At 71.1% G+C, this 88,630-nt stretch carries 71 protein-coding genes, 2 tRNA genes and 7 pseudogenes; 39 read left to right on the top strand and 41 right to left on the bottom strand.

Annotation, left to right across the window (positions count from 1 at the left end; translation table 11 throughout):
- Positions 1 to 167: 167 nt before the first annotated feature.
- Complete coding sequence (locus tag ABZ939_RS10175) at positions 168 to 1,715, bottom strand: transporter (RefSeq protein WP_361851289.1); 1,548 nt, start codon at positions 1,713 to 1,715, stop codon at positions 168 to 170.
- 70 nt (positions 1,716 to 1,785) lie between these two features.
- The gene (locus ABZ939_RS10170) at positions 1,786 to 2,121 is read right to left on the bottom strand and encodes a hypothetical protein (protein WP_361851287.1); all 336 of its coding nucleotides are present in this window, start codon (positions 2,119 to 2,121) and stop codon (positions 1,786 to 1,788) included.
- 340 nt (positions 2,122 to 2,461) lie between these two features.
- Between ABZ939_RS10170 and ABZ939_RS10165 the strand changes: the two genes are divergently transcribed.
- Positions 2,462 to 4,600, top strand: a complete 2,139-nt coding sequence (locus tag ABZ939_RS10165; protein ID WP_361851285.1) for a SpoIIE family protein phosphatase — start codon at positions 2,462 to 2,464, stop codon at positions 4,598 to 4,600.
- A gap of 295 nt (positions 4,601 to 4,895) precedes the next feature.
- Here ABZ939_RS10165 and ABZ939_RS10160 read toward each other — a convergent pair whose 3' ends face one another.
- On the bottom strand, positions 4,896 to 5,540 hold the full coding sequence (locus ABZ939_RS10160; protein ID WP_361851283.1) for a TetR/AcrR family transcriptional regulator: 645 nt from the start codon (positions 5,538 to 5,540) through the stop codon (positions 4,896 to 4,898).
- 256 nt (positions 5,541 to 5,796) lie between these two features.
- Here ABZ939_RS10160 and ABZ939_RS10155 point away from each other — a divergent pair.
- Positions 5,797 to 7,002: pseudogene (locus ABZ939_RS10155) on the top strand (acyl-CoA dehydrogenase family protein); the annotation flags it as partial.
- Positions 7,003 to 7,098: 96 nt separating this feature from the next.
- On the opposite strand, the gene ABZ939_RS10150 reads toward ABZ939_RS10155, so the two are convergent.
- Genes ABZ939_RS10150 through ABZ939_RS10140 form a run of 3 tightly spaced genes read right to left on the bottom strand, consistent with a single transcriptional unit; the run spans position 7,099 to position 9,578 of the window.
- On the bottom strand, positions 7,099 to 7,845 hold the full coding sequence (locus ABZ939_RS10150; protein WP_361851281.1) for a WbqC family protein: 747 nt from the start codon (positions 7,843 to 7,845) through the stop codon (positions 7,099 to 7,101).
- On the bottom strand, positions 7,781 to 8,449 hold the full coding sequence (locus ABZ939_RS10145) for a YdcF family protein (RefSeq protein ID WP_361851279.1): 669 nt from the start codon (positions 8,447 to 8,449) through the stop codon (positions 7,781 to 7,783). The genes ABZ939_RS10150 and ABZ939_RS10145 overlap by 65 nt, the downstream gene beginning before the upstream one ends.
- Before the next feature lie 16 nt (positions 8,450 to 8,465).
- Complete coding sequence (locus ABZ939_RS10140) at positions 8,466 to 9,578, bottom strand: hypothetical protein (RefSeq protein WP_361851277.1); 1,113 nt, start codon at positions 9,576 to 9,578, stop codon at positions 8,466 to 8,468.
- A 155-nt stretch (positions 9,579 to 9,733) separates the two neighbouring features.
- Here ABZ939_RS10140 and ABZ939_RS10135 point away from each other — a divergent pair, with 155 nt between their 5' ends.
- The 3 genes from ABZ939_RS10135 to ABZ939_RS10125 are packed head-to-tail and all read left to right on the top strand — an operon-like array spanning position 9,734 to position 11,334.
- Positions 9,734 to 10,126 carry a hypothetical protein gene (locus ABZ939_RS10135; RefSeq protein WP_361851275.1) on the top strand — a complete coding sequence of 131 codons (393 nt, stop codon included), beginning with the start codon at positions 9,734 to 9,736 and terminating at the stop codon, positions 10,124 to 10,126.
- Positions 10,123 to 10,644, top strand: coding sequence for an ATP-binding protein (locus ABZ939_RS10130; RefSeq protein WP_361851273.1), 522 nt, complete (start codon positions 10,123 to 10,125; stop codon positions 10,642 to 10,644). Before ABZ939_RS10135 ends, ABZ939_RS10130 begins: the two co-directional genes overlap by 4 nt.
- A gap of 21 nt (positions 10,645 to 10,665) precedes the next feature.
- A complete protein-coding gene (locus ABZ939_RS10125; RefSeq protein ID WP_361851271.1) occupies positions 10,666 to 11,334 on the top strand; it encodes an HAD family hydrolase in 669 nt (222 codons plus the stop codon).
- 869 nt (positions 11,335 to 12,203) lie between these two features.
- Here the strand turns inward: ABZ939_RS10125 and ABZ939_RS10120 are convergent.
- Positions 12,204 to 12,755 (bottom strand): annotated as a pseudogene (locus ABZ939_RS10120) (enolase C-terminal domain-like protein); the annotation flags it as partial.
- Between the two features lie 101 nt (positions 12,756 to 12,856).
- Between ABZ939_RS10120 and ABZ939_RS10115 the strand changes: the two are divergent.
- From ABZ939_RS10115 to ABZ939_RS10105, 3 genes and pseudogenes are all read left to right on the top strand, one after another.
- Entirely contained in the window at positions 12,857 to 13,096 is a 240-nt protein-coding gene (locus ABZ939_RS10115; RefSeq protein WP_361851269.1) for a hypothetical protein, read from the top strand.
- Positions 13,093 to 13,821 (top strand): hypothetical protein, encoded by a 729-nt coding sequence (locus tag ABZ939_RS10110; protein ID WP_361851267.1) that lies wholly within the window; start codon positions 13,093 to 13,095, stop codon positions 13,819 to 13,821. Before ABZ939_RS10115 ends, ABZ939_RS10110 begins: the two co-directional genes overlap by 4 nt.
- Positions 13,822 to 13,917: 96 nt before the next feature.
- Positions 13,918 to 14,460: pseudogene (locus tag ABZ939_RS10105) on the top strand (ATP-binding protein); the annotation flags it as partial.
- 310 nt (positions 14,461 to 14,770) lie between these two features.
- Here ABZ939_RS10105 and ABZ939_RS10100 read toward each other — a convergent pair.
- Genes ABZ939_RS10100 through ABZ939_RS10080 form a run of 5 tightly spaced genes read right to left on the bottom strand, consistent with a single transcriptional unit; the run spans position 14,771 to position 18,733 of the window.
- Entirely contained in the window at positions 14,771 to 15,481 is a 711-nt protein-coding gene (locus ABZ939_RS10100) for a hypothetical protein (protein WP_361851265.1), read from the bottom strand.
- Positions 15,478 to 16,356 carry a hypothetical protein gene (locus tag ABZ939_RS10095; RefSeq protein ID WP_361851263.1) on the bottom strand — a complete coding sequence of 293 codons (879 nt, stop codon included), beginning with the start codon at positions 16,354 to 16,356 and terminating at the stop codon, positions 15,478 to 15,480. Before ABZ939_RS10095 ends, ABZ939_RS10100 begins: the two co-directional genes overlap by 4 nt.
- Positions 16,353 to 17,204: a hypothetical protein gene (locus tag ABZ939_RS10090; protein WP_361851261.1), complete on the bottom strand. Its 852-nt coding sequence runs from the start codon at positions 17,202 to 17,204 to the stop codon at positions 16,353 to 16,355. The genes ABZ939_RS10095 and ABZ939_RS10090 overlap by 4 nt, the downstream gene beginning before the upstream one ends.
- Complete coding sequence (locus ABZ939_RS10085; protein WP_361851259.1) at positions 17,191 to 17,808, bottom strand: hypothetical protein; 618 nt, start codon at positions 17,806 to 17,808, stop codon at positions 17,191 to 17,193. The genes ABZ939_RS10090 and ABZ939_RS10085 overlap by 14 nt, the downstream gene beginning before the upstream one ends.
- Before the next feature lie 4 nt (positions 17,809 to 17,812).
- Positions 17,813 to 18,733: an LLM class flavin-dependent oxidoreductase gene (locus tag ABZ939_RS10080; RefSeq protein WP_361851257.1), complete on the bottom strand. Its 921-nt coding sequence runs from the start codon at positions 18,731 to 18,733 to the stop codon at positions 17,813 to 17,815.
- Between the two features lie 199 nt (positions 18,734 to 18,932).
- On the opposite strand from ABZ939_RS10080, the gene ABZ939_RS10075 reads away from it, so the two are divergent.
- Positions 18,933 to 19,361, top strand: coding sequence for a hypothetical protein (locus ABZ939_RS10075; RefSeq protein WP_361851256.1), 429 nt, complete (start codon positions 18,933 to 18,935; stop codon positions 19,359 to 19,361).
- Entirely contained in the window at positions 19,358 to 22,846 is a 3,489-nt protein-coding gene (locus ABZ939_RS10070) for a HEAT repeat domain-containing protein (RefSeq protein WP_361851254.1), read from the top strand. Before ABZ939_RS10075 ends, ABZ939_RS10070 begins: the two co-directional genes overlap by 4 nt.
- Before the next feature lie 197 nt (positions 22,847 to 23,043).
- Here ABZ939_RS10070 and ABZ939_RS10065 read toward each other — a convergent pair.
- Both ABZ939_RS10065 and ABZ939_RS10060 read right to left on the bottom strand, forming a co-directional pair.
- Positions 23,044 to 23,776, bottom strand: a pseudogene (locus ABZ939_RS10065) (class I SAM-dependent methyltransferase).
- Between the two features lie 730 nt (positions 23,777 to 24,506).
- Positions 24,507 to 25,097 (bottom strand): annotated as a pseudogene (locus ABZ939_RS10060) (DUF5655 domain-containing protein); the annotation flags it as partial.
- A 130-nt stretch (positions 25,098 to 25,227) separates the two neighbouring features.
- Here ABZ939_RS10060 and ABZ939_RS10055 point away from each other — a divergent pair.
- Entirely contained in the window at positions 25,228 to 25,599 is a 372-nt protein-coding gene (locus ABZ939_RS10055; protein WP_361851252.1) for a tyrosine-type recombinase/integrase, read from the top strand.
- A gap of 99 nt (positions 25,600 to 25,698) precedes the next feature.
- Here the strand turns inward: ABZ939_RS10055 and ABZ939_RS10050 are convergent.
- Positions 25,699 to 25,772, bottom strand: a tRNA-Pro gene (locus ABZ939_RS10050).
- Positions 25,773 to 25,919: 147 nt separating this feature from the next.
- On the opposite strand from ABZ939_RS10050, the gene ABZ939_RS10045 reads away from it, so the two are divergent.
- Positions 25,920 to 26,384 carry a DUF309 domain-containing protein gene (locus tag ABZ939_RS10045; RefSeq protein ID WP_361851323.1) on the top strand — a complete coding sequence of 155 codons (465 nt, stop codon included), beginning with the start codon at positions 25,920 to 25,922 and terminating at the stop codon, positions 26,382 to 26,384.
- A 16-nt stretch (positions 26,385 to 26,400) separates the two neighbouring features.
- Here the strand turns inward: ABZ939_RS10045 and ABZ939_RS10040 are convergent, their stop codons facing one another.
- The 3 genes from ABZ939_RS10040 to ABZ939_RS10030 form a co-directional block, all read right to left on the bottom strand.
- Positions 26,401 to 27,651 (bottom strand): cytochrome P450, encoded by a 1,251-nt coding sequence (locus tag ABZ939_RS10040; RefSeq protein WP_361851250.1) that lies wholly within the window; start codon positions 27,649 to 27,651, stop codon positions 26,401 to 26,403.
- Between the two features lie 74 nt (positions 27,652 to 27,725).
- Positions 27,726 to 28,100 (bottom strand): DUF488 family protein, encoded by a 375-nt coding sequence (locus ABZ939_RS10035; protein ID WP_361851248.1) that lies wholly within the window; start codon positions 28,098 to 28,100, stop codon positions 27,726 to 27,728.
- A gap of 29 nt (positions 28,101 to 28,129) precedes the next feature.
- Complete coding sequence (locus ABZ939_RS10030; protein WP_361851246.1) at positions 28,130 to 28,744, bottom strand: TetR/AcrR family transcriptional regulator; 615 nt, start codon at positions 28,742 to 28,744, stop codon at positions 28,130 to 28,132.
- A gap of 272 nt (positions 28,745 to 29,016) precedes the next feature.
- On the opposite strand from ABZ939_RS10030, the gene ABZ939_RS10025 reads away from it, so the two are divergent.
- The 8 genes from ABZ939_RS10025 (at position 29,017) to ABZ939_RS09990 (ending at position 40,096) form a co-directional block, all read left to right on the top strand.
- Positions 29,017 to 29,757, top strand: coding sequence for a phosphatase PAP2 family protein (locus ABZ939_RS10025; protein WP_361851244.1), 741 nt, complete (start codon positions 29,017 to 29,019; stop codon positions 29,755 to 29,757).
- Positions 29,754 to 30,848, top strand: a complete 1,095-nt coding sequence (locus ABZ939_RS10020; protein WP_361851242.1) for a DMT family transporter — start codon at positions 29,754 to 29,756, stop codon at positions 30,846 to 30,848. The genes ABZ939_RS10025 and ABZ939_RS10020 overlap by 4 nt, the downstream gene beginning before the upstream one ends.
- A gap of 122 nt (positions 30,849 to 30,970) precedes the next feature.
- Positions 30,971 to 31,645, top strand: a complete 675-nt coding sequence (locus tag ABZ939_RS10015) for a MerR family transcriptional regulator (RefSeq protein ID WP_361851241.1) — start codon at positions 30,971 to 30,973, stop codon at positions 31,643 to 31,645.
- A gap of 52 nt (positions 31,646 to 31,697) precedes the next feature.
- Entirely contained in the window at positions 31,698 to 32,702 is a 1,005-nt protein-coding gene (locus ABZ939_RS10010; RefSeq protein ID WP_361851239.1) for an SPFH domain-containing protein, read from the top strand.
- The gene (locus tag ABZ939_RS10005; RefSeq protein WP_361851237.1) at positions 32,699 to 33,592 is read left to right on the top strand and encodes a hypothetical protein; all 894 of its coding nucleotides are present in this window, start codon (positions 32,699 to 32,701) and stop codon (positions 33,590 to 33,592) included. The genes ABZ939_RS10010 and ABZ939_RS10005 overlap by 4 nt, the downstream gene beginning before the upstream one ends.
- Before the next feature lie 291 nt (positions 33,593 to 33,883).
- Positions 33,884 to 34,765 (top strand): GNAT family N-acetyltransferase, encoded by an 882-nt coding sequence (locus ABZ939_RS10000; RefSeq protein ID WP_361851235.1) that lies wholly within the window; start codon positions 33,884 to 33,886, stop codon positions 34,763 to 34,765.
- 480 nt (positions 34,766 to 35,245) lie between these two features.
- A complete protein-coding gene (locus tag ABZ939_RS09995; RefSeq protein WP_361851321.1) occupies positions 35,246 to 36,943 on the top strand; it encodes a S8 family serine peptidase in 1,698 nt (565 codons plus the stop codon).
- Between the two features lie 204 nt (positions 36,944 to 37,147).
- Complete coding sequence (locus ABZ939_RS09990) at positions 37,148 to 40,096, top strand: LuxR C-terminal-related transcriptional regulator (protein ID WP_361851233.1); 2,949 nt, start codon at positions 37,148 to 37,150, stop codon at positions 40,094 to 40,096.
- Between the two features lie 66 nt (positions 40,097 to 40,162).
- On the opposite strand, the gene ABZ939_RS09985 is transcribed toward ABZ939_RS09990, so the two are convergent.
- Entirely contained in the window at positions 40,163 to 40,975 is an 813-nt protein-coding gene (locus ABZ939_RS09985) for a caspase family protein (protein ID WP_361851231.1), read from the bottom strand.
- A 105-nt stretch (positions 40,976 to 41,080) separates the two neighbouring features.
- On the opposite strand from ABZ939_RS09985, the gene ABZ939_RS09980 reads away from it, so the two are divergent.
- From ABZ939_RS09980 to ABZ939_RS09955, 6 genes are all read left to right on the top strand, one after another.
- On the top strand, positions 41,081 to 41,977 hold the full coding sequence (locus ABZ939_RS09980; protein ID WP_361851229.1) for a DNA/RNA non-specific endonuclease: 897 nt from the start codon (positions 41,081 to 41,083) through the stop codon (positions 41,975 to 41,977).
- A gap of 136 nt (positions 41,978 to 42,113) precedes the next feature.
- Positions 42,114 to 47,348 (top strand): trypsin-like peptidase domain-containing protein, encoded by a 5,235-nt coding sequence (locus ABZ939_RS09975; RefSeq protein ID WP_361851227.1) that lies wholly within the window; start codon positions 42,114 to 42,116, stop codon positions 47,346 to 47,348.
- A gap of 25 nt (positions 47,349 to 47,373) precedes the next feature.
- On the top strand, positions 47,374 to 48,435 hold the full coding sequence (locus ABZ939_RS09970) for a serine protease (protein WP_361851225.1): 1,062 nt from the start codon (positions 47,374 to 47,376) through the stop codon (positions 48,433 to 48,435).
- 230 nt (positions 48,436 to 48,665) lie between these two features.
- Positions 48,666 to 49,388: a DUF2470 domain-containing protein gene (locus tag ABZ939_RS09965; protein WP_361851223.1), complete on the top strand. Its 723-nt coding sequence runs from the start codon at positions 48,666 to 48,668 to the stop codon at positions 49,386 to 49,388.
- 244 nt (positions 49,389 to 49,632) lie between these two features.
- On the top strand, positions 49,633 to 51,744 hold the full coding sequence (locus tag ABZ939_RS09960) for a SpoIIE family protein phosphatase (RefSeq protein WP_361851221.1): 2,112 nt from the start codon (positions 49,633 to 49,635) through the stop codon (positions 51,742 to 51,744).
- Positions 51,741 to 54,149 (top strand): SpoIIE family protein phosphatase, encoded by a 2,409-nt coding sequence (locus tag ABZ939_RS09955; protein WP_361851219.1) that lies wholly within the window; start codon positions 51,741 to 51,743, stop codon positions 54,147 to 54,149. The genes ABZ939_RS09960 and ABZ939_RS09955 overlap by 4 nt, the downstream gene beginning before the upstream one ends.
- A gap of 67 nt (positions 54,150 to 54,216) precedes the next feature.
- On the opposite strand, the gene ABZ939_RS09950 is transcribed toward ABZ939_RS09955, so the two are convergent.
- The 3 genes from ABZ939_RS09950 to ABZ939_RS09940 all read right to left on the bottom strand — a co-directional run bounded on the left by ABZ939_RS09950 (position 54,217) and on the right by ABZ939_RS09940 (position 57,853).
- Positions 54,217 to 55,113: a geranyl diphosphate 2-C-methyltransferase gene (locus ABZ939_RS09950; RefSeq protein ID WP_361851217.1), complete on the bottom strand. Its 897-nt coding sequence runs from the start codon at positions 55,111 to 55,113 to the stop codon at positions 54,217 to 54,219.
- A 3-nt stretch (positions 55,114 to 55,116) separates the two neighbouring features.
- Complete coding sequence (locus ABZ939_RS09945) at positions 55,117 to 56,340, bottom strand: family 2 encapsulin nanocompartment cargo protein terpene cyclase (protein WP_361851215.1); 1,224 nt, start codon at positions 56,338 to 56,340, stop codon at positions 55,117 to 55,119.
- A 100-nt stretch (positions 56,341 to 56,440) separates the two neighbouring features.
- Positions 56,441 to 57,853 (bottom strand): family 2B encapsulin nanocompartment shell protein, encoded by a 1,413-nt coding sequence (locus tag ABZ939_RS09940; protein ID WP_361851213.1) that lies wholly within the window; start codon positions 57,851 to 57,853, stop codon positions 56,441 to 56,443.
- Positions 57,854 to 58,168: 315 nt separating this feature from the next.
- On the opposite strand from ABZ939_RS09940, the gene ABZ939_RS09935 reads away from it, so the two are divergent.
- The 6 genes from ABZ939_RS09935 (at position 58,169) to ABZ939_RS09910 (ending at position 63,168) form a co-directional block, all read left to right on the top strand.
- Positions 58,169 to 58,420 (top strand): EF-hand domain-containing protein, encoded by a 252-nt coding sequence (locus ABZ939_RS09935; RefSeq protein WP_361851211.1) that lies wholly within the window; start codon positions 58,169 to 58,171, stop codon positions 58,418 to 58,420.
- 730 nt (positions 58,421 to 59,150) lie between these two features.
- Positions 59,151 to 60,359: an ATP-binding protein gene (locus tag ABZ939_RS09930; protein WP_361851209.1), complete on the top strand. Its 1,209-nt coding sequence runs from the start codon at positions 59,151 to 59,153 to the stop codon at positions 60,357 to 60,359.
- Between the two features lie 20 nt (positions 60,360 to 60,379).
- Positions 60,380 to 60,769 (top strand): roadblock/LC7 domain-containing protein, encoded by a 390-nt coding sequence (locus ABZ939_RS09925; protein ID WP_064067810.1) that lies wholly within the window; start codon positions 60,380 to 60,382, stop codon positions 60,767 to 60,769.
- Between the two features lie 38 nt (positions 60,770 to 60,807).
- Positions 60,808 to 61,122 (top strand): DUF742 domain-containing protein, encoded by a 315-nt coding sequence (locus ABZ939_RS09920; RefSeq protein WP_361851207.1) that lies wholly within the window; start codon positions 60,808 to 60,810, stop codon positions 61,120 to 61,122.
- Positions 61,103 to 61,726, top strand: coding sequence for an ATP/GTP-binding protein (locus tag ABZ939_RS09915; RefSeq protein WP_361851205.1), 624 nt, complete (start codon positions 61,103 to 61,105; stop codon positions 61,724 to 61,726). The genes ABZ939_RS09920 and ABZ939_RS09915 overlap by 20 nt, the downstream gene beginning before the upstream one ends.
- The gene (locus tag ABZ939_RS09910) at positions 61,723 to 63,168 is read left to right on the top strand and encodes a cytochrome P450 (protein WP_361851203.1); all 1,446 of its coding nucleotides are present in this window, start codon (positions 61,723 to 61,725) and stop codon (positions 63,166 to 63,168) included. The genes ABZ939_RS09915 and ABZ939_RS09910 overlap by 4 nt, the downstream gene beginning before the upstream one ends.
- Positions 63,169 to 63,240: 72 nt before the next feature.
- On the opposite strand, the gene ABZ939_RS09905 is transcribed toward ABZ939_RS09910, so the two are convergent.
- The 3 genes from ABZ939_RS09905 to ABZ939_RS09895 form a co-directional block, all read right to left on the bottom strand.
- On the bottom strand, positions 63,241 to 64,314 hold the full coding sequence (locus ABZ939_RS09905) for a hypothetical protein (protein ID WP_361851201.1): 1,074 nt from the start codon (positions 64,312 to 64,314) through the stop codon (positions 63,241 to 63,243).
- A 569-nt stretch (positions 64,315 to 64,883) separates the two neighbouring features.
- The gene (locus ABZ939_RS09900) at positions 64,884 to 65,288 is read right to left on the bottom strand and encodes a hypothetical protein (RefSeq protein ID WP_361851199.1); all 405 of its coding nucleotides are present in this window, start codon (positions 65,286 to 65,288) and stop codon (positions 64,884 to 64,886) included.
- A 163-nt stretch (positions 65,289 to 65,451) separates the two neighbouring features.
- Complete coding sequence (locus ABZ939_RS09895) at positions 65,452 to 66,648, bottom strand: FAD-dependent oxidoreductase (RefSeq protein ID WP_361851197.1); 1,197 nt, start codon at positions 66,646 to 66,648, stop codon at positions 65,452 to 65,454.
- 251 nt (positions 66,649 to 66,899) lie between these two features.
- On the opposite strand from ABZ939_RS09895, the gene ABZ939_RS09890 reads away from it, so the two are divergent.
- Positions 66,900 to 68,141, top strand: coding sequence for an NAD(P)/FAD-dependent oxidoreductase (locus ABZ939_RS09890; RefSeq protein ID WP_361851195.1), 1,242 nt, complete (start codon positions 66,900 to 66,902; stop codon positions 68,139 to 68,141).
- 99 nt (positions 68,142 to 68,240) lie between these two features.
- On the opposite strand, the gene ABZ939_RS09885 is transcribed toward ABZ939_RS09890, so the two are convergent.
- Positions 68,241 to 68,972, bottom strand: coding sequence for an SDR family NAD(P)-dependent oxidoreductase (locus ABZ939_RS09885; protein WP_361851193.1), 732 nt, complete (start codon positions 68,970 to 68,972; stop codon positions 68,241 to 68,243).
- 103 nt (positions 68,973 to 69,075) lie between these two features.
- Positions 69,076 to 69,945, bottom strand: a pseudogene (locus ABZ939_RS09880) (helix-turn-helix transcriptional regulator); the annotation flags it as partial.
- A gap of 171 nt (positions 69,946 to 70,116) precedes the next feature.
- Between ABZ939_RS09880 and ABZ939_RS09875 the strand changes: the two are divergent.
- A pseudogene (locus tag ABZ939_RS09875) lies at positions 70,117 to 70,994 on the top strand (zinc-binding dehydrogenase).
- 316 nt (positions 70,995 to 71,310) lie between these two features.
- Positions 71,311 to 71,658, top strand: a complete 348-nt coding sequence (locus ABZ939_RS09870; protein ID WP_361851191.1) for a cyclophilin-like fold protein — start codon at positions 71,311 to 71,313, stop codon at positions 71,656 to 71,658.
- Here the strand turns inward: ABZ939_RS09870 and ABZ939_RS09865 are convergent.
- A tRNA-Pro gene (locus ABZ939_RS09865) sits at positions 71,624 to 71,697 on the bottom strand. The genes ABZ939_RS09870 and ABZ939_RS09865 overlap by 35 nt on opposite strands.
- Positions 71,698 to 71,823: 126 nt before the next feature.
- Between ABZ939_RS09865 and ABZ939_RS09860 the strand changes: the two genes are divergently transcribed.
- On the top strand, positions 71,824 to 72,510 hold the full coding sequence (locus ABZ939_RS09860) for a transketolase (protein WP_361851190.1): 687 nt from the start codon (positions 71,824 to 71,826) through the stop codon (positions 72,508 to 72,510).
- 31 nt (positions 72,511 to 72,541) lie between these two features.
- Complete coding sequence (locus ABZ939_RS09855; protein ID WP_361851188.1) at positions 72,542 to 73,435, top strand: transketolase; 894 nt, start codon at positions 72,542 to 72,544, stop codon at positions 73,433 to 73,435.
- Positions 73,436 to 73,439: 4 nt separating this feature from the next.
- Here ABZ939_RS09855 and ABZ939_RS09850 read toward each other — a convergent pair whose 3' ends face one another.
- The gene (locus ABZ939_RS09850) at positions 73,440 to 73,811 is read right to left on the bottom strand and encodes an MmcQ/YjbR family DNA-binding protein (RefSeq protein ID WP_361851186.1); all 372 of its coding nucleotides are present in this window, start codon (positions 73,809 to 73,811) and stop codon (positions 73,440 to 73,442) included.
- Positions 73,812 to 74,342: 531 nt separating this feature from the next.
- On the opposite strand from ABZ939_RS09850, the gene ABZ939_RS09845 reads away from it, so the two are divergent.
- Entirely contained in the window at positions 74,343 to 75,542 is a 1,200-nt protein-coding gene (locus ABZ939_RS09845) for an acyl-CoA dehydrogenase family protein (protein ID WP_361851184.1), read from the top strand.
- Positions 75,543 to 75,621: 79 nt separating this feature from the next.
- Here ABZ939_RS09845 and ABZ939_RS09840 read toward each other — a convergent pair whose 3' ends face one another.
- From ABZ939_RS09840 to ABZ939_RS09820, 5 genes are read right to left on the bottom strand one after another with little or no spacing between them, the layout of a single operon-like run.
- Positions 75,622 to 76,191, bottom strand: a complete 570-nt coding sequence (locus ABZ939_RS09840; protein ID WP_361851182.1) for a GAF domain-containing protein — start codon at positions 76,189 to 76,191, stop codon at positions 75,622 to 75,624.
- Entirely contained in the window at positions 76,188 to 76,811 is a 624-nt protein-coding gene (locus tag ABZ939_RS09835; protein ID WP_361851180.1) for an ATP/GTP-binding protein, read from the bottom strand. The genes ABZ939_RS09840 and ABZ939_RS09835 overlap by 4 nt, the downstream gene beginning before the upstream one ends.
- Positions 76,789 to 77,160 (bottom strand): DUF742 domain-containing protein, encoded by a 372-nt coding sequence (locus ABZ939_RS09830; protein WP_361851178.1) that lies wholly within the window; start codon positions 77,158 to 77,160, stop codon positions 76,789 to 76,791. The genes ABZ939_RS09835 and ABZ939_RS09830 overlap by 23 nt, the downstream gene beginning before the upstream one ends.
- A gap of 2 nt (positions 77,161 to 77,162) precedes the next feature.
- Positions 77,163 to 77,597: a roadblock/LC7 domain-containing protein gene (locus tag ABZ939_RS09825; protein WP_361851176.1), complete on the bottom strand. Its 435-nt coding sequence runs from the start codon at positions 77,595 to 77,597 to the stop codon at positions 77,163 to 77,165.
- Positions 77,598 to 77,604: 7 nt separating this feature from the next.
- Positions 77,605 to 79,473, bottom strand: a complete 1,869-nt coding sequence (locus ABZ939_RS09820; RefSeq protein ID WP_361851174.1) for an ATP-binding protein — start codon at positions 79,471 to 79,473, stop codon at positions 77,605 to 77,607.
- A 585-nt stretch (positions 79,474 to 80,058) separates the two neighbouring features.
- On the opposite strand from ABZ939_RS09820, the gene ABZ939_RS09815 reads away from it, so the two are divergent.
- Positions 80,059 to 81,390 carry an NAD(P)-binding domain-containing protein gene (locus tag ABZ939_RS09815; RefSeq protein WP_361851172.1) on the top strand — a complete coding sequence of 444 codons (1,332 nt, stop codon included), beginning with the start codon at positions 80,059 to 80,061 and terminating at the stop codon, positions 81,388 to 81,390.
- Between the two features lie 19 nt (positions 81,391 to 81,409).
- Here the strand turns inward: ABZ939_RS09815 and ABZ939_RS09810 are convergent, their stop codons facing one another.
- The 7 genes from ABZ939_RS09810 to ABZ939_RS09780 all read right to left on the bottom strand — a co-directional run bounded on the left by ABZ939_RS09810 (position 81,410) and on the right by ABZ939_RS09780 (position 88,579).
- Positions 81,410 to 82,474 carry a tryptophan dimethylallyltransferase family protein gene (locus ABZ939_RS09810; RefSeq protein WP_361851319.1) on the bottom strand — a complete coding sequence of 355 codons (1,065 nt, stop codon included), beginning with the start codon at positions 82,472 to 82,474 and terminating at the stop codon, positions 81,410 to 81,412.
- Between the two features lie 266 nt (positions 82,475 to 82,740).
- Entirely contained in the window at positions 82,741 to 84,090 is a 1,350-nt protein-coding gene (locus ABZ939_RS09805) for a cytochrome P450 (protein WP_361851170.1), read from the bottom strand.
- An 8-nt stretch (positions 84,091 to 84,098) separates the two neighbouring features.
- Positions 84,099 to 84,692 (bottom strand): ATP/GTP-binding protein, encoded by a 594-nt coding sequence (locus ABZ939_RS09800; RefSeq protein WP_361851168.1) that lies wholly within the window; start codon positions 84,690 to 84,692, stop codon positions 84,099 to 84,101.
- On the bottom strand, positions 84,667 to 85,044 hold the full coding sequence (locus ABZ939_RS09795) for a DUF742 domain-containing protein (RefSeq protein WP_361851166.1): 378 nt from the start codon (positions 85,042 to 85,044) through the stop codon (positions 84,667 to 84,669). The genes ABZ939_RS09800 and ABZ939_RS09795 overlap by 26 nt, the downstream gene beginning before the upstream one ends.
- On the bottom strand, positions 85,041 to 85,442 hold the full coding sequence (locus ABZ939_RS09790; protein ID WP_355115089.1) for a roadblock/LC7 domain-containing protein: 402 nt from the start codon (positions 85,440 to 85,442) through the stop codon (positions 85,041 to 85,043). The genes ABZ939_RS09795 and ABZ939_RS09790 overlap by 4 nt, the downstream gene beginning before the upstream one ends.
- Positions 85,439 to 86,611 carry an ATP-binding protein gene (locus ABZ939_RS09785; RefSeq protein WP_361851164.1) on the bottom strand — a complete coding sequence of 391 codons (1,173 nt, stop codon included), beginning with the start codon at positions 86,609 to 86,611 and terminating at the stop codon, positions 85,439 to 85,441. The genes ABZ939_RS09790 and ABZ939_RS09785 overlap by 4 nt, the downstream gene beginning before the upstream one ends.
- A 741-nt stretch (positions 86,612 to 87,352) precedes the next feature.
- Positions 87,353 to 88,579: an MBL fold metallo-hydrolase gene (locus tag ABZ939_RS09780; protein WP_361851162.1), complete on the bottom strand. Its 1,227-nt coding sequence runs from the start codon at positions 88,577 to 88,579 to the stop codon at positions 87,353 to 87,355.
- Between the last annotated feature and the right edge of the window lie 51 nt (positions 88,580 to 88,630).

Here is an 88,630-nt window from a genome sequence, read left to right as displayed (position 1 = left end):
TCGGCGACTTCGCCGGCTTCCTCGCCGCCTGGTCGTACTGGATCACGGCCTGGGTCTCCAACGCCGCCCTCGCCGTGGCCGCCGTCGGCCTACGGCGTCCTTGGCGCCACACGCAGCCGGATCGTGGCCGGGGCAGGCACGTCCGTGCCCGCCCCGGCCACCGCGCACTACGACGCCGTGCCCCTCCCCCCGACGTCCATGGCCTGTCGAGCAGGGCGCGGCGCTTCCGCGGGCCTCCTGCTGCCGAGCCACCCGAGCAGGAAGGCGGCCGGGACGGAGATCAGGCCCGGGGTGTGGAACGGGTACCAGTCGAAGGCCATGTCCGGCCAGAGCGCGTACTCGGTCCCGGAGACGGTCGGGGAGAAGAAGGTGAGGACGGTGCAGAGCGCCAGTCCCCCGTACACGGACCACACCAGTCCTCGGCGGTTGAACCCCGGCCAGAAGAAGGAGTAGATCAGCGCGGGGAAGACGCACGTCGCCGCGACGCCCAGCGAGAACGTGACCAGGAACTCGACGGGATAGCGGTGGACGGAGGCGGACAGCGACACCCCTCCGACACACAGGACGACGGCGCCGACGCGAACGGCCCACACCTCGCCCGTGGCGGTGAGGGGGCGCTTCGTCCGGCTGAGGACGTCGTGCGTGAGTGAGACCGCGGCGGCGAAGCTCACGCTCGTCACAGCCGTCAGCACGGCGAGGAACGCCACGCACGCCACGACGGTGATGAGGACCACGCGTGCCGTCGATCCGTGGTCGAGAACACCAGAGGCAAGGAGGATCGGGGCCGCCTGACCGTTCGCGTCGACCGTACCGATCCTCTCGCCGCCGACGACGGCCGCCGCCGCGAATCCGGTCGTGATCAGAAGGAGGTAGAGGGCGCCCGTCAGCCCCACGGCGATGCTCGTGGCCCGTCGGGCCGCCCGCCCGCTCCGTGACGCGGCGACACGGAGGATCAGGTGCGGCATCATCGCCATGCCCAGGACCACGATGATGTGGTCGCTGATCGTGTTCAGCGGACCGAGGCCCACCGTGTGTGCCCACAGCCCCCGGCTCAGGTATCCGTCCGGAGCCGCGCTCTGCTCCACCGCGGCCGTGAGCAGGCCGGCGGGGCTCCAGGAGAACTCGTGCATGGCGAGCAGAGTGACCACCGCGAGCGTCACGAGCGTGAAGGGCACCTTGACGACCTGGACGAAGCCGGTGCCCCTCAGGTCGGCCACCGCGGCGAAACAGGCCACGAGGCCCCCCATCAGGACCGTGCAGGCCACCTGGGCCGTGTCGCTCGACATGCCGATCAGGAGCGCCGCGCTGATGCCGGCCGCCCGCAGCTGGACCATGAGCAGCGGGATCGTGATGACGAGCGTCACCACAGCCGCCGCCGTGCGCGGCCCCTGGCCTGACGCCCGCAGGGAGAAGAGGCCGCCGAGCGTGTAGTGACCGCTGTCGCGGATCTTCCGGGCGAGCAGCAGCAGGACGCCGAGTGCGATGACACTGTCGACGGCGGAGGCGAGCCCGTCGTAGCCGAAGAGGGCGATGGCCCCCGTCGCCGCGAAGAGGGTGATGACGGTGATGTACTCGCCCGCCAGGGCGAAGCCGTTGAAGGCCGGCGAGAGGGAACGGTCGGCGGTGTAGAGCGTTTCCGGACGTTCGTCCTGGCTCGCGAGGGTGAAGACCCACAGCAGGCACAGACCGATGAAGATCAGAAAGGCACTTATCACGGGAGCTCGGGCGGCTGAGCCGACCGGATCGAGTACGCCCGAGCTCAGGAGGAGCGGAGTCGTCACCGGCTCACCATCCCGACTCTCGTACGGCGGAGGGCGGTTGGGAAGCCGGTGACCGCTCACCGGGATCGCACGGACGCGTGGACCGGTTCTCGTACCACCACGCACTGCCGAGGAAGACGCCGAGTTGCAGGAGGCACCATACGACGCCGAGCGTGAGGCGTCCGTACACGTGGAGTCCGGTGAGCGCGGTGGAGCAGGACAACGCGACGCCGATGCCGAGGGGCACCGCGTTGACGCCCAGGAACGTTCGCCCGACGTGCCGGTAGGCGCCGTCCGGGCCGTCACCGCGTCGGGGCTCGGGCGGTCGGGCGGCAGGAGTCGGGACGGGAGGGAAGCGCACGGAGCCTCCGGGTAGTTGGGGTGATGGGTGAGGTGACGGCGACCGGTTCGGGACGCGGGGCTCCGGCGGACGTCGGCGTATCGCCCTGCGCCGGGCCATCCACCGGTGGGGGCGGCGACCTTGGTGTCGCCGTCGGCGTGGCGTACCGAGAGCGAGATTCGATCTCGAATCGGATTTGAGTTTAGGGCTGCCCGGTGAGGAACTGTCAAGGCCCATCGAGGGGCGCGAGCGCCCCAGTTGTCCGCTGAAGCCGCGGCCGGCGGAGGGGTCGGCCTCGCCACCCGCTCTGCCACCGCCTTCAGGACAGGCGGGCGACCGGGCCCTTGGATACGTTGCACTCATGGAGAAGGACGTCTCCGCGTTTCTCGGCCGCCTGGCGCGTGAAGTGAGGCCGCGCTCGAATCAGTGGGCCGGCATCCTCATGCAGCGCATGCGCGGCGAGCTTCCGGAACTGTGGGAGCACGAGGACCTCGCCCGGGCCGCGCTGAGCGAGACGGCCGACCACGTCACGGCCTTCGTGGACGCCCTGGAGCACAACCGCGATATGACGCAGGCCGAGATACCACCTGCCGCCCTGGAACTCGCTCGCCGATTCGCCGAGGGCGGCGTACCGATCAGCAAGCTGCTCCGCGCCTACCGCCTCGGGCACGTCGCCCTGCTCGAGCTGTTGCAGGAGGAAGCCAGCCGGCTCACCGACGACCAGCAGCTGACCAAGGCCGCGATCCTCCGGCTGGTCGCGACGGCATTCGAGTACGTCGACCACAGTTCGGAGCAGGTGGTCACCGCCTACCAGGAGGTACGCGGACGGCGGATGCAGCGCAGGCTCTTCCTGACCAACGAGGCGAGCAGGCGGATCGGGACCACGCTCGACACCGCCCGTACCGCCCGGGAGCTGGCGGAGGTAGGCGTGGACCACTTCGCCGACCTCGTCACCGTCGACCTCCTCGAGTCCCTCCTCCACGACGGGGAGCCACAGCCGCCGACGGACGCACCGCTGCTGCGACGCATCGCCCAGCGTTCCGCCCTGGACGACTCTCCGGACTCCCCGGTCGGCACGGGCCGATCGCACATCTACCCGGCGGAGTCGGCGTCGGCGGAGGCGCTGGCCACGGGGCGGCCCATGCTGCTCCGGATCACGGCACCGGACGCCCCCGCTCCGTCGGCGCTGCCCGGCCCGCCCGACTTCGGCATCCACTCGGTCCTGCTACTGCCCCTGCACGCGCGAGGTGCCACCCTGGGCCTGGCCCAGTTCGCCCGCGATCGCACCGCCGCGCCGTTCGACGACGACGATCTTCTACTGGCACAGGAGATCGCGGCCCGGGCGGCGATGTACATCGACAACGCCCGCCGGTACACCCATGAACACACCACCGCACTCACCCTCCAGCGCAGCCTGCTACCGCAGGGGCCGGTGGAACAGTCCGCGGTCGAGACGGCCTCCCGCTACCTGCCCAGCGGGTCCCGGGCAGGCGTGGGCGGTGACTGGTACGACGTGATCCCGCTGTCCGGCGCCCGGGTCGCCCTCGTCGTGGGCGATGTCGTCGGCCGCGGCCTGCACGCCGCCGCCACCATGGGCCGCCTGCGGACCGCCGTGCGCGCCTTCGCCGACATCGACCTGATGCCCGACGAACTGCTCACCCATCTCGACGACGTGGTCATCCGACTCCAGAAGGAGGAGGCCCGCGAGGACGCCGAGATCAGCGCCACCTGCCTGTACGCGATCTACGACCCCGCCACCCGCCTGTGCTCCCTCGCCAGCGCCGGGCACGTACCACCGACCGTGGCGACTCCCTCGGCCGGTTCCAGGACGGTCGACTTCCCGGACCTGCCGATCGGTCCGCCGCTGGGGCTGGGCGGACTTCCGTTCGAGACGGCCCAGTGGGAACTGCCGGAGGGCAGTCTGCTCGCCCTCCACACCGACGGCCTCATCCAGGGCCGTGCGCGTGATGTGGGCGCCTCGCTGACGCTGCTGAGCGACACCCTCACACAGGCGTCACGGTCCGCGATGTCACCGGACGAGGTCTGCGACCGGCTGCTGACCACTTTGCTCCCGGGGCGCCGCGCCGACGACGTGGCGCTCCTGGTCGCGCGCACCCGGGCACTCGACCCCAGCCACGTCGCCACGCTGCACCTCCCCTCCGACCCTGCGGCCGTCTCCGGCGCCCGCCGCTTCACGACCGAGACACTGACCGCCTGGGGACTGGACGAGCTCTCCTTCGCCACGGAGCTAATGGTCAGCGAACTCGTGACGAACGCGATCCGCTACGGCAAGCCCCCCGTCCACCTGCGTCTCATCTTCGAATCCACCTTGACCTGCGAAGTCTTCGACACCAACAGCACTGCCCCTCACCTGCGCCGCGCCCGGACCTTCGACGAGGGCGGACGCGGCCTCCTGCTGGTCGCCCAGCTCGCCGAGCGCTGGGGCACGCGACACAGCCGCGAGGGCAAGGTCATCTGGGCGGAGCAGGCCCTCGGGTAGCGGCGCCTGCCGTCAGCGGGGCGCCCAAGAGCTTGACGGCACTTCTCTACGAGTTAAACTCGAACTCGATTCGAGGTCGCCTCTTACTCCTTGGCCTGCGCCGAGCCGGAGGCCCTCCACACCGCCCTGGAGCGCGTGGGCACACCGCGCTACAAGATCGTCGAGTCGGTGCATCAGGGACGTTCCCGACTCGGCCCTGACCGGGGCATCGCCGCGACCGCGTACTCGGGAGGTCCGGGAGCGGCGATGCCCTGGTCCTCTCCGACGGGGCGCCACGGCGGGCACACCGTAGGCGTCAGCCGCGCCGCCCCGGCTCTTCGGAGGCGTACGTCGCGAGGTAGGCGGTGACGAGGCGGCGAGCTTCGGCGATCGTGGCGTCGTCACCCGCGGGAGAGCGCCGGAACGCGACGTCGAAGAGCCGACTGCCCACCTCGAAGGCGAGCAGCAGAGGCAGCACGGGCGTGTCGGCGGGGACGAAGCCCCGCTCGACAAGGTGGCGCCAGAGCCGCTCCGCCTGCGCCTCGTCGAAGGCCCGCACCAGTTCGTCGAGCGTCTCATGGCGTCCCGCGAACCACAGTTCCGTGCAGCTCGGGTGCCGACGGAAGTAGTCGAGGTGGAGGTCGATCATGACGTCGACGGCCTCGGGCAGCGTCTGCGCCCTCGGGTTGTCCAGGGCGGCGCCGATCAGCGTGTCGAGCTCGCTCATGTGCTGCTTCAGGAGTTCGGCGTCGACCTGATGCCGGTCGGGGAAGTAGTGGTACATGGAGGCGGTCGGGATGCCCGCACGTTCACCGACGGCCTTGAGCGTGGCGGCCTCGTAGCCCTGCTCGCCGAGCAGCGCCGCGGCGGCGTCGAGGATGGCGCGCCTGCGCTCCTTCCCGCGGCGCTGTACCACGGTCGGGCGAGTCGGTGGCGGGGTCGTCGGTTTCTTCTCGAACACGATTCGAGATCGTATCAGTGACGCTCCCGATTTTCACGCGAACCACGGTTGACAGGTCCTGCACGACCCTTAGAGTCGAATTCGAATCGGGATCGATTATGCTTGCCGCGTGACGATCGGCGCCGCGCCGTCATCGCCGGGGAGATGGCCACGGTGGGCGACCCGATCACCGACCGGGCACCGATGTCGCTCCATGGCCGGCAGGCCCCGAGGTCGCGCTCGACGCCGGACTCGTCCCACTCAAGGAACGCTGATCATGCACTTCGCCTTCGACCCGCGCACCGAACTGCTCCGCGACAATCTGCTCGACCTGATGTGGAGTCACGTCCACGCGGCGGAGCCGGTGTTCCAGCAGCAGCTCGGGGCTCTCGACGACCGCTGGGCCTGGGACTCGGTCCCGGTCCTCGGCGACCTCCGAGCCGAGGCCCGCCGCCGTGGCCTCTGGAATCTCTTCCTCCCCGGTGACGAAGGGGGCGGCCTGACCCACCTGCAATACGCACCTCTCGCCGAGATCACCGGCCGCTCGCCGGAACTGGCGCCCGCCGTCCTCAACTGCGCGGCTCCGGACACCGGCAACATGGAAGTGCTCTCGATGTTCGGCACCGAGGCACAGCGCAAGGAGTGGCTGGAGCCGCTCCTCGCCGGCGAGATCCGTTCCGCGTTCGCCATGACGGAACCCGACGTCGCCTCCTCCGACGCCACGAACATCGCCACGTCGATCGTGCGTGACGGCGAGGACTACGTGATCAACGGCCGCAAGTGGTGGATCACCGGAGCGATGAACCCCAACGCCCGGGTGTTCATCGTGATGGGCAGGACCGACCCCGAGGCCGACGGGCACCGACGGCAGTCGATGGTCCTCGTACCCCGGGACACGCCCGGCCTTGAGATCAGGCGCGCCATGGAAGTCTTCGGCTACGACGGCCACGACCACGGCGGCCATGCGGAGATTGTGTTCCACGACGTACGCGTGCCGACCGCGAACCTCATCGGGCAGGAAGGCGACGGATTCGCGATCGCCCAGGCCCGACTGACCCCGGGACGGATCCATCACTGCATGCGCTTCATCGGCGTCGCCGAGCGGGCCATCGAGCTGATGTGCGCCCGCGCCGAGGAACGCGTGGCCTTCGGCAAGCCGCTCGCCCGCCAGGGCGTGATCCGCGACTGGATCGCGGAGTCCCGGGTGCGGATCGAGCAACTGCGCCTCCTGGTGCTCAAGACCGCCTGGCTGCTGGACACCGTCGGCAACAGGGGCGCCCACACCGAGATCCAGGCCATCAAGATCGCTACCCCCCGGACCGTCCAGTGGATCCTCGACAAGGCGATCCAGACCCACGGCGCGGCCGGCCTCTCCCCCGACTTCCCGCTCGCCCGCGCCTACGCCGGCATCCGCTCCCTGCGCTTCGCGGACGGTCCCGACGAGGTGCACAAGAACGCCCTCGCCCGCGCCGAACTCAGCCGAAGGGCCGCCGCGGGCGACGGTCGAGCGGCGGGAATCGACACATCGCAGCACCTCAGCACCGCGGCCAGGAAACACCCGTGACGAACGCGGGCCACGTCACCCTGGCGCAGCGCTCGCCGAACCAGGTGTCGGGGACCAGGTCGCCTTGACCGCGACCGGTCCCCAAAAACGATCAAGGGGCCGTTTCAGATTCCTCTGAAACGGCCCCTTGAACTGCGACTTCGAAAAGTCGGGACGACAGGATTTGAACCTGCGACCCCTTGACCCCCAGATGTGCGGGTCGGGGGTATTTTCCGGATATAGCAGACTTAATACGGGCGCAGAGCGTGCATCCACGCCTGCGCCGTTCAAGGTCGCGGACACTGTGTGGTCCCCAACTGGTCCCCAAGACGCACGCGCCTTCAGCGAGGCGCTCCCAACCCTCTTCCGCCAGAGAGCCCTCGCAGCGCCACCACCGACGTTGCCGCCGATCGACTCGCCGGTGTGAATGGCGGACTCACGGAAGTGCGTGCAGCCTGCACTGGTCCCCAGTTCTGGTCCCCATTCAGTGCCCGTAGAGCGCGGCTCGAACTGACCCCGAGTTCGACGCATTGAGAGCCACTGATGCCGGGCCGGGTTGGACATGCTGCCGAGCCGGGCGCGGTGCTGGAAGTCGCGGCGGGCGAACTGGACGTCGTCGAGGACGATCCAGCAGTCCGCCGCGAAGATCTTCGCGAGGGTGCTCAGCCGGGGGAAGAGGTTGGGCTGGTGGATCGCCACCAATCCCCCCGAGGCGGCTTCACCTGCCGATGAGCCTGCTGGTGAAGCCGGCGCGGATGAGCTCTTCGTACGCGGCACGCACATTCTCCGGGACGTCCTGCTCGATCGCGAAGCCCTGCTTCGGATACTCGATGATGCGCTGGAGGTCACCGACGAGCATGTCGATGACGAGCTTCTCGTCGCCGATGCTCTTCAGGTAGTCGTCGAACTCCATCGGTTCGGAGGCGCACAGCACTTCGACCTCGGGCCACAGCTTGCGGGCAGTGGCGAAGGAGCGGCGCTCCATGTAGGGCTTGGAGACGAGGAGCACCGACTTCGGGGTGATGCCGGCGGAGGCGAGAAGCTCTCGGGACAATTCCACGTTCTGACCCGTGTTGCCGGCGTTCGGCTCGACCAGGATCGCGCTGTCCGGCACGCCGAGCGTCAGGGCGTACTCGCGGAAATGGACCGCCTCGCCACGGGGAAAGACCTTCGCCGTGGTGGGGCTGTTGCCGCCGGTGAACACCAGGGTGGGGAACAGCCCGGTCCGGTACAGCTCGGCGGAGAAGGCCGCGACGCCGAGGTCGTGGCTTCCGAGACCGATCGCAACGTCGACGGGACGCAGCTCGTGACCCATTTGGTGGTGGTCCCAGACCAGCTTGGCGTTGCGGATCTGCTCGTCGTTGATGGCCGGCTGGTTGTCGGTCACTCGCTCGTCTCCCTGGTCAACGTGGTGAAGGGCTGGCTGGCCCATCGGCCGTCCTCCGGATGTCCGTGATGCTGCGGAGTTGGTGGGTCAGGCCGTACTGAGCCGCCCGCTTGGCAGCGTCATCGAGGACGCGTAACCCATCATCCAGGGTCGCGCGGTCGGACAGGAGGATGTGCCCGTACGCGGTGTCCAGTCGTACCCGCTGCATCGGCGCATCGGTGATGCCTGTGCTGCGGGCCACGTCGATGAGGCGAAGGGCCGCGTCGAGGTTGCCGGACCCACGGTGGGCGAGGGCGAGCTTCTGCTGTGCGACGGACCAGTCGTCCTGCTCGGCCAGGCCCTCGAACTCGCGGATGGCTCCCTCCATCACCCGGACCGCGTAGTCGTTGTTGCCGTCCTTGCTGAGGGCGGTGCCGACCCACAGGCGCGCACGGGCGCGGTCTCGTGGGGATAACCGCTCGTCGATCGCGAGGTCCTCGTACTGTCGAGCCGCAGTCTCCAGGGCACCGGACATCTCGGTGACGACCGCCAGGGAGAGGTCGAGCTGCGCCACGCGACGCGGGATGGCCAACTCGGTGTAGAGCGAGCGGGCCTGGGTGTAGCTCCGCTGGGCGGAGAGTGGGCCGACGACCGCCCCCTGGTCGCGCTTGAGATCACCCTGCAGGGCGATGGAGCGGGCGAGGAGGTACGTGCCGCGTTCGTCCAAGTCCGAGGGCCGGTAGGTGGACGACCACCGCCGAAGCAGGTCGTCCGCGAAGGCGAAATTCTGATGGGACAGTGCGACGACCGCGCGTTCGAGGTCGTCCGTCCAGGACTCGTACTCCCAGGCCCGGGGCCGGGGGATGGTGACGCGCGACGTACCGCCGGCCGGTCCCGTCCCCTCTCCTGCGGTGAGCTTGGCGAGCTCCGTCTCGAAACGCACGTGGGTCGCGGCATCGGCCCGGGCCAGCGCGGTGTCGAGGATGGCCTGGCTCTCGGTGTTGGGCCGCCGCTTGTCCCGGTACTTCTCCCAGTTGCTGATGGTGTTGACCGCGATGCCGAGGTGCTCGGAGTAGCGGCGCACGCTCAGCCGGAGTGCCTTGCGCAGGGCAAGCGCCTCCAGGCCGGTCCATTCGTGAACGGTCGCCACGTGCCACTCCCTTCCGATGCCCATCGAAGCATGCAGGCTCCGCGCCGGGGAGCGGTTGTGGGACAGAAGTGGGACAGACGTGGATTCCCGGATCGCGGGGCGGCGACCAGGCTCGGAGTGTCCCCCTTCCCCCGATCCGATGGGTGGTCACGACCATGGAGCCCCTTACGGAACAGCGGAACGTCGTGGGCCCGCTCGTGTTCGGATTCCTGCGGCTCGTCGGGGTGTCCGAGAGCCGGCAGCAGGCTCTCGCCGAGGCCGTCACCGACTACTGCCGCCGCCACGAACTGACCTTGGGCGGCATGTACATGGAGCGGCGCACGGCGACATCCTGCGCGTTCGTCGGCATGCTCGACGCCGTCCAGGCCACTCGCCCGTACGGCGTCGTCTTCCCCACCTGGTCCCACTTGGGCCCCAAGGCCATAGCGGCTGAACGCCGACAGCGGCTCAACGCGGCCGGCGCGGAGATTCTGCTCGTACGAGGGGTCCGGCCGGCCCGGACCCGCGATTCCGCCTCGACGCCGGCCACGGGGAGCACCACCTCATGAGCCTCAACCGGGAACTGCTCCTGCTGGACAGCCGCCGCATCGACGGTCTGGCCAGCGTCCTCGACGCCCCGCAGCACCAGAAGAGCCTGACGCTCACCGCCGACGACAAGGCTCCACGCACGGCACGCTCGTTCACCCGCGAAGCCCTGACCGCGTGGGGCGTGGAAGACCTCCTGGACCACGTCGTGCTCATCGTCAGCGAACTCGCGACGAACGCCGAGCGCCACGGTCAACCTGCGGTGCGGCTCAACGGCGTGGGACAGACCGAGCACGACCAGCACCGGGACGAGATCACGCTGACCCTCGCCCTCCAGGCCGGCGTCGTGGGGATCGAAGTGGAGGACAACTCCCCGGAGCCCCCTGTCCCGCGGATCCCCTCCCCCTACTCGACCGGCGGACGTGGCCTGCTCCTCGTATCCGCCCTGGCTGACGCCTGGACCGCCTGCCCCAAGCAGAACAGCAGCGGCAAGCGGGTGGTCGCCTTCGTGAGGCGTCCCGAGAGCTCCGACGCCCCCTGATCCACTCCACTGGAGAAGCCCATGCCCACTCTGCCCAGACTCTCGCTCTCGCCCCTGAAGGTGCTGCTCCTCGACCTGGACGGCGTACTCCTCGACACCCGCCCGGTCATGGAGCGCGCATGGCAGCAGGTCCTGCAAGAGCACGGTCTCGACGTGCCGTTCGAGGAGTACGAGCGCCACCTCGGCCGACCGTTCGCCGACATCATGGAGCGCCTCGGATTCAGCGAGCCCGAGCCGCTCCGCCGTACGTACGACGATGCATCGATCACCGCGTCCCACCTCGCTCGCGAGTTCGACGGAATCACGGAAGTCCTCCACGGCTTCGCCGCCGCCGGCTGGCGCCTCGGCATCGTCACGTCCAAGCCCCTCGACCGGGCGGCCCCCCTCTTGACCGGCCTCGGATGCCCGTTCTCCACGGTGCGCACGCCGAACGGTGGTGGTCGCGGCAAGCCCGCGCCGGACCCGGTGCTCCTCGCGTTGATCGACTTGGGCGTCGACCCCGCCGAGGCCGTATACGTGGGTGACATGCCGGTCGACGAGGAGGCGGCCGGCCGTGCCGGAGTCCCCTACATCCACGCGGGGTGGGGATACGGCCGCCCGACCGTCCCCTCCGCTGTGGTCGCCGACTCTCCGAAGGACCTGCTGCGGCTCCTCGCACCGGGCCCCTTCATCGAAGGGAGCCTCCTGTGACCTCCCACCGCAGCCCCCTCGGCCTGGCCCGAACCGACCTGGCCGGGCCGCCCCATTGGGCGCTGGTCGGCGAAAGCACGCTGGCGACCCTGACGTCCGACTGCATCGCCACAAGAGAGCTGGAGGCCCTCCCGCTGGACCCTCAGGAGCTTGGAGTGCTCGTCGAACACGTCATGAACGCTCTCCAGGTGTACGGCGGCACGCTCGCGACGACGCCTTCCAGGGCCGACTGGCTGTACGTCCAGCACGTGCCGGTCCGCCGCCTGTTGGCTCACGTCGTACGCAAGCTGATGGCGCTCAGTTCCTGGGAACCGTTCACGAAGGCGCCCGGCCCGCTGCAGCTCGCTCCGCACGAGGGGCTCGTCGGGCTGCGGAACAGCAGCTCCCGGGAGTACCGCACCTACACCGTCACGTGGTCCGGCATCGCGTATCTCCTCGGGGCAGCCGCCTTGTACAACCCGTTCCGTACGGCGCAGCTGCGGAACCTGGAGTCGGTGCGCGTCGACAGCACGGTGCCGAGCCCTCCGCCGTCGGGGCTTCCGTGCACCGACGTCGTCGCGCTCTCGTGGTCGTCCCGCCATGCCGCCACTCTGCTTCCGGTGCTCGAAGACCTGGCACGTGGTGGACGGTCGAGTCTCCTCATCGATCTCGCCACGGATCCGGCAGAGCGCTGCGACACCCCAGCCGACGAGGGCATCAGGCTGGTTACGCCTCCCCCTGGCCTCTTCGGCCTGTCGGGAGCCGTGGAGCGCCTGCAGGTGCGGGACGACGAGCACGTCGTCCAGGTGGGGAAGCACATCGTCCGGCTCGCGCGTCTGGTCCGGCTCCTGGCCGTCCTGCTGGAGACGAGCGGGGGATGTACCCAGCCGTCATGGCGTTCCGTGATCCGTCTGGAGACCTGGCTGAACGGTGTGCTGGCGGCGTCTCGTCCGCACACGCTGCTCGTCAGCAACGACACCAGCCCCATTGGCGCGCTCGCCGTTCACCTGGCCGACCGCCGTGGCGTGAACACGGTCCATATGCAGCACGGTGCCTGGACCGCGGAGTCGGTGGCATGGCCGGCGCTGCACAGCCGGGACATCGTCGTCATGGGTAAGCGTGACGCCGCTCTCGCCGAGGCGTGGGTACGACACCCGGACGCCGAGGTCCACGTGCTGGGCCAGCCCCGCTTCGACACGCTCGTCGGTCTCGACCGCGAGGCCCAACGGCGCTACCTGGGCGCGGGCGAGGTCGTGGATGCGGCGGGCTTCGAGGTAGCCGCCGACGCGGGCCGGCTTGATGTTGATGATCGAGCAGGCGCCGAGGGAGATGGCAGCAGCGGCGTCGGCGGCGGACTCGATGGACTCGTCCAGGCAGATCGGGGTGCGCAACAGCCTCGCGAGCTGGGCGTGCTGGACCATGTCGTCGTTGGCGAGGGGCTGCGGAACTCGACAGCCTCGCCCTGTCCGCGTACCTCTCCCTCGGCGACTTCGCCCGCGCCGAGTTCTACGGCCACCGCTGCCTCGCCGGTCTGCGCCCCCACATGCACCGCTCCAAGGCCATCGCCACCGCCCGCGTCGCACGGGCCCAGCTCGAACAGGGCGACGTCGAACCGGCCGTGGCCACCGCCATGTCGGTCCCCGCCGACCAAGCCGCACTGCATCCCCGCGTCGTCGGGATGCTGCGCACCTTCGGTACCCGCCTGGACGCCATCGCACCGAACACCGCACCCGCACCCACTTGGACCCAGTACGTCCGCGACACCCGGAGGACACCCGCATGACGATCCGACTACGCCGGTACAACGACCTGGAGCAGGCCGCCACGCCGCTGATCGCGGCGTACGAGAAGGTCCGCGAACCGCTGCTGCACCTGCCGAACTACGCGGTGCCCACCTTCGCCGACCGCTTGGAGCGGCACGGACGGGAGCCGGGGTTCGTGGTAATAATCGCCTTCGACAACGAGGGGAATCCGGTCGGGTACGCGTACGGCAACACCGTCGAGGCCGGCGACCGGTGGTGGACCCGGGCAGAAGGCGTCGACCCGAAGCACACCACCGAGCCCTGCCGGGCCCTCAAGGAGATCGGCGTGACCGTGCCCCACCGAGGGACCGGCCTGGCACGACGCATCCACGACAGACTGCTCGCCAGGCGGACGGAGCCGGTCGTAGCGCTCATGGTGAACCCGACCGCCGGGGACGGGAAGGTGCAGGGGGGTATACGAGGGTTGGGGCTACAAGACGATCGGCAGCGCCCAGCCCTCGCCGAACTCCCCGCCGCTGGTGATGATGCTCCGCTCGACCCGCTGACGCCACCCGATCCACACGAGATCACCGCCGTGACCCTCGTACCCGAAGCAGGAGGCCGGCTCACCATCGGAGCCGGGCGGGCGGGTGACGGCGCAGTTCGGCAGGAGGCGAACGCAGTAGGGCTTCCCCGTCTCCCACAGCGCCCGGTGACTGTCCGCGGGTTGATCCCGACGATCCGGCTGGCCTCTCGGCTGCTGTAGCCCTGCTGCATGAGCTTGAGATATACCTCGCGCATGGCCCGCAAGGGCAGCGGCGGCCGGAGCCTCTACAACAAGCTGCTGGAAGCCGTCAAAGACTTCGGCGACTGGCACGAGAACAAGTCCTCCGTACCCAGGCCCACCCAGGACGCGCTCAAGAGCCTCGAGTGGATCGGACGCCGCGAGAACTTCTGCATCTGCGGACCCTCGGGCACAGGAAAATCGCACTTCACCGAGGCCCTCGGACAGACCGCGGTCGAGGCCGGCCTGGCCGTCGCCTGGTTCACCATCGAAGACCTCGGAGCCCTGGTCCGCCGCCACCGCGCGGACGACTCCATCGCCCGGGCCCTCGCGAAGATCGTCCGATCCGACCTGATCATCGTCGACGACATCGGCCTGCTACCCGTCTCCGAGGACGCCGCCGAAGGCTTCTACCGCCTGGTCGACGCCGCCTACGAACGACGTTCCATCGCGGTCTCCAGCAACCTCCACCCATCCGGATTCGACGAGATCATGCCCAAGACCCTGGCCACCGCGACCGTCGACCGGCTCCTCCACCATGCCCACGTCACCGTCACTCAGGGTGACTCATTCAGGTTCACCGAGGCCACCACCGGCAAGGGAGTCAAGCCCTTCAGCTAACCCACACCACACCAGGGCGGGGAGACATCTGGCCGCCACCGGGGAACTTCCACTGGCCGTCAGTGGGGAGAACTACATGGCCGTTGACACAGGAGGACCTCGGCATCGATGGCGGGCCTGACGGGAGGCGGCGCGGCCGTTCTTCTCGGCGACGAGCCGGGACTCCTGCGCCGGGGCCCCGTCGCCGGTCATGGGCGCGAACTCGCGGCGGGAGGCGCGGCGCCGTTCGCGGCCGAGGCCCTCGGTGGCCCGGCGTCCTGGGCGCGCCGGGCCGCCGGGCCGCCGGGCCGCCGGGCCGCCGGGCCGCCGGTCACCAGTACAGGAGCCAGCGTCCGGCGCACCAGACTCCGTGGCCCTGGAGGGTGAGCCGTTCGTCGTCGGGTTCCACGCGGCTGCTGGGGGCGACCTGGTGGAGGGTGTGGCCGGAGTGGATCACCATCTGGCCGGGGGTGTAGGGGACGTACTGCTTGGTGTGGAAGCGCTTGAGGTCGGCGGCGCTATCGATCCAGCCCTTCGCCGCGGCCTGACGGAAGTCCTCGTAGTCCGCGTCCCAGATGTTCAGGCCTCCGCCGGCCGCGGGCAGCCGGATGGGCAGGGTGAAGGACAGCAGCCGGGTGAGGTCCGTCCCGGGGGGCCAGCTGAAGGCCCGGTACTGCATGTCGAAGTGGACGGGTGCCTTGGGCCTGGTGAACACGGCGGCGGACAGCCACACGTGGAATCCAGGCATGGCGAGGTGTTGGGGATAGTGGACGGGGGCGCCGAGATGTCCTCCGAGGAGGTCCGCGAGCCGCTCGTACAGCTCGCCGAAGGACTCCCACAGGAGCGGCCTGGAGATGTCCGCCCGCTTCTGGTACTCGCCGGTCTCCGGGTCCTCGGCGAGGTCGAGGTAGCTGGGCGTGCCCAGGGTGAAGAAGGAGGCGGGTTTGGGGCCGCGCGGGATCCAGTGCTCGCGCAGGCCGTGCACGGTCTCGCGGAGCGCGTCGCTGTCGGCTTCGGTGAGTACGGTCAGCCTGTCGATCACGGGTGCCTCCCCTGGAGCAGTGCGAGGAGCGATGCGGTGATGTCACCGCCCAGCCGCCGGTCGTACCAGTCGTACGCCGGCATCGGGTTGACCTCCAGGCACCAGTGGGTGCCGTCCTCGGCGACCTTGAAGTCCCAGCCCGCGAGGGTCATGCCCAGGTCCGCGGTATGGCGGACGACCTGCTCGGCGAGCGGTCCGGGCAGTTCGTACGGCGTGAACACCGCGTCAGGGTCGGTCCGGTAGTCCACCGCGCCGGAGGCGATCTCCTCGGCGTGCACGCGGTCGCCGACGACATGGGCGCGCACGTCCCGGCCCGGTACGTAGCGCTGGAGGTGGATCGGCCCCTGCCAGGGGTCGAAGCCGGCCAGCTCGCCGGGCCGCAGGAGCCGGCTGTCGGCCCGTACGCCGGACACCGCCTTGACGATGGTCGGCCCGGCCTCGGCGAAGGCCCGAAGCCGATCCGGCGAGGAGCCGGTGATGCCGGGCGGAACCCTGAACCCGGCCTTGGCCAGGGATCGTTCGTGCAGCGGCTTGGAGCCGTTGTCGGAGCGGATGGAGGGGCGGTTGACGACTAGGCCGGGGATCTGGTCCAGCCAGGCCGTGAGGGCGGTGGTGAGCCAGCGCCAGCGCAGCGCCTGCTCCCGGTCCTCCGCGAGGGACGACAGGTCGTTGATCCGGCAGTAGTACGAGCCCTCGGGGTCGAGGGTGTGCTTGCCGAGCCGCGCCGGACGGGCGACGCCGATGGCGAGGTGCCAGTCGTCCTGTCGTACGACTTCGCTCAGGTCGACGGTCTCGACGTGGACTCCGCGTGCCTCGGCGGCGTCGGTGAAGTGCGCGATGGTGCTCTCGGAGGCGAGTCCGACGGTGTAGATCATGGGAAGAGCACCTTTAGGAGTCGGGGGCCGAGACCTAGCCAGACCATGCGCAGCTGCTCCACGTCGGGGAACGGCTCGACCAGGACCGGCTTCGCGCGGGCAAGGTCCGGGGATATTCGCCAGACCACGGAGGCGAGTTCGAGTCCGAGTCGGGCGACGATCTCGGTGCTGCGTTCCTCCAGGCGCAACCCGTCGAGTTCGACGGCGCTGCACGGCCAGGCGTGGTCCCCGAGGACCACCACGTTCTCGAACAGGGGGTCAGGGTCCGACCACCGCGCACGGTAGGGGCCGGAGGCCGCCGACTGCTCGGGCCAGGGCCGTGTCGTCCACGAGCCCAGGTCCTGCACCCACCACTGGGTGCCCTCGCCGTAGCCCCCGTGCTCCCCGTCCGCTGCCGTCGGCCCGTCGGGCTCCGGCGGTCGGGAGGAGAACACCTCCACCGAGCCGACGGGCAGTCCGGCCCGCAGTTCGGTGAGAGCCGCGGAGGCGGAGACGCTGCTGCCCAGGGCCCCCGGCACGGGACGGTTGATCACGGGCGCCGGGGTGAGGGCGGCGACGGCCCACAGGTGCGCCAGACACTCGTTGAGCTGGAACTCGGCGTCGAAGCTGGTCCTGAGCAGGGGCGGGGCGGGCAGTCGGAGGATCATCGGCAGGGCCGGCTCGACGACGGCTGTGTCGTCGTCGACGGTGACGGTGAACATCTGCGCGGCGTCGAACACGTCGAGGACGGCGGCCTCGTGCCCGCTCTCCAGTACGAAGTCCCGCACCTCGACCGCCACCAGGTCCTCGGGGTCGGCGACGATGACCAGCCCGGAGAAGCCGGTGTGGGGAACCTCAGATGACGACACCGCGCCTCCTCAGCAGTCGGTTGATCCGGGAGTCCCGCAGCTCCGCCGCGATCTCCTGCTCCTCCGTGAGCCGTCCCGCCAGGGCCGGAGCCGCCTGCCCCATGCCGGCGTCCGCGGGGCCGGAGCCGGCCCCGGCGGCGGACTCGGCTGCCGGGTTCACGAAGGCGCCGGGGCCGGGCAGGGTCATGGCCCCGTCGAAGCCGTCCTTGAAGTCCTTGCCGTCCTTCCCGTCCTTGCCGTCTTTGGTGTCCTTGCTGTCCTTCGAATCCTTGTAGTCCTTGGTGTCCTTCGAATCCTTGCCGTCCTTGTTGTCTTTGTAGTCTTTGACGTCCTTGGATTCCTTGGTCTCCTTGCCGTCCTTGACGTCCTTGGACTCCTTGCCGTCCTTGCCGTCCTTCCCGTCCTTGATGTCCTTGAAGTCCTTGCTGTCCTTCCACCTCTTGCGCGCCTCTGGCACTGCGGGAACGGGACCCGCGTCCACCTCCTCCGTCTCGGAGAAGGTGCGGCCCCGCTGCGGTGCTCCTCTCAACATCCCCGTGACATCGCGCCGTTCGGCAGCCGACAGGAAGGGCCGCACCCGTGATTCGTCGACGGTCCACGTCATTGGTTCACCTTTTCCGTGCTCGGCCAGGCTCGGCTCGGTACAGCCGCAGGGCTGCTCCGAGGCGGGCCTGGGCTTCCCTGTGATGCGGATTGAGGTTGAGGACGAGGTGGGAGACACCGAGCGCCTCGTACCGGCGCAACCCCCGGGCCACCACTCCCGGCGATCCGGTCAGGACGTCGACGCCCGAAGGCGCTTCCCCGCCACGACCGTCCTCCCCCTCGACGCTGACGTTGACGCCGAGCGTGATGCCCAGCGTCGCGGGATGGCGCCCTTCGCTCAGGCAGCTCTCCCGCACCCTGGCGAGGACCTCCACGGCGCCGGAGGGAGAGCCGAACCAGCAGGAGTTCCACAGGTCCGCGTACCGCGCCGCCAGCCCCATCGTCCGCGGCCGGTTCGCGCCGACCAGGACGGGTGGGCCGCCGGGCCGGGGCCCGCGGGGACGGAGCTCGCCGGCGCGTGACCAGTGGTGGCGGCCGGTGAAGTCGACACGACCGGTCCGCAGCAGCCCGACGATGATCTGCAGCGCCTCCTCGAACCGGTCCACGCGGTTCTCGAAGGGGACGCCGAAGGCCTCGAACTCGGGCTGGTGCCAGCCGGTGCCCAGGCCGAGGATGAGCCGGCCCCGGCTGACCTCGTCGAGGGTCACGGCCATCTTGGCGAGTACGGCGGGGTTGCGGAACGCCGTGCACATCACGAACGAGCCGAGCTCGACCCGCTCGGTGGCCTCGGCCAGGGCCGCCAGGACGGTCCAGGACTCCCAGATGCCCTCGCTCGTCCCGTCCGGCCCCCGGAACAGCAGGTGGTCGAAGACCCACACCGAGTCGAAGCCCGCGTCCTCCGCCTGAACGGCGAGCGATCTGATCTCCGCGTACGAAGGCTGCCCCGTCGGGTATTCGGCGAGAGGCAGAACAAGGCCGATCTTCATCGCTCCCCCGGACGGCTCGTGTCCTCCGCAGCTGCACCGAAAGTACACCGGGTGAGGGACCGTCACAATGCGTCGACGGTACGCCCATTGAACGGAATCGCGCTGCCCGCCGACCGTAGTTCCGCCGGTCCCCTCGACAATCCGCGCGGGCCACGGGGATGCTTTCCGGTACGGGCAGGAGGCGGCGAGGGGGCCGAACATGGTGGAGTCGTCGGGTGCGTCCCGGGTCCTGGTGCGGATGGCGGCACTGCTCTGCGCCGCGTGCGCGGTGGCGCTGGTGCTGGTGGCGGTGCTGGTCGACCTCGACACCGGGGATCGGGTGGCGAGCGTGGCCGGGGCGGTGGCCGGGCTCGTGGGTCTGGCGTGGTCGGTCGTGGCGCTGCGGCCCTCGGGCGACGCGGCGGGCGTACGGTCCCGCGGCCGGGGCGCGGTGGCCGTCGGCGGCGACGTCACCGGCAGCGCCCCGGGCAGAAACAGCAAGGTCTACGGAAGGTCCACCCCTCCGGCGCGGGACGGCGGTACCGCCGCGGCCGGCCCGGTGTCGGCCGAGGGCGACGGGGCGTTCGCGGCAGGCGGCGATGTCACCGGCAGCGCCCTGGGCGAGGGCAGCGAGGTCAACGGCCGGTGATCCCCTCGCGGTGGCGACTGTGGCGACGCGCCCGCGCCGACCGGCAGCCTTCCGGCCCCCACGGGACAGCCCTGCACGTGCTGGCCGACGGCCCGAACGCGATCGGCGTCGGCGGGAACGCCATGGGCAACGCGATGGCCGCGGGCGCCATCGTCAACAACATCCACGTGGGCCCCGCGCCCGACCCGCCTCCCGACGAAGAGCGGATCGCCCGGGAGCTGGAGCGGTACGCGGCCCGCGTCCGGTCGGCGTACGGAAGGCTGGACCTGGAGGTGCTGATCCCCCGGCAGGAGTGGGAGCACCCGGCCGTGGAGCTCCGCGAGGTGTTCGTGCCGCCCCAGCTCCGCGCGGACCCGCCCCCCGTGGAGCTGCCCCGGGAGCTGCGCGAGCGGCTCGCGGACGACGGCGGGGCGTTGCGCCGGGAGGAGCTGCCTCCAGGGCTCGACCAGGAGTGGCTGGAACAGGTGCGCCGGGCCTACCGGGGCCGGCCGCCGGTGGAGGCCCTGGAGGTACTGGCCGACCCCCAGCAGGGGCGCGTGGTGCTGCTGGGCGATCCCGGAGCGGGCAAGTCGACCCTCGCCCACTACCTGGCGCTGGCCCTCACCTCCGGTTCCCCGCCCCCGCCGCTGGCCGGCCTCGCCGACCGGGTGCCGGTCGTGCTGGAACTGCGCAAGTACGCGGACGCGCGGTGGCGCGACCGGTCCTTCACGGACTATCTGGACCACGTGGGCACCATGGAAGGGCTGTCGGTACCGCGCGAGGTCCTGACGGTACTGCTCGACGCGGGCCGGGCACTCGTCGTCTTCGACGGCCTGGACGAGCTGTTCGACCCCGAGGTGCGGGATGAGACGGGACGGCGTATCGCCGCCTTCGCCGAGCAGTATCCGCGGACCCGCGTGGTGGTGACCTCCCGGGTGATCGGCTACCACCACGGGGTGCTGCGCAAGGCCGGTTTCGGTCACTGGATGATCCAGGACCTCGCCCGGCACCAGATCGACGAGTTCGTGCAGCGCTGGTACGCCGTGGTCTGCCCGGACGACCCCGACTCGGCCGCACGGCTGCGCCGTCGCCTCACCGACACCGTCGCGTCCTCGCGGCCCGTACGGGAGCTCGCCGGCAACCCGCTCCTGCTCACCATCCTGTCGATCATCGGACGGCGGCAGGAACTGCCCCGTGACCGGCAGGGCGTCTACCGGCACGCGGTGGACATCCTGGTGGCCCACTGGGACCAGGACGCCAAGTACCTGACGGCCCCGGCACAGGCAGGCGCCCTGCGCTACCTGGACGACGAGGACCGACGCGAACTCCTGCGCTTGCTGGCCCGGCGCATGCAGGAGGGGGCGTACGGGATCGCCGGGAACCACATCCACGGCCAGGAGGTGGAGTCGGTGTTCGCCGCCTACCTGTCCGAGCGGTACGACCTGTCCCGGCAGGAAGCCGCCACCGCCGGGCGGGAGATGATCCGCCAGTTCCGGGAGCGCAACTTCATCCTCAGCCGCTTCGGCGACGAGGTGTACGGCTTCGTGCACCGCGCCTTCCTGGAGTACCTGGCGGCGGACGACATCGCCCGCCGCTACCAGCGCGACCGCGCGTGGGACGAGGAGGAACTGGTCCGGGAGGTCTTCGTACGCCGCGCCGAGGACCCGGCCTGGCACGAGGTCCTGCTCTTGCTGATCGGGCAGCTGGGCGAACGCGACGCCGCCCACGCGATCGACGCCTTCCTGGAGCTGTACGCCCGGCACGTGCGGACGAACCGGCACGACATGCTGGCCCTGGCCGTACGGGCGCTGGCGGAGGTCCGCAAGGTCGGCGCGCTCGCCGCGCAGAGCCGGGCGGTCACCGACGCCCTGATCGACGCGCTGGAACGCAACCCTGGGCGGACGGCCCAGCGCACCCTGGAGGGCGTACTGCCCGCTCTGGCGGTGCTCGGCCCCCGCTGGAGCGGACGCCGCCGGCTGCTGCGCTGGTACCTGCTGCGCGGCCAGTTCCGGACCGCGTTCCCCCTGCCGCCGAGGATCGCCTGCGCGCTGCACACCGAACCCGGGATGCTCCTGCTGCTCGCGGAGCACTCCCCGGCTGCCGCCCGCCGGGAGGTGCTGCGCACGGTGATCAACCGGTGGCCGGACCTCTCCGAGGCGTGGCGGTTGGTGCTGGCCGGTGTGGACGCCGCGGACGGGGCGTCCCGTCAGGCGGCTCTGGAGAACCTCGCGCGCTGGTGGAGCGAGGATGAGAGCATCCGGGGCCTGCTCTTCGATCGGGCGGTGACCGACCGGGAACCGGGCCCTCGCCGAACCGCCCTGGAGGCCGTGGCGGGGCGGTGGCGGCACGCCGAGGACGCCCGCGAGCTGGTTCTCCGTCAGGCCGTCACGGACGAGGACCCGGTGTGCCGGCGGGAGGCGCTCGGGCTGCTCCGGCAATACTGGCCCGAGCACGCGGACACCTGGCGGATGATCAGCGCCCGGGCCGTCGCGGACCCGGACCCCGGGCCCCGTCAGGGCGCGCTGCGACTCCTGGGAATGGCGCGGCGGGAGGAGGAGGGTGTCCGGGAGCTGCTCCTCGACCGGGTCGACGCCGACCCGGACCCGGGGCCCCGGCGGGAGGCACTGGAGGCCATGGCCCTCATCTGGGGTACCGACCTGGAGGTCCGGGACCTGGCCCTTCGACAGGCGCTGGCCGACCCGGATCCCGAACCCCGACGCGGGGCGCTGGAGATCCTGGCCTGGAGGTGGAAGGACCACGAGTGCGTGGAGGAACTGCTGTTCCGGCGGGTCGTCGACGACCCCGATCCGACGCCGCGCATCGAGGCTCTGGAGGCCCTGGCCTGGCGCTGGCGTGACCGGGAGGACGCCCGGGAGCTGGTCCTGCGCAGAGCGTCGGCCGATCCGCACCCCGACGTCCGGCGGCTGGCCTTGCCGTTACTAGTGCGCCGCTGGGGCGAGCACGCGGAAGTGCGGGAGCTGCTGCTGCGACGGGCCGGCGCCGACTCTCACCCGGGGCCCCGCCAGGAGGCGATGTGGCTGCTGGCGGAGGCGTGGGCGGAGGGAGAGGACGTCCGGGAGCTGCTGCTGCGACGGGCCGGCACCGACCCGGCCCGCGGTCCTCGTGGGCTGGCCCTCCAACTCCTGGCCCGCCGCTGGCCCGACCGTCCGGAGGTGCGGAGTCTGGTGCTCGACCGGATGACCGCTGACCCCGAACCCGACCTGCGGGGCAACGCCATGCACTGGGCGGCCTGGCTGATGGAGGCGGAACCGGCCGCCTGCGAGGCGGTGCGCACGGTGGCGCTGACCGACCCGAGCCGCAAGGTCCGTACCGCCGCGCTGCACGTGTCCGCCTTCGGATGGCCGAGGCTGCCCGCCACCCTCGGTCTCTTGCGCGACCGGGCCACCGAGGACGAGGACGAGTCGGTCCGCAGGACGGCCCGATGGGCTCTCGCGACCGCCGAGGCCCTCGCCGCACTCCCGGAGGACGGCACCCCAGCGCTGTGAGGAACCCCGCTCACGGCTCCAAGTCAGCGCGGACCAGCAGGAATGCGGCCACCGGCTTCGCGGCACGGGTGACCGTCCGGCGACGGCGGCAGCCATGATGCCGGTGCCGCCCATGCTGTGGACGGTCACCATGGAGACGCCCAGGGAACCGGCGGCGCGGACGGCTCCGGCCACGGAGTTGGGGATCTCGAAGAGATTCAGAGCACGGCGAGGCTCAGGTCGACCACGTAGTGCTCGTCCACCCATCCGTCCGGGAACCGCCGCATGAGGAGGGCTCGTTCGCCGACGAGGAAGGCGTCCGTGCCGGGCTTGCCGATGAGGAAGAGGGAGTGCGTGGACAGCTTGGCCAGTTGTGTGTCGACGGGGACCCGGCGCGACCACGGCAGGCGGCGGCGGATGAACCGCACTCCCTCCCGCGAGCGCGTGCGCTCGTTGATGTACCAGCCCGGGCCGAACCGCTCCTCGATGCGGGTCTGCTGATCCGCTATCCAGCCGACGGTGGCCTCCGGGTCGTTCGACCAGACCGCCAGCGCCCCACCGGGGCGCAGTACGCGCAGCGCTTCGGGAACGGCGCGGGCCGGGTCGGTCCAGTGCCAGGACTGCGCGTAGGTCAGCAGGTCCAGGCAACCGGACTCGAACGGCAGCCGGTTGCCGTCCGCGCGCACCAGCGGCGTCCGCGGGTTGCGGCGCCGGAACTCCGCAGCCATGCCCTCGCCGGGCTCCACGCCGATGACGCGGGCCCCGCGCGCCTCCAGGAGGGCGGTGGCGATGCCCGTACCGGCCCCCACGTCAGCGGCTCGGGCACCGGCCAGGGGAAACCCGGCGAGTTCGGCCAGGGTGTCGAAGAGCGCGGGCGGATAGGAAGGGCCGATGGGCGGCGTAGCGCGCGGCCGCCGCGCTGAAGGAACGAGCACGGGATTCGGCCGTCATGCCGTCCATGATGGGCTCCGCGTGCCTCCGTCGGGGTGGGACAGCTGGTCGCTGAGGGACCGCTGTAGCGATGCGGGCGGCTCCGGGGCTTCGGTTCCCGCTATCTCCCGGGCCCGGCGGGCCCGGGACGGCGGCGCGGCGGCGAGGTCGCCCGTGCCCGCCCTTCGCGCACCGTCATGCCGATGGAGGCGTTTACGGGCTCTGGCGTTCCCCACGCGCACAGCGTGCGGCGGTCGAAGGGCCCGACGGCTCCCTTACACCGACCTGCCCACGAATAGCGTCCTGCCGGTTCTGCCAGTACACGCGCGCCGCAATGCTGAACGTTGCAGTCGACCCAAGCGCGGAGAACCATGTAGGGGCGCTCCCCAGTCAATTGGCATGCTCTAGCAGTACCCGTAGGGGAGGTTGTAGCAGAGCAGGTTGAGGAACTTCTGAGCCTCGAACCCACTGACGCTCTGATGTCGTCCGACACCCGTCCCCTCGAACTTCTGTACACAAGATACGAACGCGCCCGATCGGGGGCTCGCCGAGCAGGTGTCCCAAGGATGCTGGGCGATACATCGCGGAGGATCCCCGGTTTCCGAAGCCGGGGATCCTGCCGAAGATGGACTACACCACCGCCACGTCCTACCCGCCTACCGAAAGGGGCCCGCCGGCACCCCGCATCGCGTCCCGACGCCACCAGCCCTAACTCCCGCCCTGGGGGCGGCACCATCCCGAATGCAACGGCCTACGCTGCGGCGTAGGACAGCCGGAACAGCTCCACCGCCCGCTCCACGTCCCTCTCCGAGCGCAGCTGGACCTTCAGGTCGCCGGTCCCGTGATGCCCCAGTCCCCTTACGTCCCTGGTGAAGCCAGGTACGAGGTCGACGGCCTCCGGGGCCGCCTTGAGGTAGATGAGCAGCTTGTCCTGCCGCGACGTCACACAGGCGAAGTTCCGCAGGCTCTGGTACGCGTCGTACTGCTTGCGCTCGACCTTCGTCACGTCGGCACCCAGGGCCAGCAGCGCTTCGTCAACCGCTGCGGCCAGCCCCACCACCGCCCCCGCCGGATTCGGCCGCGATGCCGCACCGCCGGCATTCCCGCGGCGCATGCGCAGGGCAGCTTTGGGCTGCGCCGCGACGGAAGCGACCGTCTCCAGCGCGATGAGGCCCTTCCCGTAGAGGCGGTAACGCACGAGGTCGATCGACCGGCGATGCTCCCGAACGACGTGAAGGTCGTACCGGGTGTAGTCCCCCGCGACACAGATCAGCCTGGGCGCCTTCCACATCACCTGGGCCGCAGCCGCAGAGCCCAGGTGCTCGCGCACCAGGGCATGGAACTCCTGCCGACACCGACAACTGGATCTGGACCGTACTACGGCAGACCCCCCCGCCCAAGGCGGGCTCGTCGACAAGGCCACCAAGGGAAAGCGCGCCCGCAAGGTACCCCTCATCGAGGAAGTACGGCCGATGGTTGCCCAGCGGCTGCTGGCCGTCGGCAATGACCCCGATGCCCGGATCTTCTTCGGACCGCGTGGCGGTCGCATCTCCACTGCGGTCCTGCGCGACGCCACTCATTGGGACGACGTCGTCACGGAACCCGGCTTCGAGCACCTCCGACGGCACGACCTGCGCCACACCGGACTGACCTGGTTCGCCGACGCCGGCGTGCCGCTCCACGTCCTGCGCAAGATCGCCGGGCACGGCTCGCTGACCACCACTCAGCGCTACCTGCACCCCGACGCCGGCCAGGTCACCGCAGCTGGTGCCGCGCTGTCTGCGCACCTCATGGTGCTCCGTGCACCCCGTTCGCTGCCAGTCACGGCAATGGCCGTCATTTGACCACTCGGACCGACCTGGTCCCCAAGTGGTCCCCAAAAACGATCAAGGGGCCGTTTCAGATTCCTCTGAAACGGCCCCTTGAACTGCGACTTCGAAAAGTCGGGACGACAGGATTTGAACCTGCGACCCCTTGACCCCCAGTCAAGTGCGCTACCAAGCTGCGCCACGTCCCGATGCCCGTTCCCCCGGGGGTCGTCCCCGGCGGCTGCGTGCAGGAGAACATTACCTCACTTCGCGGGGCGGATGGACGCAGCCCCGGCCGGGCGGTGCGTGGCATATCCGCAGGCCGGGCCGCCGGCGGGGAGAATGGGGGTGTGGACATGACGCCGAGGGACCGGGACGAGGAGGGGCGGGCGCGCAGTGCGCGGCCGCGGGACGGGCTCGGGCGGCCGTTGCCGTACGGGGTCGAGGGGGTGCCGCGGCAGCCCGAAGGGGTGGTGCGGACGCCCTCGCAGACGCTCCGTGAGGCGCAGCGGCTGCTCGACGAGGGGATGCCGTTCCACGCCCACGAGGTCTTCGAGGACGCGTGGAAGAGCGGTCCCGCCGAGGAGCGGGACCTGTGGCAGGGACTCGCCCAGCTGGCGGTGGGGCTGACCCATGCCGCGCGGGGGAACGCGGAGGGCGGGGCACGGCTGTTGCTGCGCGGCGCCGAGCGGATCTCCGGGCAGCCCGATCCGTACGGCATCGACGTCCACGGACTCGTGCGGTGGGCCCGGGAGTTGGCGGCGCGTGCGGACGCCGTGACGGACGCGTCCGAGGAGGCGCCGCGCCTCCTTCCGGAGTAGCGCGGCGCCCGGCCGATCACCAGGTGAGGTGGAGTTCCAGGGGCGAGCGGTGGATCAGCGTCGGTCGCATCACCACCTCCCGATCCTTCGCCAGCCGCAGTCCGGGGAAGCGGCGGAGGAACAGCTCCAGGGTGAGGCGGAGTTGGGTGCGGGCGAGCTGGGAGCCCGGGCAGCCGTGGGCGCCGTGGCCGAAGCTGACGTGGCGGGTGGGGCTCGGGGGCCGGGTGATGTCGAAGACGTCGGCGTCCTCGTGGCGGGCCTCGTCGCGGTTGGCGGAGCCGTACGCCACGAAGACGGTTGCTCCGGCGGGTAGTTCGGTGCCGGCCAGGATGACGGGCCGGGTCGTCGTGCGGCGGAATCCCTGGACGGCGGTGTCGAAGCGGGCGGCCTCCTCCACCGCCCCGGGTATGAGTTCGGGCCGGGCGCGGAGCAGCTCCCACTGGTCGCGGCGGCGCAGCAGGTGGAACAGCGCGGTGCCGATCAGCGCCGTGGTGGTGAGGTGTCCGGCGATGAGGAAGTTCTGCAGGTTGGAGACGAGTTCGCCGCGCTGGTCGGGGCTGAGCTCGCGGGTGCCGGGTCCGAGTCCGGTGTCCGGGGCGAGGGCGGCGACCATAGCCGAGCAGAGGTCGTCGCGGGGGTCGGCGCGCCGCGCGCGGGCGTAGCGGTCGAGGAGGCGCTGGAGGGCGACCACGTCCTCGGCGGCGGCGATCTGTTCGTACTCGGCCATCGGCCGGAAGAGGAGCTGCTCGGCGCGGTGTCCTCCGTGCACCGCGGCGGGCACGTCCGCCGGATCGAGGCCGATGAGCCGGCCGATGACGGCGCCGGGCAGTTTGCGGGCGTAGGCGGACATCAGCTCCGTGTGGCCGTCGTCGGCGAAGCCGTCGACGAGGGCGGTGGCGACCTCTTCGGCGTACGGGGTGAGGGCCGCGACGCGCCCGGCGGAGAGACCGCGGTTGATCGGGGCGCGGTGGCGGCGGTGGGCGGCGCCGTCGGTGGAGACGACGGTGGGCTGTTTGCCGAAGCCACGGGCGAGGACGCCGAAGACGGCGGCCGGGGGGATCACATCGGGCCTCAGGGCCTGCGCGGAGGAGAAGTCCTCGGGCCGCAGCAGTACTTCACGGACGTCGGCGTCCCGGGCGACCAGCCAGGCGTCGAGTTCGGGGACGAAGGTCAGACCTGCGGTCTGTCGCGCATGTGCGTAGAGGGGGTACGGGTCGCGCTGCAACGCGTCGAGCAGCTCGTGACGTGCGTACGTTGTCGGGTCCACGCGGCGCCTCCGGAACGGGAAGGTGCGGAACTCGGTGCGGTCCGGCCATGGTGACCGGCGCCGCGGGCTCCTGGCTATGCCCCGGAGGCGTTCAGCGCGCGCTCGAGTACGGAGGTGTGGCTGACGGACGGGTCCTTCGCGGCGGTGAGGAGGGTGACGGTGCCCTCGGCGGCGAGGGCCCGCAGCCGGTCGAGGGCCTCGGCGGCGGCGGGTTCGGCGAGCTCGTCCTCGTACCGTCGGCAGAACTCCTCGTACGCGCCCTCCTGACCGTGGTACCAGCGGCGCAGTTCGGTGGAGGGGGTGAGCGCCTTGGGCCACTCGTCGACGCGGGCGTCGGTCTTGGCGAGGCCGCGCGGCCAGAGGCGGTCGACGAGGACCCGTACACCGTCGTCGGGTGACGGGGGCTCGTAGATCCGGCGGACGCGTACGTCGGGAGCAGCGGCTGGCATGGGTCAAGAGTGCCGGAGGTGCCGGGCGGTCACATCTCGACGCGCCCCGGCGGCAGCAGCGCCGGCAGCAGGACGGAGTCGACGAAGACCCGCATCGTCGCCGGGTCGGCGAAGCGCTCCTCGAAGAGGCGCTCGATGCGGAGCATGCCGAGGAAGCAGGGGGCGACGAAGCCGATCGCCGGGTTGTCCGGGTCGATCTCGCCGCGTTCGGCGGCCCGTCGCAGGATCGTGTCGAGGGCCGCGACCTCCGGGCTGATGACGGTCTCGCGGAGCGCCTCGCGCAGATCGGGGTACTGGATGTAGGCCTGGCTGACGGCCTCCATCAGCTCGGCGTCATGGTCGCGGCGGGTGGCGGCCAGATGGGCGGCCTCGCGCAGGTCCCCGGCGAGCGAACCGGTGTCGATGCCGGCGAAGAACGTGCAGCGCTGTTTGGCGAGGGCCGCCGTGACGAGCTGCGGCTTGCTCCCCCACTGACGGTAGAGGGTCGCCTTGCCGCACTTGGTGCGGGCCGCGACGCCCTCCATGGTCACCGCGTCGTAGCCGCCCTCCCGGAGCAGGCGGAGAACGGCCTCGTAGAGCTCGCTCTCCCGCTCCGGCGTGATCTTGCTGCGGCGGGCGGCGGCGGTCGCGGCCTGTGTGGACATCCCATTCCTCCCGGACAGCTCTCTGCACATACGAGAGTAGGGGGTGCACAATCGAGACGCAAACGTATCGAGACGCTTGCGTCTCGATGAATTCGGATCTAGGCTTCCCCCGTTTGCTGCCGGTTTGACGGAAAAAAGGGGGCCGCGCCATGGCTGCCGGGATACGCGGGATACCAGGGACACGTCCCGCAGGACCGGAGCCCACCGCTACCCCGGAACCGTCTGCACCGAGACGCCCCACGTCGGGACCGCCGACAACGAGACCGCCGCTCGTGCGCGAGCTGCTTCTCGTCACGGCGCTGTTCCTCGTCTACAAGTTCGGCCGGCTGTTCGCGAACGGCCACGAGCTGCGGGCCTTTCACAACGCCGACCGGGTGTGGAACGCGGAGCGGGCCGTCCATCTGCCCGGCGAGGGTTCCGTGCAGGCCCTGCTGATGCACGGCGAGCCGCTCGTCCGGGCCGCGAACACCTATTACGCGGCCGTGCACTTCCCGGCCACGATCGCCTTCCTCGCCTGGCTCTACTGGCGCCGCCCGGAGCACTACCTCTGGTCCCGCCGCGTCCTGGCGCTGCTGACCGCCGCCGCGCTCGCCCTGCACCTGCTGATGCCGCTGGCGCCGCCGCGGATGCTCGCCGCGACCGGACTCGTCGACACCGCCCGGGTCTACGGCCCGTCGGTGTACGGCGCGAGCCCGGAGACGGACTCGATGGCCAACCAGTTCGCGGCGATGCCGTCGCTGCACTTCGGCTGGGCGGTGATGGTCGCGATCGGTCTGATCGTCGCCACCCGCGGCCGATGGCGGTGGCTGTGGCTGCTCCACCCCCTGCTGACACTCCTGGTGATCGTCGGCACGGCCAACCACTACTGGTTCGACGCCCTGGCCGCGGCCGCGCTGCTCGCCCTCGCACTCGCGGCGGTACGAGCGCCGGACACGGGAACGGGCACCGGACCGGCGGGCCCCGAACCGCTGCTGCCCGCCACCGCTCCCCGCCCCGCGGGAGTGCTGCGATGACCACCCCCGACGGCCTCTTCCTCGCCGTCCTCCTGTCCCTGGTCTCCGCCGCCGGGTACGCCCTCGCCGCCGTCGCCCAGTCCCGGCTCGCCTCGGCCTCCGACGGGGGACGCGGCGCGCTCCGCGCCCTGCTCGCCCGCGGCCAGTGGTGGTGGGCGGTCGGCCTGAACGCGGCCGGCGCGCTCGCCCATGTGGCCGCGCTGCACTACGGCCCGCTGACGCTCGTTCAGCCGCTGGGCGCCCTCACCCTGGTGGCGGCGCTGCCGCTCGGGGCGTACTGCGCCCGACGGCGGGTGACCCGGGCGGAGTGGCGCGGGGCGCTCTGGACACTGGCGGGCCTCGTCGGCCTGATCTCGGTGACCGGCCCGGCGACGCCGGGCGACGCGCTGAGTCTGCGCGAGTCCCTGATCGTCGCGGCGGCGACGGCGCTGCTGATCGCACTGCTCGCCTCGGGTGGGCGGTACGGAGGGCTCCACGGAAGGCGGCGCGGAAGCGGAGGCTCGCGGGCGCGGACGCACGTAGGCGCGGGCGCGCGAGGCGGCGTCGGCGCGGGCACGGCCTCGCGGGCCGGTGCGGTGCGTGGGCGGGGGCTCGGGCATGCGACAGCTTCCGGGATCGCCTCCGGGGTCGGCTCAGCACTGACACAGACGCTCACCGCCGCGCTCACGCGCCAGCTGCCGGGTGGGGCGACGGCCTGGTGGCAGACGGCCCTGATCGCGGTGCTGATCTCCGCCTTCGCCATCGGCGGCCTGCTGCTCTCGCAGACCGCCTATCGCGGCGGACTCGCCGCGCCGCTGGCCGTCGTGAACCTCTCCAACCCGGCCGCAGCCGCCGTCATCGGCGTGGCGCTGCTCGGCGAGACGTTCCGCGCGGGCATGTGGGGGTGGCTGATCGCGGCCGCCGCTTCGGTGGTGGCAGCACGCGGTGTGGTGCTCCTGACGACCGGAGCGGGAACGCCCGCCGTGACACCGCCCTCGCCCTCACCGCCGTCTCCCTCCCAGGTCGTGGCCTCCGGGCAGCCGCAGCCGCAGCCGCTCCCCCTACCCCTGCCCCGTACCGACGAGACGGCCGCCGCGCCGCTCGCGGGCTGACCGCGCCTCACTCCCCGCCCCGTGCACCCAACCCCCCCTTCTTGGATAGCCGACCTATCCTTGGAGGGCGGAGTAGAACTCCCCGGTATCCGTGTCGAGACGATGGGAACGGTGAAACGCATTTGCGCCTCTCCGAGTTGAGCGCCCGCGGCGGCGTGTCCGTGGCCACCGTGAAGTACTACCTGCGCGAGGGACTCCTGCCTCCGGGGACGCCCGTCACCGCGCGGCAGTCGGAGTACGGCGAGGAGCACCTGCGCAGGCTGCGCCTGCTCCGAGCGCTCCTCACGGTCGGCGGGATGACGATCCAGCAGGTCCGGGACGTTCTGGCCGTGGCGGACGACCCCGCCTTCGGCCGCCATGAGCGCGTCGGCGTCGCCGCTCACATGCTGGGCCCGCAGATCTCCCCGCCCGACACCTCCGATCCCGAGCGCCCGCTGTGGGACGAGGTCTTCGCCGAGATGCGCGGGCTGCTCACCGAGATGGGCTGGCAGGTGTACGACGAGGCACCCGCGCTCGCCGCGCTGACCCGGGCAGTCCTGACGCTCCGCACGCTGGGCTACAGGGGCCGCACCGACGACATCCGGCGGTACGCCGAGGTGATGCACCCGATCGCCGCCGAGGAGTACGCGGTGATGGAGGAGTACCCGGCCCTGGAGGAGGCGATCGAGGCGGCGGTCGCGTACACGGTGCTGTACGAGCCGATCCTGCTGGCCCTGCGCCGCCTGGCCCACGAGGACGTTTCGGCCCACCTGCACAGGCTCCCTCCGCCTCCGGAACCTCCACTTTCGTCATCTTGACGAAAAGAGCCCGGGGCCCCTATCGTCATTGTGACGACAAGGGGGAGTTCCCATGGCCGACATCACCCGCCGCGCCGGCTGGCGCCATCTGCGGTCCGCGCCCACCGCGTACATCCGCCACCACCGGCGCGGACGCCTCGTCCACGAGGGGACGGGGCTGAGCTTCTGGTTCCGCTCGCTGTCGGCCGCGCTCTCCGAGGTGCCGGTGAACGACCGGGAGCTCGCGATGGCGTTCCACGCGAGGACCGCCGACTTCCAGGACGTGAGCGTGCAGTCCACCGTCACGTACCGGATCGGCGATCCGGAGGCCGCGGCCACCCGGCTCGACTTCTCGATCGATCCGGACACGGGCGCGTGGCGCGGGGCGCCGCTGGAGCAGATCGCCACGCTGCTCACCGAGACCGCGCAGCAGCACGCCCTGGACGTCCTGGCCCGCACCCCGCTCGCCGCCGCCCTTGTGGACGGCGTGGCCGCCGTACGGGAGCGGATCACGGACGGGCTCGCGGCCGAGCCCCGGCTGCCGGCCACAGGTATCGAGGTGGTGGCGGTGCGGGTGGTGGCGATCCGTCCGGAGCCCGAGGTCGAGCGGGCGCTGCGCACGCCCGCACGCGAGCAGATCCAGCAGGAGGCGGACCGGGCCACGTACGAGCGCCGGGCCGTGGCCGTCGAACGCGAACGCGCCATCGCCGAGAACGAGCTGGCCAGCAAGATCGAACTGGCCCGTCAGGAGGAGCAACTCGTCGAACAGCGCGGCACCAACGCCCGCCGCGAGGCGGAGGAGAGCGCCGCCGCCGATGCCGTACGGGCGGAGGCGGAGGCGGTGCGGAAGGTTCGGCTGGCGCGGGCCGAGGCGGAGGCGGCGCGCGAGGTCGGCGAGGCGCGGGCGGCGGCGCAGGCGGCCTGGCTCCGGGTGCACGAGGAGGTCGACGCGGCGACGCTGCACGCCCTGGCGGCGACCCGGGCCGCTGAGAACCTGCCCCGGATCGAGCACCTGACGCTCTCGCCCGACGTGCTGACCGGTCTTCTGGCGAAGCTCGGTGGCGGGACCGCGTCGTGAGCCTGGCGCCGCGCGCGGTGCTCGTGCACCGCACCACCGAGTACGAGGAGCTGCTCGCCCGGCACGGTACGCACGGGCAGGCCGCGTTCTTCCTCTCCAGCCGGGGCCGGGGCATCGAGGACGTACGGGGACGGCACGAGCGGACCCGGCGGGCGCTCGCGGAGGTGGCGGCGGCGGTGCCGCTCCAGTGGCGGCAGGCCCGGGTGGAACGGGCGGATCTGGACCGTTTCCTGTTCGGCCCGGAGGACGTGGTCGTCGTGGTCGGGCAGGACGGCCTGGTGGCCAACGTCGCGAAGTACCTGACCGGGCAGCCGGTCATCGGGATCGATGCCGATCCGGGGCGAAACGCGGGGGTCCTGGTACGGCACCGGGCGGCGGCAGCGCGGGCGTTGCTGCCGGCCGCGGCCAAGGCAGCGGCGGAGGAACTCACGATGGTGGAGGCCGTCACCGACGACGCGCAGCGGCTCCTCGCCCTCAACGAGATCTACCTCGGCCCGCCCGGCCACCAGACGGCGCGCTACACGCTGGCCGCGGAGGACCCGGACCCGGCGCCCGAACCGCAGGCGTCCTCGGGCGTCCTGGTCGGCACGGGTACGGGCGCGACGGGCTGGCTCCGATCCCTCTGGCAGCAGCGCTCCAGCCCGCTGCGTCTGCCCGCGCCGACGGACCCGCGCCTCGCCTGGTTCGTCCGCGAGGCCTGGCCGTCCCCGACGACGGGCACGACGCGCGTGGAGGGGGTGCTGGGCGCCGGGCAGTCCCTCCGTCTGACGGTCGAGTCGGACCGTCTGGTCGCCTTCGGCGACGGGATGGAGTCGGACGCGCTGGAACTGACATGGGGCCAGACGGTACGGGTGGGGGTGGCCGACACGGCGCTCCGCTTGGTGGGGTGAGGCGCGGAGCGGCCGGGCCGCGCGCGGCGGGCGGGCGGCGCGCGGCGGGCGGGCGGCGCGCGGCGGGCGGGCGGCGCGCGGCGGGCTTCCGGAAAGCATCGCACCGGACTGCGGCGCCCTCGCGCGCGGAGCGGCCGGGCGGCGGGCGGGAGGCGCGCGGCGCGCGGCCGGAAAGCATCGCACCGGACCGCGGCGCCCTCGCGCGCTCGTTATGCTCGGGGCGCTTCGCACGGATCGCCCGTGTCCGTCGCCCCGTCACCACGTGCCCCGTCGGCTGCCGAAGGGACTTCCATGGCCTCCCCCATCACCGGCCGCCTCCACGTCTCCCCCGCGCGCCTCGACGACTGGGAGGTCGTGCGCGACTGGGCCGCGGCGGAGGGGTGGAATCCGGGGGTGGCCGACGCGCCCGCGTTCTTCGCGCAGGACCCCGAGGGGTTCTTCCTCGGACGGATCGACGGGGAGCCCGTCTCGGCCATCTCCGTCGTCAACTACAGCGACCGGTACGCCTTCCTCGGCTTCTACCTCGTCCGCCCGGACCGGCGCGGCCTCGGCCACGGCCTGGCGACCTGGCACGCCGCGCTGGCGCACGCCGGCGAGCGGACGGTCGGCCTCGACGGAGTACCGGACCAACAGGACAACTACCGCAAGTCCGGCTTCTCCACGGCCTACCGCACGGCACGGTACGTCGGGGAGGTCCTCACCCCCGACACGCCCACCGCCGCCTCGGCCGCCCCGGACGTCGTCCCGGCCCACCGTGTCGACCAGGACGCCCTCGCCGCGTACGACAGCGCCTGTGTGCCCGCCGACCGCCCCCGATTCCTGGCTTCGTGGCTGACCACGCCGGGCCATCGTGCTCTCGTCCGTGTCGTCGACGGACGCCTCAGGGGCTACGGCGTGGTGCGACCGGCCCAGGAAGAGGCCCGCATCGGGCCCCTGTTCGCGAACACGCCCGACGACGCGGCCGTACTCCTCGACGCGCTCGCGGCCGAGGCCCGCGCGTTCGGCTCGGCGCGGATCGCGGTCGACATGCCGGAGGCGAATCCGGAGGCGGCCCGCCTCGCCCTCGAGCGGGGCCTGGAGGCGACGTTCGAGACGGCGCGGATGTACACCGGACCGATCCGGCCGTACGCGCGAGAGCGGGTCTTCGGCGTCACCACCCTCGAGCTCGGCTGACCGCCCTCACTCCGACCTCGCACCCCTCCCCCACCCCCACCTCCCGCCCCTCCCCCACCCCTCTCGGGGGGTGACAAGGGTTTTCCCCGTATCGGGTTCATCTCGCCGTTCCCTACTGTCTGCCGCACCGGCAGATCCCATCCCCCGAACCGCACCTGTCAGGTGCATGTGGAGAGGTGGGTGGTGTCCGCCGGTGACGGCCTTGACCCGGGCCGTCGCGCCGGTGGCGGCGCACGGGCCCCCCAAGCCCAAGGGACCGGCGGACCGCGAACCCCACTCCGCACGCCGTTCCCGCGCCGCCGCCACTGCTCCGCACCTACGTCGTGCTTGAAAGGGAACACCTTGAACAGTTCCAGGCGGAGAGTCATATCCGTCGTGGTCGCGAGCGCCGCGATCCTCGGCGCCGCTGCCACCTCCACCGGGGCGTTCGCCGCCGCCCCGGCCGCTGCGACCCCGAAGCCGGCTCCGGCTTCCCAGGCGATGACCGCGCTTCCCAGCGCCCCGGTCGAGAAGGTCATCGTCACCTACAAGTCCAAGACCGCCGAGGCCGGTTCGAACGCCGCCGCCAAGAGCGACGCGGCCGCCAAGGGCGCCGAGACGGGCGAGAGCCTCTCCTTCGAGCGCCGCCTCGCCGGCGGTGCCGCGCTGGTCGACCTGGGTGACAGCGCCACGAAGCAGGACGTCGCCGAGGTCATGGACGCCTTCCGCGCCGACCCCTCGGTCGCCTCCGTGGAGCCCGACATCCGCGCGTACGCGATGGCGGTCACCCCGAACGACACGGACTACGCCAAGCAGTGGGACCTCTTCGAGGCCACCGGCGGCATGAACGTTCCGCCCGCCTGGGACAAGACGACCGGCTCCGGTGTCACCGTCGCCGTGATCGACACCGGCTACGCGGCCCACTCGGACCTGGCGGCCAACGTCGTGTCCGGCTACGACTTCATCTCCACCTCCGCCGACGCCCGTGACGGCAACGGCCGTGACGCGGACGCCAAGGACGAGGGCGACTGGAACGCCACCGACGGCGAGTGCGGCACCGGCTCCAAGGCGTCCAACTCCTCCTGGCACGGCACCCACGTGGCCGGCACCATCGGCGCGGTCACCAACAACACCAAGGGCATCGCGGGCATCGCGTACAACGCGAAGATCCAGCCCGTGCGTGTCCTCGGCAAGTGCGGCGGCTCCTCCGCGGACATCGCCGACGCCATCACCTGGGCGTCCGGCGGCACCGTGCCGGGCGTCGCGGCCAACCCGACCCCGGCGAAGGTCATCAACCTGAGCCTGGGCGGCGCCAGCTCCACCTGCCCGAGCGTCTACCAGACCGCGATCAACGGCGCCGTCTCGCGCGGTACCACCGTCGTCGTCGCCGCGGGCAACAGCAACGCCAACGCGTCCGGGTTCACGCCCGCGAACTGCTCGAACGTCATCACCGTGGCGTCGACCAGCCGCGAGGGCAACCGTTCGTTCTACTCGAACTACGGCACCATCGTGGACGTGGCGGCCCCGGGCGGCGAGACCCGCCGCGCCACCGACACCCCCGGCACCATCACCACCCCCGAGAACGGCATCTACTCCACGCTGAACTCGGGCACCACGACCCAGTCGGTCGAGAACTACAAGCCCTACCAGGGCACCTCGATGGCCGCGCCGCACATCGCCGGCCTGGCCGCTCTGCTGAAGTCGGCGAAGACGAGCCTCACCCCGGCCGAGATCGAGTCCGCGATCAAGTCCAACGCCCGCCCGCTGCCCGGCACCTGCACCGGCGGCTGCGGCACCGGCATCGCCGACACCGCGAAGACGGTGGACGCCGTCACCACCACGACGCCGCCGGTCGGCAACGTGTTCACCAACGCGACGGATGTGGCGATCTCCGACAACACCACCGTGTCGTCCTCGATCGCCGTCACCGGCCGCACCGGCAACGCCCCCGCCGCCCTCAAGGTCGGCGTGGACATCAAGCACACCTGGCGCGGGGACCTGGTCATCGACCTGATCGCCCCCGACGGCACGGTGCGCAACCTGAAGGCGTCCAGCGGCTCCGACAGCGCCGACAACGTCCTGACCACCTACACGGTCGACGCGTCGAGCGAGGTCGCCAACGGCACCTGGAAGCTGCAGGTCCGCGATGTGGCCTCGGGTGACACCGGCTACATCGACTCCTGGAGCCTGACCTTCTAGTCACCACCTGAACCACCCCCCACATCAGCATCATTGCTGGTCAGCGACGCGCTCGTGGTCTACACCACGGGCGCGTCCTGGCGTGGTGCCCGGCATCCGTTGTCCGTATGCCGGACAGGAGGCCTGGACTGCGCCGGTACGCTCCGTATTCTCTGCCCCACGGGGCTCACGGGCCGGGCCCGAGCGCCGGAGGGTGGTGGACACGTGACGACAACACACCGTCCTGCGCCAGTGGGCCGGGAGGAACTGCTCTCCCGCCTCGAACGCGTGCTGCACACACGCGGGCGCGCCCTGCTCACCGGACCCGCGGGCGTCGGCAAGACCGAAGTGGCCCTGGCGGAGGCGGCACGCGCGGAGTCCCGCGGCGAGACCGTCCTGTGGCTGGCGACACTTCCGGCCGACCGTGACATTCCGGGCGCGGTGGCAGCCGCACTCGTGGCCTCCGCGGCCTCGACGGTCACCTGGCCGGGCGTGGCCGCCCCCGGCACCCTGCCGCCATCCGGCCCTGAGGGCCTTCCCGGGCCCGGGACACCGGCCGGCGACCGAGGCGTCCCCGCGCCGCGCACCGACCGCGCGTCCGGCGGTGACCCCACGGCCGGCGCGGGCGGGCCCGGACCCTCGGGCCACGCCGTCGGTGCCGTCACCGCCTCCGGGGTCTTCGACGGGCTGCCCGGACCCCAGCGGACCGCCGTCGCCATGCTGTGCCGCGAGGCGCCGCTGCACGACGGCGGGTGGGACCCGATCGCCCTGCGCCTCGGCATCGCCCAGATCCTGCGCGCCCTCACCGCGCGCGGCCCCGCCCTGCTCGTCGTCGACGGTGTGCAGCACATCGACGCGGACAGCGCCGATCTGCTGCGCTTCGCCCTGCACCTCGCCCCGCCCGCGCTGCGGGTCGTCGCGGTCGAGACCCCGGAGGCGTACGGCTCCGAGGACGTCCACGACACCCACCTGTGGGTGCCGTCGGAGGCCGACATCCTGCTCGTGCCGCCGCTGCACGCCGACGAGATCGCCGCGCTGCTCATCCACCACCGGCTGCCGTCCCGGATGGCAGGCCGCATCCACAAGGCGAGCGGCGGCAACCCCCGCCTCGCGCTCGCCGTGGGCCGCTCACTGGCCGACGCGCGCACCCCCGTGCACCACGCCGAGGCGCTGACCCTGTCCGGGCGGGCCCGCGACCTGGCCCGGCAACTCCTCGGCACGGCGCCGCCCGACGTCCGCAAGACGCTGCTGTTCGCCGCGCTCGCGCTGCGCCCGACCGCGGCACTGATACGCCGGGCGGGGCGGCCGAACGCGGAGGCGGACCTCGCGGCCGCCGAGCGCGCCGACCTGGTCTCGCTCGCCGAGGACGGCACGGTGGCCTTCACCGCCGGGCTGCTGCCCTCCACCCTGGTCCACGACGCCTGCTGGGCCGAGCGCAGCGCCGGGCACGCCGCGCTCGCCGAGGTCGTCGACGACTCCGTCGAGGCGGTACGGCACCGGGCGTTGGCCACCGACATTCCCGACGAGGCCCTCGCGGCCGAGGTCGCCGCGGCCGCCGATCTCGCGCGGCGCCGCGGCAACAGCGCGCTCGCCGCCGAACTGGCCCTGCTCGCCGCCGAGTCGACACCGGTCCAGCACGGTGCGCAGCGGATCACGCGGCTCGTCGACGCCGCCGAGGAGGCCGCCCGGGCCGCCCGGGCCGACCTCGCGATGCGGGCGGCGACCGATCTGCTGGCCAGGGACGCCGCCCGGTCCGACCGGGTCCGGGCCCGGCTCGCCGTCCTCGACACCGCGGGCCAGGGGCTGACCGGGCTCGACGAGATGTACGTGCACGCCATGGAGGACTCCGAGGGGGACACGGCGCTGCGGGCGGGCGTGCTGCTCCGACTGGCCGTCAAGTACGTGCTGGCGGACGGCGATCCGCTGCGCTCGCGGGCCGCGGCCGTCGAGTCCGCCGCGCTGGCCGCCTCCGTGGGCGATCCCCGGACGGCCGCCCAGGCCCTGACCGTACAGGCGCGGATGGACCGGGCGCTCGGCTGTTCGGACGCGGAGTCCGTGCTCGCGCAGGCGCGTGGTCTGGAGATGGCCGAGCGTCCGCTCGGAATCCGCAACGCGGCCCAGATCCTGACCATCCGGCACACGCTCTTCGACGACCGGCTGACCGACGCCCGCGACCAGCTGAACGCGCTCCTGCCCCTGGTGCAGCGGCGTGGCTCGGTCGAGGACACGATCGAGCTGTTCTCGACGCTCGCCGCGATCGAGTCCCGCCTGGGGGCCTGCCCGGCGGCCCTCGTCCACGCGGGCCAGTCCCTCGCGCTCACCCTGGAGGCGGGCCTCTCCCCCGGTCCCGCGTGGTACACGCTGGCGCTCGCGGAGACGGCCGGCGGCAGCTTCGGGCGGGCCGCGAGCTACGCCCGGCGCAGCGTCCAGGCGTCGGAGGAGGAGGGCGACCGGGTCTTCCTCTCCCGCAGCCTCTACGCACTGGGCCGCGTCCAACTGGTCAACGGGGACGTCGCCTCCGCCCTGGAGACCCTGCGCCGGGTGCAGGCCAACGAGCGGGCCCAGTCGACCGTCGATCCGTCGATGCTGCGCTGGCACGAGGAGCTGGCCGAGGCGCTGCTCGCCAACGACGCGGCGCGGGAGGCGGCGGACCTGCTGGCCGAGGTGCGGCCGGTCGCGGAGCGGCTCGGCCGTACGACCGTACTCCTGGGCTGCGACCGGGCGTACGCGCTGTATCTGGCCGCCTGCGGGAAGACGGACGAGGCCGCGGAGCTGCTCGCCGGGACCGCCGAGCGGTTCGCCGAGGCCGGACTGCCGCTGGAACACGGCCGGGCGCTGATCGCGCTGGCCCGGGTGGAGCGGCGGCGTCGGCGCCGGTCGGCGGCGCAGAGCGCCCTCCAGTCGGCGGCGGTCGTGTTCGAGCGCGCCGGGGCGGCGCCCTGGCTCGCCCTGGCGAGCGAGACGCCCGCGGGGGAGGACGCCCTGCCGGCGCTGTCCTCGCTGACGGACGCGGAGCTGCGGCTGGCCCATCTGGTCGGGCAGGGCGCCAGCAACCAGGAGGCGGCGGCCAAGCTGTATCTGAGCGTGAAGACGGTCGAGGCGCGCCTCACCCGCATCTACCAGAAGTTGGACGTCCGCTCGCGGGCGCAGCTGGCGACCGCGCTCCGCGGCTGAGGCCAGGACCGAGGCAGTCGCCCCGTCAGACGGTCAGGCGGCGACCCCGGTCACCCAGTCGCTCGGTCACACCGTGAACGGCTTCTGGCGCAGGAACGAGGGCGATGGGCTTCCCGTCGTGTAGAAGTTCGGGCTCTGCGTGGCGGGCAGCTTGCTCTGGATCGCGCGGTGGAAGGACCGGTAGCGGCCCCGGAAGGCTCCTTCGTTCCACACCTCGAGGAGGGCCTCGGTGAAGGCCCCGTTGACCGGGCCGTCGGACGCGAACTGGTTGTCCTGGCACGCCGAGATGAGGATCGCGTCCGGGCGCGCCCCGTCGCCGTCGGGAGCGGCCTTCCTGAGGGAGCGCTGCAGCTCCTCGAAGAACCCCTGGTCCCGCTCGTAGATCTGCTGCTGCTTCGGTTCGGGCATCAGCCGGATCCCGGTTTCGGGCTGGGGTCCGCCGGGGAGCTCGATGCCGCTGCCGCTGTGGCAGCAGTCGAGCAGGGCGAAGATCCGGACTCCGTCGGCGAAGCCCCGGAACTCGCGGTCCAGCTCGTCGTCGAGGAACTGCCGGTCGTAGAGCACGAGGGTCTCGTCGAGTTCGTCCGGTTCGTCGTCCTGCCCGGTGACGTCGGGGACCTGTCCACCGTGACCCGAGTAGGTGAAGAGCAGGATGTCGTCGGGGGCGAGCTTTCCCGCCGCCTGGCGCAGCGCCGCGGTCACGTTGTCGACGGTGCACTCGGCGGTCAGCAGGACGGTGTCGGAGTAGCCCGCGGCGCGGGCCAGCCTGGCCATGTCACGAGCGTCGTTCTCGCAGGCCACGAGAGCGCCGTCCCAGCCTTCGTAACGGTCGGGGTCGACCTTGTTGAGTCCTACGTGGATGGACAGTCCGGTGGCCATGGGGTGCCTCCTGGGGGGTGAGGGAGGGAGGCTCCGGGGGCGGCTGATCGAGTGGCCTGCGGCCCGGTGCCGAGCGCGACCCTTCATGCGCGGTACTTACATCGTATGAAACCGACCGATCCTCCGCCCTCTCCACCGGCCCCGCGGGCGGGTGGGCCGCGCCGAGACCCGCTCGTCGACCGGACCGGTTACGACGAGGCCTTCCTCGGTCCCGTCGTGCCGCTGCCGCTGCCCGTCCGCACGTCGGTGGAGACGGTGATCCTGCCGTACACCCACTTCACCGTCGTCTTCCGGCCGGACCGGCGGCTCGCCGCCTCGACCGCGGTGTGCATCGAGGGCGGGCAACTGGCCGAGGACGTACCCCGGGAGGACGCCTGGGAGTACGACCCGCGGCTGCCCGCGGAGCAGCAGGCCGGCAACGAGATCTACCGGAACAACAGTCTGGACCGGGGGCATCTGGTGCGCCGGCTCGATCCGGTGTGGGGCCCCGCCGCGGTGGCGGGCCGGGCCAACACCGACACGTTCCACTACACGAACGCCGCACCTCAGTCGGATCTGTTCAACCAGGGTAAGCGTCTCTGGCAGGGGTTGGAGAACTATCTCCTGGATCACGCGGCCGAGTTCGACCGGAGGCTCACGGTCCTCACAGGCCCGGTTCTGCACGACTCGGACCCGCCCTACCGGGGGGTGCAAGTGCCGCTGCGGTTCTGGAAGGTGGCCGCGTTCATGCAGGACGGGGCGCTGGCGGCGACCGCTTACGTCCTCGACCAGAGCCCGGACCTGAGCCGCGACGCCGAGCGCGCGCTCGCCGGGGCGACGGCGGGCGCGCCACCGCCGCTCGGACCGTTCCGGACGTACCAGGTGCCGGTCTCGGACGTCGCCGAGATCACCGAGCTGGAGTTCGGGCCGCTGCCCGATGTCGATCTGATGCCGTCGTGGCGGGCGCCGGAGGACCGCTGGCGGCGGCTGGAGTCGTTCGACGACATCGTGATGCAGGGCTGAGCCTGCCGTCGGCCGGGCCCGCGGATCGCCCGTTTGCCACGCTCCCTGCCCGGTGAAACGATTGTGCTGACAGCTTTCGGCCAGTCAGATCAGTCCGTCCCGCGCTCCCCCGGAGGGACGGCCGGGCAGGTGCGGTATGCCGCTCACCGAAACGGAATGGGGACTCGTCACCAGCTGGGTGCGGGAGTACCTTCTCGACACCCCCGATCCGCTCACCCGACTGCGGCAGAGTGGGCTCTCGCAGGATTTCGTGGCGGATCTCGTACTCACCCCCGACCGCGACGAGAACGCGCGACTGGTCGTACGGGCGGCCCGCCAGGACGTCGCCCACCAGCGCCGGCTCCTCGACGTACTGGCCGGGGTCGACGCGCTCACGGGCGCGGGCAACGCCGAGGCGAGGATCCTGCTGACGCGGCTGCGGGAGGACGAGGCGGTGCTTCACTCCGCCCAGGACCCCTTCCGCACCCTCGTCCTCGCGAACGGGACCCAGGTGTTCATCGACCGGAACGGGCTGCGCGAGAAGCTCCGCGCCTTCATCGCCGATCCGGAGCAGTCGGTGCTGGTCGTGGACGGCGAGCCCGACAGCGGGCGCTCGTACTCGTACCACCTCATCCGCCATCTCGGGCAGCACTGCGGCTTCCGTCCGGTACGGGTGACCCTCTCGCGCACCTCGACGGCCGCGCGCCTGGTGGAGCGCCTCGACGACTTCGTGTCCGGTCCCGGGGCGGACCGGACGCCGTTGAACCCCACACAGTTGAACGATCCACTGCCCGCGATCGACGACGCCGTGCACCGGATCGTCAGCCGGGCGACCGCGGCCGAGGAGCGCTTCTGGCTGGTGCTGGACGAGTGCGACCAGCTCGATCCCAACGCGGACGTCTGGGACTGCATCGGCAAGCTGGCGCTCGCCGTCTACGAGCACACACCGGTACGGAGGGAGGCCGTGCCCCGGCTCGTGCTGCTCGGCTACTCGCCCACGATGCGCCAACTCCCGTACGACATACGCAGGAACGAGTGCCGGGACACGGCCCGTGCCGTCGGGGAGGACGATCTGCGGGAGTTCTTCCGTGAGTTCTTCACCCAGGAACACCCCGGGTCGGACAGCACGGCGGTGCCCGCGCTCGTGGACGTGGCGGTCGCCGAGGTCCTGCGCGCCGTCGACACCCCTGGTTCCACGGACAGTTACATGCGCCGGGTGTGCACGGCGGTGGAGGAGACCGTACGGCTCTCCCGCTCCCTCGTCCCCGACGGCGACCTGAGCGGAGTACTGGACCGGGCGATACGGGACACGACCGAGGAGACCCCTCCCGAACTCCCCGCACTGCGCAGGGCCTACCGGGAGGCGGCCTGTCTGCTCGACGCGTTCGACCCCGCCCGCCTGCGGCTGCCGGACGAGAACCGGCCCACGGGGCGGGCCGCCCTCGCCCTCGTCGACGACTGCACGGCCCTGCCCCCGCACCCCTCCCAGTCCTGGACGCTCAAGCCGGAGGTGCGTGAGCGGACGCTGAGCGGACTCGCGGGCCCCGAGGCCGCCCGGCGAGCCCTGGAGGCCAACATCGGTCTCGTCCCGGACGGGCCCGGCGCCGAGCGCACCGCGCTCGCCCTCCTGTCCGGCGCGCCTCCCGCACCGGAGCCGCACGACATCGAAGCTCTCGCGGACACCCTCCAGGCCGTACTGTGGCTGAACCGGGTCCCCGGCACGACGGGGCTGCCCGAGGTCGACGACGTACAGCACCGCCTGGAACGCGCACGGCTGCTCCAGCCGCTGGAGCGGCTGATCCAGGGAAGTTTCCACGGGCGGCAGCGCGAACTCGACTCCCTGCGTGCCTACATCGCACTGCCCGCCGAGCCGGCCGAGCCCCCCGTCCTCATCCACGGCGTGGGCGGCGTCGGCAAGAGCACCCTGCTCGCCAAGTTCCTCGTCGACAGCCTCCGCGACGCGCCCACCGGATTCCCCTTCGCCTTCATCGACTTCGAGCGGCCGACGCTCTCCATCCACGAACCCTCCACCGTGATCGCCGAGGCCGCCCGCCAGCTCGGCATCCAGTACCCGGACCACCGCGCCGCGTTCGACGCGCTCGCCGACGAGTGCGAGGAGACCGCCGCCTCGCAGCGCGGCGAACGGAACCAGCTGGACGAGTTGTTCACGCTCTCCACCACCCGCGCGACCCTCGGCCGTGACTACTCCGCCGGGTTCCACGCCCGGGCCAGCGCCCGCGAGCAGGAGCTCGCGGGGAAGGTGGCCGCGCTCGTCGCCGAGGCGGTGCACGACCCGGCCGGAGGGATGGACCCACCGCTGGTGATCGCCGTCGACTCCTTCGAGGAGGCCCAGTACCGTGGCTCGCCGGCCATCGCCCGCATGTGGGCGATCTGGACCGCGCTGCGCGCCGCCTATCCACGGCTGCGGTTCATCGTCTCCGGACGGGCCCCCATCGACCATCCCGCCAGGGTTCTCACGCCCCGCACCATGGAACTCGGCGAACTGGACCAGCAGGCCGCCGTGGAACTGCTGATGTCCTGCGGGGTGGAGGACGAGGCGGTCGCCCACGACCTCGTCGACCGGGTCGGCGGCCATCCGCTCAGCCTGAAGCTCGCGGCCCGGACCGCGGTACTCATGGGCGCGCGGTCCGAGTCGCTCGGCGACCTCCTGACGAGCCTGCCGTCCCGCAAGCGCTGGTTCCACCACCAGGTCGACCAGCTGCTCATCCAGGGCACGCTGTACGACCGCATCCTCAAACACATCGCGGACGACGCGGTCCGCGCCCTGGTGCAGGCGGGGCTGGCGCTGCGGGTCATCACCCCGGAGCTGATCCAGGACGTCCTGGCCGAGCCGGCCGGACTCCTCGTCGCCTCGCCGCAGGAGGCCCGCTCCCTGTTCGGGCGGCTCGTCTCCCGGCTCGACCTGATGGAGTCGGCGGGGCCGCAGGCCGTCCGGCACCGGACGGATCTGCGTTCGATCATGCTGCGCCTCTCCGACAGCGCGCGTACGGATCTCATGCGCGCCGTCGACCACCGCGCGGTGGAGTACTACGCCGCCCGCGAAGGCGCCGCCGCACGCGCCGAGGAGATCTACCACCGGCTCCGGCTCGGCCAGAACCCCCGTGCGGTGGAACGGCGTTGGCAGCCCGGCGTCGCCGGACACCTGACCGGCGCCGACCGGGACATGCCGGCGCGTTCGGCCGCCTTCCTGCTCGGGAAGATCGGCGGACACGTGCCGGACCGGATCATGGCCGAGGCCGACCAGGAGGACTGGGAGCGGATCGCCGCCCGTGAGGTCGAGGACCTGCTCACCCAGGGATACGTGGAGTCCGCCGCGGAGCGGCTGGCCGAGCGCCGGCCGTGGACGCCGTGCAGCAAGCTGCACGGGCTCCTGGTGGAGACGCTGGCCAGGTCCGGTCGGACCGCCGAGGCACGGGAGACCGCCGAGCGGGCCGTGGACCGGGCGGGCGAGGCCGGGTGTGCGGAGACACAGCTGGAGCTGCTCCAGCTGTCGGCACGACTCGCCCAGGACGAGGGCGACTTCGCGGATGCCGACCACGACCTGCAGGAGGCGGAGGACATCGCGGCGGGCCTCGGCCTTGCCCTCGAGTCGATGGGCATCCTGGTGGCCCGGTCGCGAGTGGCGGCGCTCTCCGACGAAAGCTCCGGCGAGATGGACGCCCGCCTCGCCGGCACCCTGCGTGACATGCCCGACGAGGAGCTGGCCCGGCAGCCCGCCCTGGCACGGGCCGCGGCCGCCACGGCGTCCCGGGTCGATCCACAGCTCCTGGAGCACACCCTGCGGCTCGTGGGGCTCCCGGCCGACGACGAGGCCGTGGTCGACGCTCTCGCCCGCTGGATCGAGACCGCCATGGCCGACGAACCTCAGCTGCGCGAACCCCTGACGAGGATCCTGGAGTCGGCGGCGGGAGCACCGCCGCGGGATGCCCCGACAGGTGCGGTTGCGGCGCCCGATGCGGTGGCGGCGCCCGGGATGCCGTTCGCGGCGGTGGAGCAGGCACTTATGGAGGCGCGCAGGCGCGGCACGCTGGACAGCCTTGCGTGGCGGGCGCTGATGCTGCGCGACCGGAGCGGTGATCTGGTCGAGGGCGTCGCGGCCGCCATGTACGTGGGTTGCCCGGCGCGCGGCCCCGTCGCGGAAGCCGGCGCGGGCAGGGCGGCCGGTACGGGGCTGTGGTCGCAGCCGCCGCCGGACGCGGCCGAGGCGGCGGTGCGCAGCGTCTCGTACCTCTCCCCCGAGGATGTCGTGCGGGTCCGCAACGCCGCACTGGAGGCGGGGCTCGCCGAGCACACCGTCCGGCCGCTGCTCTTCGCGGGCATCACCGCGCACTTCCGGGCGAGCCTGCCGACGATGGACAGCCCGCTGCGGCAGCTCCACTCCGACCTGCACACGATGAACGAGGTGGAGCGGCTGATCGACGGGACGGTGCCGCTGGAGGTCTGGCTGCGCAACGCCATCGCCCAGACGGTCGAGGCGGGCCCGCTCACCGTCCTGCAGCGCGCCCTCGACGGCGTGGCGCGCGACGCGGCCGGGGAGCCGGAACTGCCGGCGGAGGTGATGCCCGCCGAGACCAAGGAGGAGATCATCTTCCGGGACGACACCGTGCCGTTCGAGTTCCTGCACGGCGGCGTCCTGGCCGGGGCGTCGGTCGCCCGCATGAAGGTCCCGCCGTACGAGTTCGGCCGGCCGCAGCAGCCCGCCTACCCGCACGCCGGGACCGGCTGGCTCATCGCCCCGGGGCTGCTCATCACCAACCACCATGTGGTGAACGCCCGTACGCGTACGCCCGGCTCGCGGCCGCAGGTCGCCGAGGAGGATCTCCGACTCCAGGTGGTCAACTCCCGCTCGCGCTTCGACTACGGGGCCGACGAGACGGAGACCGAAGAGGTGACGGCGGGCGCCCTGCTCGCCTGGGACGAGGCGCTCGACTTCGCGGTCCTGCGGCTCGCGGCGGGGCTGCCTCCCCGGCCGGTGCTCCGGATCGCGTCCGCGCCGCTGCTGTTGACCGGTTCGGAACCGGTCGCGGTGAACATCATCCAGCACCCCGGCGGGCAGCCCAAGCGCGTGGCGCTGCGCAACAACCTCGTCTTCCAGGCGGACGAACGCGACGTCCGCTACTTCACCGACACCCGCAGCGGATCCTCCGGTTCACCGGTCTTCACCGACGACTGGACCGTCGTGGCACTCCACCGCGGCACCCGCCGGATGGAGGAGGTCCAGTACCAGGGCAGGAAGACGGCGTTCGTGAACGTCGGCACGCAGATGAGCCAGATCATGGCCCATCTGCGGGAGCACAGCACGGAGTTGTACGAGGAGATCACCCGGGCGCAGTCGGCGCAGGACGCGCGGAACCACGAGTGGGCCGCATGAGGAACTGAGAAGGAGGTGGCGGGAGATGCGGTACGGATCACCGGTCGCGACCGATCCCGAGCGGGTCTTCGACGATCTGAAGGGCGTCGCCGCGCGGGTGCGCGAGCACCTGGAGGCGGAGATCTCCGAGTCGGTGGAGGAGCTGCCGGCGGGCGGGGCTCCGGCGGGCCAGATCTCCCGCTTCGCGCAGGAGGAACGGGCCCGGGTGCTCGAGGCCGGTGTCAGCGGCCTGGAGAAGCTGGCCGGTGGCCGCGCGGACGAGATCGACGAGGACGAGTACTTCGGGGTGGAGGCGATCGTCCTCCTGGAGGGCAGGCCCGCGATCCTGGTGCAGGGGCAGGACTTCGCCGCGCAGGAGGGCGACTGGTCCGTGCTCGACGCCGGACGGGCGGCGATCCGCGAGTCGATCGCGCGCGTCGGCCGTGTCGAGGTGACCGGCCACCCGAGCCTGGACTGGGTCGGCACCGCCTTCCTGGTGGGCCCGGAGACGGTGATGACCAACCGGCACGTGGCGGTGGAGTTCAGCCAAGCCGAGGCCGCCGGCTGGTCCTTCCAGCAGGGCATGTCCGCGCGCGTCGACCCGGGCGAGGAACTGTCCGCGACCCCGGTGCCGGCCGCCGGCCCGCCCCCTTACGAGATCACCGAGGTGATCGGCATCCACCCGGACGTCGACATGGCGCTGCTCCGGGTCGCCCCGCCCGACGGAAGCACCCTGCCCACCCCGCTCGCCCTGGCCGCCGACGCGCCCGCGAGCGTCCCGGGCCGGCCGGTGTACGTGATCGGCTACCCGGCGTGGGACGGCCGCCGCAACGAGCCCGAGTCGATGCGGCGGATCTTCATGGACGTCTACAACGTGAAACGTCTGCAGCCGGGCACCGCGACGGAGTTCGCCCCCGGCGGCCTGGTCATGAAGCACGACTGCTCGACCCTGGGCGGCAACAGCGGCTCCCCTGTCTTCGACCTGACGGACCACCGCGTACTCGGCCTCCACTACGGCGGCCGCTACCGCCTCGGCAACGTCGCCGTGCCCCTGTGGGAGCTGGTCGACGATCCGCTGCTGGACCGGGCGAAGGTCAACTGGGTCTGAACGCCGGATTCTTCGCGAGGCGGTCAGACATCGGTGACGCGGGAAGACGGCCGGGCGGTCACACGCAAGCCCCCCCATCCCACCACTCGGCCACCCTCGCCGATCGCGACACGGCATGGACGCGCCGCCAGGGGTAAGTTAGGTTAGCCTTACCTCAGTCCAAGGAGGCGGATTGCAGTGCCTCCCCGACCGGAGCCGCCCCCATCCGTCCCGCACCGCGAGGAGTCACCTTGAGCGCCGCCACAGACATCGCCCCGGCCGAACAGACCGCGGCGGAGCACGTCCGTTCCGTACTGGCCCGGGCCGTCTCCCTGTCGCTCACCACGGACGGACGGGACTACGACCTGATCGGCATGCACTCCGTACGCGACAAGGGGCGGATCACCCTCCACCCCCCGGCGGACAGCCCGCTGGCCGCCCAGATCGCCGCCGCGCCGCGCGGTAGCCTCGCCGCCCTGCTGGAGTTCACCGACATCGCGCCGGCCTCGCTCCGCGACCGCGTGCGAGCAAGGGTGACGATCTCGGGCTGGCTCGCTCCGGCCGGTACGGAGGGAGACGACGCGCTGCGTCTCGACCTGGCGCGCGTGACACTGCGGACCGCGGCGGGCACCGAGGACGTCGGCCTCGACGAGTTCGCCCTCGCCGAACCCGACCCGCTCGCCGTCGAGGAGGCGGCGATGCTGACGCATCTCGCCGACGCCCACGAGGACATGGTGGCGGATCTGATCGTCCTCGCCGGGTCGCGGCTGCCGTACGGCGTCGTACGGGCCATGCCACTCGCGGTGGACCGGCACGGCATCACCCTGCGCTGCGAGTACCGAGAAGGCCACTGCGATCTGCGCCTGCTGTTCCCGGCCACGGCCCGGGACGCGGCCGAGGCCGGAGAGCGGATCCGGCAACTGCTCACGGCGCCCCGATGCGCGCACCATCGGCACCCTTCCCCGCGACCCTGACCCCATCGAGTAAGTGGCCGCCCGGATCTTCGACCCCGCCGCCGTCCCACCCGCGGTCGGCGACGAGGTCGGCCTCCGCGTCCACGGCACAGCCCGCGCCTTCCCGCCCGCCGACCCCCCACGTCCGCCGTGACGACTGGCGGTCCGCTCCTGCGGCGCGATGATGGAGGGGACCTGTGCGTCCGCACCGTAGATGTGCAGCGGTTGTGTGGTGGCTGCGGGGTGGAGGAGGGATGCGGTCTGGATGAGCGCGGCGGCCTTTCCCCCTGCCGGCCAGGACCCGGCGAGCGATGAGCTCGCCGTGGAACCCGGCGGGCTCCTCGACGTACTCGGGGTGGCCGCCGTCGTACTGGACGAGACGGGGCGGATCGTCCTGTGGAGCCCGCAGGCGGAGGCGATCTTCGGATATCCGGCGGCCGAGGCTCTGGGCCGCCCGGCCGCCCGGCTTCTGGTCGAGGAGAGCAACCGAGAGCAGGTCATGACCCTGTTCGCCCGGGTCATGTCGGGCGGCGGCCCCTGGGCCGGTGTCTTCCCGGTCCGCCACAAGGACGGCCGTACGATCCCGGTCGAGTTCCGCAACACCCGGCTCCAGGACGACCAGGGGCGGCTCTACGCGCTGGGGCTGGCCACGGACGGGGCCACCGTGAGACGCGTGGAACAGGACCTCGCCCTGTCCTCCCGGCTGGTCGCCCACTCCCCGATCGGCCTGGCCGTGCTGGACCTCGACCTCCGGTTCGTCCTGGTCAACCCGGCGCTGGAACGGATCGACGGCCGGGCCGCCGGCAGTCATCTGGGCCGCACCTTCCGTCAGGCGGTCGCGTCGCCGGACGCCGACGCACTGGAGTCGGCCCTCCGACACGTGCTGGAGACGGGGGTTCCGGTCCTCTCCTGGAGCGTGCGGGGACCCGTCCGCTCCGGCGCGAGGGAACAGGTCTGGTCGATGTCGCTGTACCGCCTGGAGACCACGGGACAGCGCGTCGTCGGGGTCGCCGCCTCGGTCATGGACATCACCGACCAGCACCACGCCGGCCTCGCGGCCGCACGCGCCAGGCGCCGCCTCGCCGTGATCGCGGACGCGTCCGAGCGCGTGGGCACCACCCTCGACCTGGACCTGACCGCTCACGAACTGGCGGATCTGGTGGTGCCGGAATTCGCCGACATCGCGGCGGTCGACGTCCTGGAGGACATCCTGACCGGTCCGCACCCCGGAGGGACGCGGGCCTCGGGGCCCGCCGTGTTCCGCGCCCTGGCGGTGAAGGCCGCGTACCCCACCCCGGCGCAGGAAGCCGCCGACCCGGTCGGCGAACCGGCCCGCTACGCCGCCGAGCGGCTGGTCACCCAGTGCGCCCGTACCGGCCGCCCGGTCCTCGTCGAGCATGTCACCGACAGCGACCTGTCGCGCATCGCCCGTGCCGGATCCGCCGCCGAACTCCTACGGGAAGCGGGCGTCCACTCCTACCTCGCCGTCCCCCTGCGCGCCCGTGGCGTCGTCCTCGGCGTGCTCGACCTCAAGCGCGCGCGCAACTCCCTGCCGTTCGACAAGGACGACGTCCTGCTGGCCGGGGAGCTGGCGGCCCGCGCGGCGGTCGCCATCGACAACGCCCGCTGGTACCGGCACCAGAGCCAGGCGGCCCTGGTCCTCCAGCGGCATCTGCTGCCGCACGGGCCGGCCCGGCTGAACGGACTCGACGTGGCCTATCGCTATCAGCCCGCCTCCGCGGCGGTCGAGGTCGGCGGGGACTGGTTCGACGCGATCCCGCTGCCGGACGGCAGGACGGCCCTGGTCGTGGGCGACGTGATGGGCAGCGGCATCAACGCCGCCGCGACCATGGGGCAGGTGCGCACCGCGGCCCGCACGCTCTCCGGGCTCGGTCTGTCGCCCGCCGCGATCCTGACCCAGCTGGACCGGACCATCGCCGATCTGAGCGAGATGGCCACCTGCGTGTACGTCGTCTACGACCCCCGCCGGGGCAGCTGCCGCATCGCGAACGCCGGCCATCCTCCGCCTGTCCACGTCCCTTCGGGCCGGGCGCCCGTTCTGCTCGAGCTCTCCACGGGCGCGCCCCTGGGCGTGGGCGGCGTCCCCTTCGAGACCGAGGAGATCCCGTTCGCGGCGGGTGACGAGCTGGTGCTGTACACCGACGGCCTGGTGGAGACCCGTGACCAGGACATCGATGTCCGGCTCGCGGCCCTCACCGACCTGCTCGGTCAGTCCTCCCTCCCCCTGGAGGAGACCTGTGACCTGCTGCTCGGCACGCTCCGCGGCCCCGACGACCATGACGACGTCGCGCTGCTGATCGCCCGGGCCAAGCCGCGGTCCGGCACCGCGGACGGCCGGGAAGGGGAGGCACCGTGAACGAGACGCCCTTCCCCGGTGACAGCCTCCTGCCCTTCCCCGAGAACACGGCCGGTGCCCTGCTCGACGCGCGGGGGAGGATCATCGGCTGGACACCGGAGGCCCGGGCGCTGCTCGGCCGGTCGGCCGCCGACGTCGTCGGCCGGCCGGCTCGCGTACTCCTCGCGCACCCCGCGGCCTGGCCGGCGCTCGCGGAGGCGTACGCGCGGGGGGCCCGGGAGGGCGAAGCGGTGCTGCGGACGGACCGGGGCGAGGACGCACCGATCGTCTTCCGCACGTTCGCTCTCACCGACGACGGCGAACACGACGGTACGGCGGCCGACGGGGCAGGATGCCTCGTCCTGGCCGCCCCGGCGTCCATGGCTTCCCGTTGGCACCAGGACCGCGCGTTCGTCAGGGAGCTGTTCCTCCAGGACCGTGTGGGGCTCGCCGTCTTCGACTCGGGGCTGCGGCTCCTGCGGACCAACACCCACCTCCTGCCCTACACCGGAGTGCCCTCCGATCTACGGGGCCGACGCCTCGGCGACTTCCTGTGGCCCGGAGACGCGGCGGCGGTCGAGGAGAAACTGAACCAGGTCCTGCGCACCGGCCGCCCCCTGATCCGGGTGCAGGAGGTCCTGCGCACCATCGAGGATCCCGCCGGAGGGGTGGTCATCGCGATCTCGGCGTTCCGGTTGCAGGCCCCCGACGGGCAGGTCCTGGGGGTCACGGCCCTCTTCACCGACGAGACCGAGCTGCGCCGTTCGAGCGAGCGTCTGGCCCTGCTGCACCATGCCACGGCCCGCGTCGGCGGTTCGCTGTCGGTCCGGGACACGGGCCGGGAACTGGCCAAGGCATTGGTGCCCGGCCTCGGCGATCTCGCCGTCGTGGACATCGCGGACGCGGTCTCCAAGGGCGACGAACCGGTGCCCGACCCGGAAGGGCGTCTGCTGCTCCGCCGTACCGCCGTGGCGGGGCGGCCCGCGGCCGGCCCCGCCACCACGGACGTCGGCCTCGTCGTCGTCCACGACGACGCCGACACCACCGACGACACGGACACCGGCGGCTACCCCGTGAGCATGACGGCCCCGCTGCGCGCCCGGGGGATGGTGCTCGGCCGGGTGTCCCTGGGCCGGCACGCCGACCGAGGCCCGTACGAAGCGGCCGACCGGGACCTGCTGCGCGAGGTCGCCGACCGTGCGGCGCTCGCTCTGGACAACGCCCGCCGCTTCACCCGCGAGCGCCGCGCGGCCGTCGGGCTCCAGCGCAGCATGCTGCCGCCCACGCAGACCGAGACGGTCGCGGCGTCCACGTCCGGCGTCTACCTCCCGGCCGACACCACGACCGGTGTCGGCGGGGACTGGTTCGACGTGATTCCGCTGTCCTCCGCGCGTGTCGCCCTGGTCGTGGGGGACGTCGTCGGCCACGGCCTCGCGGCCACCGCCACCATGGGCAGGCTCCGCACGGCCGTACGCACCCTCGCGGATCTCGACCTCGAACCCGACGAACTGCTCGCCCACCTGGACGACCTGGTCTCCCAACTCCTCGCCGAACCGGACGAGACGGAGAGCGAGGACGGCACGGACGACACCGACGACGACCAGGACGACGGCCGGCGCATCGGCCACCCCTCCTCCCCCACCGGCGCGACCTGCGCATTCGCGATCTACGACCCGGTCTCCCTGCGGTGTGCGGTGGCATCCGCCGGCCATCCACCGCCCGCCGTGGCGGACCCGGAGGGCAATGTGTCGTACCTTCCGGTCGACCCCGGTCCCCCGCTGGGTGTCGGTGGTCTGCCCTTCGAGACGACGGAGGTCCACCTGACCCCCGGCAGCGTCCTCGCCCTGTACACCGACGGACTGATCGAGAGCCGCGACGGCGACCTGGACGCGGGCATGAACGACCTCGCCGGCCATCTGGCCCGGCCCGCCGCCCTCGCGGGGCCCCTGCGCGAACTCGGTCGTGAGATCGTCGCGGGCCGCCCCGCCGACGGACTCGGGGACGACGTCACCCTGCTGCTCGCCCGCACTCGGGCCGTGCCGGCCGAGGACGCGGTCTCCTGGCCGATCGACGCCGATCCGGCGGCGGTCGGCACCGTACGGGAGGCCGCCACGACGCAGCTGCGCGCGTGGGGACTCGAGGAGCTCGTCTTCACCACCGAGCTGGTGCTGAGCGAACTGGTCACCAACGCCATCCGGTACGCGGGTGGGCCGATCGACGTACGGCTGATCCGCGCGGGCCGGCTGATCTGCGAGGTCTCCGACCCCAGCGCCACGCACCCTCGGATGCGACGGGCACGGCTGACCGACGAGGGCGGTCGCGGCCTCTATCTGGTCGCCCAGCTCGCCACCCGCTGGGGCAGCCGCTACAGCCGGAGCGGCAAGACCATCTGGGCGGAGCAGGAGTTCCCCCCGCCCACGGAGTGACGCGCATCCGCCGAGCCCGGAACGGGCCCGTCGGGTGACGGGCCCGTCTTTTCAGGGCGGCGGTCGGTCAGACGCGGTCGGCCGCGATCAGGAGGTACTGGAAGGAGCCGTCCTTGTAGGAGTTGATGAACGCCTCCTCGATCCCGGTGACCAGGGAGGACGTGGCCCGCAGCTCCCAGTAGGGGAGGGTCGCGGCCGTCAGGTCGACGACGGCCTGCGGTACGAGGCGGTTGTCGGCCATGGCACGCAGGTACTCCCTGCGGGAGTGGATGTTGCACTCGAAGTGCGCGTTGATCTGGGAGACCCACTTCGAGGGCTGACCGTAACGCGGGTTCCAGCAACCGGTGATGGTCACGTAGCGGCCGCCGACCTCGAGGATGCGGGAGTGCTCGGCGAAGAGGTCCTGCAGGTCGACGTACATGCTCGACTCGTTGTTCCACGAGCCAGCGGCCTGCCCCGTCTCGAAGGGCGTGTCGAGCATGTTGCACACACGGGCACGGACATGGTCCTCGATGCCGAGCTCGTGGGCGCGCTTGTTCGCGAAATCGGCCTGCTTGCTGGAGAGCGTGACGCCCTCGACCTTGCATCCGAATCGCTGGTGGGCCATGACCATCGAACCGCCCCGGCCGCAGCCGGCGTCCACGAGCGTGTCGTCACGCCCGATGGAACCGAGGTGGTCCAGGAGAACTTCGGCCTGCGCCGACTCCAGGCGGTGGAGCTCGGCGATCAGCTTCTTCTCGTACTCGCTGTCCTCGGTGTCCCCGAGGGCGGCGTGGTCGATGTCGCCGATGCCGTAGTGGTGGTGGTAGAGCCCGTCGACGTCGCCGAGGCGGAGGTTCACGGGCCTGGCCTCCTGGTTCCAGTAGCGGGCGATGTCGCTCTGGTAGGGCGACGCCGGAGCCGGAACGAACGCGGAGGTGCCGTTGGCGGTGGTGAGCTCGGTGCTGGTCACAGATGGTTCCATTTCTTACCAGAAATCGGGCAGGCTGTAGCGGTAGGTGTTGGTCTGGTGCCAGTAGTGGTTGCCGTCGACCCACACGGCCACTCCCCGCAGGAAGCGCAGCACGCTGGGGACGGGACAGGCGGCGGCCAGGGCGGCGGCTTCGGCTTCGAAGAGGCGCATGAGGTCGTTGTGGACCTCGACCGCCTTCAGGTAGCCGTCCTGGTCGGAGACGCCCTCCCGGTCGGCGATCACCACGGGCAGATTGAGATGCTTGCCGGGGCTGTCGAGCTCCTTGGTGTAGGAGTACAGGTCGTTGACGATGGTGGTCGCGTTCCCGGCGAGCGCGATGACCCGCTGCATGGCGGGCTGGGCGTGCAGGTCCGCCGGCAGTTCGTAGCCGCCGACGGTGTCGGTGATCGTGGGACAGGGGCGGAAGTTGTTGAACTGGCGCATCGCCAGGTACTCCCACACCTCCGGCACGTGGTCGGTCTCGGCCCAGGCCGCCTCGGCGAGATACCCCATGTGCAGTCGTGCCATGTCGTGCCGGAACCGGTCGGCCTGGGAGGGCGTGGACTGCTGGACGAAGTACTCCATGGCGGAGCGGTAGGCGCGCCGCGGGGCGTCCGACCCGAGCGACTCCAGCCACCCCGGCTCGTACTCCTTCGTGGTGTGCAGCGGGTCGAGGGCCGTGTGCGCGAGGAGGAGACGGCTACCGAGGCCGACGGGCGAGCCGCCGTGGTCCTCGCAGTAGCAGTCGTCGACGGCGTTCTCGGCGACCATCAGCCGTGTGGCGAGCATCAGATGGTCGATCGTCGGGGCGTCCGGGTGACAGGCGACCATGTAGCGGCCGACGGAGAAGCCGTCGAACTCGCCCTCCCACTCCTCGGGATACAGCTCGACCTCGTCGACCGCCCAGTCCTTGATACGGCGGCTGAGCTCCGCCACTCGCGCCGGGTCGGGCTCAGGCACCGGGTGGTGGTACAGGCCCGGGATCGGTGTGCCTTCCACCGGAGCCTCGGGCTCCGGAGGTTCCTCGCGCGGGACCAGGCTCAGGCCGGCCGTACCCAGACCGCTGGGACCGCGCAGGATCCGTTCCAGGTCGAGGCTCGGCTCCCCCGCCGCGGCGGGTTCGACTGCGGCGTCCTGGGGCGGAGTGCGGGTCTGGGCCTGGGTGAGGACGTGGGCCCCGAAGTGGGCCGCGGCGGCGGGCAGGCTCGACTGCTGAGGGGAAAGCCCGGGCTCGGGCATCCGTAGCTCCTTGCTGGGGTGGGGGGGGTCTGCCCCGGATCGCGGGCGTGCTCGCCCGGCCCGGGAACGTCCGGGCTTGTCGTGGCCGTCGGACGCCGCCCTAGCGGCGCCAGCGGGCGATCTGCACGTTCTCCAGCACGCCGAGCGCGTTGGGCACGAGGATGGCGGCGGAGTAGTACGTGGTGACGAGGTACGACATGATCGCCTGCTCGCTGATGCCCATGAAGCGCACGGACAGGCCCGGCTCGTACTCCTCGGGCAGGCCGGTCTGGCGCAGCCCGATGACGCCCTGGTTGTCCTCGCCGAGACGCATGGCGAGGATCGAGCTGGTGTTCTCCTTGCTGATGGGGATCTTGTTGCAGGGCAGGATCGGTACGCCCCGCCAGGCCCAGACGTGCTGCCCGTCGAGTTCGACGGTCTCCGGATACAGCCCGTGGGCGTTCCACTCGCGCCCGATCGCCGCGATCGTCCTGGGGTGGGCGAGGAAGAGCTTGGTGCCGCGGCGGCGGCAGAGCAGCTCGTCGAGGTCGTCCGGGGTGGGCGGGCCGGAATGGGGCTGGATCCGCTGCTTGAAGTCGGCGTTGTGCAGGAGGCCGAACTCGCGGTTGTTGATCAGCTCGTGCTCCTGGCGCTCGCGCAGCGCCTCGATGGTGAGCCTGAGCTGCTCCTCCGTCTGGTTCATCGGCCCGTTGTAGAGGTCGGCGACCCTCGTGTGGACCTTCAACACCGTCTGGGCGACGGAGAGTTCGTACTCGCGCGGCGCGAGTTCGTAGTCGACGAAGGCACCGGGCAGCACGACCTCGCCGACGTGGCCGGCCGACATCGCGATCTCGGCCTCGCCGTGACGGTTCTGCCGCTGGTGGGGCAGCGAGCTGAACCGCTGGATGTGGGCGTGGAGGCTCGGCGCCGTGGACATCACGGCGTCGAAGTCGGCCCGGGACAGGGTGAGGAGGGTGCCGGCGGTCTCGGCGGTGGCGGTGTAGTCCCACGTGCCCTGGCCGTCGAGGAGGGCGTGGTCACCGAAGCGGTCGCCGTCGGCGAGCACGGCGACGGCGACCTCGTCGCCGTACTTGCCCACGGCGATCTGGTTGATCCGACCGTGGGCGATCAGATGGATCTGCTGGGCGGGGGCGCCACGCTCGACCAGCACCTCGCCGGCGCGGAAGTCGCGCTGGACGCACCGGCCGGCGAGTGCGGTCAGCACCTCCACGTCGTCGAAGCCGCGCAGCAGGGCCAGTTCGCCGAGCTCGCGGGGGATCACCCGGACGCCGGCACCGTCCTGGACGAAGTCGATGCGCCCGTCGCCGACGGCGTAGCTCAACCGGCGGTTCACCCGGTAGGCGCCGCCCTTGGTCTCCACCCAGGGGAGCATCCGCAGCAGCCAGCGAGAGGTGATCTCCTGCATCTGCGGCGCGGACTTGGTCGTGGTGGCGAGGTTGCGGGCAGCCGCGGTGCTCAGGCTGGACTGCCGGGGCGGCTCCAGCTGCGCTTCCGGGCCGGTCTCAACGGTCATCGGGCGAGCTCTCCTTCGCGAGGGTGGCGATCGGCGCGCACGAGCCGACCGGAAAGAGAAGAAAGGGGGGCAATCTCTGGGAATTCGTCCGGATCCCGGGGAACAGTAACGGTGGGTAGGCCCCGTTCGCCCCATGAGTCCGCGAGCATGACCCGAAACAGTGATCTTGTTCCGCGCGGGGTTTATCCGTCCGACCTACAGCTTTCGGGCCACCTGCCCGAAACGTGAGGCAACCCGGCGGGCGCACCCGGCGTCCTTTCCCACAGGACGCATCGGCCGACACGACATCCACGGCCAGAGGGAACAGGACACCCCATGAGCGACAAGGCCCGGACTCTCTTCGACGCGCTCGACCTCGACCAGGACGGCACCCTGACGCGCACTGAGGTCATCCAGGCCCTCCGGGCGAAGGGCCCGACCCTCGCCGCGCAGGGAGTGATCCCCTTCTGGGGTGTGGGGAACGCCGACGAGGCTTCGGCCCTGTTCGACGAGGCCGACCAGAACGGCGACCGCGTTCTGACGTTCGAGGAGTTCTCCGCCCTGGCGAACCGCCGCTTCGGCTGGTGACGCGCGGGCCCAACGGGCCCCGAAAACGATCAAAGACCTCACGCGGACCTGATCCGGGTTCCACCCTGCCTGGAAGCCATGACCAGCAGGCTGTTCGATGTGGTCGATTCCATGCATAGGCAGTGCCAGTCATGGCCCTGATCGATCAACTACGGACCCAGGTCGGTCAACGGACGTCTCCGTTCCGGCAAGGTCACCTGGCGAGCCCGAACTGACTATGCTCCCCCTGCGTGTTGCTCCACTCACAGCGAGTTGAAAGCTGTGTCGCGCGCGGGACGACGCCTGGCCGCAGGGAGGCGTGACCACCGATGCGATCCCGAACCGATGCCTCGGGGACACCCATCGGAAGGCCTGTGCTCGGCCGAGCGAAGTCCCGACCGTTCTTGTCGGCGCACCGCACCGCCCCCAGTCCACCAATTCCAGACTGTTGAGGGAACCTTCGATGGTTCGTGCAGGTTCAACCCCTAGATCGCTGCCACGTGCAGTGGCTCCAGCATGGCTGATCCCCCCTGGTGTTCTGGCTGGGGCCTGCGTCATAGCGCTGATCTACGTCCCCGCGCAGATACACACGCCGGTTGCCTGGTGCGGCCTCGTCGCGGTTGTCCTGACGGCGATCACCTCGGCCGAGACGGTGCGTCGGTCGCGCTCGGCGGGAGCGGCCCACTACGCACGGGCGAGTGCCGAGGTACAGCAGTACTACGCACAACGCGAAACCGCTCTGCTCGCACGCTTGTCCGATCAGCGGACCACCACCGTATGGCTCGCCGAAGAACTCCTGCCCGCGGCTGTCGCCCGCCTGCAGAAGGGTGAGCCCGCTTCGGAGATCCTGCAGTCCGTCACGTTCGGGGACCATCTCGACAGCGAGTTCGCCGAGGCGCTCCGGGCGGCTCTGCGGACGCTCCTGGAAGCCGTGGACGCCGAGGAGCGCACCCGGGACTCCTCGCAGCGGGCCCTGGTGGCGATCGCGCGACGGGTCCAGGCGATCGTGCATCAACTCGCCAAGGACCTCCGCGACATGCAGATCCTGCACGGTACGGATGTCGTGGTCTCCCGTGGCCTGCAGGACATCGACCACCGCAATGCCCTGATCGGCCGCCTCGCGGCCAGCATCGCGGTGCTGGGCGACGCCCGGCCCGGGCGCCAGTGGTCGAAGGCGATCCCGCTCTACGACGTGGTGCGCGGAGCCATGTCCCGCATCGTGGACTACCCCCGCGTGAAGCTGCAGTCGGTGACCGAGGTGGCCGTGATCGGCCAGGGCGCCGAGCCGCTGATCCACCTGCTCGCCGAACTGCTCGACAACGCCACGACCTTCTCGCCGCCGCACGCCCCGGTCGAGGTGACCGCGAGCGAGGTGCCCTCCGGAATCGCCATCGAGATCGAGGACCGCGGGGTCGGGCTCACCGAGGAGGTCCGCCGGCGCATCGACCGGGTCATGGCTCTGGCGTCGTCCGGCATCGATCTGTCCGACCTGGGCGAGGCGACCCAGCTCGGCCTGCCCGTCGTCAGCCGGCTGGCCCGGGAGAACGGCCTGGACGTCGACCTGCGCACCTCCGCGTACGGAGGAGTGCGGGCCGTCGTGCTCGTGCCGCGGCGCCTGATCACCACCGTTCAGCAGCCCACCCCGAAAATCCACCAGTTCGCGCCGAAGCCCACGGGCGCACCGACCGTGCCGAGGCCGACGATGACGCGCGATGCCTCAGCGGATTCCGTCGAGGTCAAACAGACCGTCAACGGACTGCCGCAACGGCGACGCGAGTCGCCCGTACCGACACCGGTCGTCCGCACGACCCCCCACCCCCCTGCCGCTCCTGCCGCCTCCCCGGGAACGGCCGGCGCGCCCCGGCAGCCGGGCCTCATGTGGGAGGCGTTCAGCGGCGAGAAGAGACCGAGCACCGACCCTTCCATCCCCACCAGCGAGCCATCAGACGAGGGTGAGTAACCGTGCCGCCACTGCCCAACATGGACTGGATGCTCAAGGAGCTTGCGGCCAGCGTCCCGTACGTGCGACACGTGGTCGTGTTGTCGTCGGACGGTCTGTGCATCGGTCAAGCGAACACGGAGCCCGACACCGCCGACGCGATCGCCGCCGCCTGCTCGGGCATCCAGAGCCTGGCGAAGGCCATCGCGCAGAAGTTCCCGCACGGAGACGGCTCGACGCGCATGGTCGGGATCGAGGTCGACGGCGGATACTTCTCCCTCATGGCGGCCGGACCCGGCGCCTATCTCGCGGTGCTGGCCGACGAGGAGGTGGACGCGGGGTTGCTGGGCGACCGCATGCGTACGCTGGTGGTCCGGATCGGCCAGCACATGACCAGCCCGCCGCGTGATGACGTCGGGCAGGCGATGTGACGCCAGAGAACCAGGGCGCATGGGACGAAGGCAGTCCCGTGCCGCTTTACGTCATCTCCGGTGGTCCAGGTTCCTCGGCCAAGGCCTTCAACCTGGTCACCCTCGTCGCATCGAGGTCCGCACCCGAACCAGGGATGCAGCCCGAGCAGGCGGCCATCCTCGCGATATGCCAGTACCCGCTGTCGGTGGCCGAGATCTCCGCGTATCTCAGCCTGCCGTTCAGCGTCGTCACGGCCCTGCTCTCCAAGCTCGTCGACAACGAGCGAGTGGAGGCCACTGCTCCCGTTCCTGTCGCGGCGGTCCCCGAACTTGGCCTTCTGGAGGCGGTGATCCATGGACTACGTAAGCTCTGACGCACCCACCGCCGGCCCCCGCCGCTCGGACGTGCTGCTGCCGCACGGCGCCAGGGGAGTCAAGGTCGTGATTGTCGGCGGCTTCGGGGTGGGCAAGACGACCATGGTCGGGGCGGTGAGCGAGATCCCGCCCCTGACCACCGAAGAGACCATGACGCAGGCCGGCGTCGGGATCGACCACAATCCCGGTGCGGAGGGCAAGAACACCACGACCGTCGCCATGGACTTCGGTCGCATCAGCATCAACGAGGAGCTGATCCTCTATCTCTTCGGCACGCCGGGCCAGGAGCGCTTCTGGTTCCTGTGGAACGGCATCTTCGAAGGCGCGCTCGGTGCCGTGGTCCTCGTCGACACCCGGAGGATCGAAGTCTGCTTCGAGATCATCACCCGCCTCGAAGACCGCCGCGTCCCCTTCGTCGTCGCCGTCAACACCTTCCCCGAGGCGCCGCAGCACCCCATAGCAGCCCTGCGCTCTGCTCTGGCCCTCAACGAATCGGTGCCCATCATCACCTGTGACGCTCGCGACCGGTCGTCCTGCCGCGACGCCCTGCTCTCGCTGATGGGCTACCTGATCACCCTCGCCGCCGCTCAGGAGGTCGTATGACCGTCCCACCCGCTGACCACACCACCACGGAAGCAGGGCTCGTCCCGCCCCCGGGTTGCCCGGCACACACCGCCGCGGGAGCCGACGCGGTGACCCGGCTCCACGGCGCCGCTGCCGAGACGGACCCCATGGGCCTGTACGAGAAGCTGCGCGCCACCCATGGACCGGTGGCGCCCGTCCTGCTCGAAGGGGACGTACGCGCCTGGCTCGTCCTGGGGTACCTCGAGAACCGTGATGTGGCCACCCGTTCCACCCAGTTCTCCCGCGACCCCCGCACCTGGCACGGCTGGGAAAGTGGCGAGATCGACCCCGAGACCTCGCCGCTGATGCCGATGATCGGCTGGAGGCCCGACTGCGTATGCGCGGACGGCGAGGAGCACCAGCGCCTGCGCGGCGCTGTCACGGCCGCCCTCGACCAGTTCGACCAGCGTGGGATCCGCCGCCACATCACCCGCTTCGCGCACCAGCTGATCGATGAGTTCTGCGAAAGCGGCACGGTGGAGCTGGTCGGTCAGTTCACCGAGCCCCTGCCCATGCTCGTGCTCACCCACCTGCTCGGCATGCGGGACGAGGACGCTCCCAAGCTCGTCCATGCCGCCCGGGACCTCTTCAAGGCCACCGAGACCTCGCTCGCCAGCAACGCCTATGTGCTGGAGGCCCTCAGGCAGCTGGTCGCCACCAAGCGCGCCCAGCCCGGACAGGACATCGCGTCCGTCCTGATGGCCCACCCGGCCGGCCTCACGGACGAGGAGGTGCAGCACCACCTGCGCCTCATCCTGCTCGCGGGCTATGAGACGACCGCCAATCTCATGTCGAACGTGCTACGGATGGTGGTCACCGACCCGCGGTTCCGCGGGTCCTTGGCCGGCGGCCAGATGACCTTGCCCGAAGCAGTGGAGCAAGTGCTGTGGGACGAGCCACCGCTGATGGTGTGCCCAAGCCGCTATGCCACCGGTGACACCACCCTCGGAGGTCAGGAGATCAAGGCGGGAGACATGCTCCTGCTGGGCCTGGCCGCCGGGAACGTCGACAAGGCGATCCGCCCGGACCCCTCGACCCGCGTGCACCACAACCGCGCGCACCTGTCCTTCAGTGCCGGCGCCCATGAGTGCCCCGGCCAGGACATCGGGCGTGTCATCGCCGACACCGGCATCGACATCCTGCTCACCCGGCTTCCCGACATCAGCCTGGCCGTGCCCGAGGGAGAGCTCACCTGGCGCTCCTCGACCTGGTCCCGGCATCTGACGGCGCTGCCCGTGAAGTTCGCCTCCCGCCGCCCGGAAGCGCATGACGCGGTGACGCCGCTGCCGGCCCCGCCCCCGCCGAGCAGCGGGATGCCGGCCGCTCCCCCATGGCCGGTACCCGAGACCGAGTTGAGTCGTGGGCCCGCACCCCGCACGTCGTGGCGGGAGCGGCTGAGGCGGATCCTGCGGAGGCGGTAAGCCCCCGCGGCTCGCATCGGAGCCGAGCATCACAGCCGAGGAGGCTGCCGGACGCGTGGGTCGGCAGCCTCCTCAGAGCTGGGCGCAGGCGGGCACAACGGCGGTGGAAGTCCGTTGCTCGGGGAACGGACCGTCCGCGGGAGCGTAGCGGGGTGCTCCGGTGTACCAGCCGTGGAGGCCGGACAGGAAACTGCGTGCTCCCCGGAGCCACGCCTCCAGCTCGATCCGTTCGCCGTGGTCCAGGCCGGCCCGCCGGACGACCGGGGGCAGTTCGCTCCGTGTGAGGTGATCGAAGTGGCGCAGTCGTGCGGTCACCAGATCGGCGGCGGCATGCATCGCCTCCTGGACGGTGATGCCCAGGGATGTCTGGAGGACTATGACGAGGTTGTTGACGTCGTGTTCGTCATGGACTTCCCGCTCGTAGGAGGCGATGTCGTTGGCCAATCCCATGTAGTCCATGAAGGCCTCGAGCAGCGAGCGGACGGTGCGGCTGTGCCGGATCTGCTCGGGAATCCGTGCGCCCGTGGAGAGTTCGACGGAGTAGGGGGCGGTATAGGCGGCGAAGCTTTCCCGTCGGAACTGGGCGTACTCGATCAGGTCCGGGACACGGCCGGCGCGGCTGTTGGCCAGTTCCTGAACTCCCGCGTCGATGTACCGTGCCAGGGCCCGGTTGAGACCCTTCCGCCAGTGCGCCAGCCTCGGGGGGAACAGCCGCTGCTGGAGGTAGGCCATGCCCCTTTCGACGGCATTGGCCGGCTCCGGCAACCGGGCGCCCTGCTCCGACGGCAGGAAGGCGTGGAGACGGGCGGTGAAGGCATGCGCGCCCGCCAGGTCGCCCGTCTGTTTGAAGGTGGCGGCGAAGTAGTCGTCCCAGGCCAGAGCCCAGAGGTTGAACCGGTGATTGAGCCGGAGGTCGGTCAGTGAGGCATCGGGAAGAGCCCAGGCCGTCAGCTGGTCGACGGCCATGGCGTGGAACTGGGACAGGGTCCAGATCGCCCGGCGGGCCGACGGCGCTTCGCCGCCGTCCAGCATGCCCATCTCTCGCGCCCACGTCTCGGTCTCGTCGTGCAGGGCCCGCAGATACGGATTCACCCGCACCGGGTACGGCATCCACAACTTGGGGAGCTTGATGGCCTGCGCTGTCATGGGATCCCTGCTTCCCCTTCGGCGTGCGTCGGTGTGCGGACCACAACTGCGAGCGGCCCGCCGTGCCTTTCCCAACTCGAATCGGATGGATCGACATCACACCCCCGTGGACGGCACGTCGGAGCGGCGCGCCGCATGCGCCCCGGCGATACGAGCCGGTGGCGCGCCCCTTCAGGCGCTCGAGCTCACCCCGTGGCGGGTTTCCGGCGCGTCGGGGTCACGCCCTTTGATCGGGGACTGGAAGAGGATCGCGCATGTCAGTTCCTGGGGCATGGTTTCTCCCTCCGAGACGGCCCACCGGTCGACGATCCACTGCTGCCGCGGGGACGGACGCCGAACCGTTCCCGCTCATCGATGCTCCAAAACGTGCCCGCCTCGGCCGATCCACAACCCCGTACAGCTGTCCTCGGCTCGCGATCAGGGCCGGTTTGTACAGAATGAAACGATCCTTCTGGGTCGGTTTGGCTCAAATTCGATCCCAAAGCTGGCCATGATCGACCAGTGATCGCCAATCGGTATGCGTGGGTGTGCGATCCCGGTATGGCTCCGTGCCGCGTGGCCGAGGCGCCCTATGCCCCGCTGGTGGAGGGGGCGGGCAGGTGGCTGGACAGGGATCGGACGAGGGCCAGGAGGCTGAGGCCGAACATCAGGACACCCAGGGGGACATGGAGCGAAGGTACGTGGGCGACGCCCAGGACGACCTGCGCGGACGCGAGGACGAGGAAGCCGACGGAGTGGAGGATGGGGCGGGGCGAGCCGCCGCCCGGGCGCCAGGCCAGGATCGTGGCGATCACGTACAGCATCGACGCCGCGTACATCACCTTCGAGCCGACGTCGTGCATCAGATACCCGCGGGACGAGGTCAGCAGCACTCCCGCGGTGGCGGCCTGGAAGAACAGGGTCAGCGTCTGCAGGGCTATCGCGGCCTTCAGGAACGTCGGTCCGCCCGGCGCCGTCGTGGTTCGTCTGGTCATGGTGGGTCCTCTCGTGGTGTCCGGCCGACAGGTCGGCGCAGAGTGAGCGGGGTTACGGAAGTGACACGGGTGAGCTTCTCGGGTTACGGACGCAGCAGAGGCCGGTGATGCGGGCGTGTGCCGCTCCCCCTCCGCCTCATGATCATGCTCATGCCTACGCAGCTCAAGAGGCCCGTGCGACGGTGGACGGCGCTCCGCCGCGCTCGGCCTGCAACACCTGCTTGCGGTGGTCGCCCTTGGGCCAGCTGTGCGAGCCGGGCCTGCGCGCCTCCGCCACCAAGTGCTTGACGCTGAACTGGCAGGAGATCTCCTTGAGTTTCGCGCCGGCGCGGCCACCGACGTAGAGCCGCCTCGCGGTGTCGTCCTTGCGCGCGAGCTGGAACACGGCGGCGCGGCGGCCCAGGCTGACGCACATGGCGGGGAAGGACAGATCGATCGGCGCGGGCGGCTCACCCGCGATGCGGGCGAGGATCGTGTCGGCGGCGTGCGCGCCCAGACAGCCGGCACCGTAGGCGCTCATCCGGAACGGCAGATCCGAGGGTGCCGCCGAGTCACCGGCCGCGAGAATGCGCTCGTCGTCCACGCTCGTCAGCGTCTCGTCCGTGATCAGACGGCCGACGGCGTCGACGGTCAGCCCGCTGCGCGCGGCCAGGTCCGGCACCCCGAAGCCGACGGTCCAGACGGTGACCTCACTCGGCAGTTCGCGGCCGTCGCCGAGGCGCACGGCACGACGTGCCACCGCCGTGACCTTCGTGTCGGGGCCGTCGAGCACGGTCACCCCGAGCCGGGCGAGCCGACGGGCAGCCGTACGCCGGGCCCGCGGGTGCAGATAGGGGCCCAGCACACCTCCGCAGACCAGGGTCACCCGACGGCCCTGCTCCGCCAGTTCCGCAGCGGTCTCGATGCCGGTCGGGCCCCCTCCGACCACGACGACAGGGGCCGCCGCGGGCGCGGCTTCGAGCGCCGATCGCAGCTGCTGCGCGGCCTCCAGGGTGGCGATCGGACGAGCGAACTCGGACGCCCCGGGAACGCTCGGTTCGGCGCTGCCGCTGCCCGCCGCGTAGATCAGGTAGTCGTAGCCGACCGTCCCGCCGCTCGCCAGTGTCACGCTGCGACCGGGCGCATCGATACGGGTCACGGTGTCGGCCACCAGCCGGACCCCCTCGGCCAGGACCTCCGGGTACGCGACGGTGGCATCGTGGGTCCCGCCCGCCAGCTGGTGCAGACGGAGCCGCGGGACGAAGGTCCGCCGCGGGTTGATCACGGTCACGGTCACGTCGTCGCGCTGCGTCAGACGGTTGGCCGCCATGACACCGGCGTATCCACCGCCGATCACGACCACCTCGATGTTCTCGTTCATGGTGTCTCCTCCGTCTCCCGGTGTTCGACCCTCAAGACACCGCGCTACCGATGGTTGTGACAGGAAGTGACGCAGGTCACTCAAGGGAGCTGTCGTCCCGTGATCGAGCCGGTCCGGCGCCCTGCCGAGACCGGATCGGAAAGATGTTCTAGCGTGGAAAGGGACACGCACCGCGCAGCGGCGATGGCAGGGACGTTCGGTTCGTCCGGCCACCGCCCTCGGGCGATGGGTCCGATCGGCAGGTGAGATCAATGAGCGGCACGGCCGGCTCGGCCGGGGACGGAAACCACCACCACGACGTGATCGTCGTCGGCGCACGCTGCGCAGGCGCACCGACCGCGATGCTTCTGGCTCGTCTCGGTCACCGGGTTCTCCTGGTCGACCGGGCGACATTCCCGAGCGACACGATCTCCACTCATCTGATCCATCCGCCCGGACTGGCCGCGCTGGACCGGTGGGGACTGCTGGAGCGGGTCGTGGCGACCGGGTGTCCGCCCATCGACACCTACATGTTCGACCTCGGACCGATCACCATCGCCGGGTCCCCGGCCGGAGAGGGCTTCGACGTCTCGTACGCGCCGCGCCGCACGGTCCTGGACAAGATCCTCGTCGACGCCGCCACGGAAGCCGGTGTCGAGGTACGCGAGGGATTCACCGTCGAGGAGCTCCTCTTCGACGGGCCCGTGGTGACCGGGATCAAGGGCCACAGCAAGGAGGGCGGTCCCGCCGTCGACCACGCCCGAATCACCGTGGGCGCGGACGGACTTCACTCGTCCGTCGCCAGGGCGACCGGCGCCTCCGGCTACGCGGAGAAACCGAAGATCAACGCCTACTACTACACGTACTGGGCCGGACTTCCCATGCACGGAACGTACGAGGCGTACGACCGCGGCGACTGCGCTTTCGCCGCGTGGCCCACCAACGAGGACCTGGCGATGGTCGTCAGCGGCTGGCCCATGCGTGACTTCGAAGCCAACCGCAGCGACATCGAAGGCAATTACCACGCCACGCTGGCCCGTGCGCCGGCCTTCGCGGAGCGGATCGCGCGGGCCACGCGGGCCGAACGCTTCGTCGGGACGGCCATCCCCAATTACTTCCGCAGACCCTACGGCCCCGGCTGGGTCCTGGTCGGCGACGCCGGATACCTGAAGGACCCCATCACCGCCCAGGGCATCCAGGACGCCTTCAGCGACGCCGAGCGGTGCTCCCACGCACTCGACGACGTACTCGCCGGCCGCCGGTCCTTCGACGAAGCGATGCGGGCTTCCCAGGAGGCAAGGGACGCCCAGGTCACCAGCATGTACGAGTTCACAGCCGAGTTCGCGACGATGGAGCCGCCGCCCCCTGAGATGCGGGAACTGCTCCTCGCCGTGTCCCAAAGCCCCTCGGCATCCGATGAGTTCGTCAGAGTCACGGCGGGAGTGACCCCACCCGAGGAGTTCTTCGGCCACATGCAGGAACGGATGAGCCACCAGGCACCCGACGCGGCCTGATCCCATGACCGGTGCGTGGCCAGGCAGGGAGAAGTCAGTGGCGGCCGGCGGGAACGGCTTCGGCCGTTCCCGCCTGGCCAGCAACGGAAGTGGTGGCAGTCAGACGACAGCTGTGCCCGTATGGTCCGCGAGCTCGGCCAGCAACTCGTTCTGGAAGTCGATGTCGTGCACGGCGTTGTGGGGATCCTGGAGCCGCTGGTGATACCAGTACCCGCCGCTCGTGCGCGCACGCGGGTCGTCACTGGTGGCAAGCCATTCCTGGGTGAGGTGGCCAAGTCGCAGGTCGTCGGGCGCGCCAGGTCCTCCCATTCTGGTGGGAACCCAGCCGGGATCGACGGCATTGCTGATCACGTTCGGCCAGATCCGGGCGACAGCGACGGCGAGGGTCGTCACGAACAGCTTGCTGTCCGAGTACGAGCCGGTCGCGCGACGGCCGCTCCAGTCGACGTGGGCCAGCTCCGCCCTCCCGCCCCTGTGCATGCCGCTGCTCAGGTACACCAGCCGCTGCGGGCGCTCGACGAGTGCCGTGAGCAGATAGGGGGCTACGACATTGACGGGCATGATGCGCGGGCCGCGGTAGACACCGGCGTTGTGGATCACGGCATCCATCGGACCGAGCCGGTTCACCTGCTCGGCGACCCTTGACGTCTCGCCCAGGTCGGACAGGTCTCCGACGACTGCCGAGGCGCCGCGGCCGACGAGGTCGCGGACAGCGGTGAGCCGGAGGTCGCTGCGGACGTGGACGACGACGTCATGGCCGGCGTTCATCAGGGTTCGTGCGGCGGCTCGGCCGAGACCGTCGGCGGAGCCGGTGATGAAGATGCGTGCCATGTCTTCTCTTCCGTGTGTATGCGCCGTACGTGCTGCGGCAGGCGGCCGCAGCCGAGTGCGGCGGGGAAAGACCGACGTGGAGGACCGACGTCGTCAGGTGTGACGGCGAGGCCGACACGTTCCGGTCGGCGGCCCACGAGGCGAGGATGCGCAGCCGCTCATGGGTGGGGGAGCCGGGCGCGGCAGTCCAGACGGTGAGGTGCTGGTCGGGGTCGGTGCTGGCGGTGAGGGTGTCCCAGTCGGGGATCAGCTCGCCCACGACAGGATGGTTGAGGGTCTTCGTGCCGACGGTCCGGGCCGCGACGCGGTGGTCGCCCCACCACTGGGCGAACTGCTTGTCGCGTGTGGACAGTTCGCCGACCAGCTCGATCAGGCGGGGATCGTCGGGGTACCGCGCCGCTTCCATGCGCAGTTGGGCCACGGCGGTGTGGGCGGACCCTTCCCAGTCGGCGTACAGGGTCCGCATGGCGGGTTCGGTGAAGATGATCCGGGGGTAGTTGCGGTGCTTCTCCGGGAGCCGGGAGAAGTCGAGGACGAGCGCTGCCGCCGGCGCGTTCCAGGCCAGGACGTCCCCGCGCCGGCCCTGCACGATGGCCGGTGTGGCGCTCAGGTCGTCCAGGAGGCGCTGAAGCTGCGGCTGAACCTTCTGGCGGCCGCGGCGCCGGGTGCGGGTACTGGTCTTGCCGGCGAGCTGGAAGAGATAGCCGCGCTCGTCGTCGTCCAGATGCAGTACCCGGGCGAGGACGTCCAGGACGGGTGCGGACGCCTGCATACGGCCCTGTTCGAGCCGGGTGTAGTAGTCGGTGCTGATGCTGGCGAGCTGGGCGACCTCCTCGCGGCGCAGCCCGGCCACTCGGCGTGGCCTGCCGGTCTCGGGGAGCCCGACCGTGCGGGGGCTCAGCTCCGAGCGGCGCTTCTTGAGGAATTCTCCCAGCTCGTTGAGGGGGACGTTGCCGGTCATGCAGCCCAGCATGGCACCGATCGCGCCTGAAGAAGGGGGGAGGGTTTACTCCCAGGATGTTCCCCTCCCTGGATGCTTTTCTCCGCTTTTCGCACCCGTCTGCCCGTGTGAGGCTCGATCTCGAGCCGCTGCGATCCCCCTGCCTGTGGCTTTCCGGACCCTCGCAGTGAAGGAGACCCACCCATGCGCGGAGCAGTCATCCACGCCCCAGGCGATGTGCGCGTCGAGGACCTGGAGGATCCGCAGATCCTCCACGCCACCGACGCCGTCATCCGCACGGTCGCCACCTGTGTATGTGGCTCGGACCTGTGGCCCTATCGCGGCCTGGAGACCACGGCTACCCGTCCAACTGCCTGCACCGCGAGTTCATGAGCACCTGCCAGGCCGAGTACGTCCGCATCCCGAACGCCCACGGCACCCTCGTCGCCACGGACGAGCACCCGGACGGCGCACTCGTGCCGAGCCTGCTCGCCCTCTCCGACGTCATGGGCACCGGCTGGTACGCCGCCCTCGCCGCCGAGGTCACGGCCGGCTCCACAGCCGTGGTCGTCGGCGACGGCGCGGTCGGCCTGTGCGGTGTCATCGCCGCCAAGGAGCTCGGCGCCGAGAGGATCATCGCCATGAGCCGGCACGAGAGCCGGCAGAAGCTCGCCTTGGAGTTCGGTGCCACCGACATCGTCACCGAGCGCGGCACCGAAGGCATCGAGCGCGTGAAGGAGCTGACGAACGGCATCGGCGCGGACTCGGTGCTGGAGTGCGTCGGCACCGCCCAGGCGATGCGGCAGGCTCTGCACGCGGCCCGGCCGGGCGGCAACGTCGGCTTCGTCGGCGTCCCGCACGAGGTGGCGATCGACGGCGAGGAACTGTTCTACTCCCACGTCGGCCTGCGCGGCGGCCCCGCCCCGGTACGCGCCTACCTGCCCGACCTCATCGACCGGGTCCTCTCCGGCCGGATCAACCCGGGCAAGGTGTTCGACCTCGCCCTGCCCCTGGAGCAGGTCGCCGAGGGCTACCGGGCCATGGACGAGCGCCGCGCCATCAAGGCCCTCCTCACGCCCTGACCGCCCCGCTCCCCCACCGAGCCGGGCGTCCCTGCCATCCGGCTCCGTCTTGCCCGCGCTCCCTCGCGAAGGACTCAGCGTGACCACGTTCGCTCTCGTCGGCTCCGGACCCGGCCTGGGGCCGGCCACCGCCCGCCGATTCCGCCGTGGCCTGGTCCGCGCCGCCCCGGCAGCCGCTCTACTGCTGGCCGTGACCGCCTGCGGCAACGACTCGGCGGAACCCCCTCCCGCATCCGCGCCTCCCTCCTCGCCATCCTCAGGACGGCAGCAGACACCGGCACCCACCACACACCCCGACTCCGGCAGGAACACCGCCATGAACATCCGGGTCACCATCGACGGCCGACCCGTCGGCGCCACCTTGAACGACAGCCCTGCCGCTCGCGACTTCGCCGAGCTACTCCCGCTCACCCTGGACCTGGAGGACTTCCACAGGACGGAGCGAATCGCCTACCTGCCGCGCAATCACCAGCCGGCTCGGGCCGGCAACCCGGCTCCCGGGAATCGCCCGCCTTCAACGCCCAGGCGAACCGGCCCAGTCCGGCCCTGCGACCACCACACCCCCGAACGCACGAAAGGCCGCCCTCTCATGGATGAGAGAACGGCCTCCGACCTGCGTTTCCGCACAGTCGGGACGACAGGATTTGAACCTGCGACCCCTTGACCCCCAGTCAAGTGCGCTACCAAGCTGCGCCACGTCCCGGTGCCCGTCTGACCTGGGGTTTCCCCCGGCCGAACGCGCATGAGAACAATACCGCACTTCCCCGGGTGGTCACGAACCGCTTTCCGGCTTGACCTCGACCTCGCTTGAGGTTGCACGGTGGGTGGCATGACGAACACGGACATCGACAGGCTCCATGGCCTCATGGCGCTGATGACCGGCGACGAGAAGCACTCCCCCGCCGCCACCTCCACGCTCGACGCCCTCTGGGTCCTCTACGACCAGGTGCTGCGCGTCTCGCCCGAGACCGTCGCGGACCCGGGGCGCGACCGGTTCCTGCTCTCGAAGGGGCACGGGCCGATGGCGTACTACGCCGTCCTCGCCGCCAAGGGCTTCTTCCCCGAGGAGCTGCTGACCGGCTTCGGGTCGTACGACTCACCGCTCGGACACCACCCCGACCGGACGCTCGTGCCGGGCGCCGAGATCGGCAGCGGGTCCCTGGGGCACGGGCTGCCGCTGGCCGTGGGGAGCGCGCTCGGGCTGCGCGCGCAGGGGCTCGCCGAGCCGCGGGTGTGGGTGCTGATCGGGGACGCCGAGCTGGACGAGGGCAGCAATCACGAGGCCATCGCCTACGCGGGCCCCGCCGGTCTCGAGCAGCTGCACACGCTGGTGATCGACAACAGCTCCGCGACCTACGGCTGGCCCGGCGGGATCGCCTCGCGCTTCGAGGCCGCCGGATGGTCCGCCGAGACCGTCGACGGACGTGATCACGAGGCGCTGTACGCCGCCTTCACCGCCCCGCACCCGGGCCGGCCACGCGCCGTCGTCGCCCGCGTCGAGCCCAAGAACGCCTGATCAGCCCCACCCCCATAAGGAGTGCCCTGCGATGGACACCATGCGTGACCGCTTCATCTCGACCACCAGTCGCCTGCTCGACGAGGACCCCCGCCTCGCGCTCGTCCTCGCCGAGATCAGCAAGGACGGCTTCCAGCAGGCCGAGCGGCGCCACCCGGACCGAGTGATCAATGTCGGCATCCGGGAGCAGCTGCTGATCGGTGCGGGTGGCGGGCTGGCGCTGACGGGGCTGCGGCCGGTCATGCACACCTTCGCGAGCTTCCTGGTCGAGCGCCCCTTCGAACAGCTCAAGCTCGACTTCGGGCATCAGGGGGTGAGCGGTGTCCTGGTGAGCGCCGGGGCTTCGTACGACTGGCCTGCCGGCGGTTTCACTCACATGTCGCCCGGCGACGTGGCCCTGCTCGACACGCTCGACGGCTGGACGGTGCACGTTCCGGGGCACCCGGAGGAGGCGGAGACGCTGCTGCGGCAGGCGGTCGCGGGGGGCGATCTCGTCTACGTCCGGCTCTCGCTCCAGTCCAACGTCTCGCCGCTCCCCGTTTCGCCCGGCTTCAGTACCGTCCGCGAAGGGCGGGGCGGGGTCGTCCTCGCGGTCGGGCCCATGCTGGACAACGTCCTGGCCGCCACCGAGGGCCTCGACGTGACCGTCCTGTACGCGAGCACGATCCGCCCCTTCGACGCCGCGGCCCTGCGCCGGGCGGCCGCCGCGGCCCGCCCGGACGTCGTCCTGGTCGAGCCCTACCTCGCCGGTACGTCGACGGCGGCGGCCAACGACGCCCTCGCCGCGCTCCCCCACCGCGTCCTCGGCCTCGGGGTCTCCCGCCGGGAGCTGCGCAAGTACGGAAGCATCGACGAGCACCTGGCCGGCCACGGGCTCGACCCGGCCGGACTGCGGGAGCGCGTCACGAGCTTCCTCGGGCGGTAGGACGTCAGCCCTCCTCGGGCGGGGCCCCTACCTCCGGGTACTGCTCCAGGAGCCTGCGCGGAGCCACTTGGCGCCATGAGTCGGCGAGGATGACGCGGAGCTCCTCCTCGTCGTCGAGGGCGCCGATCCGGACTCGCACCCAGGCGTAGCCGTCGTCGTGCCCCTCCCGCATGAAGAACTTGGCGGGCTCGGAGGCGATGAGTTCCTCGCGCTCCTCCTTGGGGCATTTCACCCCTATCGCCTGTTCGTCGTCGTCCAGCGAGGCGAAGATCTTTCCGCCCGGGCCCGCGCGGAAGGTGGGCATGCCCCAGGCGAGCTTCTCGACCGCCCCGGGCAGTGAGAGCGCGATTCTGCGTACGTCGTCGGCAGTGGCCATGCCTCGACCGTACGGCCCGCCACCGACACCGACCTCCCTGCCGGCGCTCTTCGGGGCGCACGCGCCGGAGCGTGCGCCGGTCACTCCCCGTGACGCGCCCCCATGCACCTCCGCCCCTCCGGACACCGTTCCCCGGCCCACGCCTCGCGTGCGCCCGACCTCGGAGGTTCCGGTTCCGCCCGGGCTCGGCGATTGTTCCGACATTCCGCCCCCGTGGTGAGGAGGTGGTTATTGAGGCGACCAGGCACCCCTCGATGCCATATGCCCACCAATCGTTTGCCGTTGGCATGTGGCAGAAAGATGCCCACGGGGAATCCGCCGAGGACCCGCCCGAACAGGCCAAGTCCGCACGAAACACAGACAGATTCAATCGTCAACAACTCCGGTTTCAGACAAATTCCGTAGTGATATTGATCCGCCCGAGAAAGATCAACACCATGGAGTGTCGGCCTGTTCGGGACGGGGCCACTGCCGATGCACCACCTGCTCGAACAACCGAGCGAGCAGGCGTTTCGCGGAGGAGGGACTCGTATGGACGGCTACTTCAGCAGTCGACTTCATCATCAGCTCAGGGGAACGGTCCGGGACTTCGCGGAGAGTGAGGTCCGACCGCGGATAGCCGAGATGGAAGCGTCCCGGTCGGTGCACCACGAATTGTCGCGGCTGATCTGCGAGCAGGGCTGGCTGGGCGCCACCATCGGTCAGGAATACGGCGGAATGGGCGCCGGGCACCTGGCCAAAACCGTCATCATCGAGGAGCTTTCCCGGGTCAGCGGCGCGATGGGCGCCATGGTTCAGGCCTCCCAGCTCGGCACCGCCAAGATCCTCCACTTCGGCAGCGACGACCAGCGCAAGACCTGGCTCCCCGCCATCGCCACGGGTGAGTGCCTGCCGACCATCGCGGTCACCGAGCCCGAATCGGGCGGTCACGTCCTCGGCATGACCGCGAGCGCCGTCCGCGACGGCGACGACTACATCCTCAACGGCCGCAAGGTCTTCGTCGGCAACAGCCACGTGGGCGATCTGCACGGTGTGGTCGTGCGGACCGGCCCCGGCTCGAAGGGCCTCACGGCCTTCCTGGTCGAGTCCGATCGCCCGGGATTCCGGCTCGGCCCCCAGCAGCCGGCCATGGGACTGCACGGCTTCAGCTTCGGCGAGCTCATCTTCGAGAACTGCCGGGTCCCGGCCTCCAACCGGCTCGGCGACGAGGGCGAGGGCCTGTCCGTCGCGTACTCCTCCAGCGTGCTGTACGGCCGGGCCAACCTCACCGCCGTCTCGCTCGGCATCCACCAGGCGATCCTGGAGGAGACCACCCGGTTCTGCGAGGAGCGCCACCGCTACGGCAAGCCGCTCCACGAACTCCCCACGGTCAAGCTGAAGTTGGGACAGATGCAGTCCCGGCTGATGACGGCACGGCTCGCGGCATACCACGCGGTTCATCTGCTCGACCAGGGCCTGTCCTGCGACGCCGAGCTGATGAACGCCAAGCTGGTCAACGTGGAGTCGGCGATCGACTCCGGTCGCAACGCCATGGAGATCCACGCGGCCGCCGGTCTCTTCACCAACCGTCCGATCGAGCGCTACCTCCGCGACGCGCACCACATCTTCGCCCCCGCCGGCACCTCCGACATCCAGCTGCTGCGTCTTGCCGAGGTCGCTCTCGGCCAGGACAAGGGCAGTTGGTCCGAGAAGCTCGCGGACCTGCTCAAGCTGGAGCCCGTACACGCGTGACCACACGAGAGCACAGACGCCGCAGCGCCCCGGCGCGGCATGAAGCCGCCCCGGGGCGCCACCCGTCCACCTGAACGGGTCAGATCAACCCGTCCTCACGGCGATGGATCTGCTCCACCAGCTCCGCCGCGAGCGTCTTGATCGTCTCCAGACCGGCCCGGCCCCACGGCCGCACATCGGTGTCGACCACGCAGATCGTGCCCAGCGCCATGCCCGTACGGTCGATCAGCGGCGCGCCCATGTAGGAGCGGATGCCGATCTCGTCCACCACCGGGTTCCCCGCGAAGCGCGGGTAGTCGCAGACGTCCTCCAGGACCAGCGCCTTGCGCCGCACGACCACGTGCGGGCAGTAGCCGTGGTCACGGGCCATGTACCGGCCGACGTTCCCGCCCGCGGCCGCCGCGCCAAGGTCGCTGCCCGTGTGGGTGCCCGTCGGGGTGTGCAGGCCGGCGAAGAACTGCCGGTTCTCGTCGATGAAGTTGACCATCGAGAACGGGGCGCCGGTCACCTGCGCGAGCCGGGTGGCGAACTCGTCGAACGCCGGCTCCGGCCGCTCCCCCAGGCCCAGTTCGCGCAGCCGTCGTACGCGGGCGGGCGCCTCCTGGTCGACAGGGGTCAGCAGCAGATGCCCGGTCGGGTCGTAGGTCATGTCGGTGCTCCGTAGCTCGGCACGGCGGCCGGGATGGTGGTGAGCAGATGCTTGACGAGGGTGAACAGCGTCCGGATGCCGGCGCTGGAGATCCGCGCGTCGCAGAGCACGACCGGCACTTCGGGCTTAAGGTCGAGCGCGGCACGCACCTCGTCCGGCTCGTAGCGGTACGCGCCGTCGAACTCGTTGACCGCCACGACGAATCCGATCCCGCGCCGTTCGAAGAAGTCGACGGCGGAGAAGCAGTCCTGCAAGCGCCGGGTGTCGGCGAGGACGACCGCTCCGAGCGCGCCCTCGGACAGCTCGTCCCACATGAACCAGAAGCGCTCCTGGCCCGGGGTCCCGAAGAGGTACAGCACGTTCCTGTCGTCCAACGTGATGCGCCCGAAGTCCATCGCGACCGTGGTCGTGGTCTTGGACTCCACGCCCTCCAGGCTGTCGGTGGCCGCGCTGACCTGCGTCAGCAGCTCTTCGGTGCTCAGCGGTTCGATCTCGCTGACCGCGCCCACGAAGGTGGTCTTGCCCACGCCGAAGCCGCCCGCCACCAGGATCTTGAGCGCGGTGGGGAACGGGTCGGTCGCGAGGTTCTCGTGGGGCTCAAAGCCGTTGTCGTAGGCCATCGAGCACTGCCTCCAGCAAGGAACGGTCGGTTGGGTTGGCGTGGAAGCGGGGCGCCCGTGCGGTCAGCGCACCGCAGTCCACGAGGTCGGAGAGCAGAACCTTGGTGACGACCGCCGGGAGCCGTAAGTGCGCCGCGATCTCCGCCACCGAGATGGGTCCGTCGCACAGCCCGAGGGCCAGACTGTGCTCGGGACCCATGTGTGCCTGCGGTGTGGCTCCCGTCGCTATCACCATGGAGAGGAGGTCCAGCGCGGTGGTGGGCTGGGTCCGGCCGCCGATCACGGTGTACGGGCGGATCAGCCGGCCCGCCGCGTCATCGAGCCAGGGCCCCTCCTGGGAGAACGTCACGGCTACTGCCCCGCGCTGCGCGCCGCGCCCGCGGCCTGCCTGGCGGGCGTGACCAGATACGGACGTACGCTCTTGACCAGCATCGCCATCTCGTATCCCAGGACCGCGGCGTCCGCCTCGCGTCCGGCGAGAACCGCCAGGCAGGTGCCGGAGCCGGCGGTGGAGACGAACAGCAGGGTGGAATCGAGTTCGACGACCACCTGCCGGACCTCGCCGCCGTCGCCGAACCGCGCACCGGCGCTGCGGCCGAGCGAGTACAGCCCGGAGGCCAGCGCGGCCATGTGGTCGGCGGCGTCGATGTCGAGGCCGTGGACCGACTTGACCAGGCCGTCGGAGGAGAGCAGTACCGCGCTGCGGGTGTACGGGACCCGCTGGACCAGACCGCTCAGCAGCCAGTCGAGATCCGAGGAATGGCCGTTCGGCGCATTGCTCGCCATGGTGCATCTACTCCTTGTGCGCGTCGCCGGGACGCGGCGGTTCATGGGCGGGGGGCTGGGATTCGGCGAGTCCGATGCCCCGCTGGAATGCGGCCATCAGACCCGGATCGTGCAGGGCGTGCTCCTCGGGCTTGCGGGCCACGGGCTCGTCACGCAGCTGCGGGACGATGTGCTCCTGCGCGCGCCGCTTGGGGAGGAGGGGTCGGCCGGGCGCTTCCGCTCGCGGGGCCGGGGTGATCGTGCCGGGGTTGGCACGCTCGGCGCGATCTCCGCGCACGGGGAGGGGGGCTCCGTCGTGCGCGGGGGCGGCCGGGGAGGGCACGCCCGCGTTCGGCTGCTGGAGCGGGAGGGCCGGTGCGGAGGTGGTGTACGTGAGGGGCCGGTGTGGGGGTTCGGCCGCGGGCTCCGGCGCATGCGCGGGCGTACGTACGGGGGTGTGCGCGGAGGCGTGGACGGGCGCGGGCGCCTGCGGGTGTACGGGTGCCGGTGCGGGCATCCCGGCCGGTGCCGGTGCTGCGGGGGCCGCGTGGACCGCCGGGGCTGCCGCCGGTCGAGGCATCTGCGGCGCCTGGGGCGGATGGCCCGCGCCCGCCGCTCCCGGCCGGCCCTCGTTCCGCGCGAGCCCCTCGGGGTCGGCGCCGAGGAGGCCCTGCGGCAGCACGAGGACGGCCTGGACACCGCCGTAGATGTTCGACTGGAGGCGTACCGCGATGCCGTGGCGCCTGGCGAGCGCGGAGACCACGAAGAGCCCGATGCGGCCGTCCTGGAGCAGGTGGGCGACGTTGACCTGGTCGGGGTCCGCGAGCAGGGCGTTCATCTTGTTCTGCTCGGTGACCGGCATGCCCAGACCGCGGTCCTCGACCTCGATGGCGAGGCCGGCCGTGACGTACTGGGCGCGCAGCAGCACCGTGGTGTGCGGGGCGGAGAACAGCGTCGCGTTCTCGACCAGTTCCGCGAGCAGGTGGATGACGTCGGCCACCGCATGGCCCCGCAGCGTGCCGTCGATCGGCGGGACGAGCTTCACGCGCGGGTACTGCTCGACCTCGGCGATGGAGGAGCGCAGCACTTCGGTCATGGTGACCGGATTCGACCACTGGCGGCGGGAGATGGCGCCGCCGAGCACGGCGAGGTTCTCGGCGTGGCGGCGGATGCGGGTGGCCAGGTGGTCGACGTGGAACAGGCCCTTGAGCAGCTCGGGGTCCTCGACCTCGTTCTCCAGCTCGTCCAGGAGCTGGATCTCGCGGTGGACGAGGGACTGGAGGCGGCGGGCGAGGTTGACGAAGACCTCGACCTTCTGCTCGTTGCCGACGCTGCTGGAGAGCCTGGAGGCCTGGACGACGGCGGCCACGGCGGCCTCGTGGGAGCGGGTCAACTCCTGTGCGAGCAGGTCGAACTCGTCGCCGGAGGTCGCGGGCGGCGGGGTGGCCGGGCGGGCCGGGGGGCCTTCGCCGCGGCGCAGCTGCTCGACGACCGCGCGTAATTCGCTCTGACTGCGGGCGCTGGAGCGGCGCAGGGTGTTGCAGCGGTCGAGGACGGACTTGGCCGCCCGGTCGGCACCGAGCGCGGCCGCGGTCACGGAGGCGACCGTGAGGGCCGCGGCGCCCGTGAGCGCGGCCCAGAGGCCGGGGGTCGGACCGGCTCCGGTGGAGCGGATGGTGAAGATGACGGCGGCCGCGCCGCCGAGTGCCACGGCGACGGCCGGAAGCACGGAGGTACGCAGGAGTTGGGGGCGTATGCGGGCTTCCGGCGGGAGCGGCGCGGGATTCTGCGCGGGGTTGGGAGTCCCCGCACCGGGAGCGGAACGGGCGCCTGACCGGCCGTGCCGCCCGCCCTCACGGCGTTCGGACCGCGCGGCGGGTGCGCGAAGTTGAGACATGAGTGTCCTTGGTACGTGCCCAGGATTCGGCGTACTGCAGGGGTGTGTGACGTGGGTCGGATGAGCCTACGGATGATCACCAACCACCCACTGTAGTCGTCAACCGTTCATGTGCGGTGCGCAGTTGGCAAACTTACCCGCAGCTCACCCGACTCTGGTATCACCCTTCGCACGACCGGCCGAGAACGTATGGCCGGAACCCGGCGGGGCGCGGTGAAGGCGCGGGAACGGAACGGGGCGGAGGCGTGTGTACGCCTCCGCCTTCGGTGGAATCGGTTCCTGACCGGAATCGGCCGGCGGGACATCGCGCCAGGGAGTGCGTGCGTCCTTGAGCACGCCCTCAACGGCTTCCGCCTCCCTCTTTCCGGCCACGTTTTCGGCCTCGAATTCGCGTTCGCTTCCGTTCACGCCCCTGCGTGTGCCATGACCGTCGACGTGACTGTCCGTACGACCGGAACCACCCCACCCACCTGCGCGAAGCTTGATCGGTATCGTGAGGCCCCGGGCTCCCGCGCGGAGAAGGCTGAGGCACCGGTTGCGGTCGACGCCCGGTGCGAGGACGGATGGTGTTCTGTGGAGGGTTCCTTGGACGGGTCACGTGCCGTTCCCACTGCGGCGACCGTGTGTGTCATCGGTGCGGGCCTGTCAGGGCTGGCGACCGCACACGCTCTCTCGGTCAGGGGAATCGACTTCGTCTGCCTGGAGAAGTCACCGGACGTCGGAGGGATCTGGCGCCGGGCGGGGGCCGGCGAACGGGGCCCGGCCTATGGGTCGCTGCATCTGAACACCGCCAAACAGCTCACCGGCTACTCGGACTTCCCGATGCCGGACGAGCTGCCCCTCTACCCCAGGCACAGCGACGTCGCCGCCTATCTGCGGTCCTTCGCCGAGTGGGCCGGACTGCTGCCCCGTATCGAACTGCGTACGGAAGTGGTCTCCGTACGGCAGGACGCCGACGGTGTCTGGACGGTCATCAGCCGGGACGCCCTAGGAGAGGAGTCGGAGCGGCGTTTCGAGCAGGTGATCGTCGCCTCGGGCCACAACACGGAGGCGGCGCTGCCGAATCCGTTGCCGCCGGGCGCCGACTCCTTCGCCGGAAGGATTCTCCATTCGATGGACTTCCGCGACGGCAGCGACTTCGCCGGGCAGCGGGTCGTCGTGGTGGGCATGGGAGCGTCGGGGGTGGACATCGCCTCCGACCTCTCCCGGCATGCCGCGCAGACCGTCCTGTCCGTCCGCCGGGGGCTGCACGTCGTGCCCAAGCAGCTCTTCGGCATGTCCGTGGATCTGATCGCCGACGCGCCGTGGTGGAACGAGATGTCCTTCCCCGAGCAGCGGAGCTTCGTCGAGCAGGCGCTGCTCGTGGCTCGGGGGAAGCTGTCGGACTACGGCCTGCCCGAGCCCGACCACGCCATCTTCTCCTCGGCCGTGACCATCTCGGACGAGATCCTCAGCCGCATACGGCACGGCGCGGTGATCCCGAAGCCCGCGATCGACTCCCTCGACGGCCGCCGGGTGGCCTTCACCGACGGAACCTCGGTGGAGGCGGACGCGATCGTGTACTGCACCGGATTCCGCATGGCCTTCCCCTTCCTGCCCGCCGGGTGTCCGGCGGGCCCGCGGCGGGGGGCGGTCGAACTGTACAAGCGCGTTGTCGCAGCCGACCGGCCCGGCCTGTACTTCGTCGGTCTGATACGTCCCGTGGGCTCGATCACGCGCCTTGTGGAGGCCCAGGCCAGGTGGGTGGCACGGATCGTCGACGGCGACGTCACCCTGCCGTCCGCGGATGTCATGCGCGAGGAGATCAGCACGTACCTGACTGGTATCGAGGAGCGCTACGGGCGGTCCGAGGGTTCCTCGATCCAGGTGGACGTCGGCCCCTACCTGCGGGAGCTGCGGGAGTTGCAGGACGCGTGACCCCGGGCGGCGGGGAGCCTCATGAGTGGACGACCTCCGGCCGAGGAGCCGGTACGGCCACGGTGGCCGGCGGCCTGACCTCGTACGCCTCCGAGGAGATGTACGCGTTCATCCGCGGCGGCCGGCCCTGCTGGTGGACGAGTCCCAGGTAGGCGATGAGCCCCACGCCGTCCTGGAGCCGGCGCGAGGTGACGGCGGACAGGGCCCGGACGAGCGGAGCCGGGTCCATGCCGTGGCGGCGGAGCACGGCCACCGCCCGGTCGAGGGCCTCCCCGTCGTGGCGGGCGTAGTCGCGGACCGGGATGTGCAGGGTGAACCCGCTGGGCAGGCCGGTCCGGCTCTCGGTGAAGGCGTGGCAGCTCAGGCCCGGCCGGCGGTCGAGCGGCACATCCGGGTGGTCGAAGCCGTCGGCTTCGATGTCGTGCCCGGCCGCCGTGCGGAAGAACCGCTTGATCTCCGTCCGTCGGGGGCCGCCGTCCACGCGGGACAGACCGGCCGCGTCCGCTGCCGTCAGCTCCTGGTGCGCGAGGTAGACCTTCACGCGGGGTTCTTCCCAGTCACCCAGATCCAGGGCGAAGAACAGATGGCGATCGCCCTCGGGCAGTGCCGCGAACGCCTGGCGGTGGCCGAGCCGGCGCAGCGCCTCACGCACCGTGTCGGCGGAACGTTCCTGCCCGGACGCCGCGGGGTTCAGGTACACCTTGGCCTTGGGGACCCCGCCGGGGACCAGCTCCAGCGCGCACCAGAGCGCCAGCGGGCCCTCGGGCTCGGGAGGGAAGAACAGGTCCTCGAGCTCGTCCAGCCGCTTGGTGTCGAATCCCCATCGCCGCGCCATCTCGTGGACCACCCGCAGTCCGACGCGCCCGTTCTCCGCCAGGCTGCCGGCGCCGTACCCGGGCTCCAGCAGCACCCGCAGCGTCGGGCCCGCGTCCGGGACGAAGGCGAGCGAGTACTCCACCGGCGTGTGGTCGTCGGAGAGGAAGGAGCGCTCGGGCGGCAGATCGAGCGGCCGCTCGGCGGCGGGGCCCAGCGCGGTGAGCAGCGTCTGCGCGTACTCGGCGGAGTCGGCTCCGCTCAACCCCACGGCCTCGCACAGCCGCAGGACCTGTCTCGCCGCGTGACCGCCGAGCGTCTCCGTACTGCGCCTGAGCGCCCAAGAAGATACCCGCCCGGATGGGCGGGTATCGAGGGGGCCGAACTCGATGGGACCTTGCATGAAACCGGCGTCGGTGGATATGTGCTCCACGACACCTCCTTAGCCTCGTAAGCACGCCAGAACAACGCGGTGCTCACTACCCCCACGGCTGATCATTCATGCGATGGCGGGGAAGCCAAGGGGAGTTGCGTCCATCACTTCGCCAGCCAGTTGAGGAACTGGCTCCACATTCCGCCGCGTTCGCGCCTACGGCCCGCCTCGGACGTCTGCGGCTGCTTGGACGCCTCCGGACGGGCCTCCGCGCCGGTCCGGCGCACGGTCTCGACCGCGGTGAACCGGGCGGGCAGCGTGGTGAGGCCCCGGTTGAACGGGCCCGGGCGCCAGACGAGGCTGTCCTCCGGGACGGACAGTTCGACATCGGGGAGCTGGTTGAGCAGGTTCTCGATGGCGGTGACGGTGATCTGCCGGGCAGGCTCCTTGGACGGGCAGGCGTGGGGGCCCGCGCTCCACGCCAGATGGGACCGGTTGCTTCCGGCCTGGCGTGCGGCCGTCAGCTTCGGCCCCGAGTTGGCGGCCGCGAAGCTGACCAGCACGAGATCGCCCGCCCGGAACTTCTGACCGGCGAACTCCATGTCGGCCGCCGGGTAGTGCGCCGCGTAGTTGGCCATGGGCGGGTTGTCCCACAGGGTGTCGTCGAGGGCCTCGTCGATCAGGCCGCCCCCGTCGGCGTACCGGTCGTGGGTGAGCAGCCGGTGAAGCGTGTTGCCGATGAGGTTGCCCAGCGGGTCGGTGCCCGCGCCCAGGAGCAGGGCGACCTGATGGACCATCTCCTCGTCGGTCAGCTTCGCCTGATGCTGCATCAGCCAGGAGGTGACGTCCTCGCCCGGCCTGGCACGCTTGAGCGCCACCAGCTCGCCGACGGCACCGAACAGGACCTCGACGGCCCGTTCGGCGTTGATGCCGTCGAACATGCCGGTGATGCCGAACAGCACCCGGTCACCGATGTCGGCGGGGCAGCCGAAGAGTTCGTTGAACACGAACAGCGGCAGCTGCCTGGCGTAGTCACCGAGCAGATCGGCGGAGCCACGCGAGCCGAACTGCGAGATGAGGTACTCGGAGACCTGCTCGGTGGTCCGGGTCAGCTTGCGCGCGTCGACGCGGGCCATGCTGTCCGTGATCGCCTGGCGCAGCCGCAGGTGCTCGGCCCCGTCGCTGAACATGCTGTTGGCCCGGTACGCCAGCGCGGGCACGACCGGGTTGTCCGGACTGATCAGGCCTTCGGCGAGGTCCCGCCAGCGGCGGGCGTCCTTACGGAAGGAGCCCGAGTCCTGCAGGAGTTGCAGGGCGGTCGCGTAGTCGGTGACGAGGGTGGCCTCCACCCCTGGAGCGAGCTCCACGGGTGCGGTGGGGCCGTAGTGGCGCAGATAGGAGTAGTACGCCTGGGGATCTGCCGCGAACTCCGGCCCGTACAGCGGCACCCGGGCGCCGACGTGGTGGGCGGGGCACCCGGGCGGGGGCACGGGAGCGGTGGGTTGAGCGTCCATGTCTGGTCCTAGTGAGCGCGGTCCAGCAGATGCCGGACGAGTGTGATCAGCGCGTCGGCGGACGACTGTTCGTCGCGCGCGTCGCAGGTGACGACCGGGGTGTCGTCGAGCAGGTCCAGTGCCTCGCGCAGCGCCCGTTCCTCTCGGTCCGCCGTGCCGTCGAAGCGGTTGACGGCGATCGCGTAGTCGAGGCCGTACTGTTCGATCAGGTCGATCACGGCGAAGGAGTCCGCCAGCCGCTCGGGGTCGACGAGCACCAGCGCGCCGAGCGCACCGCGCGCCATGTCCTCCCACATCTGAACGAAGCGCTGCTGACCGGGCGTTCCGAACAGGTACAGCACCACGCGGTCGCTGATGGTCAGTCGGCCGAAGTCCATGGCCACCGTCGTGGTGGTCTTGGTCCGGACTCCCTTGAGGTCGTCGAAGGACTCGCCGGCGCGGGTCATCGTCTCCTCGGTGGACAGCGGAGGGATCTCCGAAATCGCACCGATGAAGGTCGTCTTGCCGACGGCGAAGTGACCGACGACGAGGATCTTCACGGCGATCTGCGTCGCCCCGCCACGGACGTACGCCTGTTCATCCAAATTTGGTGCGTAGCCCATTCAGCACCTCCTCGAGGATGTCCCGGTCGGCGAGCGTGGCACGCTGCACGGGCGGACGGGTGATGAGGTAGCCGCCCTCGGTGAGCGCCGAGAGGAGGATCTTCACCACACCCATGGGCAGCCGGGTGTGCCCCGCGATCTCGGCGACCGAGAGGTAGCCGGCGGTGCACAGCTCCAGCAGACCCTGTTCCTCGGGCGAGAGCCGGGTCGGCCGCTGCTGGTGGTCCTCCACCGCGGTGACCAGGGTGATCAGGGACAGCTGCTCCTCGTCGGGCAGGCCGCGTCCCTTGGTGATGACGTACGGACGCACTAATTCCGCGGCCTCGGGCTCCCGTTCGTCGAAGCCGCTCATGAGCGCACGCCGAGGTTCTCGCGCGGCGGCGTCGTCAAGGCCTTGCCCAGCTGGCCGACGAGCTGCTGCATCCGGAACGTGATGTCCTGCATGTCGACGTCCGGCGAGGCCGAGACGCCGAGATACGCGCCCTCCCCGGCGGAGATCAGGAAGACCCAGCCGCCGTCGAACTCGACCAGCGTCTGGCGCCACCGCAGGTGGCCCCCGTCGACGAAGAACCCGAGCGAGCGGCTGAGCGACTGCACGCCGCTCATCGCGGCGGCGACGGTGTCCGCGTTGTCCTTGTCGAAGTCCTTCGTACGGGCCATCAGCAGACCGTCCGCGGAGACCAGGACCGCGTGGAGCGCCCCGGGTATCTCCAAGGCGCTGTCAAGCATCCATGACAGATCGTCGTTCACGAGACCTCATGCCCTTCGCTGCTCGCATCACGTGTGCTGCTCGTCTGATCCGCCGCGTCCGAGCGCGTGGCCCGTCCGGATTGCGTGCCTCGCTGGAAGGCCCCCATGATCGCCGCGGTTTCCGCACCGGAGCGGGTGGCCGCGGGCGTGGTCGTGCTGCCGGGCACGATGGCCATCGGCCGCTTGCGGCGGCGCTTCGGCAGACCGTCGGACGTCGAGGACGCGGTCAGCGCGGATTCGGGGCCGCCCGGGTCCGTCGCGGCGACGGCGGCGGCGGGGGCGGCGGGCGCCGGGACCTTCTTCTCCGGCATGCCGGTGAGCAGATCGTGCGGCAGGAGGAGGACCGCGCGGACGCCTCCGTACGGCGAACTGGAGTCCACGGACACCTCGAAGCCGAAGCGCTCGCAGAGCACGCCGATGACGGCGAAGCCGAACTGCGGAGGGCTGCCGAGCCCCGAAACGCCGGAGACCCGCTCGGTCGACAGGAGTTTCGCGGCCCTGGCCCTCTCCTCGTCATTCATGCCGACGCCGGCATCGTCGACGACGATGCAAATGCCCTTGGGGACGGTGCGAATGTTGATTTCGACCACGGTGTCCGGGCTGGAGTAGCTGGTGGCGTTGTCGAGCAGCTCGGCGAGAGCCAGCGCCACCGGTTCGACGGACCGACTGGTGATACCGAAGTCGACCTGCGAAAGGATCTCCACGCGCCGGAAGTGACGGACCCTGCCCTGCGCGCTGCGGACCACGTCGTAGACCGAGGCGATCTCGCGCTGGCGCCCCAGCCAGCCGTCACACAGCACGGCGATGGACTGAGCACGCCGTCCGAACTGGGAGTTCGTGTGGTCGATCTCCAGAAGGTCCTGGAGAATGACCGACTCGCCGTATTTGCTCTGCAGGCCGGAAATGACCGACTGCTGTTCGGCGGCGAGGCCCTGAAGTGTCCGCATCGCGGACTTGAGGACCGATTTCGTCGCGTCCTGAGCTCGTTCTTTCTCGGCCTCGACGGATTTCGAGAAGCTGCTCTCCAGCTCGGTGTAGTGGGCTTTGATCTCCTCGATCTCACCCCGTAGAGCCCGCGCCGCCCTGCGCTGGCGAACAATGACGGCGACCGCGCCGAGGACGGCGACGAGAAGGGCCCAGAGCACTGGGTTCTGTGCGTAATGCGTCATAAGACTCTCTTCAGGCGACTGACGGCCAGCTGCTGAATTCCGTCCATGCGGGTGGACCGACGGGCCGTCCGAACCTGGTCATTGTTCGGATGGCCACCGTCGTCGGAGATGTCGTCTTCGCCCATCCCCCACCCCGCAAGCGGAATGATCGTATCACCGGGCGACGAACAGGTGACCGATCGTCAACAGGGGGGTGTGCGGTGGGCATTGACCGATAAGGGGAGGCCGCGACGGAAGTCGCAGGCCGCGCCGCGTGGGGAGTTCACGACCGAGCAGCGCACGCAGCGTGGGAAGTTCACGAACTTGTAGGAGACGGCCGGGAATTGCCCTGGAGCAACGGGGGCGTACCGGGTATTTCGCGCTGGCGGGTGAGCTTGCGGGCGAACGGCCTGCGGGCCGGGCTGCTGGCGGGCCTGCGGGCGCGGCGACGGGCGGGCGAGCGGGCCGGGCGACGGGCTTGCGGCCGGGCTGCGGGCGGGCCTACGGCCCCCGGCCATGACGTCTTGGCCGGGGGGGCGGAACCGCGGGTGTGGTCAGTGGGCCGCGGCTCGATGGCCGGGCGGGGCGGTAAGGGGGCAGCCCCGCAGCTCACGGCGGCCGGTCGCGCGACGTCCGAGGCGGCTCGCCAGGTTCGTACAGGACCCCGGGGCTAAGGGCTGTTTCGTCGATCAGGCCGGATCAGGGACCGACGACAACACGGCGAGGCGCGGTGCCAGGCGTCGCGAGCCCGGCATGATCCCCCTACCGCTCGCCCGCGAGGTCGAGATCGTCCTGGGCCGCCTGGGCCTGGGTCTGCCCCTTGGGGCGGCGCCACGGGCGCGCGATGGGTGCGGAGACCCCTCGCCACCACGGGTCCGCGGGGAGCTTCCCCGAGGGCTCGAAGGGCTCGCCGGGACGGGGGGACGCGACGGCCTGGCCGGCCTCCGCCGCGGCGTCGTTCGTCCACTCGCCGGGTTCCGCCCACGCGTGCGGGGCCAGGTTGAAGGTGCCCCAGTGGATCGGCAGCAGCACGCCGTGCGGGCGGCCGCCCTGGAGATCGAGATGGGCCCGCATGCCCTCGGCGGGCGTCATGTGGATGTCGGGCCAGTACTCGCTGTACGCCCCGATCTGGATCATGGTCGCGTCGAAGGGGCCGTGCGCGGCGCCGATCTCGGCGAAGCCAGGGAAGTAGCCCGTGTCACCGCTGTGGTAGATCCGGTGGTCCGGGCCCGCGACGACCCAGGAGGCCCAGAGCGTGTGCTGGGTGTTGCGCAGACCTCGGCCGCAGAAGTGCCGGGCGGGGGTCGCGGTGAGCCGCAGCTCACCGATCTCGGTGGACTCGTTCCAGTCCAGCTCGCGCAGCCGCGAGGCCGGCACACCCCAGCGCTCGAGATGGGCTCCGACGCCCAGCGGGACCGCGAAGACCGTGTCCGTGGAGGCCAGGGCCTTGATCGTGGGCAGATCGAGGTGGTCGTAGTGGTCGTGCGAGATCACGACGACGTCGACCGGGCCGAGGGCCGCGAGCGGCAGCGGCACGGGGTGCAGCCGCTTGGGCCCGGCGAACGCGAAGGGCGAGCAGCGGTCGCCCCAGACGGGATCGAAGAGGACCCGGTGGCCGTCGATCTCGGCGAGGACGCTGGAGTGCCCCATCCAGGTCAGGCGGAGCCCCGAGACCGGAGGCTTGGCGAGGTCGGCCAGCGTGGTCGGGTGAACGGGGATGGTACCGGTGGGGGCCCGACGCGCCCGCGATTCCTTCTCGAAGTAGATCTTGGCGAACTCGACGGTGGATCCGGACGGCCGGGTCCGGGCGGACACGGGGTTCCGGAAGACGCCGTCGGCGAAGTTCGGCGAGCGCCGGATGCGCTCCATGCGCTCCCCGGCCGGGTCGGCGCCGAACGCCTCGGGCCGCAGGGCGCGCAGGCGGGCCCGAAGCGAGTAGTCGGAGCCGGTGCCGGTCACGGGGCCTCCTGGTGGTCGGTGTCGTTCCATTATGGGCGGCCCGCCAGGTTCCTCGCCGGGGAGATGAGTGATACTGAACAG

Origin of the sequence: Streptomyces sp. NPDC046712, from assembly GCF_040645695.1 — a bacterium.
Lineage (GTDB): Bacteria > Actinomycetota > Actinomycetes > Streptomycetales > Streptomycetaceae > Streptomyces.
Note: the sequence above shows the minus strand (reverse complement) of the source record. Positions and strands in the feature narration are given on the sequence as shown.

Excerpts from the sequence above, each read along its gene's own strand:
- ABZ939_RS10165 (WP_361851285.1), top strand. The coding sequence starts at position 2,462 with ATGGAGAAGGACGTCTCCGCGTTTCTCGGCCGCCTGGCGCGTGAAGTG.
- ABZ939_RS10150 (WP_361851281.1), bottom strand. The coding sequence starts at position 7,845 with ATGTGCGTGCCGCGTACGAAGAGCTCATCCGCGCCGGCTTCACCAGCA.
- ABZ939_RS10135 (WP_361851275.1), top strand. The coding sequence starts at position 9,734 with ATGGAGCCCCTTACGGAACAGCGGAACGTCGTGGGCCCGCTCGTGTTC.
- ABZ939_RS10130 (WP_361851273.1), top strand. The coding sequence starts at position 10,123 with ATGAGCCTCAACCGGGAACTGCTCCTGCTGGACAGCCGCCGCATCGAC.
- ABZ939_RS10125 (WP_361851271.1), top strand. The coding sequence starts at position 10,666 with ATGCCCACTCTGCCCAGACTCTCGCTCTCGCCCCTGAAGGTGCTGCTC.
- ABZ939_RS10115 (WP_361851269.1), top strand. The coding sequence starts at position 12,857 with ATGCACCGCTCCAAGGCCATCGCCACCGCCCGCGTCGCACGGGCCCAG.
- ABZ939_RS10110 (WP_361851267.1), top strand. The coding sequence starts at position 13,093 with ATGACGATCCGACTACGCCGGTACAACGACCTGGAGCAGGCCGCCACG.
- ABZ939_RS10095 (WP_361851263.1), bottom strand. The coding sequence starts at position 16,356 with ATGATCTACACCGTCGGACTCGCCTCCGAGAGCACCATCGCGCACTTC.
- ABZ939_RS10085 (WP_361851259.1), bottom strand. The coding sequence starts at position 17,808 with ATGACGTGGACCGTCGACGAATCACGGGTGCGGCCCTTCCTGTCGGCT.
- ABZ939_RS10080 (WP_361851257.1), bottom strand. The coding sequence starts at position 18,733 with ATGAAGATCGGCCTTGTTCTGCCTCTCGCCGAATACCCGACGGGGCAG.
- ABZ939_RS10075 (WP_361851256.1), top strand. The coding sequence starts at position 18,933 with ATGGTGGAGTCGTCGGGTGCGTCCCGGGTCCTGGTGCGGATGGCGGCA.
- ABZ939_RS10055 (WP_361851252.1), top strand. The coding sequence starts at position 25,228 with ATGGTTGCCCAGCGGCTGCTGGCCGTCGGCAATGACCCCGATGCCCGG.
- ABZ939_RS10045 (WP_361851323.1), top strand. The coding sequence starts at position 25,920 with ATGACGCCGAGGGACCGGGACGAGGAGGGGCGGGCGCGCAGTGCGCGG.
- ABZ939_RS10035 (WP_361851248.1), bottom strand. The coding sequence starts at position 28,100 with ATGCCAGCCGCTGCTCCCGACGTACGCGTCCGCCGGATCTACGAGCCC.
- ABZ939_RS10030 (WP_361851246.1), bottom strand. The coding sequence starts at position 28,744 with ATGTCCACACAGGCCGCGACCGCCGCCGCCCGCCGCAGCAAGATCACG.
- ABZ939_RS10020 (WP_361851242.1), top strand. The coding sequence starts at position 29,754 with ATGACCACCCCCGACGGCCTCTTCCTCGCCGTCCTCCTGTCCCTGGTC.
- ABZ939_RS10010 (WP_361851239.1), top strand. The coding sequence starts at position 31,698 with ATGGCCGACATCACCCGCCGCGCCGGCTGGCGCCATCTGCGGTCCGCG.
- ABZ939_RS10000 (WP_361851235.1), top strand. The coding sequence starts at position 33,884 with ATGGCCTCCCCCATCACCGGCCGCCTCCACGTCTCCCCCGCGCGCCTC.
- ABZ939_RS09995 (WP_361851321.1), top strand. The coding sequence starts at position 35,246 with ATGACCGCGCTTCCCAGCGCCCCGGTCGAGAAGGTCATCGTCACCTAC.
- ABZ939_RS09985 (WP_361851231.1), bottom strand. The coding sequence starts at position 40,975 with ATGGCCACCGGACTGTCCATCCACGTAGGACTCAACAAGGTCGACCCC.
- ABZ939_RS09980 (WP_361851229.1), top strand. The coding sequence starts at position 41,081 with ATGAAACCGACCGATCCTCCGCCCTCTCCACCGGCCCCGCGGGCGGGT.
- ABZ939_RS09975 (WP_361851227.1), top strand. The coding sequence starts at position 42,114 with ATGCCGCTCACCGAAACGGAATGGGGACTCGTCACCAGCTGGGTGCGG.
- ABZ939_RS09970 (WP_361851225.1), top strand. The coding sequence starts at position 47,374 with ATGCGGTACGGATCACCGGTCGCGACCGATCCCGAGCGGGTCTTCGAC.
- ABZ939_RS09960 (WP_361851221.1), top strand. The coding sequence starts at position 49,633 with ATGAGCGCGGCGGCCTTTCCCCCTGCCGGCCAGGACCCGGCGAGCGAT.
- ABZ939_RS09950 (WP_361851217.1), bottom strand. The coding sequence starts at position 55,113 with ATGGAACCATCTGTGACCAGCACCGAGCTCACCACCGCCAACGGCACC.
- ABZ939_RS09945 (WP_361851215.1), bottom strand. The coding sequence starts at position 56,340 with ATGCCCGAGCCCGGGCTTTCCCCTCAGCAGTCGAGCCTGCCCGCCGCC.
- ABZ939_RS09940 (WP_361851213.1), bottom strand. The coding sequence starts at position 57,853 with ATGACCGTTGAGACCGGCCCGGAAGCGCAGCTGGAGCCGCCCCGGCAG.
- ABZ939_RS09935 (WP_361851211.1), top strand. The coding sequence starts at position 58,169 with ATGAGCGACAAGGCCCGGACTCTCTTCGACGCGCTCGACCTCGACCAG.
- ABZ939_RS09925 (WP_064067810.1), top strand. The coding sequence starts at position 60,380 with ATGGACTGGATGCTCAAGGAGCTTGCGGCCAGCGTCCCGTACGTGCGA.
- ABZ939_RS09915 (WP_361851205.1), top strand. The coding sequence starts at position 61,103 with ATGGACTACGTAAGCTCTGACGCACCCACCGCCGGCCCCCGCCGCTCG.
- ABZ939_RS09910 (WP_361851203.1), top strand. The coding sequence starts at position 61,723 with ATGACCGTCCCACCCGCTGACCACACCACCACGGAAGCAGGGCTCGTC.
- ABZ939_RS09905 (WP_361851201.1), bottom strand. The coding sequence starts at position 64,314 with ATGACAGCGCAGGCCATCAAGCTCCCCAAGTTGTGGATGCCGTACCCG.
- ABZ939_RS09900 (WP_361851199.1), bottom strand. The coding sequence starts at position 65,288 with ATGACCAGACGAACCACGACGGCGCCGGGCGGACCGACGTTCCTGAAG.
- ABZ939_RS09895 (WP_361851197.1), bottom strand. The coding sequence starts at position 66,648 with ATGAACGAGAACATCGAGGTGGTCGTGATCGGCGGTGGATACGCCGGT.
- ABZ939_RS09890 (WP_361851195.1), top strand. The coding sequence starts at position 66,900 with ATGAGCGGCACGGCCGGCTCGGCCGGGGACGGAAACCACCACCACGAC.
- ABZ939_RS09885 (WP_361851193.1), bottom strand. The coding sequence starts at position 68,972 with ATGGCACGCATCTTCATCACCGGCTCCGCCGACGGTCTCGGCCGAGCC.
- ABZ939_RS09870 (WP_361851191.1), top strand. The coding sequence starts at position 71,311 with ATGAACATCCGGGTCACCATCGACGGCCGACCCGTCGGCGCCACCTTG.
- ABZ939_RS09860 (WP_361851190.1), top strand. The coding sequence starts at position 71,824 with ATGACGAACACGGACATCGACAGGCTCCATGGCCTCATGGCGCTGATG.
- ABZ939_RS09855 (WP_361851188.1), top strand. The coding sequence starts at position 72,542 with ATGGACACCATGCGTGACCGCTTCATCTCGACCACCAGTCGCCTGCTC.
- ABZ939_RS09850 (WP_361851186.1), bottom strand. The coding sequence starts at position 73,811 with ATGGCCACTGCCGACGACGTACGCAGAATCGCGCTCTCACTGCCCGGG.
- ABZ939_RS09845 (WP_361851184.1), top strand. The coding sequence starts at position 74,343 with ATGGACGGCTACTTCAGCAGTCGACTTCATCATCAGCTCAGGGGAACG.
- ABZ939_RS09840 (WP_361851182.1), bottom strand. The coding sequence starts at position 76,191 with ATGACCTACGACCCGACCGGGCATCTGCTGCTGACCCCTGTCGACCAG.
- ABZ939_RS09835 (WP_361851180.1), bottom strand. The coding sequence starts at position 76,811 with ATGGCCTACGACAACGGCTTTGAGCCCCACGAGAACCTCGCGACCGAC.
- ABZ939_RS09825 (WP_361851176.1), bottom strand. The coding sequence starts at position 77,597 with ATGGCGAGCAATGCGCCGAACGGCCATTCCTCGGATCTCGACTGGCTG.
- ABZ939_RS09820 (WP_361851174.1), bottom strand. The coding sequence starts at position 79,473 with ATGTCTCAACTTCGCGCACCCGCCGCGCGGTCCGAACGCCGTGAGGGC.
- ABZ939_RS09805 (WP_361851170.1), bottom strand. The coding sequence starts at position 84,090 with ATGGACGCTCAACCCACCGCTCCCGTGCCCCCGCCCGGGTGCCCCGCC.
- ABZ939_RS09800 (WP_361851168.1), bottom strand. The coding sequence starts at position 84,692 with ATGGGCTACGCACCAAATTTGGATGAACAGGCGTACGTCCGTGGCGGG.
- ABZ939_RS09795 (WP_361851166.1), bottom strand. The coding sequence starts at position 85,044 with ATGAGCGGCTTCGACGAACGGGAGCCCGAGGCCGCGGAATTAGTGCGT.
- ABZ939_RS09785 (WP_361851164.1), bottom strand. The coding sequence starts at position 86,611 with ATGACGCATTACGCACAGAACCCAGTGCTCTGGGCCCTTCTCGTCGCC.
- ABZ939_RS09780 (WP_361851162.1), bottom strand. The coding sequence starts at position 88,579 with ATGGAACGACACCGACCACCAGGAGGCCCCGTGACCGGCACCGGCTCC.